At 71.1% G+C, this 115,343-nt stretch carries 98 protein-coding genes, 3 tRNA genes and 1 pseudogene (2 of these 102 running past the window's edge); 64 read left to right on the forward strand and 38 right to left on the reverse strand.

Annotated features, from left to right (window positions below; translation table 11 throughout):
• Positions 1-43, reverse strand: the start of a protein-coding gene (locus ACZ4M8_RS19350; RefSeq protein WP_345089339.1) for a single-stranded DNA-binding protein. 551 nt of this gene lie to the left of the window's left edge; 43 of the gene's 594 nt are visible here — the first part of the coding sequence; the start codon lies at positions 41-43; its stop codon lies off the left edge, out of view.
• Positions 44-124: 81 nt separating this feature from the next.
• Positions 125-415: a 30S ribosomal protein S6 gene (gene rpsF, locus ACZ4M8_RS19355; RefSeq protein ID WP_003978891.1), complete on the reverse strand. Its 291-nt coding sequence runs from the start codon at positions 413-415 to the stop codon at positions 125-127.
• Positions 416-644: 229 nt separating this feature from the next.
• On the opposite strand from rpsF, the gene ACZ4M8_RS19360 reads away from it, so the two are divergent.
• The 3 genes from ACZ4M8_RS19360 to ACZ4M8_RS19370 all read left to right on the forward strand — a co-directional run bounded on the left by ACZ4M8_RS19360 (position 645) and on the right by ACZ4M8_RS19370 (position 3,355).
• Positions 645-959, forward strand: coding sequence for a hypothetical protein (locus ACZ4M8_RS19360; RefSeq protein WP_467608892.1), 315 nt, complete (start codon positions 645-647; stop codon positions 957-959).
• 186 nt (positions 960-1,145) lie between these two features.
• Complete coding sequence (locus ACZ4M8_RS19365; protein WP_467608895.1) at positions 1,146-2,264, forward strand: lipid II:glycine glycyltransferase FemX; 1,119 nt, start codon at positions 1,146-1,148, stop codon at positions 2,262-2,264.
• 59 nt (positions 2,265-2,323) lie between these two features.
• The gene (locus ACZ4M8_RS19370; protein ID WP_345089327.1) at positions 2,324-3,355 is read left to right on the forward strand and encodes an alanine racemase; all 1,032 of its coding nucleotides are present in this window, start codon (positions 2,324-2,326) and stop codon (positions 3,353-3,355) included.
• An 80-nt stretch (positions 3,356-3,435) separates the two neighbouring features.
• Here ACZ4M8_RS19370 and ACZ4M8_RS19375 read toward each other — a convergent pair whose 3' ends face one another.
• Together ACZ4M8_RS19375 and ACZ4M8_RS19380 are read right to left on the reverse strand one after the other, a co-directional pair.
• Positions 3,436-4,914, reverse strand: a complete 1,479-nt coding sequence (locus ACZ4M8_RS19375) for a glycosyltransferase family 87 protein (protein WP_467608897.1) — start codon at positions 4,912-4,914, stop codon at positions 3,436-3,438.
• Between the two features lie 154 nt (positions 4,915-5,068).
• Positions 5,069-7,708, reverse strand: coding sequence for a transglycosylase domain-containing protein (locus ACZ4M8_RS19380; RefSeq protein ID WP_467608900.1), 2,640 nt, complete (start codon positions 7,706-7,708; stop codon positions 5,069-5,071).
• A gap of 359 nt (positions 7,709-8,067) precedes the next feature.
• Here ACZ4M8_RS19380 and ACZ4M8_RS19385 point away from each other — a divergent pair, with 359 nt between their 5' ends.
• The 4 genes from ACZ4M8_RS19385 (at position 8,068) to ACZ4M8_RS19400 (ending at position 11,934) form a co-directional block, all read left to right on the forward strand.
• The gene (locus ACZ4M8_RS19385) at positions 8,068-8,748 is read left to right on the forward strand and encodes a PadR family transcriptional regulator (RefSeq protein ID WP_467608902.1); all 681 of its coding nucleotides are present in this window, start codon (positions 8,068-8,070) and stop codon (positions 8,746-8,748) included.
• 46 nt (positions 8,749-8,794) lie between these two features.
• Positions 8,795-9,877, forward strand: a complete 1,083-nt coding sequence (locus ACZ4M8_RS19390; protein WP_467608905.1) for an inositol-3-phosphate synthase — start codon at positions 8,795-8,797, stop codon at positions 9,875-9,877.
• 78 nt (positions 9,878-9,955) lie between these two features.
• Complete coding sequence (locus ACZ4M8_RS19395) at positions 9,956-11,215, forward strand: MFS transporter (RefSeq protein ID WP_467608907.1); 1,260 nt, start codon at positions 9,956-9,958, stop codon at positions 11,213-11,215.
• A gap of 407 nt (positions 11,216-11,622) precedes the next feature.
• Positions 11,623-11,934 carry an LppU/SCO3897 family protein gene (locus tag ACZ4M8_RS19400; protein ID WP_467608909.1) on the forward strand — a complete coding sequence of 104 codons (312 nt, stop codon included), beginning with the start codon at positions 11,623-11,625 and terminating at the stop codon, positions 11,932-11,934.
• A 126-nt stretch (positions 11,935-12,060) separates the two neighbouring features.
• Here ACZ4M8_RS19400 and ACZ4M8_RS19405 read toward each other — a convergent pair whose 3' ends face one another.
• Positions 12,061-13,539: a CCA tRNA nucleotidyltransferase gene (locus ACZ4M8_RS19405; RefSeq protein ID WP_467608912.1), complete on the reverse strand. Its 1,479-nt coding sequence runs from the start codon at positions 13,537-13,539 to the stop codon at positions 12,061-12,063.
• Between the two features lie 180 nt (positions 13,540-13,719).
• Between ACZ4M8_RS19405 and ACZ4M8_RS19410 the strand changes: the two genes are divergently transcribed.
• The 7 genes from ACZ4M8_RS19410 to trxA all read left to right on the forward strand — a co-directional run bounded on the left by ACZ4M8_RS19410 (position 13,720) and on the right by trxA (position 23,610).
• Entirely contained in the window at positions 13,720-16,065 is a 2,346-nt protein-coding gene (locus ACZ4M8_RS19410) for a DUF6049 family protein (RefSeq protein WP_467608913.1), read from the forward strand.
• 46 nt (positions 16,066-16,111) lie between these two features.
• On the forward strand, positions 16,112-18,325 hold the full coding sequence (gene murJ, locus ACZ4M8_RS19415; protein WP_467608915.1) for a murein biosynthesis integral membrane protein MurJ: 2,214 nt from the start codon (positions 16,112-16,114) through the stop codon (positions 18,323-18,325).
• Between the two features lie 104 nt (positions 18,326-18,429).
• Positions 18,430-20,145, forward strand: coding sequence for a protein kinase family protein (locus tag ACZ4M8_RS19420; RefSeq protein WP_467608917.1), 1,716 nt, complete (start codon positions 18,430-18,432; stop codon positions 20,143-20,145).
• A gap of 308 nt (positions 20,146-20,453) precedes the next feature.
• On the forward strand, positions 20,454-21,146 hold the full coding sequence (gene sigM, locus ACZ4M8_RS19425) for an RNA polymerase sigma factor SigM (protein WP_467608919.1): 693 nt from the start codon (positions 20,454-20,456) through the stop codon (positions 21,144-21,146).
• Between the two features lie 557 nt (positions 21,147-21,703).
• Positions 21,704-22,147, forward strand: coding sequence for a hypothetical protein (locus tag ACZ4M8_RS19430; protein WP_467608921.1), 444 nt, complete (start codon positions 21,704-21,706; stop codon positions 22,145-22,147).
• A gap of 113 nt (positions 22,148-22,260) precedes the next feature.
• Positions 22,261-23,235, forward strand: coding sequence for a thioredoxin-disulfide reductase (gene trxB / locus ACZ4M8_RS19435; RefSeq protein ID WP_467608923.1), 975 nt, complete (start codon positions 22,261-22,263; stop codon positions 23,233-23,235).
• A 48-nt stretch (positions 23,236-23,283) separates the two neighbouring features.
• A complete protein-coding gene (gene trxA / locus ACZ4M8_RS19440) occupies positions 23,284-23,610 on the forward strand; it encodes a thioredoxin (RefSeq protein ID WP_143939999.1) in 327 nt (108 codons plus the stop codon).
• A 69-nt stretch (positions 23,611-23,679) separates the two neighbouring features.
• Here trxA and ACZ4M8_RS19445 read toward each other — a convergent pair whose 3' ends face one another.
• The 9 genes and pseudogenes from ACZ4M8_RS19445 to rpmH all read right to left on the reverse strand — a co-directional run bounded on the left by ACZ4M8_RS19445 (position 23,680) and on the right by rpmH (position 30,512).
• Positions 23,680-24,297, reverse strand: a complete 618-nt coding sequence (locus ACZ4M8_RS19445; protein ID WP_467608926.1) for a GNAT family N-acetyltransferase — start codon at positions 24,295-24,297, stop codon at positions 23,680-23,682.
• 293 nt (positions 24,298-24,590) lie between these two features.
• Positions 24,591-25,679 carry a ParB/RepB/Spo0J family partition protein gene (locus tag ACZ4M8_RS19450; RefSeq protein ID WP_467608929.1) on the reverse strand — a complete coding sequence of 363 codons (1,089 nt, stop codon included), beginning with the start codon at positions 25,677-25,679 and terminating at the stop codon, positions 24,591-24,593.
• On the reverse strand, positions 25,676-26,746 hold the full coding sequence (locus ACZ4M8_RS19455; protein WP_450956384.1) for a ParA family protein: 1,071 nt from the start codon (positions 26,744-26,746) through the stop codon (positions 25,676-25,678). Before ACZ4M8_RS19455 ends, ACZ4M8_RS19450 begins: the two co-directional genes overlap by 4 nt.
• Positions 26,747-27,037: 291 nt before the next feature.
• Positions 27,038-27,763, reverse strand: coding sequence for a 16S rRNA (guanine(527)-N(7))-methyltransferase RsmG (gene rsmG / locus ACZ4M8_RS19460; protein ID WP_467608933.1), 726 nt, complete (start codon positions 27,761-27,763; stop codon positions 27,038-27,040).
• Positions 27,764-27,896: 133 nt separating this feature from the next.
• The gene (locus tag ACZ4M8_RS19465; RefSeq protein ID WP_467608936.1) at positions 27,897-28,403 is read right to left on the reverse strand and encodes a Jag family protein; all 507 of its coding nucleotides are present in this window, start codon (positions 28,401-28,403) and stop codon (positions 27,897-27,899) included.
• Between the two features lie 13 nt (positions 28,404-28,416).
• Positions 28,417-29,595 carry a membrane protein insertase YidC gene (gene yidC / locus ACZ4M8_RS19470; protein WP_467608938.1) on the reverse strand — a complete coding sequence of 393 codons (1,179 nt, stop codon included), beginning with the start codon at positions 29,593-29,595 and terminating at the stop codon, positions 28,417-28,419.
• A gap of 3 nt (positions 29,596-29,598) precedes the next feature.
• Positions 29,599-29,919: a membrane protein insertion efficiency factor YidD gene (gene yidD / locus ACZ4M8_RS19475; protein WP_030285673.1), complete on the reverse strand. Its 321-nt coding sequence runs from the start codon at positions 29,917-29,919 to the stop codon at positions 29,599-29,601.
• 62 nt (positions 29,920-29,981) lie between these two features.
• Positions 29,982-30,350 (reverse strand): annotated as a pseudogene (rnpA, locus tag ACZ4M8_RS19480) (ribonuclease P protein component); the annotation flags it as partial.
• A gap of 24 nt (positions 30,351-30,374) precedes the next feature.
• Entirely contained in the window at positions 30,375-30,512 is a 138-nt protein-coding gene (rpmH, locus tag ACZ4M8_RS19485) for a 50S ribosomal protein L34 (RefSeq protein ID WP_003949374.1), read from the reverse strand.
• A gap of 375 nt (positions 30,513-30,887) precedes the next feature.
• Here rpmH and dnaA point away from each other — a divergent pair, with 375 nt between their 5' ends.
• From dnaA to ACZ4M8_RS19545, 12 genes are all read left to right on the forward strand, one after another.
• Complete coding sequence (dnaA, locus tag ACZ4M8_RS19490) at positions 30,888-32,747, forward strand: chromosomal replication initiator protein DnaA (protein ID WP_467608941.1); 1,860 nt, start codon at positions 30,888-30,890, stop codon at positions 32,745-32,747.
• A 1,133-nt stretch (positions 32,748-33,880) separates the two neighbouring features.
• Positions 33,881-35,011 carry a DNA polymerase III subunit beta gene (gene dnaN, locus ACZ4M8_RS19495; RefSeq protein WP_030285679.1) on the forward strand — a complete coding sequence of 377 codons (1,131 nt, stop codon included), beginning with the start codon at positions 33,881-33,883 and terminating at the stop codon, positions 35,009-35,011.
• 162 nt (positions 35,012-35,173) lie between these two features.
• Positions 35,174-36,052, forward strand: a complete 879-nt coding sequence (gnd, locus tag ACZ4M8_RS19500; protein ID WP_467608945.1) for a phosphogluconate dehydrogenase (NAD(+)-dependent, decarboxylating) — start codon at positions 35,174-35,176, stop codon at positions 36,050-36,052.
• A gap of 38 nt (positions 36,053-36,090) precedes the next feature.
• Complete coding sequence (recF, locus tag ACZ4M8_RS19505) at positions 36,091-37,266, forward strand: DNA replication/repair protein RecF (protein WP_467608948.1); 1,176 nt, start codon at positions 36,091-36,093, stop codon at positions 37,264-37,266.
• Entirely contained in the window at positions 37,263-37,796 is a 534-nt protein-coding gene (locus ACZ4M8_RS19510) for a DciA family protein (RefSeq protein ID WP_467608949.1), read from the forward strand. Before recF ends, ACZ4M8_RS19510 begins: the two co-directional genes overlap by 4 nt.
• Before the next feature lie 320 nt (positions 37,797-38,116).
• Positions 38,117-40,171, forward strand: a complete 2,055-nt coding sequence (gene gyrB, locus ACZ4M8_RS19515; RefSeq protein WP_467608952.1) for a DNA topoisomerase (ATP-hydrolyzing) subunit B — start codon at positions 38,117-38,119, stop codon at positions 40,169-40,171.
• Between the two features lie 48 nt (positions 40,172-40,219).
• Positions 40,220-42,841, forward strand: coding sequence for a DNA gyrase subunit A (gene gyrA, locus ACZ4M8_RS19520; RefSeq protein ID WP_467608954.1), 2,622 nt, complete (start codon positions 40,220-40,222; stop codon positions 42,839-42,841).
• 16 nt (positions 42,842-42,857) lie between these two features.
• Positions 42,858-43,511, forward strand: coding sequence for a DUF3566 domain-containing protein (locus ACZ4M8_RS19525; protein ID WP_399088435.1), 654 nt, complete (start codon positions 42,858-42,860; stop codon positions 43,509-43,511).
• A gap of 88 nt (positions 43,512-43,599) precedes the next feature.
• Positions 43,600-43,673: transfer RNA gene (locus ACZ4M8_RS19530), tRNA-Ile, on the forward strand.
• A 180-nt stretch (positions 43,674-43,853) separates the two neighbouring features.
• The gene (locus ACZ4M8_RS19535; RefSeq protein ID WP_003958712.1) at positions 43,854-43,988 is read left to right on the forward strand and encodes a DLW-39 family protein; all 135 of its coding nucleotides are present in this window, start codon (positions 43,854-43,856) and stop codon (positions 43,986-43,988) included.
• A gap of 208 nt (positions 43,989-44,196) precedes the next feature.
• On the forward strand, positions 44,197-46,209 hold the full coding sequence (locus tag ACZ4M8_RS19540) for a hypothetical protein (protein ID WP_467608957.1): 2,013 nt from the start codon (positions 44,197-44,199) through the stop codon (positions 46,207-46,209).
• Complete coding sequence (locus ACZ4M8_RS19545; protein ID WP_467608959.1) at positions 46,203-47,591, forward strand: hypothetical protein; 1,389 nt, start codon at positions 46,203-46,205, stop codon at positions 47,589-47,591. The genes ACZ4M8_RS19540 and ACZ4M8_RS19545 overlap by 7 nt, the downstream gene beginning before the upstream one ends.
• 3 nt (positions 47,592-47,594) lie before the next feature.
• Here the strand turns inward: ACZ4M8_RS19545 and ACZ4M8_RS19550 are convergent, their stop codons facing one another.
• Both ACZ4M8_RS19550 and ACZ4M8_RS19555 read right to left on the reverse strand, forming a co-directional pair.
• On the reverse strand, positions 47,595-48,899 hold the full coding sequence (locus ACZ4M8_RS19550; protein ID WP_467608962.1) for a serine/threonine-protein kinase: 1,305 nt from the start codon (positions 48,897-48,899) through the stop codon (positions 47,595-47,597).
• 123 nt (positions 48,900-49,022) lie between these two features.
• A complete protein-coding gene (locus tag ACZ4M8_RS19555; RefSeq protein WP_467608964.1) occupies positions 49,023-49,571 on the reverse strand; it encodes a helix-turn-helix domain-containing protein in 549 nt (182 codons plus the stop codon).
• Between the two features lie 128 nt (positions 49,572-49,699).
• Here ACZ4M8_RS19555 and ACZ4M8_RS19560 point away from each other — a divergent pair.
• From ACZ4M8_RS19560 to ACZ4M8_RS19570, 3 genes are all read left to right on the forward strand, one after another.
• Positions 49,700-49,772: transfer RNA gene (locus ACZ4M8_RS19560), tRNA-Ala, on the forward strand.
• A 358-nt stretch (positions 49,773-50,130) separates the two neighbouring features.
• Positions 50,131-52,935: a DEAD/DEAH box helicase gene (locus ACZ4M8_RS19565; RefSeq protein WP_467608966.1), complete on the forward strand. Its 2,805-nt coding sequence runs from the start codon at positions 50,131-50,133 to the stop codon at positions 52,933-52,935.
• Positions 52,935-54,293 (forward strand): SWIM zinc finger family protein, encoded by a 1,359-nt coding sequence (locus ACZ4M8_RS19570; protein WP_467608969.1) that lies wholly within the window; start codon positions 52,935-52,937, stop codon positions 54,291-54,293. The genes ACZ4M8_RS19565 and ACZ4M8_RS19570 overlap by 1 nt, the downstream gene beginning before the upstream one ends.
• An 88-nt stretch (positions 54,294-54,381) precedes the next feature.
• Here ACZ4M8_RS19570 and ACZ4M8_RS19575 read toward each other — a convergent pair whose 3' ends face one another.
• Positions 54,382-54,999: a TetR/AcrR family transcriptional regulator gene (locus ACZ4M8_RS19575; RefSeq protein WP_467608972.1), complete on the reverse strand. Its 618-nt coding sequence runs from the start codon at positions 54,997-54,999 to the stop codon at positions 54,382-54,384.
• Positions 55,000-55,068: 69 nt separating this feature from the next.
• Positions 55,069-55,938: a 3-hydroxyacyl-CoA dehydrogenase family protein gene (locus ACZ4M8_RS19580; RefSeq protein ID WP_467608975.1), complete on the reverse strand. Its 870-nt coding sequence runs from the start codon at positions 55,936-55,938 to the stop codon at positions 55,069-55,071.
• A 211-nt stretch (positions 55,939-56,149) separates the two neighbouring features.
• Here ACZ4M8_RS19580 and ACZ4M8_RS19585 point away from each other — a divergent pair, with 211 nt between their 5' ends.
• Complete coding sequence (locus ACZ4M8_RS19585) at positions 56,150-56,887, forward strand: acetoacetate decarboxylase (RefSeq protein ID WP_467608978.1); 738 nt, start codon at positions 56,150-56,152, stop codon at positions 56,885-56,887.
• 541 nt (positions 56,888-57,428) lie between these two features.
• Here the strand turns inward: ACZ4M8_RS19585 and ACZ4M8_RS19590 are convergent.
• On the reverse strand, positions 57,429-58,184 hold the full coding sequence (locus ACZ4M8_RS19590; protein ID WP_467608981.1) for a DUF5324 family protein: 756 nt from the start codon (positions 58,182-58,184) through the stop codon (positions 57,429-57,431).
• Positions 58,185-58,454: 270 nt separating this feature from the next.
• Here ACZ4M8_RS19590 and ACZ4M8_RS19595 point away from each other — a divergent pair, with 270 nt between their 5' ends.
• Positions 58,455-58,988, forward strand: coding sequence for a peptidylprolyl isomerase (locus tag ACZ4M8_RS19595; protein WP_467608984.1), 534 nt, complete (start codon positions 58,455-58,457; stop codon positions 58,986-58,988).
• A 145-nt stretch (positions 58,989-59,133) separates the two neighbouring features.
• A complete protein-coding gene (locus ACZ4M8_RS19600; protein ID WP_467608986.1) occupies positions 59,134-60,039 on the forward strand; it encodes a rhomboid family intramembrane serine protease in 906 nt (301 codons plus the stop codon).
• Positions 60,040-60,308: 269 nt separating this feature from the next.
• Here ACZ4M8_RS19600 and crgA read toward each other — a convergent pair whose 3' ends face one another.
• Positions 60,309-60,563: a cell division protein CrgA gene (gene crgA, locus ACZ4M8_RS19605; protein WP_030285707.1), complete on the reverse strand. Its 255-nt coding sequence runs from the start codon at positions 60,561-60,563 to the stop codon at positions 60,309-60,311.
• 177 nt (positions 60,564-60,740) lie between these two features.
• Here crgA and ACZ4M8_RS19610 point away from each other — a divergent pair, with 177 nt between their 5' ends.
• The 6 genes from ACZ4M8_RS19610 (at position 60,741) to ACZ4M8_RS19635 (ending at position 65,421) form a co-directional block, all read left to right on the forward strand.
• Positions 60,741-61,511: a DUF881 domain-containing protein gene (locus tag ACZ4M8_RS19610; protein ID WP_467608989.1), complete on the forward strand. Its 771-nt coding sequence runs from the start codon at positions 60,741-60,743 to the stop codon at positions 61,509-61,511.
• A gap of 36 nt (positions 61,512-61,547) precedes the next feature.
• A complete protein-coding gene (locus ACZ4M8_RS19615) occupies positions 61,548-62,252 on the forward strand; it encodes a class E sortase (protein WP_467608992.1) in 705 nt (234 codons plus the stop codon).
• Positions 62,253-62,323: 71 nt separating this feature from the next.
• Positions 62,324-62,500 (forward strand): hypothetical protein, encoded by a 177-nt coding sequence (locus tag ACZ4M8_RS19620; RefSeq protein ID WP_033266980.1) that lies wholly within the window; start codon positions 62,324-62,326, stop codon positions 62,498-62,500.
• Positions 62,497-63,135: an aminodeoxychorismate/anthranilate synthase component II gene (locus ACZ4M8_RS19625; protein ID WP_467608995.1), complete on the forward strand. Its 639-nt coding sequence runs from the start codon at positions 62,497-62,499 to the stop codon at positions 63,133-63,135. The genes ACZ4M8_RS19620 and ACZ4M8_RS19625 overlap by 4 nt, the downstream gene beginning before the upstream one ends.
• Positions 63,136-63,260: 125 nt before the next feature.
• Positions 63,261-64,655: a class E sortase gene (locus ACZ4M8_RS19630; RefSeq protein WP_467609166.1), complete on the forward strand. Its 1,395-nt coding sequence runs from the start codon at positions 63,261-63,263 to the stop codon at positions 64,653-64,655.
• Positions 64,656-64,680: 25 nt separating this feature from the next.
• Positions 64,681-65,421: a class E sortase gene (locus ACZ4M8_RS19635; RefSeq protein ID WP_467608997.1), complete on the forward strand. Its 741-nt coding sequence runs from the start codon at positions 64,681-64,683 to the stop codon at positions 65,419-65,421.
• Positions 65,422-65,671: 250 nt separating this feature from the next.
• Here the strand turns inward: ACZ4M8_RS19635 and pknB are convergent, their stop codons facing one another.
• The 6 genes from pknB to ACZ4M8_RS19665 all read right to left on the reverse strand — a co-directional run bounded on the left by pknB (position 65,672) and on the right by ACZ4M8_RS19665 (position 73,756).
• The gene (gene pknB / locus ACZ4M8_RS19640; protein WP_467609000.1) at positions 65,672-67,663 is read right to left on the reverse strand and encodes a Stk1 family PASTA domain-containing Ser/Thr kinase; all 1,992 of its coding nucleotides are present in this window, start codon (positions 67,661-67,663) and stop codon (positions 65,672-65,674) included.
• A gap of 147 nt (positions 67,664-67,810) precedes the next feature.
• Entirely contained in the window at positions 67,811-69,280 is a 1,470-nt protein-coding gene (locus ACZ4M8_RS19645; RefSeq protein ID WP_467609002.1) for a peptidoglycan D,D-transpeptidase FtsI family protein, read from the reverse strand.
• On the reverse strand, positions 69,277-70,674 hold the full coding sequence (locus ACZ4M8_RS19650; protein WP_467609004.1) for an FtsW/RodA/SpoVE family cell cycle protein: 1,398 nt from the start codon (positions 70,672-70,674) through the stop codon (positions 69,277-69,279). The genes ACZ4M8_RS19645 and ACZ4M8_RS19650 overlap by 4 nt, the downstream gene beginning before the upstream one ends.
• 23 nt (positions 70,675-70,697) lie before the next feature.
• Positions 70,698-72,263, reverse strand: coding sequence for a Stp1/IreP family PP2C-type Ser/Thr phosphatase (locus ACZ4M8_RS19655; protein WP_467609006.1), 1,566 nt, complete (start codon positions 72,261-72,263; stop codon positions 70,698-70,700).
• Between the two features lie 133 nt (positions 72,264-72,396).
• Complete coding sequence (locus ACZ4M8_RS19660; RefSeq protein WP_467609008.1) at positions 72,397-72,921, reverse strand: FHA domain-containing protein FhaB/FipA; 525 nt, start codon at positions 72,919-72,921, stop codon at positions 72,397-72,399.
• Between the two features lie 10 nt (positions 72,922-72,931).
• Positions 72,932-73,756: an FhaA domain-containing protein gene (locus ACZ4M8_RS19665; protein ID WP_467609010.1), complete on the reverse strand. Its 825-nt coding sequence runs from the start codon at positions 73,754-73,756 to the stop codon at positions 72,932-72,934.
• Between the two features lie 475 nt (positions 73,757-74,231).
• Here ACZ4M8_RS19665 and ACZ4M8_RS19670 point away from each other — a divergent pair.
• Positions 74,232-74,315, forward strand: a tRNA-Leu gene (locus ACZ4M8_RS19670).
• 175 nt (positions 74,316-74,490) lie between these two features.
• On the opposite strand, the gene ACZ4M8_RS19675 is transcribed toward ACZ4M8_RS19670, so the two are convergent.
• Positions 74,491-75,141, reverse strand: coding sequence for an FMN-dependent NADH-azoreductase (locus ACZ4M8_RS19675; RefSeq protein ID WP_467609012.1), 651 nt, complete (start codon positions 75,139-75,141; stop codon positions 74,491-74,493).
• A gap of 127 nt (positions 75,142-75,268) precedes the next feature.
• Here ACZ4M8_RS19675 and ACZ4M8_RS19680 point away from each other — a divergent pair, with 127 nt between their 5' ends.
• On the forward strand, positions 75,269-75,631 hold the full coding sequence (locus tag ACZ4M8_RS19680) for a winged helix-turn-helix transcriptional regulator (protein ID WP_399088485.1): 363 nt from the start codon (positions 75,269-75,271) through the stop codon (positions 75,629-75,631).
• 35 nt (positions 75,632-75,666) lie between these two features.
• On the opposite strand, the gene ACZ4M8_RS19685 is transcribed toward ACZ4M8_RS19680, so the two are convergent.
• Positions 75,667-76,107, reverse strand: coding sequence for a MarR family winged helix-turn-helix transcriptional regulator (locus ACZ4M8_RS19685; RefSeq protein WP_467609014.1), 441 nt, complete (start codon positions 76,105-76,107; stop codon positions 75,667-75,669).
• Positions 76,108-76,240: 133 nt separating this feature from the next.
• Here ACZ4M8_RS19685 and ACZ4M8_RS19690 point away from each other — a divergent pair, with 133 nt between their 5' ends.
• The 4 genes from ACZ4M8_RS19690 (at position 76,241) to ACZ4M8_RS19705 (ending at position 80,629) form a co-directional block, all read left to right on the forward strand.
• Positions 76,241-77,440, forward strand: coding sequence for an ABC transporter permease (locus ACZ4M8_RS19690; RefSeq protein WP_467609016.1), 1,200 nt, complete (start codon positions 76,241-76,243; stop codon positions 77,438-77,440).
• Positions 77,441-77,770: 330 nt separating this feature from the next.
• On the forward strand, positions 77,771-79,210 hold the full coding sequence (locus ACZ4M8_RS19695; RefSeq protein ID WP_467609018.1) for a DUF2252 domain-containing protein: 1,440 nt from the start codon (positions 77,771-77,773) through the stop codon (positions 79,208-79,210).
• Positions 79,211-79,341: 131 nt separating this feature from the next.
• Positions 79,342-80,274 (forward strand): hypothetical protein, encoded by a 933-nt coding sequence (locus ACZ4M8_RS19700; RefSeq protein WP_467609020.1) that lies wholly within the window; start codon positions 79,342-79,344, stop codon positions 80,272-80,274.
• 10 nt (positions 80,275-80,284) lie between these two features.
• Positions 80,285-80,629, forward strand: coding sequence for a rhodanese-like domain-containing protein (locus ACZ4M8_RS19705; RefSeq protein ID WP_467609022.1), 345 nt, complete (start codon positions 80,285-80,287; stop codon positions 80,627-80,629).
• A gap of 49 nt (positions 80,630-80,678) precedes the next feature.
• Here the strand turns inward: ACZ4M8_RS19705 and ACZ4M8_RS19710 are convergent, their stop codons facing one another.
• Positions 80,679-81,821 carry an acyl-CoA dehydrogenase family protein gene (locus ACZ4M8_RS19710; protein WP_467609024.1) on the reverse strand — a complete coding sequence of 381 codons (1,143 nt, stop codon included), beginning with the start codon at positions 81,819-81,821 and terminating at the stop codon, positions 80,679-80,681.
• A gap of 333 nt (positions 81,822-82,154) precedes the next feature.
• Here ACZ4M8_RS19710 and ACZ4M8_RS19715 point away from each other — a divergent pair, with 333 nt between their 5' ends.
• The 3 genes from ACZ4M8_RS19715 to ACZ4M8_RS19725 all read left to right on the forward strand — a co-directional run bounded on the left by ACZ4M8_RS19715 (position 82,155) and on the right by ACZ4M8_RS19725 (position 85,049).
• The gene (locus ACZ4M8_RS19715) at positions 82,155-82,823 is read left to right on the forward strand and encodes a DUF5819 family protein (protein WP_467609026.1); all 669 of its coding nucleotides are present in this window, start codon (positions 82,155-82,157) and stop codon (positions 82,821-82,823) included.
• Between the two features lie 287 nt (positions 82,824-83,110).
• The gene (locus ACZ4M8_RS19720; protein ID WP_467609028.1) at positions 83,111-84,304 is read left to right on the forward strand and encodes an HTTM domain-containing protein; all 1,194 of its coding nucleotides are present in this window, start codon (positions 83,111-83,113) and stop codon (positions 84,302-84,304) included.
• A 40-nt stretch (positions 84,305-84,344) separates the two neighbouring features.
• Entirely contained in the window at positions 84,345-85,049 is a 705-nt protein-coding gene (locus ACZ4M8_RS19725; RefSeq protein WP_467609167.1) for a TrmH family RNA methyltransferase, read from the forward strand.
• Between the two features lie 196 nt (positions 85,050-85,245).
• Here the strand turns inward: ACZ4M8_RS19725 and paaN are convergent, their stop codons facing one another.
• Entirely contained in the window at positions 85,246-86,928 is a 1,683-nt protein-coding gene (gene paaN, locus ACZ4M8_RS19730) for a phenylacetic acid degradation protein PaaN (protein ID WP_467609030.1), read from the reverse strand.
• 291 nt (positions 86,929-87,219) lie between these two features.
• Between paaN and ACZ4M8_RS19735 the strand changes: the two genes are divergently transcribed.
• Positions 87,220-87,804 (forward strand): TetR/AcrR family transcriptional regulator, encoded by a 585-nt coding sequence (locus ACZ4M8_RS19735; RefSeq protein WP_467609032.1) that lies wholly within the window; start codon positions 87,220-87,222, stop codon positions 87,802-87,804.
• A 56-nt stretch (positions 87,805-87,860) separates the two neighbouring features.
• On the opposite strand, the gene ACZ4M8_RS19740 is transcribed toward ACZ4M8_RS19735, so the two are convergent.
• On the reverse strand, positions 87,861-88,397 hold the full coding sequence (locus tag ACZ4M8_RS19740; protein ID WP_467609034.1) for an Lrp/AsnC family transcriptional regulator: 537 nt from the start codon (positions 88,395-88,397) through the stop codon (positions 87,861-87,863).
• A 224-nt stretch (positions 88,398-88,621) separates the two neighbouring features.
• Between ACZ4M8_RS19740 and pdhA (ACZ4M8_RS19745) the strand changes: the two genes are divergently transcribed.
• The 9 genes from pdhA (ACZ4M8_RS19745) to ACZ4M8_RS19785 all read left to right on the forward strand — a co-directional run bounded on the left by pdhA (ACZ4M8_RS19745) (position 88,622) and on the right by ACZ4M8_RS19785 (position 100,098).
• Entirely contained in the window at positions 88,622-89,791 is a 1,170-nt protein-coding gene (gene pdhA, locus ACZ4M8_RS19745; protein ID WP_467609036.1) for a pyruvate dehydrogenase (acetyl-transferring) E1 component subunit alpha, read from the forward strand.
• Positions 89,788-90,819, forward strand: a complete 1,032-nt coding sequence (locus tag ACZ4M8_RS19750) for an alpha-ketoacid dehydrogenase subunit beta (RefSeq protein WP_467609038.1) — start codon at positions 89,788-89,790, stop codon at positions 90,817-90,819. Before pdhA (ACZ4M8_RS19745) ends, ACZ4M8_RS19750 begins: the two co-directional genes overlap by 4 nt.
• Positions 90,819-92,195: a dihydrolipoamide acetyltransferase family protein gene (locus ACZ4M8_RS19755; protein WP_467609040.1), complete on the forward strand. Its 1,377-nt coding sequence runs from the start codon at positions 90,819-90,821 to the stop codon at positions 92,193-92,195. Before ACZ4M8_RS19750 ends, ACZ4M8_RS19755 begins: the two co-directional genes overlap by 1 nt.
• A 239-nt stretch (positions 92,196-92,434) precedes the next feature.
• Positions 92,435-93,397, forward strand: a complete 963-nt coding sequence (locus tag ACZ4M8_RS19760; RefSeq protein WP_467609042.1) for an NTP transferase domain-containing protein — start codon at positions 92,435-92,437, stop codon at positions 93,395-93,397.
• A complete protein-coding gene (locus ACZ4M8_RS19765; RefSeq protein ID WP_467609044.1) occupies positions 93,394-95,793 on the forward strand; it encodes a molybdopterin molybdotransferase MoeA in 2,400 nt (799 codons plus the stop codon). The genes ACZ4M8_RS19760 and ACZ4M8_RS19765 overlap by 4 nt, the downstream gene beginning before the upstream one ends.
• Positions 95,790-96,932, forward strand: coding sequence for a potassium channel family protein (locus tag ACZ4M8_RS19770; protein ID WP_467609046.1), 1,143 nt, complete (start codon positions 95,790-95,792; stop codon positions 96,930-96,932). Before ACZ4M8_RS19765 ends, ACZ4M8_RS19770 begins: the two co-directional genes overlap by 4 nt.
• 235 nt (positions 96,933-97,167) lie before the next feature.
• Positions 97,168-98,145, forward strand: a complete 978-nt coding sequence (locus ACZ4M8_RS19775) for an NAD(P)H-quinone oxidoreductase (RefSeq protein ID WP_467609048.1) — start codon at positions 97,168-97,170, stop codon at positions 98,143-98,145.
• Between the two features lie 361 nt (positions 98,146-98,506).
• Complete coding sequence (locus tag ACZ4M8_RS19780; RefSeq protein WP_467609050.1) at positions 98,507-99,337, forward strand: hypothetical protein; 831 nt, start codon at positions 98,507-98,509, stop codon at positions 99,335-99,337.
• A 200-nt stretch (positions 99,338-99,537) separates the two neighbouring features.
• Complete coding sequence (locus ACZ4M8_RS19785) at positions 99,538-100,098, forward strand: bacterial proteasome activator family protein (RefSeq protein WP_467609052.1); 561 nt, start codon at positions 99,538-99,540, stop codon at positions 100,096-100,098.
• A gap of 90 nt (positions 100,099-100,188) precedes the next feature.
• Here ACZ4M8_RS19785 and ACZ4M8_RS19790 read toward each other — a convergent pair whose 3' ends face one another.
• Positions 100,189-101,850 (reverse strand): Stk1 family PASTA domain-containing Ser/Thr kinase, encoded by a 1,662-nt coding sequence (locus ACZ4M8_RS19790; RefSeq protein ID WP_467609054.1) that lies wholly within the window; start codon positions 101,848-101,850, stop codon positions 100,189-100,191.
• Positions 101,851-102,182: 332 nt separating this feature from the next.
• On the opposite strand from ACZ4M8_RS19790, the gene ACZ4M8_RS19795 reads away from it, so the two are divergent.
• Positions 102,183-103,832, forward strand: a complete 1,650-nt coding sequence (locus tag ACZ4M8_RS19795) for a protein kinase domain-containing protein (protein WP_467609056.1) — start codon at positions 102,183-102,185, stop codon at positions 103,830-103,832.
• 70 nt (positions 103,833-103,902) lie between these two features.
• Here the strand turns inward: ACZ4M8_RS19795 and ACZ4M8_RS19800 are convergent, their stop codons facing one another.
• From ACZ4M8_RS19800 to ACZ4M8_RS19810, 3 genes are all read right to left on the reverse strand, one after another.
• Positions 103,903-104,946: a phosphotransferase gene (locus ACZ4M8_RS19800; RefSeq protein WP_467609058.1), complete on the reverse strand. Its 1,044-nt coding sequence runs from the start codon at positions 104,944-104,946 to the stop codon at positions 103,903-103,905.
• Between the two features lie 15 nt (positions 104,947-104,961).
• Complete coding sequence (locus ACZ4M8_RS19805; protein ID WP_467609060.1) at positions 104,962-105,387, reverse strand: pyridoxamine 5'-phosphate oxidase family protein; 426 nt, start codon at positions 105,385-105,387, stop codon at positions 104,962-104,964.
• Positions 105,388-105,485: 98 nt separating this feature from the next.
• Positions 105,486-106,142: a response regulator gene (locus ACZ4M8_RS19810; RefSeq protein WP_467609062.1), complete on the reverse strand. Its 657-nt coding sequence runs from the start codon at positions 106,140-106,142 to the stop codon at positions 105,486-105,488.
• 327 nt (positions 106,143-106,469) lie between these two features.
• On the opposite strand from ACZ4M8_RS19810, the gene pdhA (ACZ4M8_RS19815) reads away from it, so the two are divergent.
• The 3 genes from pdhA (ACZ4M8_RS19815) to ACZ4M8_RS19825 are packed head-to-tail and all read left to right on the forward strand — an operon-like array spanning position 106,470 to position 110,131.
• On the forward strand, positions 106,470-107,660 hold the full coding sequence (gene pdhA / locus ACZ4M8_RS19815; protein WP_467609064.1) for a pyruvate dehydrogenase (acetyl-transferring) E1 component subunit alpha: 1,191 nt from the start codon (positions 106,470-106,472) through the stop codon (positions 107,658-107,660).
• 1 nt (position 107,661) lies between these two features.
• Positions 107,662-108,645: an alpha-ketoacid dehydrogenase subunit beta gene (locus tag ACZ4M8_RS19820; protein WP_467609066.1), complete on the forward strand. Its 984-nt coding sequence runs from the start codon at positions 107,662-107,664 to the stop codon at positions 108,643-108,645.
• A gap of 22 nt (positions 108,646-108,667) precedes the next feature.
• Positions 108,668-110,131: a dihydrolipoamide acetyltransferase family protein gene (locus ACZ4M8_RS19825; RefSeq protein ID WP_467609068.1), complete on the forward strand. Its 1,464-nt coding sequence runs from the start codon at positions 108,668-108,670 to the stop codon at positions 110,129-110,131.
• A 95-nt stretch (positions 110,132-110,226) separates the two neighbouring features.
• On the opposite strand, the gene ACZ4M8_RS19830 is transcribed toward ACZ4M8_RS19825, so the two are convergent.
• Positions 110,227-110,403, reverse strand: a complete 177-nt coding sequence (locus ACZ4M8_RS19830; protein ID WP_399088538.1) for a hypothetical protein — start codon at positions 110,401-110,403, stop codon at positions 110,227-110,229.
• A 297-nt stretch (positions 110,404-110,700) separates the two neighbouring features.
• On the opposite strand from ACZ4M8_RS19830, the gene ACZ4M8_RS19835 reads away from it, so the two are divergent.
• From ACZ4M8_RS19835 to ACZ4M8_RS19845, 3 genes are all read left to right on the forward strand, one after another.
• A complete protein-coding gene (locus ACZ4M8_RS19835) occupies positions 110,701-111,540 on the forward strand; it encodes a GNAT family N-acetyltransferase (protein WP_467609070.1) in 840 nt (279 codons plus the stop codon).
• Positions 111,541-111,696: 156 nt separating this feature from the next.
• Positions 111,697-112,389 (forward strand): GntR family transcriptional regulator, encoded by a 693-nt coding sequence (locus tag ACZ4M8_RS19840; RefSeq protein ID WP_467609072.1) that lies wholly within the window; start codon positions 111,697-111,699, stop codon positions 112,387-112,389.
• Positions 112,386-113,702 carry an MFS transporter gene (locus ACZ4M8_RS19845; protein WP_467609074.1) on the forward strand — a complete coding sequence of 439 codons (1,317 nt, stop codon included), beginning with the start codon at positions 112,386-112,388 and terminating at the stop codon, positions 113,700-113,702. The genes ACZ4M8_RS19840 and ACZ4M8_RS19845 overlap by 4 nt, the downstream gene beginning before the upstream one ends.
• A gap of 158 nt (positions 113,703-113,860) precedes the next feature.
• On the opposite strand, the gene ACZ4M8_RS19850 is transcribed toward ACZ4M8_RS19845, so the two are convergent.
• Positions 113,861-114,685 carry a maleylpyruvate isomerase family mycothiol-dependent enzyme gene (locus tag ACZ4M8_RS19850; protein WP_467609076.1) on the reverse strand — a complete coding sequence of 275 codons (825 nt, stop codon included), beginning with the start codon at positions 114,683-114,685 and terminating at the stop codon, positions 113,861-113,863.
• 275 nt (positions 114,686-114,960) lie between these two features.
• Positions 114,961-115,343, reverse strand: the 3' portion of a protein-coding gene (locus ACZ4M8_RS19855; protein WP_467609077.1) for an LURP-one-related/scramblase family protein. It continues 148 nt past the right edge of the window; only the last 383 of its 531 coding nucleotides appear in the window; its start codon lies beyond the right edge, outside the window; the stop codon is at positions 114,961-114,963.

The following is a 115,343-nucleotide window of genomic DNA, read 5'->3' on the forward strand; positions in this document are numbered from 1 at the left end:
CGACAAGATTGCCGACGACCGTGATGACGGTCTCGCCTGCCATTAGGGGAACCTCTCGGCGGGTGTGCTGCTGGCTGCTGGTGTTGCTGCTACTCGGACCCGGTTACCGCTGACGCAGATGCGTTCAGTGGGTCTCGGGACGGAGGACCTTGGTCCGGAGGACCGACTCGTTCAGGTTCATCTGACGGTCGAGCTCCTTGACGACCGCAGGCTCGGCCTGCAGGTCGATGACCGAGTAGATGCCCTCGGGCTTCTTGTTGATCTCGTACGAGAGACGACGACGGCCCCAGGTGTCGACCTTCTCCACCTTGCCGTTGCCCTCACGGACGACGGAGAGGAAGTTCTCGATCAGGGGGGAGACAGCGCGCTCCTCCAGATCGGGGTCGAGGATGACCATCACCTCGTAGTGACGCATGTGGAACCCACCTCCTTTGGACTCAGCGGCCACGGTCGTTCCGTGGCAGGAGGGTCGTGATGCGTTCCGCGCCGGCTCCTTCCGGAGGATCCGGACAGAGATGGGCGCAGACCGTACAGCGTACCCGCTGGCACGCTTCCGGTTGAAATCCGACCGCAGAACCCCGCAATCTGGAACACATCGGGTGTGAGCGGCGTGACCCCGCGCCGCCTCTCTTGGGAGGTGCCGCATGGCACAGGCAGTAAGGACCCAGCGCAACCTGCTCGCGTTCCTCAACAGTGACGGCAGGGCACATCCAGTGGAGAACACGCTGGCCGCCGTGACCCTGGTCCTCGGCGCCATCGCCGTCTTCACCAGCCTCGCGCCCAGCCTGCACCTGGTCAGCTCCTGGGTCGGCCTGATCGGCATCGCCACGGGGCTCTGGAGCCAGTTCGTCTCGTCCACGACGGGCGAACGCTTCATGACGATCATCGGCCTCGGCGCCGCGGCCGTCGGCTTCTACATCGGCCTCGCGCACGGCGGACTCTTCGGCGGCGTCTTCTGACCCGGCCGGGCCGTTCCGTACCGGAGGCGGCGTCCACCGCGGGCGCCGCCTCCGCCGTGTCCCGCCGCCCGCCGGTGCGGGCGCGCACCCGGCTCCCGTACGCCTGAACGGGGCGCTCCCCAGTAGGCTTCGGCGCGAGAGCCGGAGCCCCGACCCTGGGGACACACCTGCCGAGGAGCGCCCCGCATGAGCCTGACCCTGAGGACCATCAGCCGAGAGCAGCATCTGGCGTACATCCAGAGTCTGCCGGCGGCGAGCCACATGCAGGTCCCGGCCTGGGCTGACGTCAAGTCCGAGTGGCGCTCGGAGAACCTCGGCTGGTTCGACAAGGCCGGCGAGCTGGTCGGCGTGGGTCTCGTCCTCTACCGGCAGCTCCCCAAGATCAAGCGGTACCTCGCCTACCTGCCCGAGGGCCCGGTCATCAACTGGTACGCGCCGAATCTGGAGGACTGGCTCCAGCCCATGCTGGCCCACCTCAAGCAGCAGGGCGCGTTCACCGTGAAGATGGGCCCGCCGGTGATCATCCGCCGCTGGGACGCCCCCGCGATCAAGGCCGGTATCCAGGACCCGGACGTCAAGCGGCTGCGGGACGTCGAGGCGACGCACATCGAGCCGCGCGCCTTCGAGGTCGCCGACCGGCTGCGCAAGATGGGCTGGCAGCAGGGCGAGGACGGCGGCGCCGGCTTCGGTGACGTCCAGCCCCGGTACGTCTACCAGGTGCCGCTCGCCAACCGTTCGCTGGAGGAGGTCCACAAGGGCTTCAACCAGCTCTGGCGCCGCAACATCAAGAAGGCCGAGAAGGCCGGTGTCGAGGTCGTCCAGGGCGGTTACGAGGACCTGGCCGAGTGGCAGCGGCTCTACGAGATCACCGCGGAGCGTGACAAGTTCCGGCCGCGCCCGCTCGGCTACTTCCAGCGCATGTGGACGGCCCTCAACTCCGAGGACCCCAACCGCATGCGGCTCTACTTCGCCCGCCACAACGGCGTGAACCTCTCCGCCGCGACGATGCTGGTCGTCGGCGGTCACGTCTGGTACTCGTACGGCGCCTCCGACAACATCGGCCGCGAGGTGCGCCCGTCCAACGCCATGCAGTGGCGGATGCTGCGCGACGCCTACGCGCTCGGCGCCACCGTCTACGACCTGCGCGGCATCAGCGACTCGCTGGACGAGACCGATCACCTCTTCGGTCTGATCCAGTTCAAGGTCGGCACCGGCGGTCAGGCGGCGGAGTACCTCGGTGAGTGGGACTTCCCGCTCAACAAGCTGCTGCACAAGGCGCTCGACATGTATATGTCGCGCCGCTGACCGTCCCTCCCGCACGTCCTCCGTCACACCCAGCCACGAGAAAGGTTCCGGGCCCGGCCATGGCGCTCACCCTCTACGTCGACACCGCGCGCTGGCGGGCGCATCACCAGAGCGTTCTCCAGCAGTTCCCCGGGCTGGTCCCGGTCTGCAAGGGCAACGGCTACGGCTTCGGCCACGAGCGCCTCGCCGATGAGGCCGCCCGCCTCGGGGCCGACATCCTCGCCGTCGGCACGACCTACGAAGCGGCCCGGATCAAGGACTTCTTCAGCGGCGACCTCCTCGTCCTGACGCCGTTCCGCCACGGTGAGGAGCCGGTGCCGCTGCCCGACCGCGCGATCCGCTCGGTCTCCTCGGTCGAGGGGGTGGGCGGCCTGGTGGGCGCCCGCGTCGTCATCGAGGTCATGAGCAGCATGAAGCGGCACGGGGTCACGCCGGAGGACCTGCCCAAGCTGGCCGCCGCCATCGAGGACGTCCGGCTGGAGGGCTTCGCCATCCACCTGCCGCTGGACCGCACCGACGGCTCCGACGCCGTCGAGGAGGTCATTGGCTGGATGGACCGGCTGCGGGCCGCCCGCCTGCCGCTCCACACCATGTTCGTCAGCCACCTCAAGGCCGAGGAGCTGGCCCGCCTCCAGCAGCAGTTCCCGCAGACCCGCTTCCGCGCGCGGATCGGTACCCGGCTCTGGCTCGGCGACCACGAGGCCACCGAGTACCGCGGTTCGGTTCTCGACGTCACCCGGGTCGCCAAGGGTGAGCGCTTCGGCTACCGGCAGCAGAAGGCCGCGTCCGACGGCTATCTGGTGGTCGTGGCCGGCGGTACCTCGCACGGCGTGGGCCTGGAGTCACCCAAGGCGCTGCACGGGGTGATGCCGCGGGCCAAGGGCGTGGCGCGCGCCGGCCTGGCGACGGTCAACCGCAACCTCGCCCCGTACGTCTGGTCCGGCAAGCAGCGCTGGTTCGCGGAGCCGCCGCACATGCAGGTGTCGATCCTCTTCGTGCCGAGCGACGCGCCCGCGCCGCAGGTCGGCGAGGAGCTGGTGGCGCATCTGCGGCACACCACGACGCAGTTCGACCGGATCGTCGACCGCTGACCCGGGCCCACGGCCCGTACGACGAAGGCCCGGCTCCGCGGCACTCCCGCGGGGCCGGGCCTTCGCCCGTTCCGGGCGGCTCACTCCCGTACGGCGCCCCAGCGCACCTGCGGGGCGCTCTCGAAGTGCGCGGTCGGGCGGGGGAGCGGGGTACGGCCCAGGACGAAGACGTCGGGGGCCCGGTCGAGGACTCCGCCGGACGGGTCGTCCGCGCCGTCCCGGCGGACCACATCGCGCTCCGGCAGCAGCACATCGCGGATCACGACGGCGCAGAGGTAGAGCGTGCCCAGCAGATGCACCACGATCGCCAGTTGGTAGCCCTCGGTCGGCAGCCCCTGGTGTTTGTCGCCGCTGCCCGTGTAGGCGAGGTACAGCCAGATCCCCAGGTAGTAGAGGACCTCGCACCCCTGCCAGACCAGGAAGTCCCGCCACCGGGGCCGGGCGAGCGCCGCCAGCGGGATCAGCCACAGCACGTACTGCGGGGAGTACACCTTGTTCGTCAGGATGAAGAGCGCGACGACGAGGAAGGCGAGCTGGGCGAAGCGCGGGCGGCGCGGCGCGTGGAGGGCGAGCAGACCGAGACCGGCGCAGCCGATGAGCATCAGCAAGGTGGCGTAGAGGTTGGCGTTCTCCAGCGGGTTCCCGGTGCGCTGGGAGAGCAGCAGCCAGACGGAGCCGAAGTCGATCGGCCGCTCCTGGCTGAAGGTGTAGAACTTCGCCCACCCCTCGCGGATGTGGAAACCGCTCGGGCCGTGCGCGAACATCACCGGCAGGTTGACGACGAGCCAGGAGGCCACGGCACCGGCCAGGCAGCGGCCGTAGGCCCGCCAGGTGCCGGCCCGCCAGCAGAGCACCAGCAGCGGGCCCAGGAGCAGGACGGGGTAGAGCTTGGCGGCGGTCGCCAGCCCGATGAGTACTCCGGCGCGGAGCGGGCGGCTCCGTGACCACAGGAGCATGCCCGCGGCGGTGAGCGCGACGGCGAGCAGGTCCCAGTTGATCGTGGCGGTCAGCGCCAGCGCGGGGGCCAGCGCGACGAGCAGCCCGTCCCAGGGGCGGTTCCGGTGCGTACGGGCCACACAGACGACGAGCACGGCGGCGCAGACCATCAGCATCCCGGCGTTGACCAGCCAGTAGATCTGCTCGCGCTGGACGATCTCGCCGCCGTTCGGGGTCAGCCAGGAGGCGACCTCCATGAACAGTCCGGTGAGGACGGGGTACTCCAGGTACTCCATGTCACCGGGCAGCCGGTCGAAGTAGGGGACGAGGCCGTCGGCGAAGCCGCGGCCGGCGAAGAGGTGCGGGATGTCGGAGTAGCAGGCGTGGGCGTACTGCGTGGTAGCGCCGAAGAACCAGCCGCCGTTGTAGCAGGGGAGCTTCTGCACCATCCCGAGGGCGAACATCCCGAGGGCGACGAGCACGATCACCCTGACCGGGGTCAGCCGGCCCGTGCCGGGCAGCGCCCGGCGGCCGAGCGGTCCTCCGAGCAGCTCACTGCCGGCTGCCGCGACCTCGTCCCGCTGTGTGGGCCGTACGGACTCGTCCCCGTGCACGCTCGTCATGGCCCCATCCTGCCGCACGTCCCTGTGCGGAACGTGGCGAAGCCCCCGCCCGGTCGAGCCGGGTCGGGGGCTTCGTGGTGCGGTGTTTCACGTGAAACGGCCGGGGGCCCGGCGCTGTGCCGAGGGCGGCTGTTTCACGTGAAACAGCGGTGGGTCAGGGGCGCTCCCCGGTCGGTCCGCCCCACCAGCCGGTGGGGCCGCCCGTCGGATCCGGCGATTCGCTGGACCCTCCGGTGTCGCCGCCCGTGCCGCCATCCGTTCCGCCGGGACCGCCGGTCGTACCGCCGTTGTCGTGGCAGCCGATGTCCCAGTCGGCACACGTCTCGGTGGCCGTCGGGGTCGGCGAATGGGTCGGCGTCTCGGAGTGCGTCGGCGTCTGGGACGGCGTCTGCGAGGGCTTCTGGGACGGCGTCTGCGACGGCTTCTGGGTGGGCATGCCCGGTTCGTCGAACGGCTGGCCGATCGGCGTGGCCGGCGGGAAGTCCTTGACCGGTGTCCCCTTGAGCGCCTGGATCATGTACTGCGTCCAGACCTCCGTCGGCAGCGCGCCACCATGGATCGAGTCGAAGCCACCGACACCGTTCATGGAGAGCTGGCGGGGGTTCTTCGGGTCCTCACGGAACATCGAGATCGCGGTGGACAGCTGCGGGGTGTACCCGACGAACCAGGCCGACTTGTTCTCGTCGGTGGTACCGGTCTTGCCCGCCGCGGGACGGCCCAGCTTCGTCGCTTCCTTCTTGGCCGTACCGTTCGTGATGACGTTCTCCAGCACCTTGGTGACGTTGTTGGCGATGTCCGGGTCGATCGCCGGTTCCGCCGCGGGCGCCTCGATGGCATCCACCACCTCGCCGTGGTGCTTCAGCTCGGTGACCGAGTACGGCTCCACCTTGGTACCCGACTTCGCGAACGTCGCGTAGGCGTTGGCCATGCGGATCGCGCTGGGCGTCGAGGTGCCGAGGGCGAACGAGGGGTTGAGGTACTTGTCGAAGCTCGCGTCCGAGATGCCCGCGGCTCGTGCCATGTCCCGCACCTTGCTCATCCCGACATCCATGCCGAGCTGGACGAACGGGGTGTTGACCGACTGCTCCATCGCCTTTTTCAGGGTGATGTAGCCCCAGGCGTGCTCGCTCTCGTTCTTCTGGTAGAAGGGCGAGTTGTCCTTCGACAGGTAGTCGGTGCCGTCGGCGTTCTTCACCTTGAGGTGGTCGTTGCCGTTGTAGCGGCTCTCCGGCGACAGCGGCTGGCCGTTGCTGTGCTGCGTCCCGTACTTCATCGCCGCCGCGAGGACGAACGGCTTCCAGGTCGAGCCGACCGGCACACCGAAGGTGTCGGCGTTGTTGCTGAAGTGGCCCTTGTCGTAGCCCTCACCGCCGTAGAGCGCGACGATCTTGCCGGTGCCGGGCTCCACCGAGGCGCCACCGAACTGGACGTACTTGTCCTTCTCCCGCTTCTCCGGGTTGATGTAGCGCTGATTGACCTTCTTCACCGAGTTGGCGAGCGCGGTGACCTTCTTCTTGTCGAAGGTCGTGTAGATCTGGAAGCCGCCCTTGTCGAACGCCGCCTGGCTGAGGTGGGCGTTCTTGAGGACGTACTTCTTCGCCGTGTCCGTCAGATAGCCGATCTGGCCGTTCTTGTCGGCCGACGTCTTCGGCTGCTGGGGCGTCGGGAACTTCGTGTACTTGGCCCGCTCGCTCTTGGGCATCAGGCCCACCTGGACCTCCCGGTCGAGCACCCACGACCAGCGGCCCCTGGCCCGCTTCTCGTTCTCCTGCGGGCTGGAGTGCGGCACCGAGCCGCCGGCCGGGTCGTAGAGCTCGGGCCCCTTGAGCACCGACACCAGCAGCGCTGCCTCGTCCGGCTTCAGGGCGCGGGCATCCTTGCCGTAGTACGCCTGCGCCGCCGCCTGGATCCCGTAGGCACCGCGGCCGAAGTAACTGGTGTTGAAGTAACCCTGGAGGATCTCGGGCTTCTTCATCTTCCAGCCGACCTTGATGGAGATGAACAGCTCTTTGAACTTACGGGTGATCGTCTGGTCCTGGCTCAGCATGGCGTTCTTGACGTACTGCTGAGTGATGGTCGAACCGCTCTGGGTCTCCTCGCCCTTGGCCATCTTCACCAGGGCACGGACGATGCCCATGGGGTCGACGCCGGAGTCCTCCCGGAAGGACGCGTTCTCCGCCGCGATCGCCGCGTTCTGCATCGACATCGGGATGTCGCTGATCTGCACGATCTGCCGGTTGGTGTCGCCGTCTCGGGCCATGACGTCGCCGTTGGCCCAGTAGTAGATGTTGTTCTCTTGCCGGGCGGCGATGCTCTCCTTGGGCACCTCGACCAGCCACAGCGCGATGCCGGTGACCCCGACTATGACGCCCAGGAAAGCGATGCACACCGTCGTGACCTGCTTCCACGACGGTACGAAGCGCCGCCACCCGACGCGCCCGGCCCGCGGGTAGTCGATGAAGCGCTTCTTGGCGGGGCCGTTCCCGCCCTTCCCGCGTCCCCGGCCACCGCTGTCCGCACCGCCGCCACGACGGCCCCGGCCACCGCCACGTCCACCGCCGGCGGCCCCTGCCGCGTCGGACGCCCGGCGGCGGCCTCCGCGCTGCGCCGCACGACGTGCTTCCGCCCGCCCGCCGGGTGGCCGCTCCTGGCCGTGCGCGGCAGAGTGGGATGCGGAGCCGGAAGCAGCACCGCGGGGCGCCGCGCGACGCCCCGATGACTGCTGTGCGGCACGTCGGGCCGCGGCGCGTCCGCCACCTTGCGGCTGTGGCGGTTTGCGACGGTGCTCGCTCATGGAACGGATACTCCTCGGGCAGGCGCGCTATCTCGTCGCCTGAAGGCGGTGGTTGTCTTCAGGTCCCCCCGATGCACGGCCCGTTCCTGACGCGCGGGCCGCACTACACCGAGCACAGGGACGCCACTTATCGGCCCACGGTTCCCGGCAGTCTGCATGCCGCACAGACTACGCACGGCCAAAACCTGCCCACCGCCTAAATTCACTCCAAATCAGGCAGGTTGGACCCTACGAATCGGTGATGTGACGCCGTTCACCGCGCCCTTGCTTGTCCCGTCCCACGTGGCGTTCTATCGTCTGGATGTATCGAGTCGATACATCAGCACGGCATAAAGAGTGCGAGTTCGAGGAGGCAGAGCATGAGCAGACGCTCCGGCGTCCTCGAATTCGCCATCCTCGGCCTGCTGCGCGAATCCCCGATGCACGGCTACGAGTTGCGCAAGCGGCTCAACACCTCACTCGGGGTTTTCCGCGCGTTCAGCTACGGCACCCTCTACCCCTGCCTCAAAGCGCTGGTCGCGAACGGCTGGCTCATGGAGGAGCCCGGCGGACCGCCCGAGGGCGCGCCCGCCACGGCTCTGACCGGACGCCGGGCGAAGATCGTCTACCGCTTGACCTCGGCAGGGAAGGAGCACTTCGAGGAACTGCTCTCACACTCCGGTCCGGACGCGTGGGAGGACGAACACTTCGGCGTCCGCTTCGCGTTCTTCGGCCAGACGTCACGGGACGTCCGTATGCGCGTGCTGGAAGGGCGCCGCAGCCGGCTGGAGGAACGTCTCGAAAGGATGCGTACCTCCCTGGCCCGCAGCAGCGATCGGCTGGACGACTACACCCTCGAACTCCAGCGCCACGGCATGGAATCCGTGGAGCGCGAGGTCCGCTGGCTGAACGGACTCATCGAGAGCGAGCGCACCGGGCACGAGCGGCATCCGCCCGGACCCGCTGAGCGGGACAAGCAGGATCAGTCAGGAGAGACGGACGGCCTGCCCCGGGACCGGGGCGGATCCCGGCCGGACCCGTCCGATGACACCACCACATGAGGTCCTGTCCGGCAGGGCCTCATCGAGAACACAGGGAGCAACCGGAATGGGTTCGGTTCGCGTAGCCATCGTCGGCGTGGGCAACTGCGCCGCCTCGCTGGTACAGGGCGTCGAGTACTACAAGGACGCCGATCCGGAGAGCCGTGTGCCCGGCCTCATGCACGTGCAGTTCGGCGACTACCACGTCCGCGACATCGAGTTCGTGGCCGCCTTCGACGTCGACGCCAAGAAGGTCGGCCTCGACCTCGCGGACGCGATCGGCGCCAGCGAGAACAACACCATCAAGATCTGCGACGTGCCGAACGCCGGAGTGACGGTCCAGCGTGGCCACACCCTCGACGGTCTGGGCAAGTACTACCGCATGACGATCGAGGAGTCGGAGCAGGCTCCGGTCGACGTCGTCCAGGTCCTCAAGGACAAGCAGGTCGACGTCCTGGTCTGCTACCTCCCTGTCGGCTCCGAGGAGGCGGCGAAGTACTACGCGCAGTGCGCCATCGACGCCGAGGTCGCCTTCGTCAACGCCCTTCCGGTCTTCATCGCCGGCACCAAGGAGTGGGCCGACAAGTTCACCGAGGCCGGCGTCCCGATCGTCGGTGACGACATCAAGTCGCAGGTCGGCGCCACCATCACGCACCGTGTGATGGCCAAGCTCTTCGAGGACCGGGGCGTCGTCCTGGACCGCACGATGCAGCTGAACGTCGGCGGCAACATGGACTTCAAGAACATGCTGGAGCGGGAGCGCCTGGAGTCCAAGAAGATCTCCAAGACGCAGGCCGTCACCTCGCAGATCAGGGACCGTGAACTGGGCGAGGACAACGTCCACATCGGCCCCTCGGACTTCGTGGCCTGGCTGGACGACCGCAAGTGGGCGTACGTCCGCCTCGAAGGCCGTGCGTTCGGCGATGTCCCGCTGAACCTGGAGTACAAGCTGGAGGTCTGGGACTCCCCCAACTCCGCGGGCGTCATCATCGACGCGCTGCGCGCCGCGAAGATCGCGAAGGACCGCGGCATCGGCGGCCCGGTGCTCTCCGCCTCCTCGTACTTCATGAAGTCGCCGCCCGTGCAGTACTTCGACGACGAGGCGCGCGAGAACGTCGAGAAGTTCATCAAGGGTGAGGTCGAGCGCTGACGCTCCCCGCATCGCCTGACTCCACGGGCCTCCGGGTATCTCTCCCGGAGGCCCGTGGGCTGTGTGAGGCTGTGCCTCATGCGTGCTGTGCGCGACCTCCGCGTATTACTCCGGCTGCGTGACTTCCGTTCGCTCCTTGCCGCACGGTTGCTGTCCCAGGCGGCCGACGGGGCGTTCCAGGTCGCGCTCGCCACCTACGTCGTCTTCTCCCCGGAGAAGCAGACCTCACCGGCGGCCATCGCCTCCGCCATGGCGATTCTGCTGCTGCCGTACTCGCTCCTCGGGCCGTTCACCGGCGTGCTGCTCGACCGCTGGCGGCGCCGCCAGGTCCTGCTCCACGGCAATCTGCTGCGCACCCTGCTGGCCTTGGCGACGGCGGCACTGATCGTGTCGGACGTCCCCGACGGACTCTTCTACGCGTCGGCCCTCTCGGTAACCGCGGTGAACCGGTTCGTGCTGGCCGGGCTCTCGGCCGCGCTGCCCCGGGTGGTCGACGGCGGACCACAGCTGGTCATGGCCAACTCCCTCGCCCCCACCGCCGGTACGCTCGCCGCGACGGCGGGCGGCGGGCTCGCCTTCGCGGTCCGGCTGGCCGGCCCGGACGCGGACGTGTTCGTCATACTGCTGGCCGCGGCCCTCTACTTCTGCTCGGCACTCACCGCGCTGCGGATGACGCCGCACCTGCTCGGCCCTGACCTCACCGCCCGCCCACCGCGTCTGCGACAGGCCCTGCTGAGCACCGTACGAGGTCTCGCCGAGGGACTGCGCCACCTCGCCGAGCGACGCGCCCCGGCCCGTGTGCTGATCGCGATGACCCTCATCCGCTTCTGCTACGGCGCGTTGACGGTGATGGTGCTGATGCTGTGCCGGTACGCGTGGGCCGCGACCGAATCCGAGGGCCTGGCCCTGCTCGGGGTCGCCGTCCTGGTGTCGGGCGCGGGCTTCTTCCTGGCCGCTGTCGTCACTCCGTGGGCGGTGGCGCGCTGGGGCGCGTTCGGCTGGATCGCCTGCTGTGCCGCCATGGGCGCGGTACTGGTGCCGGCGCTCGGTCTGTTCTTCACGCCGGGGCCGATGCTGGCCGCCGCCTTCGTACTCGGTCTCGGCACCCAGGGGACCAAGATCTCCACGGACACGGTCGTCCAGGCCACGGTCGACGACTCGTTCCGCGGCCGGATCTTCGCCCTCTACGACGTGCTGTTCAACGTCGCCTTCGTCGGTGCCGCCGCGGTCGCCGCCCTTGTGCTGCCGCCGGACGGGAGGTCCGGCGTTCTGCTGCTCATGGTGACCGTGATCTACGCATTCGTCGCCGCCACGGTGGTGCGCACGAGGCGCGGGTAGGCGCCGCCGCCCCGCATGGTGACGACCGGGCTCCGTGGACGGCCACGCGGACCAGGTACCTTACGGGCGTCCTGCACGAGCCTGTACACATCAAACTTCGGGGGAGTTCCATGACCATGCCGCCTCAGGGCCCGAACCCGTACGGCCAGGCGCCGTACGGGCAGAACCCCTACCCTCAGGCGCCGCAGCCACCCCAGGCTCCCTATGGCCAGCCTCAGCCCGGGTACGCCCACCCTCAGCAGCCGCCCGCTCCGTACGGCTATCAGCAGCCGCAGCCGGGGTACCCCGCGCCGCCGCAGCAGCCCTATGCGCAGGGTGGCGCTCCCGTGCCTCCGCCGCAGCAGTCGTACGCGCCGCAGGGCGGTGCTCCCGTACCTCCGCCGCGTCCCGCCAAGAAGCGGTCTCCCATGGCGATCTTGAAGGGCATAGGCGTCGTCCTCGCGCTGATCGTCGGCGCGATCTTCTGGATCAGCAGCCTGGACGACGCGGACAGCGCCGAGGTCGGTGACTGCGTCAAGAAGTCCGCAAGCTCACTCGACGACGGTCTCAAGGTCGTGGATTGCGGCACCTCGGAGGCCCAGTACAAGGTGACCGCGGTGCACAACGACACCTCCGACCCCTCTGTCTGCCCCGCGGGGGAGTCGGCGTACTCCAAGTCCGTGACGCGTCGGAAGCGCGCCGACACCCACATGGTGCTCTGCCTGACCCCGGCGAAGTAGAGCGGACAAGCCTCGGGGCGGTGTTTCACGTGAAACACCGCCCCGAGGCTCATCCACCACGTTTCACGTGAAACGTGACGGCCCGCCAACCGCTCGGACCGCCGGTGGTCCGTTTCACGTGAAACATCAGCCCTGCTGGCTGGCCCACCACTCCTTGAGCGCGGCGATCGCGTCCTCGCGCTCCATCGGACCGTTCTCCAACCGCATCTCCAGCATCTGCTTGTACGCCTTGCCGACAGCCGGCCCCGGGGCGATGTCCAGGATCTGCATGATCTCGTTGCCGTCCAGGTCGGGCCGGATCGCGTCCAGTTCCTCCTGCTCCTGGAGCAGCGCAATACGCTCCTCCAGACCGTCGTACGCGCGCGACAGGGCGTTCGCCTTGCGCTTGTTGCGTGTCGTGCAGTCCGAGCGGGTGAGCTTGTGCAGGCGGGTCAGCTGCGGGCCCGCATCACGGACGTAGCGGCGGACCGCCGAGTCCGTCCACTCACCGGTGCCGTAGCCGTGGAAGCGCAGGTGGAGTTCCACCAGCCGCGAGACGTCCTTCACCAGGTCGTTGGAGTACTTCAGCGCGGTCATGCGCTTCTTGGTCATCTTGGCGCCGACCACCTCGTGGTGGTGGAAGGAGACCCGGCCGTCGTTCTCGAACCGGCGCGTCTTCGGCTTTCCGATGTCGTGCAGCAGCGCCGCCAGCCGCAGCACCAGGTCCGGCCCGTCCTCTTCCAGGTCGATCGCCTGCTCCAGCACCGTGAGCGTGTGCTCGTAGACGTCCTTGTGCCGGTGATGCTCGTCACGCTCCAGCCGGAGGGCGGGTAGTTCGGGCAGCACCCGGTCGGCGATCCCGGAATCGACCAGCAGCTTGAGCCCCTTGCGCGGGTGGGGAGCGAGGATCAGCTTATTCAGTTCGTCCCGGACACGCTCCGCGGAGACGATTTCGATCCGTTCCGCCATCGCCTTCATCGCCGCCACGACATCCGGGGCGACCTCGAAGTCCAGCTGAGCGGCGAACCGGGCCGCGCGCATCATCCGCAGCGGGTCGTCCGAGAACGACTCCTGCGGCGTACCGGGCGTCCGCAGCACACGGGCCGCGAGGTCCTCCAGGCCACCGTGCGGGTCGATGAACTCCTTCTGCGGCAGGAAAACGGCCATCGCGTTCACCGTGAAGTCGCGGCGGACGAGGTCTTCCTCGATGGAGTCGCCGTAGGACACCTCGGGCTTACGCGAGGTGCGGTCGTACGCCTCGGAGCGGTACGTCGTCACCTCGATGTCGAAGGAACTCTTCTTGCAGCCGACGGTGCCGAACGCGATGCCGACCTCCCACACCGCGTCGGCCCACGGGCGGACGATCTTCAGAACGTCCTCGGGGCGCGCGTCCGTGGTGAAATCCAGGTCGTTGCCGAGCCGGCCCAGGAGCGCATCCCGCACCGAGCCGCCGACCAGGGCAAGCGTGAACCCGGCCTCCTGGAATCGGCGGGCCAGGTCGTCCGCCACGGGGGAGACGCGCAGCAGTTCGCTCACGGCACGGCGCTGTACCTGGCTCAGCGCGTTCGTCGACTGCGCAGAGCGCTCGGACTGCGGGGCGGGGATGTCATTGTTGGCGTTCGGCACAACAGAAAAGGGTACGTGCCCGTGCCGCGCCCGGCGTCCCGCCGCCGAGGGCGCCGTACAGGCCGGTCCGGCCTGTGATCTTGTGGCGCACACCATGGCACGACGCCGCTGCGCACCTCGTTACCATGCGTGGACGCACATTCCAACGACCACTGACGACGACGAGGGACGGGCGAGCGCGTGGCCGATGCGGCAAGGTTCCGGTGGACTGAACGGCCGCGCGGGCGCTGGCTACGACGCGGCGCGGCGCTGTTCACCGGGGTGCCCCTGCTCATGGGTGTGCTCCAGCTCCCGCAGGCACCGGCGGCACACGCCACCCCCACCGGACCGCACAGCGTCGACGTCAGTATCGACTCGCTGACCCCGGCCGCCCCCGGCAAGGGCGACACCGTCACCGTCTCCGGCACGGTGACCAACGACAGCCGCTCCACGGTCACCGACGCCCACGTCGCCCTCCGGCGCGGACCGGAGATCAGCGGGCGCAGCGCGCTCGACACCGCCGCGCGACGCACCGGCTTCTCCCCCGTGGAGGACGGCCCGGAGATCAAGGGCCGCACCGCCGATGTCGACACACTCCAGCCCGGCGTCAGCCGCTCCTTCTCACTCCGCGTCCCGGTCAAGGACCTCGACCTCGGCGACGGCGGCGTCTATCAGCTCGGCGTCTCCCTCTCGGGCCGCCCGCAGGGACAGTACGAGCAGGTCCTCGGCGTCGAACGCACCTTCCTGCCCTGGCAGGAGGGCGAGACGGGGAAGAAGACCCAGCTCACCTACATGTGGCCGCTGATCTCCTCGACCCATCTCACCGCCCAGACCGACGCCGACGCGCAGCAGACGCCGGTCTTCCGCGATGACGATCTCGCCTCGGAGATCAAGCCCGGCGGCCGGTTGCAGCAGATGGTCGCGCTGGGCAAGGACCTCCCGGTGACCTTCGTCATCGACCCGGATCTCCTGGCAACCGTCGACGCGATGACCAAGCCGTACCGGGTGCACGGTCCCGACGGCCCCGCGGGCAAGAATCAAGCCGTCGCCAAGCAGTGGCTGAACGACCTCACGGAAGCGGTGAAGAGCCACGAGGTCGTCGCGCTCCCGTTCGCCGACCCGGATCTCGCCTCCCTCGCCCACCAGGGCAAGAACGTGCCCAGCGCCCTCGGTCACCTCGGCCCGGCCACGGAGCTGGCGTCCACCACCGTCGACACCACGTTGGGCGTGAAACCGCGTACGGACTTCGCCTGGCCCGTCGACGGCGCGGTCGACTCCTCGATCGTGGACGTCGCCACCTCCGCCGGTGCCCACAACGTCATCACCCGCAGCGACAGCCTGCGGGAGTCCGGCCGGCTGACGTACACGCCCACCGCCGCCCGGCCCATCGGCGGCGGCAACACCGCGATCGTCGCCGACGAAGGGTTGTCGACCGCTTTCGAGGGCGACCTCACGAAGGGCGGCCGCGCCTCCCGCGCGATCCAGTCGTTCCTGGCCCAGACCCGGCTGATCGGGCTCCAGGACCCCGACCGGCAACGGAGCATCGTCGTCGCGCCGCAGCGGATGCCGTCCACCAGCCAGGCGCAGGCCATGGCCACGGCGCTGCGGACGCTGGAGACCACCGACTGGACGCAGCCGCTGGACCTGAGCGACGCGGCCAAGGCCGAGCCCGACGAGGCGGCGGCGCGGAACATCCCGAGCCGCGCCGCGTACCCGTCGTCGCTGCGCCACCAGGAGATGCCCACCGAGGCGTTCCGCCAGATCCAGGAGACCCAGGCGGCGCTGGACGAGTTCCGGGTGAATCTGGACCGCCCCGAGCGCGTGGTGACCCCGTTCGGCAACGCGATCATGCGGGGGATGTCGACGCAGTGGCGCGGCAACAGGGCCGGAGCCGCCGCGTTCCGCAGTTCGGTGCGGGACAACCTCGACGAGCTGACGCGTAAGGTCCATCTGATCCAGAAGTCGAACGCCACGCTCTCCGGGCGCAGCGCGACGATCCCGGTGACGGTGCAGAACAATCTCCTCCAGGGTGTCGAGGGGATGACGCTGAAACTGACGTCCTCGCAGCCGAACCGGCTGAGCGCGGGCGAGCCGCAGGAGATCAAGGTCGACGGCGGCCACAGCCAGTCCTTCAAGTTCGACACCACGGCGAACGCCAACGGCCCGGTCCGGGTGAACGCCCAGCTCTACACCGCGGACGGAAAGCCGTACGGTCAGCCGATGACGTTCGTCGTGAACGTCACGGAGATCACCGCGACGGTGATGCTCGTCATCGCGGGCGGCGTCCTGCTGCTCGTCCTGGCGGGTGTGCGGATCTACCTCCAGCGCAAGCGCGCGGCCGCCCGGCAGACGGGCGAGGGCCCGCAGGGCGAGGCCGGTCCGGACGGTTCCGACGGGCCCGAGGGCCCCGGTCCGGACGGCCGCGACGGTGCGGACGAGGCCGACGGTGTGAACGACGAGGACGCCGGGCAGCCGGGTGACCACGCACCGGACACCGGTTCGGGAAACTCCGGTCCGTCCGGCTCAGGTGAGAAAGTGGACCGTTGATACATGGCGGGGCCGGAGGGCCGGCGACGGATGAGGTGGGGCAGCGATGAACGCGCCGTTTGACGGTGACCGCGGCCGGGGCGCCGAGGGCGACCCCGCGGGGCCGGTCCCACCGACGCCGCAGGCGCCGGGCGCCCGCGCCCCCTACGCGCAGGAGCCGTACGGCCCGGACGCGTACGGCCGGACCCCTTACGCGCCGGACGGCCCGCACCGCGAGACGCACCAGGGCTACGGATCGACGACCGCGCCGCCGTACCCGGGCGGCGCGGCACAGCAGTCGTCCGGCGCGCCCGACGGGCCGTTCCCGCCGCAGCCCACCGCCCCGTACGCCCCCGGGCAGCAGGGCTGGGGCGCCCCCGCGCCGACCGCTCCCGCAGGCCCGCCGGCGGAAGCGCCGTACGGCGACGCGGAGGCGACTATGCAGTTCGCCGGGGTGCGTGAGACAGCGGGGCAGGAGCCGGAGCCGGACGCGTTCGCGCACCTCTTCCGCGATCAGCAGCCGTACGAGCCGCGTCGCCCGGTGGCGGCGGAGCCCGGACCGGTGGCAGGTGTTCCCGAGGCCGTGCCGGAATCGCCGGAGCCCGAGCCGGAGCCGGAGCCGGTCGCGGCCGCCGGGAAGCCGTCCGGGGGACGCGCCTCCGGGCTGCTCAAGTCCAGCGCGGTCATGGCCGCGGGCACGATGGTCTCCCGTCTCACCGGCTTCGTCCGCTCCGCGCTGATCGTCGCGGCGCTCGGTGGCGCGGTGCTGGGTGACTCCTGGCAGGTGGCGTACCAGCTGCCCACGATGATCTTCATCCTGACCATCGGCGGCGGCCTGAACTCCGTCTTCGTCCCGCAGCTGGTGCGCGCGATGAAGGAGGACGACGACGGTGGCGAGGCGTACGCCAACCGTCTGCTGACGCTGGTCATCGTCATTCTGGGCGCGCTCACGGTCGTGGCGATCTTCGCGGCGCCGTTGCTCGTGAAACTCGTCTCGTTCGACATCTCCCGTGATCCGGCGGCCAATGAGGTCGCCGTCGCGTTCACCCGCTACTGCGTGCCCACGATCTTCTTCATGGGGCTGCACGTCGTGATGGGGCAGATCCTCAACGCCCGCGGCCGCTTCGGCGCGATGATGTGGACCCCGGTCCTCAACAACATCGTCATGATCGCCACATTCGGGCTGTTCATCTGGGTGTACGGCACCGCGGAGACCTCCGGTATCGGCGTCACCACCATCCCCGACGAGGGCATCCGCCTGCTGGGCATCGGCACGCTGCTCGGTCTCGTGGTGCAGGCGCTGGCGATGATCCCGTACCTGCGGGACGCCGACTTCACGTTCCGGCTGCGGTTCGACTGGCGCGGGCACGGGCTGGGCAAGGCCGCCAAGCTCGCGAAGTGGACCGTTCTGTTCGTCCTCGCCAACCAGGCGGGCGTCCTCGTCGTCACCCAGCTCTCCACCTGGGCCGGAAACACCGCGGACCGCCAGGGCCACCCCGGCACCGGTTTCATCTCGTACGCCAGCGCCCAGCTGATCTGGAACATGCCGCAGGCGATCATTACCGTCTCCGTGATGGCGGCGCTGCTGCCGCGGCTGGCCCGGTCGGCGGCCGACGGCGACAGCGGCGCGGTCCGGGACGACATGTCCCAGGGCCTGCGGACCTCGGCCGTCGCCATCGTCCCGATCTCGTTCGGCTTCCTCGCCCTCGGCGTCCCGCTGTGCACCCTGGTCTACGGCTCGTCCGGCGCGGGCGTCCCGATGGGCTACATGCTGATGGCCTTCGGTATCGGCCTCATCCCGTTCTCGGTGCAGTACGTGATCCTGCGCGCCTTCTACGCCTACGAGGACACCAGGACGCCCTTCTACAACACCGTGATCGTCGCGGCGGTCAACGCCGCCGCCTCGGGCGCCTGCTTCCTGATCCTGCCCGCGCGCTGGGCGGTGATCGGAATGGCCGCCGCCTACGGCATCGCTTACATGATCGGCGTCGTGGTCGCCTGGCGGCGGCTGGGCAAGCGGATGAACGGTGACCTGGACAGCGCCCGTATCGTGCGCACCTACGCCCGCCTGGCGGGGGCGAGCATTCCCGCAACCGTCATCGCCGGTGCGGCGGTGTACGGCATCATGCAGGGACTCGGCAGTGGGTTCCTCGGATCGCTCGCCGCACTGATCGTGGGTGCGGTCGCCCTTCTGGGGGTCTTCTACGTGGCCGCGCGGAAGATGCGCATCGAAGAGATGACGGCGCTGGTCGGCATGGTCCGCGCCAAGCTGGGGCGCTGAGGCACAACCATCGACCGCCACCGCGTGTCGTGCATAGTGGCGGACTGTGGGCACAATTGTCGTGGCTCATTGAGCCTGCAACGGATGGGGAGGCAGGAACGACGGTGGCGGAACGGAGCACGGCTGCCGTCGACGTGGCCGACACGAGCGGTGACCAACCGCTGACCGCCAAGGCGGAGAAGGCCATGGACGACGGCGCGAAGCCCGACAAGGCGTCCGGCGCGGAGAAGGAAGCCGTCGGCACCGATGACGCGACCTCGGCAGCCGACGCACAACCCTCCGAGCTGCACAGCGGCCACAAGCTCGCCAAGCGCTACCGCTTGGAGGAGTGCGTCACCCGGCTGGAGGGATTCAGCAGCTGGCGCGCAGTCGACGAGAAGCTGCGCCGCGCCGTCGGGGTGCACATCCTGCCCGCCGACCACCCACGGGCCCGCCCGGTCCTGTCGGCGGCCCGTTCCGCGGCGCTCCTCGGCGACCCCCGCTTCGTGCAGATCCTCGACGCCGTCGAGGAGAACGATCTCGTCTACGTCGTCCACGAGTGGCTGCCGGACGCCACCGACCTGGCCGCCGTGCTCGCCGCGGGACCGCTGGAGCCGCACGACGCCTACCAGCTCGTCAGCCAGGTCTCGCAGGCGATGGCCGCCGCACACCGCGAGGGCCTGTCCCACCTGCGGATCAACCCCGGATCGGTGCTCCGCACGGAATCCGGTCAGTACCGCATCCGCGGCCTCGCCATCATGGCGGCGCTGCGGGGGCTGACCTGCGAAGAGCCGCAGCGCGCGGACACGGAGGCGATCGGCGCCCTCCTCTACGCCTCGCTGACCCAGCGCTGGCCGTACGAGAACGACGCCTACGGCATGTCCGGGCTGCCCAAGGGCGTCGGACTGATCGCCCCCGACCAGGTACGGGCCGGCGTCCACCGCGGTCTGTCCGAACTCGCCATGCGCGCGCTGGTCAACGACGGTGCCACCGCCTCCCGCCAGGAGCAGCCGTGCACCACTCCGGACGAGCTGGCCAAGGCGGTGGCGGCGATGCCCCGCATCCGGCCCCCGGAGACGGCGTTCACCACCCCGCCCCCGTACCAGCGGACCCAGTACCAGCAGGGCAGCTACGGGCAGGCGGCCCGCAGCCACCCGATGAACCGTGCCACGCAGCCCGTGCCCACGCCGCCGCCCCCGCTGCAGAGCCGCACCGGCAAGGCGCTGAAGTGGTGTGTCTCCGCGCTGCTGATCGCCGCGCTCGGTCTCGGCAGCTGGCAGCTGGCGGACACCCTGCTCAAGCAGGAGAACGACACTTCCGGCAGCGGGACTCCGCAGGCCAACGCGCACCACGACACCAAGCCGAACGGCAAGCCCCTCAAGATCGAGGACGCCGCCGAGTACTACCCGGACGGCCGCCCGCAACATCCCGATCAGGTGCGCTACACCTATGACAAGGACTCCAGCACCTACTGGCGGAGCATGAGCTACCGCGACGGCCCCGACATGAACCCGCACTTCAAGCAGGGCGTCGGCATCGTCTACGACCTCGGCTCGGAGCAGCGGCTGGGGAGCGCGTCGATAGACCTGCACTACTCGGGCCAGCACACCAAGGTCACGCTCTACGCGGCGTCGTCCCTGTCTCCCTCCGCCCCGCTCAGTTCCATGAAGCGCCTCGGTGGTGCGGACACCTCGGAGACGACCGCGAAGGTCAAGCTCAGCTCCCCGTCGAAGGCGCGCTACGTCCTGGTCTGGATGACGGCCATGCCCTACGCCCCGGGCGACGACTACAGCAGCGCAGGCTACAAGCAGGCCATCCGGGAGATCTCCTTCACCGGATGAGCAAGGAGCCGGAAAACCGCTCACCGGCATAGAAGGGCCCGGCCGACGGATCGGCCGGGCCCTTCCTTTTCCCCGTTCAGCGACCAGATCGACTGATACCACCAGGTTTTCCCCGCATTCCGGAACAAGCCCGGTTTCCCCGTACGCGAATACCGCATTTCTCCCTCCCCTACCTCAGGCACCTGGTACGCGATCCCATCTGTGCTGGTCAGCGGCCCTCTTCTGAAGCCCTGCATCCGCAGTTTCATTTACTTTCGCCATGCGGCGGGCTTCAATGGGGCAAGGGAAAGAGTACCTGTGGGAGGGCCGTGCGCGCCGAAGATGACGAAGCAGCCACATCGAGCGATGCCGATCTTCTCGCGCTGCACGTCAAAGGTGATCCGGATGCCTTCGGGGAAATCGTCCGACGCCACCGTGACCGGCTCTGGGCGGTCGCGATCCGCACCCTCGGCGACCGCGAGGAGGCCGCCGATGCCGTGCAGGACGCGCTGGTCTCCGCCTACCGGGCCGCCCACACCTTCCGCGGGCAGTCGGCCGTCACCACCTGGCTGCACCGCATCACGGTGAACGCCTGCCTGGATCGTGCCCGGAAAGCGGCCTCCCGGCGTACCTCCCCCGTTGCCGAGACCGAACAGCTCGATCAGCTCCTGGAGCCGCAGGAGTCGGCCGCGGTACCGGCGGAGCGTAAGGATCTCCACCGGGAACTACTCGGTGCGCTGCGTACCCTTCCGGAGGAACAGCGCGCCGCGCTCGTCCTCGTCGATATGCAGGGATACCCGGTCGCGGAGGCGGCAGCCGTCCTCGACGTACCGACAGGCACGGTGAAGAGCCGTTGTGCACGTGGCCGGGCCCGGCTGCTGCCTCTGGTCCGGCATCTCCGGGCCGAGGACAAGGAGGGAACGGCGAAGGCGGCAAGGAACCAGGAGCCGGGGGAATCCGTCCCACCGACACCAGGACCGAACGACACAGGTGCCGTGAAGGGCGGAGGTGGGCGAGCGTGACGTCGACGACCGGCACGGATGAGCACCCGGAGGTCTCGGAGATCTCCGACCTCACGGAGGGACTTCTCCCTCCGGCCCGCGCCACCGCACTCCGAGCTCACCTGGCGGTGTGCGCACTCTGCGAAGACGTTCTCGCCTCGCTGGAGGAGATCCGGAGCCTCCTCGGGACGCTTCCCGGCCCGGTGCCCATGCCGGCCGAGGTCGCCGGACGCATTGACGCCGCTCTCGCGGCCGAGGCTCTGCTGAATGCCATGCCGGAATCCTCGGTTTCACGTGAAACACTCCACGAACCCGCATCGGATCACGCTGAGTCTGCCTCCGCCTCCCGTGAATCCGGCGACCCGCTCAACGCTGTTTCACGTGAAACACCCGAGGCCGATGCCGACGTTTCACGGGAAACCGAGGCCGCGCTGCCGTTGGGCGGGGTGAGCCGGCCCGCCGGGCGCCCCCGCGGGACCACCGGACCGGGACGGCGTACGCCAGGTGGCCGCTCGACTCGTTCACGACGCTGGCCCCGCGTCCTGCTGGGGACGGCCGCGGCCGCAGCGCTGATCGGTGTGGGCGGAATCGTCGTACAGAACTCTTCGACCGACAGCGATCCCGACGGTGGGACGGACCGGCGCACCACGGCGGAGAAGAAGGCCACCGGTGCACCGGGAGAACTGTCCTCCACGACACTCGCCGCACAGGTCCACAAGCTCCTTGCCACCGCGGGCTCACCGAAGTCCCCTGGAATCGGCACCCGCAGCGAACCGGAGACCCCGATGCGCGGCGGGAACACCACCGTTCCGTCCTGCGTCACCAGGGGTATCGGCAGCCCGGAGGCCCCGCTCGCCGCCCGGCAGGACACCTACCAGGGCAAGAGCGTCTACCTCGCCGTCCTCCCCGTACCCTCCGACCCCGAACATGTCATCGCGTACGTGGTCGACGCCTCCTGTGTCTCCGCCGAGCCGCCGGCGCCCGGGAAGGTTCTGCTGAGCCGCTCCTACCCTCGGGACTGACCGGCCGCCTGTGCGCTGTGGCACGCCGGGAATGCTCGCCCCGTAGGATCCGTTGGGTGGGGTGAGAGTTCCAGAGCCCCAGCAAGCAGTCGGCAGAGACAAGGAAGACACCCGTGAGCGACGTCCGCAACGTGATCATCATCGGCTCCGGGCCCGCGGGGTACACCGCAGCGCTCTACACCGCCCGTGCTTCCCTGAAGCCGCTGGTGTTCGAAGGTGCCGTCACCGCCGGCGGTGCGCTGATGAACACCACCGACGTGGAGAACTTCCCCGGCTTCCGTGAAGGCATCATGGGCCCCGACCTCATGGACAACATGCGGGCCCAGGCCGAGCGTTTCGGCGCCGAGCTGGTCCCGGACGACATCGTCACCGTTGACCTCACCGGCGAGATCAAGACCGTCACCGACACCGCTGGCACCGTGCACCGCGCGAAGGCCGTCATCGTCACGACCGGCTCGCAGCACCGCAAGCTCGGTCTGCCCCGTGAGGACGAGCTCTCCGGCCGCGGCGTCTCCTGGTGCGCCACCTGCGACGGGTTCTTTTTCAAGGACCAGGACATCGCCGTGATCGGCGGCGGCGACACCGCGATGGAGGAGGCCACCTTCCTCTCCCGGTTCGCCAAGACCGTGACGATCGTCCACCGCCGCGACACCCTGCGGGCAAGTAAGGCGATGCAGGAGCGCGCCTTCGCCGACCCGAAGATCAAGTTCGTGTGGGACAGCGAGGTCGCCGAGATCCAGGGTGACGCGAAGCTCTCCGGGCTGACGCTGCGCAACCTCAAGACCGGCGAGACCTCCGAGCTGCCGGTCACCGGCCTGTTCATCGCGATCGGCCACGACCCCCGTACCGAGCTGTTCAAGGACCAGCTGAAGCTCGACGACGAGGGCTACCTGAAGGTCGACGCGCCCAGCACCCGCACCAACCTGCCGGGCGTCTTCGGCGCCGGTGACGTGGTGGACCACACCTACCGCCAGGCGATCACCGCCGCCGGCACCGGCTGCTCCGCCGCTCTCGACGCCGAGCGCTTCCTCGCGGCGCTCTCCGACGGCGACGCCACCCCCGAGCCCGAGAAGACCGCGGCCGTCTGAGCCTGCGGTTCCCCAGCTTTCCACCACCCCTTGAGTAAGGAGACTGCCATGGCCGGCGCCACGGTTACCGTTACGGACGCCAACTTCGAAGAGGTCGTCCTGAAGAGCGACAAGCCCGTTCTCGTCGACTTCTGGGCCACCTGGTGCGGCCCGTGCCGTCAGGTTGCCCCGTCCCTGGAGGCCATCGCCGCCGAGCACGACGAGATCGTCATCGCCAAGCTCAACACCGACGAGAACCCCGCCACCACCGCCAAGTACGGCGTCATGTCGATCCCGACCATGAACGTCTACCAGGGTGGCGAGGTCGTGAAGACCATCGTCGGCGCCAAGCCGAAGGCCGGCATCGAGCGCGAGCTGGCGGACTTCCTCGCCTGAGCGAACAGCACGATGTTTCACGTGAAACGGGCCTGCCCCCTGTGGGGCGGGCCCGTTTCTCATGCCCGCTCACAGTGGCCGTAGTGCGGGCTCCTTCTGCACCGCCCCCAGCAGTCGGTCGAGCGCCAGCTCCACGTCTTCCTTCCACGACAGTGTCGACCGCAGCTCCAGCCGCAGCCGCGGGTACCGGGAGTGCGGCCGTACGGTCTTGAAGCCGACAGCCAGCAGATGGTCCGCGGGCAGCAGACATGCTGGTTCGGACCACTGGGCATCGCCGAAAGCCTCGATGGCCTTGAAGCCCCGCCGGATCAGGTCCTTCGCCACGGTCTGCACCATCACCCGCCCCAGCCCCTGCCGCTGGAAACCCGGCACCAACCGAGCCGTCAGCAACTGCACCGCATCGGCTGACACCGGGCTCGTGGGAAACGCCGCCGCACGCGGTACGTAGGCGGGCGGCGCGTAGAGCACGAAGCCGACCGGCGCCTCATCCACATAGACCACGCGCCCGCAGGAACCCCAGTCCAGCAGAACCGCGGAGAGCCAGGCTTCCTTCTCCGGGCCGGCACGGCCCGCCGCCACTGCGGCATCCCCGCTGACGGGGTCCAGCTCCCAGAACACACAGGAACGACACGGCTTGGGGATGTCCGGAAGGTTGTCCAGGGTGAGCGGTACGAGCCGACGGCCCATGGCGCCAGATCCTCACTTCTCTCGCCCGCCGCACGCGGCCACCATCCGTACCGTCGGCGCCCGGCGAACCGCGGAGCCTCATCCGGCGGCCGAGCCGGACCCGACGGCGAGCGGCTTCATGCGGCTCACCGATCGCATGGCTCGCTCCCCGGTGTGAGGCCACAGGGGCGAATGAGCCACTCTGTTCGCATCGTATCCACCCTTCATGGACGGGAATACCGCGAGAACGCAAAGGGCGGACCGTGTCCCGGAATACCTCCGGAACGCGGCCCGCCCTTTGCTCAGCGGTCAGCTCACTTCTCGCTGTTGTTCTCCTGGGACGCCCCGAGCACGGGTCCTTCGCCCGGAGCGAGGGTCCCGAGGATGCGCTCCAGATCGTCCATGGAAGCGAACTCCACGACGATCTTCCCCTTCTTCTGGCCCAGGTCGACCTTCACCCGGGTTTCGAAGCGGTCCGACAACCGGGACGCGAGGCCGCTGAGCGCGGGGGAGACGCGGGTGCCCGCCCGGGGCCCCTTCGCCTTGGCTTTGGCAGCTGGTTCCGCTGCCTGGAGCACCACGATCTCCTCGGTCGCCCGGACCGAAAGCCCCTCCGCCACGATCCGCCGGGCGAGCGCGTCCTGCGTCTCGGCGTCGTCGACCGACAGCAGCGCACGGGCGTGCCCTGCGGAGAGCACCCCTGCGGCAACCCGACGCTGGACGGTCGGCGAGAGCTTGAGGAGCCGCAGTGTGTTGGTGACCTGCGGACGGGAGCGCCCGATCCGGTCCGCCAACTGGTCATGCGTGCACTGGAAGTCCTTCAGCAACTGGTCGTAGGCCGCTGCCTCTTCCAGCGGGTTGAGCTGTGCCCGGTGCAGGTTCTCCAGAAGCGCATCGAGCAGCAGCTTCTCATCGTCCGTGGCCCGGACGATGGCCGGGATCTTGGCCAGACCCGCCTCACGGCACGCCCGCCACCGGCGCTCGCCCATGATGAGCTCGTACCGGCCGGGAGACGCCTTCCGCACCACGACCGGTTGCAGGAGTCCCACTTCGCGGATGGACGTGACCAGCTCCGCGAGAGCGTCCTCGTCGAACACCTCCCGCGGCTGCCGGGGGTTCGGGGTGATCGCGTCCAGCTCCAACTCGGCGAAGTACGCGCCCGCCACCTCCGTCCCCGTAGCCGATCCGCCCGCGGCAGGCTCGGCTGTTTCACGTGAAACAGGAGCCGTCGGAAGCGACGCCACCTTAGCCGCGGCCACTCCCCGTTCCGGTGCCAGCACCGGAACTGCCGACGGTGACGTCGCGCCGCGGCCCACCGCCGTGCCCCCCTGCTCGGCGCTCTGCGGCGCCGCGGGAATCAGCGCACCGAGCCCACGGCCCAGTCCCCTACGTCGTTCGCTCACTGCGTCCCCTCCGGCGTACCGTGCTGCGGTTCATAGTTCACACTCAGTTCCTGTGCCGCGGTACCACCCGCGCCGCGCAGGGCAATCTCTCTGGCCGCCTCCAGGTAGGAGAGCGAGCCACTGGATCCCGGGGCGTAGGTGAGCACCGTCTGGCCGTAGCTGGGGGCCTCGGAGATACGCACCGAGCGCGGAATGCTCGTGCGGAGCACCTCTTTCCCGAAGTGGCTGCGCACCTCTTCGGCGACCTGGGAGGCGAGCCGGGTACGGCCGTCGTACATGGTGAGCAGAATCGTCGAGACGTGGAGTTTGGGGTTGAGGTGCCCGCGCACCAACTCGACGTTGCGCAGCAGCTGCCCCAGGCCCTCCAGCGCGTAGTACTCGCACTGGATCGGGATCAGCACCTCGGCGCCGGCCACCAGCGCATTCACGGTGAGCAGGCCGAGCGAGGGCGGACAGTCGATGAGGACGTAGTCCAGCGGCTGCTCATACGCCTGAATCGCGCGGTGCAGCCTGCTCTCCCGTGCCACGAGGGAGACCAGCTCGATCTCGGCTCCGGCCAGATCGATCGTGGCCGGCGCGCAGAACAGACCCTCGACATCGGGCACCGGCTGCACCACGTCCGACAACGGCTTGCTGTCCACCAGCACGTCATAGATGGATGGCACTTCGGCGTGGTGGTCGATTCCGAGCGCGGTGGAGGCGTTGCCCTGCGGGTCGAGGTCGACAACCAGGACCCGCGCACCGTGCAGCGCCAGCGATGCCGCCAGATTCACGGTCGTGGTGGTCTTCCCCACGCCGCCCTTCTGGTTGGCGACCACCATGACGCGTGTCTGTTCCGGGCGAGGCAGCGCTTCGCCCGAGCGGCCGATTGCCTGCACCGTCAGCTGAGCTGCACGACCGATCGGGGTGTCGTCCATCGGGGACGGTGTTTCACGTGAAACATCCTCCCCGAGCGACTCGCTGCGGGGACCGGGGACCGGATCGGTCATCGGTCCCGCGATATGGGCGTCGGACCGCAAGGATTCACTCTCCTCGACATCAGGCTCACAGTGCTCTGAGCCTGCCATGCTTTCGGTATCACGAACCAGTGAGGTCCGCTCTCCTGTGGATGAACCCACGTCTGTGGATACTTCGGTGCCCCGTGTGGGTCTACGATCCCGCGGCTCAGCTGAGGCTTGACCACGCACGATGATCCCTTGCAGCAGAGAACGACGTTTCACGTGAAACACGATGCCAGCGCCACGTCCGAATAGGACGCGACACTCCGCCTTGCCTCTTTTGCCTGGACCGCGCGGTGGGCGCCCCTCATCGATCGAGGCCACGCCCACCGGTCCGCTGACGGCACCGCCGGAGCGGGGTCAGCGGCGCCGCCCCCGCGACGCCCTGCTGGGCCGGGCAGCCTTGGCGCGCTTCGCAGCGAACCGCACGCCTCCCGGGCTCTCCCCGACCTCGACCCGGACCACGGTCGACAACGGATCCACCACGCCCTCGCCGACCTGCACCACCGAGGTCTCCACCACGCCCAGCTTGCTCAGGGCCGCACGGGCACTCTTCAGCTCCTCCTCCGCGGTGTCGCCCTTGAGCGCCAGCATCTGGCCGTACGGACGCAGCAGCGGAACACCCCACCCCGCCAGCCGGTCCAGCGGCGCCACCGCACGGGCGGTGACCACATGCACCTGGGGCAGCTTGCCCATGACCTCCTCGGCCCGCCCGCGGACGACCGTGACGTGGTCCAGGCCGAGCAGTTCCACGACCTCCTGGAGGAAATTCGTCCGACGCAGCAGCGGTTCCAGCAGCGTGATCTTGAGATCCGGCCGGACCAGGGCCAGCGGGATGCCGGGCAAACCCGCGCCCGAGCCGACGTCACAGACCGAGACGCCCTCGGGGACGACCTCGGAGAGCACCGCGCAGTTCAACAGGTGCCGCTCCCACAGCCTCGGCACCTCCCGGGGGCCGATCAGCCCTCGGGTCACACCGGCGTCGGCGAGCAGTTCGCCGTACCGCACGGCCTCCGCAAAGTGCTCGCCGAATACCTCCTGCGCCTCTTTCGGCGCGGGAGGGAGCTCCGCTGCTGCCTCCGCCACGGGAACCGCCCTTCCTCTGGACTGCTGCTGGTGCTGCCGGATCCGGGGTTTTCCCCGGGATAACACAGAAGGCTGACAAGATTTGGCCCCGCCTGACGTGCAGACGGGGCCAACAACACGGGAGTGGGGAGGGTCAGGCCGGCAGGACGACCACGCGCCGCTGCGGCTCCTCGCCCTCGGACTCGCTGCTCAGCCCCGCCGCCGCCACGGCGTCGTGGACGACCTTGCGCTCGAACGGCGTCATCGGGTCCAGCTTCACCGGCTGACCGGTGGCCTTCGCCTCCTCCGCCGCCTTCGCGCCCAGCTCGGCCAGCTCCTCGCGCTTCCGCGCCCGGAACCCGGCGATGTCGAGCATCAGCCGGCTGCGGTCACCGGTCTCCCGGTGCACGGCGAGGCGGGTCAGCTCCTGCAGCGCCTCCAGCACCTCACCATCGCGGCCCACCAGCTTCTGCAGATCGCGGCTGGTCGAGTCGCTGATGATCGACACAGCGGCGCGGTCGGCCTCGACATCCATGTCGATGTCGCCGTCGAGGTCCGCGATGTCCAGCAGACCCTCAAGGTAGTCGGCCGCGATCTCGCCTTCCTGCTCCAGGCGGGTCAGGGTGTCGGTGCCCTTGGCGGCAGGGGTCGTGTCCGTCACGAAAGGACTCCTCTTACTTCTTGGACGGGTGCTTGGGGCGCTGCTGGCCCTTGCGCTGTCCGGACTTGGTGGTACGGGACCCGGAGGAGCTGCCCTTCTCGGCAGCGCCGCCCTTCCCCTTGCCGCTCTCGGTGGACTTGCCGTCCTGCGGGGTCTTCTTCTCCAGCGACTGCTTCTTCTCGCCGCTCTGCCCGTCGCTCTTGCCCGACTGCGAGCTGGCCCGGGTCCGGGCACCTGCGGGACGTGCGGTGGCGGGACCGGCGGGCGCCTGGCGCTTGGACTTCGGCTGCCGCTTGGGCTGCTGGCGGTTCTGCCGCGCCTCTTCGGCCGCCTTCTTCGCCTCGATCTCGGCCGGGTCCTCGACGATCTTGCCCTTGGCCCGCAGCCGCTCCTGCCGCTCCTCGAACGCCTTGCTGCCCGGGGTCGGGTTCCGGCGGATGACGAACATCTGCTGGCCCATGGTCCACACGTTGGTGGTCAACCAGTAGACGAGGACACCGACGGGGAAGTTGATACCGAAGACGGCGAACATGATCGGGAAGACGTACATCAGCATCTTCTGCTGCTGCATGAACGGCGTCTTCACCGTCAGGTCGACGTTCTTCGTCATCAGCTGGCGCTGCGTGTAGAACTGCGACAGCGACATCAGGACGATCATGACGACGGTGACGACGCGGACGTCGGTCAGCGTGGCGCCGAGCGCCTCGACCCGCGTCGCGGAGTCCATGAACTTCGCCGACAGCGGGGCTCCGAAGATGTGCGCCTTCTGCGCGCTCTCCAGCAGCGGCTGGTCGATGACACCGACGATCTTGTTCTGCGCGATGTGGTTCAGGACCTGGTACAGCGAGATGAAGAACGGCGACTGGGCCAGGATCGGGAGGCAGCTCGAGAGCGGGTTGGTGCCCGACTCCTTGTAGAGCTTCATCATCTCTTCGGACTGGCGCTGCTTGTCGCTCTTGTAGCGCTCCTGGATCGCCTTCATCTTCGGCTGGAGCGCCTGCATGTTCCGTGTCGCCTTGATCTGCTTCACGAAGAGCGGGATCAGGCAGATCCGGATCAGTACCACCAGCGAGACGATGGACAGACCCCACGCCGCGCCACTGTTCTTGTCGAAGATCAGGCTGTAGAACGAGTGGAACTGGACGATGATCCAGGAAACGGCGTAATAGAGGGGATTCAGGATCGTGTCCACGAATCAGGCTCCTTGGGCATTGGGCTGAGTCTCGGGCTGGGCGACGACGGGCTCAGAGGCGGTGGGCCCGCCCAGGCGGCTCCTCAGCCGCTGATGCCACACCGGACGCTTCCGGGGAGGGACGTGGTCGACGCCACCGAGCGACCACGGGTTGCAACGCAGAATGCGCCAAGCGGTCAGCGCAGTCCCTTTCACCGCGCCATGCCGGTCGATGGCGGTGTAGCCATAGTGCGAACACGACGGGTAGTACTTGCAGACCGGGCCCAGCAGGGGGCTGATGGTCCACTGATACAGCTTGATCAACAGCAGCAGCGGGTACTTCACTGTGCGCTCCCTCCCGGTCCCCTGCCGGGGATCCGAGGGTTGCCCCCCGCGGGACGGCTGTCGCGCGGCGCCTCACCCAGCAGCCGCTTCAGGGCGGCGTCCAGGTCACGGGCCAGCTGATCATGGTCCGATTCACCCGCACCGGGCAATGCCCGTACGACAACCAGGCTACCGGCGGGCAGCGCGGACAGCCGGTCACGCAGAAGGTGCCGGAGCCGGCGCTTGACCTTGTTGCGGACGACGGCGCCGCCAACGGCCTTGCTGACGACGAAACCCGCACGCGCGGGGGAAGCGTGTTCCCCCGCTGCGTGCGGGTCCGTTGCGCCGCTACGTAGATGAACGACAAGGAGCGGGCGCCCGGCCCTGCGTCCCCGGCGTACCGCGGTCGCGAAGTCCTCGCGCCGCCTCAGCCGATGCTCGGTAGGCAGCACGTCATGGACCTAGGGTCTGGCTGCTCAGGCCGACAGGCGGGCGCGACCCTTGCCACGGCGGGAGGCCAGGATGGCGCGACCGGCGCGGGTCCGCATGCGCAGACGGAAGCCGTGGGTCTTCGCGCGGCGGCGGTTGTTCGGCTGGAAGGTGCGCTTGCTCACTCGGGGGCTCCAGGAATGCTTGTTGCCTCATGCGAGACAGATGTGGGGCGTCGACTGGCTGTCACCGTGCGCCCACGAGTAGCTCGCAACGCCTAAGTGCACCGCTTCTTGACCGCTTGAGCGATCTTTGCCCATCGGAGGCAGGCGGCAGCAGCCATCGACAACTCGACCTGGTCACGGTACGCGCGGCTACGCCATCCGGTCAAACCACCGGTCGATCACCCCGGACCGGGGCCGACCGGGACACACTATGCACAGCCTGTGGACAACAACTTGAATCCCCAGGCCCGGCCTGACTACCGTGGCTGAACCCCGATTACTTCCCGCCCGTCCTGAGAATCACACATTCGTGGGACTGCTGAGAGAGCGTGTTCCGTGGCTGATGTACCTGCCGATCTTGCCGCAGTGTGGCCGCGCGTACTCGACCACCTCCTACGGGCGGACGGCGACGGGCTCAAGCCCAAGGACCAGGACTGGCTCAAGCGCACGCAGCCGCTGGCGCTCGTCGCGGACACCGCGCTGCTCGCCGTCCCCAACGAATTCGCCAAGGGGGTGCTGGAAGGCCGGCTGGCACCGCTGATCGGCGAGGCCCTCAGCCATGAGTGCGGCCGCCCGATCCGGATCGCGATCACCGTCGACGACTCCTCCGAGGAGCCCGCCGCACCCGCGCCGCAGCCGCAGGCCCCGCAGCACACCCCGCACCCGCAGCAGGGGCAGCACCCGCAGCACCAGCCGCCGCACGAGACGTACGAGAGCTACGACGGGCGGCAGGGCTACGGGCGCCAGGGCGACGAGCTGCCGCACGTGCGGCCCGCCTACCCCGATTACCCGCAGCACCAGCAGCCCCGGCACGAGCCCGGCTCCTGGCCGCAGCACTCCTCCTCCCTGCCGCCCGCGCCCGGCCCCCGTGAGGACTACGGCTGGCAGCAGCAGCGCCTCGGCTTCCCCGAGCGCGATCCGTACGCCACGCCGCCCCCCTCGCACGTACAGCAGCAGGGCGACTACCGCGGGCAGGGGCCCGAGCACCCGCGGGCTCAGCACTCCGAGGGGCGTGACCCCTACGACCCGCAGGCGCAGCGGCGGGACGCCGCCGAGCACCAGTCGGGGCGGCACGCCGGTCCCGGTCCGGCGCTGCCCGCGCCCAGCGGGGCGCCCGGTCCGCTCGCGGCGCAGCCCGCGCCGGCGACGGGTCCGGGGGAGCCGACCGCCCGGCTGAACCCGAAGTACCTCTTCGACACCTTCGTCATCGGCGCGTCGAACCGCTTCGCGCACGCCGCGGCCGTCGCCGTCGCGGAGGCGCCGGCCAAGGCGTACAACCCGCTGTTCATCTACGGCGAGTCCGGGCTCGGCAAGACGCACCTGCTGCACGCGATCGGGCACTACGCGCGCAGCCTGTACCCGGGAACCCGGGTGCGGTACGTGAGCTCGGAGGAGTTCACCAACGAGTTCATCAACTCCATCCGCGACGGCAAGGCGGACGCGTTCCGCAAGCGCTACCGCGACATGGACATCCTGCTCGTCGACGACATCCAGTTCCTGGCGAGCAAGGAGTCGACGCAGGAGGAGTTCTTCCACACCTTCAACACGCTGCACAACGCCAACAAGCAGATCGTGCTCTCCTCGGACCGGCCGCCCAAGCAGCTGGTCACCCTGGAGGACCGGCTGCGCAACCGCTTCGAGTGGGGTCTGATCACGGACGTCCAGCCGCCCGAGCTGGAGACCCGGATCGCGATCCTGCGGAAGAAGGCGGTGCAGGAGCAGCTGAACGCGCCGCCCGAGGTGCTGGAGTTCATCGCGTCCCGGATCTCGCGGAACATCCGTGAGCTGGAGGGGGCGCTGATCCGCGTCACCGCGTTCGCGTCGCTCAACCGGCAGCCGGTCGACCTCGGGCTCACCGAGATCGTGCTGAAGGACCTGATCCCCGGTGGTGAGGACGCGGCACCGGAGATCACCGCGACCGCGATCATGGCGGCCACCGCCGACTACTTCGGGCTGACCGTCGACGACCTGTGCGGCTCGTCCCGCAGCCGGGTGCTGGTGACGGCGCGGCAGATCGCGATGTACCTGTGCCGGGAGCTGACGGATCTGTCGCTGCCGAAGATCGGCGCGCAGTTCGGCGGGCGGGACCATACGACGGTGATGCACGCCGACCGCAAGATCCGGGCGCTGATGGCGGAGCGCCGCTCCATCTACAACCAGGTCACCGAGCTGACCAACCGCATCAAGAACGGCTGATGCGCGCACCGCCGTGACGGCCGGTGCGACGCCCCAGGGCGCTCCGGGAGATCCCGGGGCGCCCGCCGCGCTTTCCGGGGGCCGTACCAGGTTCTCCCGGCCGTACCGCGCGGCTTCCCGGCTTCCCGGCTTCCCGGCTTCCCGGCTTCCCGGCTTCCCGGCTTCCCGGCTTCCCGGTCACGCTGCCCCGGCTCCGCTTTTTCCGGGGCCTCTTCAGGGCTTCGCCCGTCCTCGTGGGGTGCTCGCGCGGGGTGGTCCGGCTTCGCTGTGCGGCGTTCTGCGGCGGCGGTGCGGTCGTCCCCAGGGAGGGGCAGAACGGCTCGGAAGGGGGCCGGGGAGGGGTTACGGGGGCGCCGGAGGGGGTGCCGGAGCTGTGGACGGCGCCCGGATCTGTTCGATTTTCGGGGGAGGTCACGGCCTCCCTCCACAGATTGGGGGAAAATCTTCCGTCCACATCCTGGGGACTGGGAAGTTATCCCTATGGCATCCACAGGCTCGGCTTCTGACGGATCATCGGTCGAGGTCAGAGGGGTGTGGATTTGTGGCAAACCGTAATCCACAGGCTGTGGACAGAGAGTTCGTCCACAGGGGGCCATTCGGGTTGTCCACCGGCTGCCCACAGGCTGGGGGCGGTTGTCCCCAGCTTCTCCACACCCCTGTCCACTGTTCGGCAACACGACACCGGCGCTCACCGCCCCGAGTGAAAGCGGTCACATCAACACCGGGGGTTGGGCTGTGGGGAACCTGGGTAAAACTGGGGACGGCGCTGGGGAGAAGTCGCCTTCCCCTGTGCATGGGGTGTGCAGAACTTTCGGCGGTCCACAGATCCGCCGGGTTATCCACGACCGCCACCCACAGGACCGGTGGATAAAAAATCCGCGTTGACCTGCGAAAAGGCAGTTGTCCACGGTTTCCACAGGCCCTACTACTACGACCACGGATATCTACCGGGGAACTCGTTCGGAAACGGGGCCTGTGCACAACTCGCGCTCCGAGCGCCGACCACCCGCGGAGCCGACTTGACCCCGAGCAGCAACGGCTGTCGGTGGCGTGCGTCAGACTGGAATCCGGCAACTCAGCCGACGACGAAAGCCAGCAGGGCGAGAGCCAGCAACAGCAGGAGGCGGTTTCCGGTGAAGATCCGGGTGGAGCGCGATGTACTCGCGGAGGCGGTGGCCTGGGCGGCCAAGAGCCTCCCGGCCCGTCCGCCGGTGCCCGTCCTCGCGGGCCTGCTGCTGAAGTCGGAGGACGGCAAGCTGTCGCTCTCCGGCTTCGACTACGAGGTCTCGGCGCGGGTCTCGGTCGAGGCGGAGGTCGAGGAGGAGGGCACCGTCCTCGTCTCCGGCCGGCTGCTCGCCGACATCTGCCGGGCGCTCCCCAACCGTCCGGTGGAGATCTCCACCGACGGTGTCCGCGTGACCGTCGTCTGCGGCTCCTCCCGCTTCACTCTCCACACCCTGCCTGTGGAGGAGTACCCGGCCCTGCCGACGATGCCCACCGCCACCGGCACCGTCCCCGGTGAGGTCTTCGCCGCCGCCGCCGCGCAGGTCGCGATCGCCGCCGGACGTGACGACACCCTGCCGGTGCTCACCGGTGTGCGGATCGAGATCGAGGGCGACACCGTCACGCTGGCCTCCACCGACCGGTACCGCTTCGCCGTCCGTGAGTTCCTGTGGAAGCCGGAGAACCCGGACGCCTCCGCCGTCGCGCTGGTCCCCGCCAAGACGCTCCAGGACACCGCCAAGTCGCTGAGCAGCGGTGACACCGTCACCCTGGCGCTGTCCGGCTCGGGCGCGGGCGAGGGCCTGATCGGTTTCGAAGGCGCCGGCCGCCGGACGACGACGCGGCTGCTGGAGGGCGATCTGCCGAAGTACCGCACGCTCTTCCCGACCGAGTTCAACTCCGTCGCGGTGATCGAGACCGCGCCGTTCGTCGAGGCGGTCAAGCGTGTGGCGCTGGTGGCCGAGCGGAACACCCCGGTGCGGCTCAGCTTCGAGCAGGGCGTGCTGATCCTGGAGGCCGGCTCCAGCGACGACGCACAGGCTGTGGAGCGCGTCGACGCGGACCTGGAGGGCGACGACATCTCGATCGCCTTCAACCCGGGCTTCCTGCTGGAGGGCCTGTCGGCGATCGACTCCCCGGTCGCGCAGCTGTCCTTCACGACGTCGACCAAGCCCGCGCTGCTCAGCGGTCGTCCCGCCAAGGACGCCGAGGCGGACGAGACGTACAAGTACCTGATCATGCCGGTGCGGCTCTCCGGCTGACGTCCTTGCGGGTACGGGCCGGCCGGGGCTCCCGGCCGGCCCTCCGCGTCCCCGGGCGGGCGGAGCCGATGAGCGCTCGGGCCCACAGGTGTGCACGCACCACCCGGCGTAGGCTCGGAGGCGGGTACGAACAGCAACGACTACGTGCAAAGAGGGTCTCTGATGGAGCTCGGTCTCGTCGGTCTCGGCAAGATGGGCGGCAACATGCGCGAGCGCATCCGCCGCGCCGGCCACACCGTCGTCGGATACGACCGCAACCCCGATCTCGCGGATGTCCACAGCCTGGAAGAGCTTGTGGGCAAGCTCAAGGGTCCGCGGGTCGTGTGGGTCATGGTTCCCGCCGGTGACGCCACCCAGGCGACCATCGACGCGCTCGGTGAGCTGCTGTCCGAGGGCGACATCGTCGTCGACGGCGGCAACTCCCGCTGGACCGACGACGAGAAGCACGCCGAGGAGCTGGCGGCCAAGGGCATCGGCTTCGTCGACTGCGGTGTCTCCGGTGGCGTCTGGGGCCTGGAGAACGGCTACGCGCTGATGTACGGCGGTTCCGCCGAGGACGTCGCCAAGGTGCAGCCGATCTTCGACGCGCTCAAGCCCGAGGGCGAGTACGGCGCGGTGCACGCGGGCAAGGTCGGCGCCGGCCACTTCGCGAAGATGGTCCACAACGGCATCGAGTACGCGATGATGCAGGCGTACGCCGAGGGCTGGGAGCTGCTGGAGAAGGTCGACTCCGTCACCGATGTGCGCGAGGTCTTCCGCTCCTGGCAGGAGGGCACGGTCATCCGTTCCTGGCTGCTCGACCTCGCGGTCAACGCCCTCGACGACGACGAGCACCTGGACAAGCTGCGTGGCTACGCCGCCGACTCCGGTGAAGGCCGCTGGACGGTCGAGGCGGCGATCGACAACGCGGTGCCGCTGCCCGCGATCACCGCGTCGCTCTTCGCCCGCTTCGCCTCCCGCCAGGAGGACTCGCCGCAGATGAAGATGATCGCGGCGCTGCGCAACCAGTTCGGCGGCCACGCCGTCGAGAACAAGAAGTAACCAGCAGGTCCGCAGCCGCGGGAGGTCGGCGCAGCTCCATGCACGTCACGCATCTGTCGCTCGCCGACTTCCGCTCGTACGCCCGGGTCGAGGTCCCGCTCGAACCGGGCGTCACGGCGTTCGTGGGCCCCAACGGCCAGGGCAAGACCAACCTTGTCGAGGCGGTCGGCTATCTGGCGACGCTCGGCAGCCACCGGGTCTCCTCGGACGCGCCGCTGGTGCGGATGGGCGCCGAGCGCGCCATCGTCCGCGCCGCGGTGGCCCAGGGGGACCGGCAGCAGCTGATCGAGCTGGAGCTGAATCCGGGCCGCGCCAACCGCGCCCGGATCAACCGCTCCTCCCAGGTGAAGCCGCGCGATGTGCTCGGCATCGTCCGTACGGTGCTCTTCGCGCCGGAGGATCTGGCGCTGATCAAGGGCGATCCCGGGGAGCGGCGGCGGTTCCTGGACGAGCTGATCACCGCGCGGGCACCGCGGATGGCCGGGGTGCGCGGCGACTACGACCGCGTCCTCAAACAGCGCAACACCCTGCTGAAGTCCGCGGCGCTCGCCCGGCGCCACGGTGGCCGGAAGATGGACCTGTCGACGCTGGACATCTGGGATCAGCATCTGGCGCGCGCCGGTGCCGAGCTGCTGGCGCAGCGGCTCGATCTGATCGCCGCGCTGCGTCCGCTGACGGACAAGGCGTACGCCCAACTGGCGCCCGGCGGCGGCCCGGTGGGCCTGGAGTACCGCGGTTCGGCGGGCGAGGCGATGGCCCGCGCGACCAACCGCGAGGAGCTGTACGGCGCGCTGCTCGAAGCGCTCGGCGAGGCGCGGAAGAACGAGATCGAGCGCGGGGTGACGCTGGTCGGTCCGCACCGCGACGAACTGCTGCTCAAGCTGGGCGAGCTGCCCGCGAAGGGGTACGCCAGCCACGGTGAGTCCTGGTCGTTCGCGCTGGCGCTGCGGCTCGCCTCGTACGACCTGCTGCGGTCGGAGGGGGAGCTGCCGCAGGCGCCGGAGGGCGGCGGGCGGCGCAGCGGTGAGCCGGTGCTCGTCCTCGACGACGTCTTCGCCGAGCTGGACGCGCGGCGCCGGGAGCGGCTGGCGGAGCTGGTGGCGCCGGGCGAGCAGGTGCTGGTCACGGCGGCGGTCGAGGACGATGTGCCGGGGGCGCTGGCCGGGCGGCGGTTCGCGGTGTCCGGTGGCACGGTCCGTGCGGAGACGCCGTGAGCGAGGGGCCCGCGAAGAAGCCGGAGCCGGAGCTGTCGGGTATCGATCTGGCCCGGCAGGCGCTGGTGGCGGCGAAGGAGCAGGCGCGGGCGCGGGGCGCCGCAGCCCAGCAGAAGAAGCAGGCGCGCCGCGGCGGCGGACTGCGCTCGGGCGCGCGGGCCGACGGCCGCGATCCGCTGCCGCTGGGCGCCGCGATCAACCGTCTGATCACCGAGCGCGGCTGGGAGACCCCGGCGGCGGTCGGCGGGGTGATGGGCCGCTGGCCGCAGCTGGTCGGCCCCGAGGTGGCGCAGCACTGCGAGCCGCAGCGGTACGACGAGGACGCCCGGGTGCTGACGGTGCAGTGCGATTCGACGGCGTGGGCGACGCAGTTGCGGCTGCTGGCCCCGCAGTTGGTGCGGCGGCTCAACCAGGACCTGGGCCAGGGCACCGTGAAGCTCCTCAAGGTGCTGGGTCCGGGCGGTCCGGCGCGGCGGTACGGACCGCTGCGGGCGCCCGGAAGCACGGGCCCCGGGGACACGTACGGATGAGGCGGTTCGGGCCTCCCGTGACGGTTGTGCACACAGGTTGTGGATGAGACTCCGCTCACGGTTGCGACCGGTTGACAGCCCGAAGCGCTGAGTGCCGGTGTGAGCGTCCTGAGGCCCCGTTCCAGATATGGGGAGTCGGCGGACGTGAGTTCAGGGCGGCACATGCGGACTCAGGTACCCGCAAAGCCCCATGAGTGTCAGCGCCACCGGTACACTGGTACGTAATCCCGCCGGATCGCGGGACACGTCGATCAAGACAGAACGACGCAGCCGCTCCCCTTCGACTCTGTGGGGTGTCCCCCACAGGCTGGGGAGGGCTCGTGCTGTGCCAGAAAGGGCGCTTCGTGGCCGACTCCGGCGACCTCAACGAGAACAACACGGCTTCCACCGAAGAGGGGGTCCCGGCAGGCGCCGTGGACGGCGCCTCCGGTGAGAAGTCGTACGACGCCAGCGCGATCACCGTCCTGGAGGGCCTGGACGCGGTACGCAAGCGCCCCGGCATGTACATCGGCTCGACCGGTGAGCGCGGTCTGCACCACCTGGTGCAGGAGGTCGTCGACAACTCCGTCGACGAGGCGATGGCCGGGCACGCCGACACCATCGACGTCACGATCCTCGCCGACGGCGGCGTGCGCGTCGTCGACAACGGCCGTGGCATCCCGGTCGGCATCGTCCCGTCGGAGAACAAGCCCGCCGTCGAGGTCGTCATGACGGTCCTGCACGCGGGCGGCAAGTTCGGCGGCGGCGGGTACGCGGTCTCCGGCGGTCTGCACGGCGTGGGTGTCTCCGTGGTGAACGCGCTGTCCACCCGGGTGGCGGTCGAGGTCCGTACGGACGGCCACCGCTGGACGCAGGAGTACAAGCTCGGTGTGCCGACCGCCCCGCTGGCGCGGCACGAGGCGACGGACGAGACCGGTACGTCGGTGACGTTCTGGGCCGACGGCGACATCTTCGAGACCACCGTCTACAGCTTCGAGACGCTCTCGCGCCGCTTCCAGGAGATGGCGTTCCTCAACAAGGGCCTGGCGATCTCGCTGACCGACGAGCGCCCGGACCACGTGGACGAGGAGGGCAAGCCGCTCTCCGTCCGCTACCACTACGAGGGCGGCATCGTCGACTTCGTGAAGTACCTGAACTCCCGCAAGGGTGAACTGGTGCATCCGACGGTCATCGACGTCGAGGCCGAGGACAAGGAGCGGCTGCTCTCCGCGGAGATCGCGATGCAGTGGAACACCCAGTACAGCGAGGGTGTCTACAGCTTCGCCAACACCATCCACACCCACGAGGGCGGCACCCACGAAGAGGGCTTCCGCGCGGCGCTGACGGGTCTGATCAACCGTTACGCCCGGGACAAGAAGCTGCTGCGGGAGAAGGACGACAACCTCACGGGTGAGGACATCCGCGAGGGTCTGACCGCGATCATCTCCGTCAAGCTGGGCGAGCCGCAGTTCGAGGGCCAGACGAAGACGAAGCTCGGCAACACCGAGGCGAAGACCTTCGTCCAGAAGGTCGTCCACGAGCACCTGACGGACTGGCTGGACCGCAACCCCAACGAGGCCGCGGACATCATCCGCAAGGGCATCCAGGCGGCCACCGCCCGTGTCGCGGCCCGTAAGGCGCGCGATCTGACCCGCCGTAAGGGGCTGCTGGAGACGGCGTCGCTGCCGGGCAAGCTGAGCGACTGCCAGTCCAACGACCCGACCAAGTGCGAGATCTTCATCGTCGAGGGTGACTCCGCCGGCGGCTCGGCCAAGTCCGGCCGTAACCCGGAGTACCAGGCGATCCTCCCGATCCGCGGCAAGATCCTCAACGTCGAGAAGGCCCGGGTCGACAAGATCCTCCAGAACAACGAGGTCCAGGCGCTGATCTCGGCGTTCGGCACCGGTGTGCACGAGGACTTCGACATCGAGAAGCTCCGCTACCACAAGATCATCTTGATGGCGGACGCCGACGTCGACGGCCAGCACATCAACACCCTGCTGCTGACCTTCCTCTTCCGCTTCATGCGGCCGCTGGTCGAGGCGGGCCACGTCTACCTCTCCCGCCCGCCGCTGTACAAGATCAAGTGGGGCCGGGACGACTTCGAGTACGCCTACTCCGACCCCGAGCGGGACGCCCTGATCGAGCGCGGCAAGCAGGCCGGCAAGCGCATCAAGGACGACTCCGTCCAGCGCTTCAAGGGTCTCGGTGAGATGAACGCCGAGGAGCTGCGCGTCACCACGATGGACGCCGACCACCGCGTGCTCGGCCAGGTCTCCCTGGACGACGCGGCCCGCGCCGACGACCTGTTCTCGGTGCTGATGGGTGAGGACGTCGAGGCGCGTCGCTCGTTCATCCAGCGCAACGCCAAGGACGTCCGCTTCCTCGACATCTGAGTCTGTCGGCCCCTCAACAGCCGCAGCGCGAAAGGACTTTGAACCACCATGGCCGACGAGACTCCCCCCGTGACCCCGGACGGCACCACCGCCGAGGGCGCACCCGCCACCATCGAGGGCGTGGGTATGCGCGTAGAGCCGGTCGGGCTCGAAACGGAGATGCAGCGCTCCTACCTCGACTACGCGATGTCCGTCATCGTCTCGCGTGCGCTGCCCGACGTCCGCGACGGTCTCAAGCCGGTGCACCGCCGCGTGCTCTACGCGATGTACGACGGCGGGTACCGCCCCGAGAAGGGCTTCTACAAGTGCGCCCGCGTCGTCGGTGACGTCATGGGTACGTACCACCCGCACGGCGACTCCTCGATCTACGACGCGCTGGTCCGCCTGGCGCAGCCCTGGTCGATGCGGATGCCGCTGGTCGACTCCAACGGCAACTTCGGCTCCCCGGGCAACGACCCGGCGGCTGCCATGCGGTACACCGAGTGCAAGATGAAGCAGCTCTCGATGGAGATGCTGCGGGACATCGACGAGGAGACCGTCGATTTCCAGGACAACTACGACGGCCGGAACCAGGAGCCGACGGTCCTGCCGTCCCGCTTCCCGAACCTGCTGATCAACGGCTCGGCCGGCATCGCGGTCGGTATGGCCACCAACATCCCGCCGCACAACCTCCGCGAGGTCGCCGCCGGTGCCCAGTGGGCGCTGGAGAACCCGGACGCCTCCTCGGAGGAGCTGCTGGAGGCGCTGATCGAGCGGATCAAGGGCCCCGACTTCCCGACCGGCGCGCTGGTGGTGGGCCGCAAGGGCATCGAGGAGGCGTACCGCACCGGCCGCGGCTCGATCACGATGCGCGCGGTGGTGGCGGTCGAGGAGATCCAGAACCGCCAGTGCCTGGTCGTCACCGAGCTGCCCTACCAGGTCAACCCGGACAACCTCGCGCAGAAGATCGCCGACCTCGTCAAGGACGGCAAGATCGGCGGCATCGCTGACGTCCGTGACGAGACGTCGTCCCGTACGGGCCAGCGGCTGGTCATCGTCCTCAAGCGGGACGCGGTCGCCAAGGTCGTGCTCAACAACCTCTACAAGCACACCGACCTGCAGACCAACTTCGGCGCCAACATGCTCGCGCTGGTCGACGGGGTGCCGCGCACCCTCTCGCTGGACGCGTTCATCCGCCACTGGGTCACCCACCAGGTCGAGGTCATCGTCCGCCGCACCCGCTTCCGGCTGCGCAAGGCCGAGGAGCGGGCGCACATCCTGCGCGGTCTGCTCAAGGCGCTGGACGCGATCGACGAGGTCATCGCGCTGATCCGGCGCAGTGAGACCGTCGAGGTGGCGCGTGAGGGGCTGATGGGCCTGCTCGCCATCGACGAGATCCAGGCCAACGCGATCCTGGAGATGCAGCTGCGCCGGCTGGCCGCCCTGGAGCGCCAGAAGATCACCGCCGAGCACGACGAGCTGCAGCAGAAGATCGACGAGTACAAGGCGATCCTCGCCTCGCCGGAGAAGCAGCGGCAGATCATCAGCGAGGAACTGGCCGCGCTGGTCGAGAAGTTCGGCGACGACCGCCGCTCCAAGATGGTGCCCTTCGAGGGCGACATGTCCATCGAGGACCTGATCGCCGAGGAGGACATCGTCGTCACCATCACGCGTGGCGGCTACGTCAAGCGCACCAAGACCGACGACTACCGCTCCCAGAAGCGCGGCGGCAAGGGCGTCCGCGGCACGAAGCTGAAGGAAGACGACATCGTCGACCACTTCTTCGTCTCGACCACCCACCACTGGCTGCTGTTCTTCACCAACAAGGGCCGCGTCTACCGCGCCAAGGCGTACGAGCTGCCGGACGCCGGACGGGACGCGCGCGGCCAGCACGTCGCCAACCTCCTGGCCTTCCAGCCGGACGAGCAGATCGCCCGCATCCTGGCGATCCGCGACTACGAGGCCGCGCCGTACCTCGTCCTCGCCACCAAGGCGGGCCTGGTGAAGAAGACGCCGCTGAAGGACTACGACTCGCCGCGCTCCGGCGGTGTCATCGCGATCAACCTCCGTGAGCAGGAGGACGGCAGCGATGACGAGCTGATCGGCGCCGAGCTGGTCTCCGGCGCCGACGATCTGCTGCTGATCAGCAAGAAGGCCCAGTCGATCCGTTTCACCGCCACCGACGAGGCGCTGCGCCCGATGGGCCGCGCCACCTCCGGTGTGAAGGGCATGAGCTTCCGCGAGGGCGACGAGCTGCTGTCGATGAACGTCGTACGGGCGGGGACGTTCGTCTTCACCGCGACGGACGGCGGCTACGCCAAGCGCACGCCGGTGGACGAGTACCGCGTCCAGGGCCGCGGTGGTCTCGGCATCAAGGCGGCCAAGATCGTGGAGGACCGCGGTTCGCTGGTCGGCGCGCTGGTCGTCGAGGAGAGCGACGAGATTCTCGCCATCACCCTCGGCGGTGGCGTCATTCGTACGCGGGTCAACGAGGTCCGGGAGACCGGTCGTGACACGATGGGCGTCCAACTGATCAACCTGGGCAAGCGCGATGCCGTCGTCGGCATCGCACGGAACGCCGAGGCCGGACGCGAAGCCGAAGAGGTCGACGGGGCCGAGGGGCCCGAGGAGACCGCTGAGGCGGCGGGTGCCGAGCCGGCGGCCGAGGGCGGGCAGCCCGCGGCGGAATAAGCACAAGGAGTAGGTCGTGAGTGGAGCCACGGGCGCTGCGGCGGGTGGAACGGGAGCCGGGAAGGGCACCTCGTCCGGACCCGCGACCGTGACGAAGGACAGCGCCCGTGGCTCCGGCACGTCCGGCAGCCCCGAGGGGGGAAGCATGACCGATACCCGTCAGCCGTATCCGCAGCACTCACAGCCGCAGCCCGAGGCACAGCCGCCGCACAAGCCGTACGAGCCGCCGCGGGCGTACCCGGCGGACGGCGGCACCGGTTCGGTGCGGCTGCCGCGCACCGACGCCCGTACGGCGCCGCGTACCCGTAAGGCGCGGCTGCGGGTGGCGCGTACCGATCCCTGGTCGGTGATGAAGGTGAGCTTCCTGCTCTCCCTCGCGCTGGGCGTCTGCACGATCGTGGCGGTCGCCGTGCTGTGGATGGTGATGGACGCGATGGGCGTCTTCTCCACGGTCGGTACGGCGATCAGCGAGGCGAGCGGCTCCGCCGACGGCAAGGGCTTCGACCTCCAGTCGTTCCTGTCGCTGCCGCGGGTGCTGCTCTTCACCACCGTCATCGCGGTGATCGACGTGGTGCTGGCGACGGCGCTGGCGACGCTCGGTTCGTTCATCTACAACCTGTCGGCGGGCTTCGTCGGCGGGGTGGAGCTGACGCTCGCCGAGGACGAATGACCCGGCGTGGGGCGGGCCGTGAGGGCGGCCCGCCCCTCGATTTTGGGAACGCCTCTGAAGTGCGCTAATCTTCTGGTGCAGCGAACGAGCGGCTATAGCTCAGACGGTTAGAGCGCTTCCCTGATAAGGAAGAGGTCCCAGGTTCAAGTCCTGGTAGCCGCACCGCCCATCGGCCCGGCCGGAGATTTCTCCGGCCGGGCCGATGTCGTTGGCGGGGGCGCGAGTTGGAGCGGTCGTAGGTCGCTCGTCGCCCGGTGCGCAGGAGATAACCGATCGGTATCGGCCGGTGTGTATCATCGGCCCACATAGGTCCCCTACGTCAACGAAAGACGAGGTCGCGCGGTGAAGAAGCTTCTCCTGGTCGCACTGGCCGCCATCGGCGGGCTCCTCGTGTACCGCCAGATCCAGGCGGATCGCGCCGAGCAGGATCTGTGGACGGAGGCGACCGACTCCGTGCCCGCAGGTTCGGGTGTGTGAGACCAGACGCCCAGCACAGTTTGTACGGACCCCGGTTGCCACTGGCTTCCGGGGTTTCGTGCGTCGGGGTGGGTGCGGGTGGCACCCGGGGTACGGACGCCGTGGTGCGGCCGTGGCTCCGCCCCTTGTGTTCGCCATAGCACATGATTGAGTTGCACTAGCAAAGTCACGTGGTGGGGTACCCGTACGGCGCGAGGGGGACGAGGGCATGGCACGACGGCATCGACGGTGGCGTACGGCGCTGACCTGCGGTTTGTTGCTGGCGTCGGCCGCGGCGCCGGCGCACGCCGCCCGTATGGACCCGGCCGCCCGCGCCGGCGGCGGCACGGCGGTGGTCCTCGGCTCCGCCGGCGCGACGGCGCGGGACGCCGGCTCCGGCATCAGCCGGATCGCCGCCGCCCGTAAGCCCGTCGGAGCCGTCGTCGACGCTCTGCCGGAGGGGCCGCCCGCCGGGCTGCGGGCCTCCGGGGCCGGTGGGGCGCGGGGGTGTGACGACGACGCCCGATCGGTGCGGTCCGTCGCGCCGACCGGCCGTGCCGGGCTGACGGAGGCGGTCGCCGCCGTCGGGCCCGAGGGGGACCGCCGCAGCGGGCGGGCGGTCCGGGCTGCCGTGGCCGATCTGCGGGCGCCCGGCGGGAGTTCCGGCGGTGACCGGGCGGTCCGGCCGGTCCTGGACGGTGAGGGCGGCTGCCGGACGCCGTCGCCGTGCGCGGACCGGGGCGGCGGCTCCGCCGGTGAGTTGCGGATCGACGCCACCGGCTTCCAGGTGTCCGGTCCGCTCCGGCGGCGGCGGGAGTGCGCGGCAGGGGCGGGCGACGGGCGGTACGACGCCTCGGACGCCGCCGTGCCCGCCCGGCAGGCCCGGCAGGCGGGGCAGCTCCGGAAGGCCGGGCAACTCTCCGTCGGTGCCTACCGCTTGCAGGGTGAGCGGGTACGCGGCGCGGCGTCCCGGGAGAGTGCGCCGGGCCTTACACCCGGTCAGTACACCGACACCATCGGCCCGAACGAGAAGCGGTACTACGCCGTCGATCTGGACGCCGCCTCCACCGCGGACTTCTCGGCGACGCTGGCGCCGAGACCCGGCGCCGCCGTCGGCCTCTCGGACGGGCTGCACACCGAGCTGGCGTACGGCACCGCCGGTGTCTGCGGGTCCGTCACACAGCTCTTCGGCCAGCGGGAGGGGGCCACTCCGCTCACCTCCGGTCTCAGCCGGGTGCCGTCGGAGAGCGGCTACCGCAGCTGTGACAAGGCCGGGCGGTACTGGTTCGTCGTCGAGCGCAGGGCGGGACGCGGGGCGGACGCCGCACGGTGGCCGGTGGAGCTGACGTTTCACGTGGAACATCCGCTGGAGAAGGGCGTCACCCCCGCGCAGTCGGCGCCGGAGTACGGCGCGGGCGGCAAGGACGCGGTCCTGCCCGCGGGCGCCCCGAAGGACGTCCGGGGCGGCACCGGCTTCAACGACGCCCGGACGCTGGGCCAGGGCGTCTGGCGCGATCGGCTGCAGCCCGCCCGGACGCTCTGGTACAAGGTGCCGGTCGGCTGGGGCCAGCAGCTCCGCTACGACGTGCAGTTCGCCAACGAGCCCGCGGCGAACGGCCGCAGTACGCACTACTCGTACGCGGCCACCCAGGTCTACACACCGGACCGGGTGCCGGTGGGCAACGGCACCGGCGAGTTCACCTCCCGCAGGCCGTACACCGGGAAACCGACGTCGCTGCGGATGGGGACCGTGCCGGTGGCCTGGAGCAACCGCTACGAGTCCGGCACCCATGTCGTACCGGTGCACCGCGCCGGGAACTTCTACCTCGCGGTGACGCTGGGCGCCGACGCTGCCCGGTCCGTGCCGAACGCGCAGGTCGGGGTGGTGCTGCGGGTCGCCGTTCTGGGGACGGCGAAGTCCGGCCCGGGGGCGGGCGCGGGCCGGGCCGCCCACACCGCGTCCGGTGGAACGGCACCGGAAGAGGAGAACGGCCGGCTGTCCGGGGGCGGTGGCTGGAAGCCCGGCCCGGTCGTGGCCGGATGCTCCCTCGGGGTGGGTGTCCTGCTGCTGGCCGGGCTCGCCGGGGCGTACCTCCGGGCACGCCGCCCGGCGCGGGACGGCGCGGGGAGCGGCCCGGTGGACCCGCGGACGGCGGGCGGTACGGTGCGGCCGGCCGTTCCGGGGCAGGAGCACCGGGCGCGGGAGCGGCGGAGGAACGCGGCGAAGGGGGAGCCATGGTGACGGGGTGTGCGATCCGGAGGGGCACCGCCGTACTGGCGGTGCTCTCGGCGGTGGCACTGGCGCCGGGCGCGGTGGGCACGGCGTCCGCCGCCGCGGACACCGCGGACGTACCCCGCTACACCACGGCGCCGGACGCCACCCCGGTCAAGGGGCGGGCCGGTGCGGCAGACGCCCCGGAGATCGGCAGGGGGACGTACACCGACGTCATCGGGCGCGGGGAGCGGAAGTACTACACCGTGCCGCTCGACGCGAAGTCCACCGCGTACTTCTCGGTGGTCGCCGCGCCGCCGCCGGGCACCAAGGTCGAGGACCACGCGGACCGGATCAAGATCAGCGTGCAGGACGCCGACGGCACCATCTGCGACCGGGAGGCCGATCCGGCGTTCCGCGCGGACGGCACGGCGTACCCCATCGCCGACCACGCCACCCGCGGTGTGGACGGCGACGGCGCGCGGTGCCGGAGCGCCGGGGCGTACTACCTCGTCGTCAGCCGGGAGGGACCGGCGACCTCCGGGCCGCAGGCGTGGCCGATCGAGATCACCCATCTCTCCGAGCCGGGACTCAAGGGCACCCCGCCCGCCGCGCCCACGGAGGGCGGTTGGCCGTCGGCCACGCCCCCGCCGCCGGCCTCCGGTACCGAGCGGCAGGCGCGCGGCGGCAGCGGTTTCCACAACGCGGGCTCCGTGAGCACGGGGCTGTGGCGGGACCGCATCCGGCCCGGCGAGTCCCGTTTCTACCGGGTGCCGGTCGACTGGGGTCAGCGCCTGAACCTCAGCGCGGAACTGCCCGACGCGGCCACCGGCGGTGAGGGCGTCGCGAAGGCGCTCGGGGTGACCGCGTACAACCCGGCGCGCGGTGTGATCGACGACGACACCTTCGTCCTCCACGACGGGCGGCCCGCCGCCTCGAAGCTGTTCACCGCGCCCGTCGCGTACGGCAACCGCTTCGCCGCCTCCGACGAGGTGCGGGCCATGCGGGTCGCCGGCTGGTACTACCTGGAGGTCACGCTCCACCCGGACGCCGCGCGGTTCTTCCCGCGGGGCGCGGACCTCACGCTGCGGGTGGACGTCCGCGGCAAGGCCCGGCCGGGGCCGGGGTACGCCGCGCCCGCCGGGGACTTCTCCGTACGGCCCGGGGGCCGGGAGGCGGCGGAGCAGGGGCTGCCCGCACCGCCGTCGGACGGTGGCGGGCCTCTGCGGGCGCTGGGGTACGCCGGGCTCGGTACGGGGGCGGTGCTGCTGGCCGTCCTCGGGGCCTGGACGGTGCGGGCCCGCCGGGCGGCCGCCGCCGCCATGCTCTCCGCGCAGGCGCACGCCGCGGAGCCCACGTGGTCGGGCCCGCCGGCCCCGGGCGTCCCGCCCGGGTGGTCCGACCGCCGGTAGCGGTCAGGAGACGGTGAGCGCCCAGATGCCGAAGGCGATGCAGAGCAGCGCGACGACGAGCACGGGCACCGCCACCTTGGCCGGTGGCCCGGGACGCCGCGTGACGGGCGCGGTCGGCACCGGCACGGCGGGCGCCTGCGGCGAGGTGTAGGGCCGGGTGGCCGGCGGCTGCTGCCAGGCGCCGCCGGCAGGGTGGTACGTCCCCGCGGGCGGGGTGCCCGGAGGGGCGCCGGGCGGCGTGCCCGGGGGCGTCGCGGGGGCCGGGACGTACGGCGCGGCCACCGGGACCGGCGGGGTGGCGGGCGGCTGCGGGAGCCGTCCGGGCAGCGGCTGTCCGGGCGGGGCGAGGGCGAAGCTTTCGCTGCCGGAGGAGGAGCCGGGTGTGCCGGGTGCGCCGGGGCCGGGCGCGCCGCCGGCGTGCGGCGGGGCGAGCGGGCCCTGCGGCCCGAACCCCTCGGGCAGCGGGCCTATGTGGTCGAAGACCTCCACGGCCTCCTCGTCGATGCCCCCCTCGGGCAGCAGCTCGACGGCGGCCAGCACCGCCTTCCGCGCCCCGGTGGCGGTACGGAAGCGGGACTCCGGGTCGGGGTGGACCAGCGTCGCCAGCACCTGCCACAGCGGTTCCGGGACGCCTTCGGGCGCGTGCGGGACGCCGTGTTCGGTGAAGTGCCGCACCAGGGCGTCGGCGTCCGGTTTGGTGCCGGTGATCAGGTAGAGCGCCACCAGGCCGACCGCGAACAGGTCGGCGGGGAAGTCCGGTTCGGCGCCCAGCATCTGCTCGGGCGCGAAGTACCCGGGTGTGCCCACCACGTAGTTGGTCTCGGTCAGCCGCGGTTCGCCCTTGCGCATCGCGATGCCGAAGTCCGAGAGGCGCAGATGCGGCCGCCCGGTGCCGGTGGCCTCCAGCAGGATGTTGGCCGGTTTGATGTCGCGGTGCACCACGCCCTCGTCGTGCACCGCGGTCAGCCCGGCCAGCAGCTGGTCCAGCAGGACGCAGACGTACCGCGGGGGCAGCGGTCCGTAGTCGCCGATGAGGTGGGCGAGCGAGCCGCCGTGCACCAGATCCATGGTGAACAGGACCTTGGCGTCGTCGGCGGCCCAGCTCGCCGGGGCGAGGACGTGCGGGTGGTCGATCCGCAGCGCCTGTTCGCGGACGAACCGCAGCAGGGTGTGCGCGTCGCTCTGCTGGAGCACCTTCGCGGCGACGTAGCGGCGCCGCCGGTGGTCCCAGGCGCGCCAGACGGCGCCCACGCCTCCGCGCCCGACCGGGTCGACCAGTTCGTACCGCCCGGCGAAGATCTCACCCATGGTGCCCCGTCACTTTCCAACCTGTGCGTACCCGCGGTGACCGGCCCGGCCGGGCCGTGCCTCTCCGCTCGTCGCGGGCGTCCCGCCCGGTGGGCCGGTCCACGAGGAGCGGGAGGGCGCGGCCTAGCTCTGGTGCGCCTCGTAGTGGGCGACCGCGTCGCCGGTGCGGCCGGCACCGTAGACCCGGAGGAACTCTGCCAGCTCCGGGTGGGTGGCGGCGAGGGCGTTCGCCGCTTCGATGATCTCGCCGGCGTCCGAAACGGAGCGCAGCAGCGACTGGATCTCCCGCACCACGCGCCGCACGGTGGTCGAGCCGGTCGACGAGACGGTCTGCGAGGTGTTGCTCAGCACCGAACCGCCCGCGGTCTTCTTGATCTCGTCCATCCGGTCGGTGGCCTCGGCGGCGCTGACGCTGCCGTCGGCGACCTGACCGGCCAACTCCTGGAGCGCCTGGACCCGTTGGACCACGGCGGGGTTGCCTATCTTGGCCCGCTGACCGCTCATCAGCTGCGACAGCATCGGCGCGGAGAGACCGAGGACACCGGCGAGCCGGGCCTGGTTGAGCCCGAGGTCGTCGATGAGGCGGCGGAAGAGGGCGCCGAGCGGTTCCCCGTACCAATTGCGCTGCAGCTCCCGGGCCCGCGCGGTGGCTTCCTGCTGTGCTGCGTCCATGCCGTCTCCCCATCTCCCCGGTCACGCTTCGCTGCCGCGAATCTCGCGAAGCATCCTACGGAGAGCGACGGTGCCGGGCGATACCCGGTCGGGAAAGCACCCCCGCACCAGGTACCCTGGTCGGCGACGGGGCCTTAGCTCAGTTGGTAGAGCGCTGTCTTTGCATGGCAGATGTCAGGGGTTCGACTCCCCTAGGCTCCACTCCTCAAACCCCTCCGAACTGCGAGAACGCAGAGCGGAGGGGTTTTTCCGTGGGCCGCGGCGCGGCGTTGCGGCGGCGCCCGGCCCGCCCACCGCGCGGCGCTCCACGGGGGCGATACGCGCCGGGTGGTGCGGCCGCGTCCCCGTACCGGGACCCGGGGCGGCCTCGCGACCGGCGCCGCGGACCGGCTCCCGGCCTGGTCCGGCGCCGTTCCGGTCCGGTTTTTCTCGTCCGCCCGTTCGGGAACACCGCGGTCCCCGTCGTCGTTCACAGCACTCCGACGAGACCGGCTTTTCCACCGGACCGGTACCCGTCGGGCGGCAGTTCGGCGGGGAGAGCCAGGAGAGAGCGGTACGCATGACGGGGATGGCGCGCGAAGAGGCGGAGCTGCTGGCACGGTACGCGGCCGTGTTCGAGCCGGGCGATCCGGCGCGGACGGGCCGCGTCGTCTTCTGGGATCCGGCGGGCGGCGCCCCGCCGTCCGGACCGGCCACCGGTGAGCGGGGCACGGCCGAACTGGTGGTGCCCGGCGGCGCGGCGGGGGAGGCGGCGCCGCGCCGGGTGCCCGTGCTGCGGCTGCCCCTCGCCGACGCCTTCCCGGCGCTGGCGCTCGCCCGTGGCCGGGGCGGTGACGGCGTGCACCGGGCCGCGGCGTTCTGGGGCGGCGCACTCGCCCTGGGGCTGCATCTGACCGCCCGGGAGCGGCTGCTGCCCGGGGTCTCCGCCGGCGGGTACGACGCCTGGCGGGCCGGGCCCCTCGACGCCGAGGACGCCCGGCGGCTGCGGGAGCTGGCCGGGGCGGCGCCCGCCGAGGCGTACGCGGCGCCGGGCAGCGACCCCGCGGAGCTGGTGCGGGCGTTCGCCGACGCGGTCGCCGACACTCTGCCGCGCACCGCCGCGGCGCCCGCCGCCACGGGGCGCGACGCGTTCGCGGCCACCGCCCCGCAGTACGTCCCCCAGCTGCGGGAATGGGCCGAGGAGATGTCCGCCGGGCTCGACTCCGGCGTCCGGGTGGCGCTCCGGGTCGAGCTGACGGTGGACGGCGACCGGCCGCCCGCCGTCCACCTGGTGCCCCGGGTGCACAGCCTCGCCGATCCGGATCTCGCCCTCGACGCGGACGAGTTGTTCCGCAGCGCCGATCACGCGCTCGGCCCGCGCGCCCAGGCCGAGACGGTCCTCGCCGTCCGCCGGGCCGCCGGGGTGTGGCCGCCGCTGGAGCGGCTGATCCCGGTGCCGGGACGGCTCGCCCTGGACGACGCGGAGGTCCGGGAGCTGTTCTCGGGCGCCGCCGACCGGCTGACCGCCCACGGCGTCGACGTGATCCGGCCGCAGGACGCCACCCGGGGGCTGACCGCCCGGGTGGTGATCGGCCCCGATCGTGAACCGCCCGCCGAACTCCGTTCCTTCTTCGGCGGGGACGGCACCGTGGCCGTGCGGTGGCGGATCGAGCTGGACGGGGAACCGCTCACCGACGCGGAGCGGGCCGCCGTCGCCGCGGACGGCCGGGCCGTGGTGCGGCTGCGCGGGCGCTGGGCCCTCGTCGACGCCGCCCTGTCGCGCAAGGCACGCGAGCCGGACCTGCCGCCGCTGACCGCGATCGAGGCGCTCGCCGCGGCGCTGACCGGCCACGCCGAGGTGGGGCCGGAACGCGTCCGGGTCGCCCCCGGCCCCTGGCTGGACGCCCTGCGCCGGTGCCTGGACGCGCCCGAGGACGGCGCGCCCCCGCCGCAGCCGGCGGCGCTCACCGCCACCCTGCGCGACTACCAGCTGCACGGACTGCGCTGGCTGACGCGCATCACCGAACTGGGCCTCGGCGGCTGCCTCGCCGACGACATGGGCCTGGGCAAGACCGTCCAGCTGATCGCCCTGCACCTGGCCCGCCAGGACCGCGCGGACAGCCGCGGGCCCACGCTGGTGGTCTGCCCCGCCTCACTGCTCGGCAACTGGGAGCGCGAGGTGGGCCGGTTCGCCCCGGGCACGCCCGTACGGCGCCACCACGGTCCGGGCCGGACGCTCGACGGCGCCACCGACGGCTTCGTCCTCACCACGTACGGCACCATGCGGCAGGACGCGGAGGTGCTGGCCGGGCACGGCTGGGGGCTGGTGGTCGCGGACGAGGCCCAGCATGTGAAGAACGCCCGCTCCGGCACGGCGAAGGCGCTGCGGCTGATCCCCGCGCGGGCCCGGATCGCGCTGACCGGCACCCCGGTGGAGAACAGCCTCGCCGAGCTGTGGGCGGTCCTCGACTGGACCACCCCCGGGCTGCTCGGCGGATACGGGCGTTTCCGCCGCCGCTGGATCGGGCCCGTCGAGGCGGAGCGGCGGGAGGGCGTCGCGGAGCGGCCGGCCGCCCGTCTCCTCGCCGATCTGGTGCGGCCCTTCCTGCTGCGGCGGCGCAAGACCGATCCCGGCATCGCGCCCGAACTGCCGCCCAAGACCGAGACCGACCGTCCGGTGGCGCTCACCGGCGAGCAGGAGGCCCTCTACCGGAAGCAGGTCGAGTCGGTGATGGCGGAGATCCGGGCCGGCAGCGGCATCGCCCGCAGCGGCCTCGTCCTCAAACTGCTCACCGGCCTCAAACAGATCTGCAACCACCCGGCGCAGTTCCTCGGCGAGACGGACGGGCCGCTGCCCGGACGCTCCGGCAAGCTCGCCCTCCTCGACGAACTGCTGACCACCATCACCGCCGAGGACGGCGGGGCGCTGGTCTTCACGCAGTACGTCACGATGGGCCGGCTCCTCGAACGTCACCTGCGCGAACGGGGCGTCGAGGCGCGGTTCCTGCACGGCGGGACGCCCGTGTCCCGGCGGGAGGAGCTGGTGCGCGCGTTCCAGGACGGCGCCTTCCCGGTCTTCCTGCTGTCCCTGAAGGCGGCCGGTACCGGTCTGAACCTCACCCGCGCCGATCACGTCGTCCACTACGACCGCTGGTGGAACCCGGCGGTCGAGGCCCAGGCCACCGACCGCGCGTACCGCATCGGGCAGACCCGTCCGGTCCAGGTGCACCGGCTGATCGCCGAGGGCACGGTCGAGGACCGCATCGCGCGGCTGCTGGAGGCGAAGAAGGAGCTGGCCGACGCGGTGCTCGGCGCGGGCGAGCAGGCGCTGACCGAGCTGACCAACGCCGAACTGGCCCACCTCGTGGAACTGAGGAGCATCTGATGAACGGTTCGGACAGCGGCCGGGCGGTGGGCTTCCCCGCCTTCCCGGCGCGGCGCGGCGGACGCGTCCGCGGCCGGTCCTTCTGGGCGGCGTCCTGGGCCGACGCGGTCGAGGACACCTGGCCCGAGGCCGGCCCGCTGCGGGAGGGCCGCACCCTCGCGCGCGGCGGGCGGCTCGGCCCGGTCACCCTCGGCCCGGGGCGGATCGCGGCCGATGTGTACGGGGACGAGGAGACCCGCACCACCGTCCTCACCCCGCGTGAGCTGGATGACGAGACCTGGGAACGGCTCTGGGAACACTGCGCGGACCGGCCTGCCGTGGCCGGGGCGCTGCTGGCGGGCGAGGTGCCCGAGGAGTTGCTGGAGGCGGCGGAGGACGCCCGGGTGGGGCTGCTGCCCGGTTACGCGAACCTCGCCGCGGAGTGCGGCTGCGACAGCTTCGACCACCCCTGCCCGCACGCCGTGGCCCTCGCCCACCAGGTGGGATGGCTGCTCGACGAGGACCCCTGGCTGCTCCTCCTGCTGCGCGGCCGGGACACGGCGAGCGCCCTGGAGGAGCTGAAGTACGCCGTCCTGTTCCGGTCGATGGCCGGGGCGGCGGACGAGGCCGGTGAGGCCGAGGAGGCCGGCGGGCCGGACGGCGGTCAGCCGGACGGCGGGCCGGGCGGCGGGCCGGACGACCGGCTCTGGGAGGCCAACCGGCTGGCCTACGCCCGCCCCGCCGTCCCGCTGCCGCCGTTGCCACCGCTGCCCGCGCCGCGCCGGCGCCCCGCCACGGTCACCGGCATCGGCGCCGACCCCCTGGAACTCCTCGCCGCGGACGCCGCCGGCCGCGCCCGGGACCTGCTGGCCGCGCTGCTCACCGGCGCGGCGCCGCCCCCGCCCCTGGACCGGTGGCAGGACACCGTACGGCTCGCCGCCACCCACCCCGATCCGCGCGTGCGGGACCGGCTGCGGGAGACCGGCGGTGATCCGGAGGGGCTGGACCGGGCCGTGGCGGCCTGGCGCACCGGCGGCCGGGCCGGGCTGGCGGTCCTGGCGGAGCCCTGGGAGCCGTCCGGGCCGGAGGCGGCGCGGGCCCGTACCGCGCTGTCGGCCGCGTGGGAGGAGACGGAGGGCGGGGCGGCCGGGGAGCCGTCCCCGTTCACGGCGGACGGCAACCACTGGAGCCTGCCCGGCCGCGGCCTCCAGCTGCGGCTGGGCCGCGACGGACGCTGGTACCCCTACCGCCGCGTCTCCGGCGCCTGGTGGCCGGCGGGCGCCCCCGGCCCCGACCCGTCCTCGGCCCTGGCCGAGCTGCTGGAGCCGACCGGTACGGAGGAGGCGGAGGGAGCGACGGATCCGGCGGGCGGGATCTGAGCGGCGGCCCGCCCGCGGCGCCCGACCGGCTCCGTCGGCGGCCGCGTCCGCCCTGCCGGGCCCCTCACCGCCGGGGCGGACGCCCAGCTCAGCCGTGCTCCTCCGGCCGGCTCAGCGCCCGTACGAGATGCGGCAGGGCACGGTGGACGAGCGCGGGGGTGTCGTCGTCACCGGCGTGGGTGACCTCCTGGGCGGTCAGCCCCTCGAAGAAGGCGACGACGAGGCGGGCCAGGGTGAGGGCGGAGACCTCCGGGGCGCGGCCGGTGCGCTCCAGGCAACGGGTGAGGATGTCCGCGATCCCGGAGTTGAGCCGCTCCTCGTGCACGGCGAGGGCGCGGGCCACGTCCGGATTCCGGGCGGCGTGCAGGGTGAACTCCATCGAGACCAGGAACCACGCGCGTTCTTGCGCGTTGTGGGCGGCCAACTGGTCGAAGAGGCCCGTCACCGGGTCGGGGACGTCCCCCACCGTCTCGGCGCGGCGGCCGAGTTCGGCCAGCAGCCGGTCGGCGTGGGCGTCGTAGAGGGAGAGGAACAGCTCTTCCTTGTCACGGAAGTTGGAGTAGAAGGCGCCCCGGGTGAGGCCGGCCCTGCTCACGATGTCGCTCACGGACGTGGCGTGGAAGCCGCGCTCGGTGAAGAGTGCGAGGGCGCTCTCACTGAGCGCGGCGACGGTGAGGGGACGACGCTTGGTCGGGGACTTGGGCACGTACCGGCTCCTTGCTGGTGGGGGGACGGCGTCGAGGGTACGTGCCCGTCGGCGGGCCACCCGCCGATGTCAGTCAGGCAGGTCGTAGTCGTAGAAGCCGCGTCCCGTCTTGACGCCGAGACGGCCCTCGTCGACGTAGCGGCGCAGGAGGTCGCGGGGCCCCTCGGGCAGGTGCGGGTTCTCCTCGGCGTAGTGGTTCTCGATGTCGAGGACCACGTCGAGGCCGACGGCGTCCATCATCCGGAACGGTCCGGCGGCGGAGCCGGTGTTGACCTGCCACATCCCGTCGACGTCCTCCGGGGTGGAGACACCGTCGGCGACGACGGCGAGGGATTCGCGCTTTATCGCGGCCCAGATGCGGTTGAAGATGAAACCGGTGCTCTCCTTGCGGGCCTCGAACGGATGGATGCCGTAGGCCGGGAGCGTGCGCAGCAGCAGGTCGAGGACGGCGCGGTCGGTGTGCCCGCACGACATGAGGTCGACGGCGTTCTGCTTCGGCGGCATGTAGAAGTGGATGTTCAGCAGCCGCTCGGGGCGGCGGACGCTGCCGACGAGGTTGCTGGTGGCGTACGAGGACGAGTTGCTGGCGAGGATCGCGTCGGCCGGAGCCGCCGCGTCCAGCTCTCCGAAGATCTTCTTCTTGAGGTCGAGCCGCTCCGGTACGGCCTCGACGACCAGCCAGGCGTCGTCCAGGGCGCGAGCCAGGTCGGTGGTGGTCTCGACGGTGCCCGGCCGGCCGCCCTCCAGGGCCGCGGCGACGGCGGGCAGCTCCTTCTCGACGTAGGCGCGGGCCGCGTCACCGGCCTCGGCGACGGGGTCGTAGATGCGGACCAGGCCGCCGCGGGTGGCGAACATCAAGGCGATACGGCGGCCGAGAGTGCCGGCGCCGATCACGGCCACGGGGCGGTTCTCCGGTGCGGTGGGGAGGGTGAAGGTCACGTTGACTCCTGGTGCGGTTCCCGTCGCGAGAGGCGGGGAGGGAGGCCGGGGCGCAGAGGGCGTCACGGTCGACTACGGGATACAGTGTGTATCGGATACAAGGTGTATGCCAAATGGGAGGCGCGGCCCACCCCCTGATCCACCCCTGATCCACCCCTATTTCCCGCGGGATGGATGGCCTGCCACCCGGTCGAGAAAGCAAGGTCGCACCATGCGCGAAGCCCAGATCCACCAGCTGCTCACCACGCCGCTGAACGCCCCCGCCTACCCGATGCCGCCGTACCGCTTCACCGATCGCGAGTACCTCAACATCACCTACCGCACCGACCCGGACGCCCTGCGGGCCGTTGTGCCGGAGCCGCTGCGGATACCCGAGCCGCTGGTCCGCTTCGAGGTGATGCGGATGCCCGACGTGACCGGGCTCGGCGACTACACCGAGTGCGGCCAGCTCGTCCCCGTCGAACTCGACGGCGAGAAGGGCGAGTTCAACCTCGGGATGTACGTGGACAGCCTCCCCGCCATCGCCTCCGGCCGGGAGATGAGCGCCTACCCGAAGAAGGCGGGTGCCCCGCGGCTGTACGTCGACTCCGACACCCTCGTCGGCACCCTCGACTACGGCTCCCTCCGCGTCGCCACCGCCACCATGGGCTACAAGCACGCGCCGCTCTCCGCCGAGGACGCCCGCGCGGAGCTGGCCGTGCCCACGTTCATGCTCAAGACCACGCGCCACTACGACGGCCGTCCGCGGATCTGTGAGCTGGTGCGCACCGAGATCGCGGACCTCACGGTGAAGGGCTCCTGGAGCGGCCCGGCCCGCCTCCAGCTCTTCGAACACGTCCTGGCGCCGCTGGCCGACCTCCCGGTCCGCGAGGTCGTGTCCGCCACCCACCTCCTCACGGACCTCACGCTCGGGATGGCCGAGGTGGCACACGACTACCTGGCGGACTGAGGCGAACCGGGGCGGGGTGAAGGGGGCGGAGGGTCCGGGCCCCGAGACGGGGCGGCCGGTCCGGCTCGGCCTCGGTTCCGGCCCGGGGCGGTGGTCCGGTTCGGCTTGGGGGCGGGGTGCGGTGGCCCGGCGGGGCCGGCCAGGTTGGTCGGGCCGGGGTTCGGCTCGGGCCTGGCTCGGCTTGGGTTTGGGCCGGGCGTGGAGCCCGGTCGGCGCTGGCGGCGGTGCCGGGCCCGGCCGTCCGGCCCGTGTGGCTGTTTCACGTGAAACGTTGAGGCGGCCGGGAGACAGCCCTGAGCCGATGTTTCCCGTGAAACATCGGCTCAGAGGACCCCGGCTACGGCCGTGCGGCCCTTCCTTCACACGACGGTGCCCGCCACCCACCAGGGTGACGGGCGCCGTTCGGCATCGGAGCGTGGGGCCGGAATGCCGGCGCCGCTCTCCCTGCCCGCGTCGGCATCGCGCGATGCCGACGCGGGCAGGGAGCACGGCCGCGCGATGACGGTGCGGCGCCAGGCGGTGGAGCCGCAGGGCCGCCGGGTCAGGCCGAGGCGCCGCCCGGCCCGTCGCCGCGCTCCTTGTCCTCGTCCGGACGGTCGGCTCGGGCCGCGGGGCCGCTGCCGTCGACCGAGCTGAGCCGGCCACGTTCGTTCACCTCGGTCGGGGCGGGCGGCTCCACCAGCCAGTCCGGGTTGGCCTGCTTGTCCCACCACTTCCAGGCGGCGACGGCACCCCCGGCCAGCAGCCCCACCAGCAGCAGCCGCTTGGCGGCCTTCCCGGCCCGCGCCCGGCAGCGGTTCTTCCGCGCCAGCTTCTCGATCTCGGCGGCCGACACCTGACCGCGCAGCGCCGCGAGGGCCGCGGTGCCACGGGCGAACGCCTCCTCGCGGACCGGTTCGGCGGCCGCGCGGGCGGAGTGCACGGCGCTCTCCACCCGGGGCGCGGCGTATTCGGCGGCCTGCCGCGCCGCGGAGCGGGTGCGGTGGGCGGCGCGGCACGCCGCCGCGTCCACCTTCGGCGGCAACGCACCCCGGGCGTGCTCGATGTGCGGTTGCAGGTGGGCGTCGTAGCGGGCGCGGGCCTGCTGGGCGGCTTCCGTCACCATGGGAGCCACCCGGGTGCGGGCCTGCTGCGCGGCCTCCGTCATCATCGGCGCCACACGCGTCCGCGCCTCCTGGGCGAACTGCACCGCGGTGTCCCTGGCCGTACCGGCGTAGGGAGCCACCACCTCAGCGGCGTGCCGCACGCTGTCCCTGGCCGAACCGGTCGCGGCACGCACGCTGTCCTTGCGGGTCACGGGATCCTCCTCCTCGGTGGTGTGTCCGGGTCCGTGGGGGCTGCTCCCCCAGCTCTGCTGTCTCGCCTGTCCACCCGGTTGACGATCATGCCTGCTCGCCCGCCGGACGGCATGTACCCGCGGGCATCCGGGTCACGGCGGGCGCCGGGGATCCGCGCGTACCGCCACCAGGGCGGGACGCACCGGGGCGGGCCACGGCACGGACCGCGCGCCGGGACGGTCCGTGCGAGGATCGGAACCCGTCAGCGAAGACTCATGGAAGGCAGATCCGTGGCTGAGCAGCTCTACGCCACCCTGAAGACCAACCAGGGCGACATCACCCTTCGGCTGCTGCCGAACCACGCCCCCAAGACGGTCAAGAACTTCGTCCAGCTCGCCCAGGGCGAGCGGGAATGGACCGACCCGGCCACCGGCCGCAAGTCCACGGACAAGCTGTACGACGGCACCGTCTTCCACCGCGTGATCAGCGGCTTCATGATCCAGGGCGGCGACCCGCTCGGCAACGGCACCGGCGGCCCCGGCTACGAGTTCGCCGACGAGTTCCACCCCGACCTGGCCTTCACCAAGCCGTACCTGCTGGCCATGGCGAACGCCGGTCCGGGCACCAACGGCTCGCAGTTCTTCATCACCGTCGCGCCGACCGCGTGGCTGACCGGTAAGCACACCATCTTCGGTGAGGTCGCCGACGAGGCCGGCAAGAAGGTCGTGGACGCCATCGCCGCCACCCAGACCAACCCGCGCACCGACCGCCCGGTCCAGGACGTGGTCATCAAGTCGGTCACCATCGAGAACCGCGACAGCTGACCCGGTGGCGGGCCGCCGCGCCCGCCGCCCCGGGAACCTTGCGCCCCGTCCGGTCGTAGACCAGGCGGGGCGCCCCGCGTGCTGGCCCGGTGGCGGGCGGGTGTGTTGTGATGACGCGCCCAGCCGCAGAGAGGACGACCGAGCGATGGACCAGGTGCCAGGCACCCCGCAGGAGCCGCGGGACGCGGACGGCGGGGACGACCTGCCACGCTGCTACCGCCATCCCGACCGCCCGACCGGCGTCACCTGCACCCGCTGCGAACGGCCGATCTGTCCCGACTGCATGGTCAGCGCCTCCGTCGGCTTCCAGTGCCCGGAGTGCGTACGCACCGGCAGCGGCACGGGCCACTCGGCGCACGCCACCACCCCGCGCACCCTCGCCGGCGGCGCCGTCGCGACCGACCCCAAGCTGGTCACCAAGATCCTGCTGGGCCTCAACGTCGCCGTCTTCATCGCCGTCTACGCCTCCAGCGGACTCGTCGGGCGCCTCGACCTGATCGGCCTCGCCTTCGACCCGCAGCACTACCAGCTCGTCGGCGTCGCCGAGGGGCAGTGGTACCGCCTGCTCACCGCGGTCTTCCTGCACCAGGAGATCCCGCACATCGCGTTCAACATGCTGTCCCTGTGGTGGCTGGGCCCGCCCCTGGAAGCGGCGCTCGGCCGGCTGCGGTACACCGCCCTCTACCTGCTCGCCGGGCTCGGCGGCAGCGCCCTGTCGTATCTGCTCGCCGCGCAGAACCAGCCCTCGCTCGGCGCCTCCGGCGCGATCTTCGGCCTGCTCGGCGCCACCGCGGTCCTGCTGCGGCGGCTGAACTACGACATGAAGCCTGTCCTGATCCTGCTGGGCCTCAACCTCGTCTTCACCTTCCTGTGGCCGAATATCGCCTGGCAGGCGCATGTCGGCGGCCTGGTGGTGGGCGCGGCGGTGGCGTACGGCATGGTGCACGCACCGCGCGAGCGCCGCACGCTGGTGCACACCCTGACGTGTGTCGCCGCCCTGCTGGTGATCGTCGGCGTGGTGTGGGTACGCACGCTCCAGCTGACCGGTTGAGAACCGCACGGGCCTGGGGGTAACGGCTCCGGAAGGCCCTGTTCCCCGGTGTTGTCCACAGTGCGTGGCGGCCCCTGTGCATGCTGTGGGGAAAGCCCGCCCCGGAGTGTACGAACCCGCGTTTCCCCAGTAAGTAAGGGGGAGGCGGGACACAGGGGCGGGCGGGACCGGTCACACCGGCGTCAACACCCCGAGAGGTTATCCACAGATCTTCTGAAGTTTTCCCCGGCTGTGGATAACTGTGTGGATGGCCTTGGGCAGGGCTTGCGTCACTTCCACTGTGTGGAGACGCCGAAGCCCACCGCGATGAAGCCGAACCCGCACACGATGTTCCAGTCGCCCATCGCCTTGACCGGCAGATCCGCTTCGGAGACGTAGTACAGCACGATCCACGCGAGCCCGATCAGGAACATCGCCAGCATCACCGGGGCGACCCAGCCACGGCCGGAATTCATCTTCAGGCTGGTGGTCTTCGCCGGCGGCGGCGTGAAGTCGTCCTTCTTGCGGATCCGTGACTTCGGCACGAGGAACTCTCCTGTCGATGCGCTGCTCTCCCGCTCTCAACCCCTCGTGAGCGGGAGGTGCCCCCGTCCGCGCGGGCGTACGGGCGGGAGCCGGACGGATGCGCCGGGGAGCGGTTCGACGCCCCGGGGCGTCCGTTAGCGTAGTGCTTCCGCGGCGTCGTAAGGAGCAAGGGTACGTTGAGCACTTCAGCTGACTCCTCCGGCCGCCCGGCCCGACCGCGGCTGCGGCCCGTGCGGCTGCTCACACTCGCCGTCTTCGCGCTCGCGGGCCTGATGTTCTGGCTCAGCTTCGACACCGCGCGCGGCACCGATCTGCGCTCCGACGACTCCATGCTCCGCCTCTCCGACCTCATCCAGCAACGGAGCCAGAAGAACGGCGCCCACGACGAACGCAACGCGGTCCTGCGCCAGGACGTCGAGTCCCTCGCCCGGCGCGACAACGGCACCTCCGAGGCGGAGGAGGCCAAGGTCAAGGCGCTGGAGGAACGGGCGGGCACGGAGAAGCTGAAGGGTGAGGGCCTGTCGGTCACCCTCACCGACGCCCCGCCGAACGCCACCGCCAAGATCCCCGGCATCCCCGAACCGCAGCCCAACGACCTCGTCATCCACCAGCAGGACCTGCAAGCCGTGGTGAACGCGCTGTGGCAGGGCGGCGCCAAGGGCATCGAGGTCATGGACCAGCGGCTGATCTCCACCAGCGCGGTGCGCTGCGTCGGCAACACCCTGATCCTCCAGGGCCGCGTCTACTCCCCGCCCTACAAGATCACCGCCGTCGGTGACCGCGACGCCCTGAACCGCGCGCTGACCGCGTCCCCCGCGATCCAGAACTACCTCCAGTACGTCAACGCCTACGGGCTCGGCTGGAAAGTCGACCAGCGCGAGGCGGTGACTCTGCCCGGCTACTCCGGCACAGTGGAGCTCCACTACGCACAGCCGGCGCAGCCGTAGCCCGCGCGCCGGTGACGGCGACGGGAGGGGCCGGCGATGACGGTGCGGTGGATCGTCCGGACGTTCAGCGAACTCTGCGTCACGACCGGCACCCTCATCGTGCTCTTCTTCTGCTACCTCCTCTTCTGGACGGGAGTACGTGCCGACAGCGCCATGGACCAGGAGATCGGCCACCTCCAGGAACGCTGGTCGGCCGGCGCCGCCGCGGCCGGTGACCCGCTCCCCGGCCCGGCCACCGCACCGGAGCCGTCCGGCCGCCCCCGCCCGTACGCACCGGGCGCCGCCTTCGCCGTTATGTACATCCCCCGCTTCGGCGCGGAGTGGTCCAAGCCCGTCCTCGAAGGCACCACCACCGGCGTCCTGCGCCGCGGCCTCGGCCACTACACCTCCACCGCCCGCCTCGGCGGGACCGGCAACTTCTCCGTCGCGGGACACCGGCGCACGTACGGTGACCCGTTCAAGGACTTCCCGCAACTGCGGCCCGGCGACGCGGTGGTGCTCTCCGACGGCACCACCTGGTTCACCTACCGCATCGACCGGCGGCCGTACCGGACGCTGCCCGACGACATCGGCGTGCTCGATCCCGTCCCCCGCGCCTCCGGCTACCGCGGGCCCGGCCGCTATCTGACCCTGACCACCTGCGAACCGGAGTGGGGCCACAGCCACCGGCTCATCACCTGGGCGCATCTCGACGCGACGCAGCCGGTGGCACAGGGAAGGCCCCCGGCTTTGTCCGGCTGATCCACCCGGCCCCCTCCCCGCCCCGTACTCTGGTGGGGCAATCGACACCGTCATCGGCGAGTAGGGACAGCATGTACGGCTGGATCTGGCGGCATTTGCCGGGCAACACATGGGTGAAGGCGCTGATTTCCCTGGTGCTGGTGCTGGCGGTCGTCTTCGTGCTTTTCCAGTACGTCTTTCCGTGGGCGGAGCCGCTGCTGCCCTTCAATGACGTCACGGTCGATCAAGGGATGGCAGCCGTCCGATGAGTGCACGCATTCTCGTCGTCGACAACTACGACAGCTTCGTCTTCAACCTCGTGCAGTACCTCTACCAACTCGGCGCCGAATGCGAGGTGCTGCGCAACGACGAGGTCTCCACCGCCCACGCGCAGGACGGCTTCGACGGGGTCCTGCTCTCCCCCGGACCGGGCGCCCCGGAAGAGGCCGGGGTCTGCATCGACATGGTCCGGCACTGCGCGGACACCGGCGTCCCGGTCTTCGGCGTCTGCCTGGGCATGCAGTCCATGGCGGTCGCCTACGGCGGAGTGGTGGACCGCGCCCCCGAGCTGCTGCACGGCAAGACCTCGCAGGTCTCGCACGCGGGCGAGGGCGTCTTCAACGGCCTGCCCTCGCCGTTCACGGCCACCCGCTACCACTCCCTCGCGGTCCAGGAGGGCACGGTGCCGGAGGAGTTGACCGTCACCGCCTGGACCGACAGCGGCATCGCGATGGGGTTGCGCCACCGTGAACTGCCCGTCGAGGGAGTCCAGTTCCACCCCGAGTCGGTGCTCACCGAGTGGGGCCACCGGATGCTCGCCAACTGGCTCGTCACCTGCGGTGACGCGGGAGCGGTGGAGCGCTCGACGGGGCTCGCCCCGGTGGTCGGCAAGGCCGGCGCGTGACTGCCACACGCCCCGAGCGTGACGGCACCCCTCATGATCCGTACGCCGTACCGGGCGCGTCCGGCGATCCGTACGGCGGGAACGGAGCCTTCGAAGCGGCGGTGGGACGGCTCGACGACCCGCTGATGGACCCGCTGCCGAGCCCCGGCGGGCCGCCTGCCGGTACGGGCGGAGGGACGGACACCGCGCGCGGTGGGCAGCCGGGGCCCGGCGGTCCGGCACCCACCGGCGTCCCCGCTCCGGGCCACCCGGGCGGACCCCGGCTCACCGGCTCACCAGCGCCCAGCCACGCCTCCCCGTGGTTCCGCCCGCGCCCGGCGGAGGAAGCAGCGGCGGACGGCACGCCGTCCGGACCGGTCACCGGATTCGGGCCCGAGGCACCCACGGGCCGCCACGCCGCCGCGGGCCCGGGGCACGCCCAGGTCCCGGCGTTCGGCCCGGCGGACACGCCCTCACGGGTCCCGGGCCCGTCCGTTCCCCCCGTACCCCCGGCCACCGCCGTGCCGGTGACCGACGACGCGACCATGGCGCTGCGCCAGGCGGAACGGGCCGGGAATCCGGGGGGCGATCTCTTCGGCAGCGACGACGTTTCACGTGAAACAGCGCCGGACGAGGCTTCGGTTTCACGTGAAACGGGAGTGGGTGCCGACACCGTTTCACGTGAAACGACGGATGCCCCGGCCCCCGGCGGACGTGCCGCCCGCCGTAAAGCGGCCCAACAGGCGGCGAAGCGCGGCGGACGCCGGGGCAAGCACGGGGGCGCCGCGGCAGCCGCTGCCACCCCCACTCCGCCGCCCGCGCCCACCTCCCGGTTGGAGGCACGCCGCGCCGCCCGCGCTGCGAAGGAGAGTCTGAGCCTCATCGCCAGCCGGGCCATCGGCGAAGTGTTCATCACGCTCGGTGTGGTGATGCTGCTGTTCGTCACCTATCAGCTGTGGTGGACCAACGTGCTGGCCCAGGAGGAGGCGGGCGGCGCCACCACCACCCTCCAGCACCAGTGGCAGGAGGGCGCCGGCGAGAAGAAGTCCCCGGGCCAGGGCGAGCGTTTCGCCATCATGTACATCCCGAAGCTGGACGTGAAGGCGCCGATCGCCGAAGGCATCGACAAGCACACGGTGCTGGACCGCGGCATGGTCGGGCACTACGACAAGAGCAGCGGGATCAAGACGGCGATGCCCTGGGACAAGAAGGGCAACTTCGCAGTGGCCGCCCACCGCAACACCCACGGCGAGCCCTTCCGGTACATCAACAAGCTCACTCCGGGCGACAAGATCGTCGTGGAGACGCAGAGTACGTACTACACGTACGAGATGGTGAGCATCCTCCCGCAGACCAGCCCGCAGAACGTCAGCGTCATCCAGCCGGTGCCGCAGGGGTCGGGGTTCAAGGCGCCGGGGCGCTACCTCACCCTGACGACCTGCACCCCGGAGTTCACCAGTACCTACCGGATGATCGTCTGGGGCAAGATGGTCGCGGCGCAGCCGCGGAGCAAGGGCGAACCGGATGCGCTCACCGGCTGACCGAAGGTAAGAGGGGTACTACGCGGTGACTGCCACGGACCATGACGAGGACATCGAACGGTCCGCGCCGCCGAACCGACCACGCCGGATGCGCCGCTCCGTCGCCGCCGTGATCAGCGTGATCGGCGAACTCCTGATCACCGCCGGTCTGATCCTTGGCCTGTTCGTCGGGTACTCGCTGTGGTGGACCAACGTCCTCGCCGACCGCGCCGCCGACAAGCAGGGCGACGAGGTCCGCCGCCACTGGGCCGCTCCGAGTCCGAAGGGGCCGGGGAAGCTGGACACCAAGGACGGCATCGGCTTCCTGCACGTACCGGCGATGAAGAACGGCGAGGTACTGGTCAAGAAGGGCACCGGCTCCGAGATCCTCAACGAGGGTGTGGCCGGCTACTACACCAAGCCGGTCGCGTCCGCGCTGCCGCAGGAGAAGAAGGGCAACTTCACCCTCGCCGCGCACCGCGACGGCCACGGCGCGAAGTTCCACAACATCGACAGACTCCGCGAGGGCGACCCGATTGTCTTCGAGACCAAGGACACCTGGTACGTCTACAAGGTCTACGCGGTGCTCGACCAGACCTCGAAGTACAACGTGGACGTCCTCGACCAGATCCCCGAGGAGTCCGGCAAGCACAAGGCTGGCCGCTACATCACGCTGACGACCTGCACCCCGGTCTACACCTCGAACTACCGCTACATCGTCTGGGGCGAACTGGAACGCACCGAGAAGGTCGACGCGGACCGTACCCCGCCGAAGGAACTCCGCTGACCGAAGGGCCGCCGCCCCGGACAGTCACCGCCCCGGCACCCACCGCCCGGCTGCCCGCCACGCCGCGCCGCGCCCCACCCGCACGGGTCAGGCTCGGCCCCCCTGACGAGACGGCCCCGCCCTGCAGCAGGCTCCCGCCCCCGCCCGCCTCGCCACGAACGACATGAGCCCCGGCCCCCTGGAAAGGGGCCGGGGCTCATGCACGGAGCGGGTCGCTCACGACGCTTCGGCCGAGGCGTGACCGCCGCCGCTAGGGGAACGGCCAGCCACCGTCGTCATCATCGTCCCCGTGGTCACCGCCACCGCCGGCGGTGGTCAGCGTCACCGTCGTGGAGCCGGGGTCGGACGGGGTGGCGCCCGCCGGGTCCTGCGCCATGACCCGGGCGTTGTCGTCCTGACTGCTGCCGTCCGCGAACCGGATGTTGGTGAACCCGGCCTCCTGGAGCGCCTTCTTCGCGTCCTTCACCTTCTGACCGAGGACGCTCGGCACCGGCTTCTGCGCCGCCGCCTTGCCGACGGTCAGCGTCACCGTGGAGTTGGCGTCGACCTCCGTATGGCCCGCCGGATTCATGGAGATGACCTTGCCGACCTGCGCCGGGTCGGACACGTCCTGCTCCTGCTTGGTGACCTGGAGCTGGAGGTCCTTCAGCTGCTTCTCCGCGGCGGCGAAGTCGTTGCCGACGACGTCGGGCACCTTGACCTTCGGGTTCGCCTTGGCGATCGTCAGCGTGATCGTGGTGTTCTTCGGCTTGCTGGCGCCCGGCTTCGGGTCCTGGTCGAGGACGGTGCCCTCGGCCTCCTCGGAGACCTTCTGCGTGACCTCGACGTTCTCGAAGCCCTTGTTCTTCAGCTCGGTCCGCGCCTCGTCCTCACTGAACCCGCGGACGTTCGGGACCTGCACCTGCTTGGGGCCGGTGCACACCGTGACGGTGATCGTGCCGCCCTCGTCGATGGCGGCGCCCTCCGCCGGATCCTGCTTGGTGATCTGGCCCTTCTCGACGTTCTCGCACGCCTCGCTGCCGCCCTTGGCGACCTTCAGACCACCGTTGTTGTTCCGGGCGGACTCCCTCGCCTGCGCCAGGGTCTCGCCGACGACATTGGGTGCCGTCACCCCTCCGCCGGCGGTCTTGCCGCTGAACATCGCCTTGCCGATGAAGATCGCCCCGACCAGCACCAGAACACCGGCGACGGCCAGCAGGATCGTCGAGGTGTGGCTCTTCTTCGGCGGCCCGGAGGCCCCGCGGCGGCCCGAGGGCCGGTCGTCGTAGCCGTAGCCGCCGTCGTCCGGGTTCATCGGAGGCAGCATCGCGGTCTGCGCGCCCGGGTCCTGCGGCCGCAGCATCGTCGTGGGCTGATCCTGGTCGAAACCGACCGCGCCCATCGCGGTGGTGGCAGCGACCGGCTGCCCGTCCAGCGCCGCCTCGATGTCGGCCCGCATCTCATCGGCCGACTGGTAGCGGTAGTCCGGATCCTTGGTCAGCGCCTTGAGGACGATGGCGTCCATCTCCGGCGTGATCTCGGGATCGAAGTTGCTCGGCTTCTGCGGCTCCTCCCGCACATGCTGGTACGCCACCGCGACCGGCGAGTCACCGATGAACGGCGGCCGGACGGTGAGGAGTTCGTACAGCAGGCAGCCGGTGGAGTAGAGGTCGGAGCGGGCGTCGACCTGCTCGCCCTTGGCCTGCTCCGGGGAGAGGTACTGCGCGGTGCCGATGACCGCGGCGGTCTGCGTCATGGTCATCCCGGCGTCGCCCATCGCGCGGGCGATGCCGAAGTCCATGACCTTGACCTGACCGGTGCGGGTCAGCATGACGTTGGCGGGCTTGATGTCGCGGTGGACGATGCCGGCCCGGTGCGAGTACTCCAGCGCCTGGAGCACCCCGATGGTCATCTCCAGGGACCGCTCGGGCAGCAGCTTCCGCCCGGAGTGCAGCAGCTCCCGCAGCGTGGAGCCGTCCACGTACTCCATGACGATGTACGGGATCGAGACGCCGTCGACGTAGTCCTCGCCGGTGTCGTAGACCGCGACGATGGACGGGTGGTTCAGCGAGGCGGCCGACTGGGCCTCACGGCGGAACCGGGCCTGGAAGGACGGGTCACGGGCGAGGTCCACCCGCAGCGTCTTCACCGCTACGGTGCGGCCCAGGCGGCTGTCATGGGCGAGGTACACCTCGGCCATACCGCCGCGGCCCAGCACCGAGCCCAGCTCGTACCGGCCGCCGAGGCGACGCGGCTCATCCATAAGCTTCTCCAGCCCTCTCCGTCAGTCCCGACCGCACCCGTGTGTGGTCCGGCGGTGTGCTGTCCGGGCATACCGTACCCGGCGCGCCGTACCGGGCCGGGCCGCAGCCGCAAGCTGATATCCGACCGGTACGGCCATGCCCAGGAGTCACTTCTTGTCGCTGAGCACCGCTTCCATCACGCTCTTCGCGATCGGGGCGGCGAGCTTGCCACCCGCGATGTCACCGCGGAGTGTGTCGGACCCCTCAATCACGACGGCGACGGCGACCGGGGTGCCCTTGCCGGTCTTCGCGTAGGAGATGAACCACGCGTACGGGTTGTCCTTGTTGCCCTCACCGTGCTGTGCGGTACCGGTCTTGCCACCGACCGTCACGCCCGGGATCTGGCCGGCCTTACCCGTACCGTCCTTGACGACCGTCTCCATCATTTCCTGGAGCTTCTGGGCGTTCTCCGGCTTGAGCGGCTGGCTCATCTCCTTCGGGGAGTGCTGCTCCACGACGTTGAGGTTGGGCGCGACCAGCTTGTCGACCATGTACGGCTCCATCAGCTTGCCGCCGTTGGCGATCGCCGCGGTGACCATGGCCATCTGGAGCGGAGTGGCGCGGTTCGACGCCTGACCGATACCGGCCTGGGCGTTCTGCGGCCGGTTGTCCACGGGGTAGACGCTCTCGGCGGCGCGGACCGGGGTGTCGATCTTCGCGTGGTTGAACCCGAACTTCTCCGCCTCGGCCTTCATCGTCTTGTTGCCGAGGTCGGCGCTGATCTTGCCGAAGACGGTGTTGCAGGACCAGCGCAACGCCTCACGGAGGCTGGCGTCCTTGCAGGGGATGTTGCCCTCGTTCGGCAGCGGGACGTGGTTGGTGTCCGGCAGGTACCAGGGCAGCGGCGACCGCGTCGGGGCGTCGATGTCGGTGTAGAGACCGTGCTCCAGCGCCGCGGCGGCCGTGACGACCTTGAACGTCGAACCGGGCGGGTACGTCTGGCGCAGCGCGCGGTTGAGCGTCGGGTCGTCCGGGTTGTTCTGCTTCAGCAGAGCGTTGTACGCCTCGGAGTCCTTGTCGCTCATCCCGGCGAAGGTGGACGGGTCGTACGACGGCGCTGTGGCCAGCGCCAGGATCGCGCCGGTCTCCGGGTTGAGCGCGGCGACCGCGCCCTTCTTGTCACCCAGCCCCTCGAAGGCCGCCTTCTGGGCCTTGGCGCTGAGGGTGGTGACGACGTTGCCGCCCTCCTGCTTGCGGCCCGTCAGCATGTCGACGGTACGGCTGAAGAAGAGCCGGTCGTCGGCGCCGGTGAGGATCTTGTCGTACAGCTTCTCCAGCTGGTTGGCGTCGAACGCCTGCGAGGCGTACCCGGTGACCGGCGCCCACATCTTGCCGTTCTTGTACGTCCGCTTGAACTTGTAGTCGCCGCTGCTGGTGGTCGTCGAGCCGGTGACCGGGCTGCCGTCGACGATGATGTTGCCGCGCGGCTTGCTGTACCGCTCGATGGCGACGCGGCGGTTGTCGGTGCTGTTCTTCAACTCGTCGGCCTGGACGAACTGCACCCAGTTGACGCGGACGAGCAGGGCGAGGACGAGCAGGCCGCAGAAGATCGCGACCCGGCGCAGGGGCTTGTTCACGGGCGGACCACCTGGGTCATCTCGGCATCGGTGGAGGGGGCGGGGGCCGGGGCGGGCCGCCGGGCGGTGTCGCTGATCCGCAGCAGGATGCCGACCAGCGCCCAGTTGGCGATCACGGACGAACCGCCCTGGGCGAGGAACGGCATCGTCATACCGGTCAGCGGGATCAGGCCCGTCACACCGCCGGCGACGACGAAGACCTGGAGCGCGAAGGCACCGGACAGGCCGATGGCCAGCAGCTTGCCGAACGGGTCGCGGGCGGCCAGCGCCGTACGGATACCGCGCTCGATGAGCAGGCCGTACAGCAGCAGCACGGCCATCAGACCGGCGAGCCCCGTCTCCTCACCGACGGTGGCGAGGATGTAGTCGCTCTTCGGGGCGATACCGCCGATGAGGCGGGAGTAGCCCTGGCCGAGCCCCGAGCCGAGGATGCCGCCGGAGCCGAAGGAGTACATCGCCTGCGCGGTCTCGGTGACGCCGCCGTTCAGCTTCTCCAGCGGGTTCAGCCAGTTGTGGACACGGACCTGCACGTGCGATTCGAAGGTGGCCACCGCGACGGCGCCGCCGGCGCTCAGCAGCAGACCGAAGACGATCCAGCTGGTGCGCTCGGTCGCGACGTACAGCATGATCACGAAGAGGCCGAAGAAGAGCAGCGAGGTACCGAGGTCGGTCTCGAAGACCAGGATCATCAGGCTCAGCGCCCAGATGACGAGGATCGGCCCGAGGTCACGGCCGCGCGGCAGGTACAGCCCCATGAAGCGGCGGCTGGCCAGCGCCAGTGCGTCCCGCTTCACCATCAGGTACCCGGCGAAGAACACCGCGATGATGATCTTCGCGAACTCACCGGGCTGCAGCGAACCGACGCCCGGCAGGGTGATCCAGATCCGCGCGCCGTAGCGGGCGGGGAAGAAGATCGGCGCGATCAGCAGCGCCAGCGCGACCACCATCGAGATGTAGGTGTAGCGCTGGAGGACGCGGTGGTCCTTGAGGAAGATCAGCACCGCGAGGAAGAGCGCGACACCCAGCGTCGACCACATCAGCTGGCCGGGCGCCATCGGGCCGCCCAGATTCGTGGTGGTGATCTGCGGTTCCTGGTCGAGCCGCCAGATGAAGACCAGCCCGAGTCCGTTGAGGAGGGTGGCGATCGGCAGCATCAGCGGATCCGCGTACGGCGCCCACTTACGGACGACGAGATGGGCCACGCCCGCCAGCAGCGCCAGCCCGAGGGCGTAGCCGAGGACCCCGGCGGGGACCTCCTGCTTCTTGGCCAGCCCGACGTTGATGTACGCGAAGACCGGGATGACGATGGCGAAGACGAGCAGCGCCAGCTCGGTGTTGCGGCGGCTCGGGGCTCCGATGGTGCCGATGGTGGTGGTGTTGGTGGTACTGCTCATGACGTGTACGGCCCCCTACGCCCTCACTGCTGGGTGCTGCAATTCTTTTCCAGCTTCAACTGCTCCTCGGAGGGGGCCTGGCTGGTGATGTCGGCCGGGGGAGTCGACGGGGACGCGAGGGTGCCGGGGGTACCGGCGGTGGCGGTCCGGTCGCCGGGGACGGTGGAGGTGCCGGGCTGATGGCCGCTGGTGTTGCCGGCCTTGCCGTTGCCCTGTGCCTTCTCCCGGTCCTTCTTGGCCTTGGCCGCGGCGCGCTCGGCGGCCTCCCGCTGCTGCTTGCTCAGGCAGGCGTGCGCCTGCTTGCCCAGCTCGGTGACCTTGAGGGTCGCCTCGTCGCGGGTGTCGGCCGGGATCGTCTCCTTGACCTGGGTCTGCTGGTACAGCGGTAGGTACTTGAGTTCGATCTCGGGGTGGTCCTTCTCGACCTTGTTGAGCGAGATCCACGCCAGGTCCTGGCTGATGCCGCGGTAGAGCGCGACGTGATCGTCCTTGGCGCCGACGAAGTACTGCGTCTGCGTCCAGCGGTAGCCCGCGTAGAGACCGCCGCCGACGACCGCCAGCGCCAGCGCCGAGAACAGCGACCGCTTGATCCAGGTGCCGCGGCGCCGCGGCTTGAGGAAGTCCTCGTCGGTGAAGGCGCCGAAGGTGCCCTGCGGCGGCCCGGCGATGTCGCCGTCGCCGCTGCCGGGCGGGCCGAAGCCGCCGCCGGGCGACTGCGCCGGGACGTCCCGGCCGCGGCCCAGTTCGGCGGCGCGGGCGGCCGGGGTCTGCAGGGTGCTCGGATCGTTGAGCTGGTTCTGGTTCTCGGCGACCGCGCCGACGATGACCGGGGTGTCGTTGAGCTGCCCGGCCAGCGCCTCGTTGCCGTCGACGTCGAGGACGTCGGCGACGATGCAGGTGATGTTGTCGGGGCCGCCGCCGCGCAGCGCGAGCTGGATCAGCTCCTGGACCGTCTCGTGCGGGCCGTGGTAGCTGGCGAGGGTCTCCTCCAGCGTCTGGTGGCTGACGACACCGGAGAGTCCGTCCGAGCAGATCAGGTAGCGGTCACCGGCCCGGACCTCACGGATCGACAGGTCCGGCTCCACACGGTCGCCGCTGCCCAGGGCCCGCATCAGCAGCGAGCGCTGCGGATGTGTGGTGGCCTCCTCCTCGGTGATCCGGCCCTCGTCGACGAGGCGCTGCACCCAGGTGTGGTCCTGCGTGATCTGGGTGAGCTGGCCGTCCCGCAGCAGATAGGCGCGGGAGTCGCCGACGTGCACCAGGCCCAGCCGCTGGCCCGTCCACAGCAGCGCGGTCAGGGTGGTGCCCATGCCGTCGAGCTGCGGGTCCTCCTCCACCATGACGCGCAGCTGATCGTTGGCGCGCTGCACGGCGGTGCCGAGGGAGGTGAGGATGTCGGAGCCGGGGACGTCGTCGTCGAGCTGGACGAGGGTGGAGATCACCTCGGACGAGGCGACCTCGCCCGCGGCCTGGCCGCCCATGCCGTCGGCGATGGCGAGCAGCCGTGGGCCGGCGTAACCGGAGTCCTCGTTGCCCTCCCGGATCATGCCCTTGTGCGATCCGGCGGCGAAGCGCAGGGAAAGACTCATGCGCACCTCACCTGTCGGCTCGGGGTACAGCCGGTCTCGTCGAGCCACACTGCCCACCCTCCGGTCGGGAGCACGCTCGGGGCCGTCGAGTGGACCGCCGCGGCTCGCTCGCTCCGCTCGCTCATAAGTCGTACTACTTCCGCAGCTCGATGACGGTCTTGCCGATGCGGATCGGGGCACCCAGCGGGATCGGGGTCGGCGTCGTCAGGCGGTTCCGGTCCAGGTACGTGCCGTTGGTGGAGCCGAGGTCCTCGACGATCCACTGGCCGTCACGGTCGGGGTAGATCCTGGCATGCCTGCTGGACGCGTAGTCGTCGTCCAGGACGATCGTCGAATCGTGCGCCCGGCCCAGGGAGATGGTCTGGCCCTGGAGGGCGACGGTGGTGCCCTGGAGAGTGCCTTCGGAGACGACCAGTTTGGTGGGGGCGCCCCGGCGCTGGCGGTTGCCGCCGCGCCCGCCGTCCTGGCGGCGCTGCTGCGGCGGCGCGGCCTGCTGCCGCTGGCCGCGTGCCTCCTGGCCGCCCCTTCGGGCGGCGCCGCGCTGTGTGACGCGCGTGCCGAACAGATCGCTGCGGATGACCTGTACGGCCACGATGACGAACAGCCACAGTACGGCGAGGAAACCCAACCGCATGACCGTGAGGGTCAGCTCTGACATTGCCCCCGCTTCACCCTTCGGCTTGCCGGTAAACGATGGTGGTACTGCCCACGACGATCCGCGAGCCGTCGCGGAGACTAGCGCGGGTGGTGTGCTGCCCGTCCACCACGATCCCGTTCGTGGAGCCCAGGTCCTGGACCGTGGGGGGCGTGCCGACGCGGATCTCGCAGTGCCGCCGGGAGACCCCGGGGTCGTCGATCCGGACGTCGGCATCGGTGCTGCGGCCCAGGACGAGCGAGGTGCGCGAGATCTGGTGGCGGGTGCCGTTGATCTCGATCCAGCGCCGGGTCTGTGCCTGCGGCTGCGGCCCGGCACCGGGCGGAGCCGTACGCGGCGGAGCGCCGGGCGGCGGGGACGTGGGCATGGGGGGCGGGCCCACGTGGCCGCCGCCGGTGTAGCCGCCCCGGGGCGCCGGTGAACCGCGCCCGGCGGGCGCCTGGCCCGGCTGTTCCTGGGATGTGCTGGAGGCGAGGGTGCGGCTGCGTACCCGGTAGAGGCCGGTGTCGAGATCGTCGGCCTTCTCCAGGTGCACCTTGATGGAGCCCATGAAGGTGTAGCGCTGCTGCTTGGCGTAGTCGCGGACCATCCCGGACAGTTCGTCACCGAGCTGTCCGCTGTAGGGGCTGAGCCGCTCGTAGTCGGGTGCGCTCAGCTCGACGATGAAGTCGTTGGGGACGACCGTGCGGTCGCGGTTCCAGATGGTCGCGTTGTTGTCGCATTCGCGCTGGAGCGCGCCGGCGATCTCAACGGGCTGCACCTCGGACTTGAACACCTTGGCGAAGGTGCCGTTGACGAGACCTTCGAGACGCTGCTCGAAGCGCTTCAGTACTCCCACGGGGCACCTCCTTCCTCAGTCTTCGACAGAGTCGTCCTGATACTGCTTACCGATCGTATCCACGCGCCGGGAAATCAGCTGGTTCCCCTTTCCCGCCCGGAGTGACGAGTGTCCCCCCTCACAGGGTTGCCTGTTGGGGCGTTGGCGCCGTGCCCGTCGTCCGTGCACTGCGATGGTAGAGGTGCCCCGCCGACAGTGTCCCGCAACCGTTCACCTCGCTCCGGGCGGGGCCGGGTCCCGGCGCCGGGTGGCCGGGACGGGAGGGGCGTACGAGGGCGGAACGCGCGCCGGCGTCCGTGAGGCGGCCGGAAGCCGGGGTCGCGGTCCGCCGGCGGCGGCCTGGCCGGGGGCGGGGATAAGGGCAGGTGAAACCACCCGCCGCGCCGTGCTAATGTTCTGCATGTCGCAAGGCGCTCCCCCCGAAACGGGAAAGAGAAACCCGGATCGCGTGAGAGAATCAAACGACAACACCCATGCGCGGGTGGCGGAATAGGCAGACGCGCTGGATTCAGGTTCCAGTGCCCGAAAGGGCGTGGGGGTTCAACTCCCCCCTCGCGCACAGATGAGACCCCCGGTCTCCGGAGAAATCCGGAGACCGGGGGTCTTTCGTTGTGCTTCTCACCACGTCCGGTTCCGGGGCGGCGGCGCATCTCGTCCGAAATATCGTCCGGGTTCCGGCCCCGGGATGACGCCGTGTGGCCGGTCGTTCCCGGGGCGTACGGAGGCGGCGGGCGTCAGGCGGTGGCGACGGCCGCGGCCTGACGGCCCTTGGCGGTGGCCTCGGCAAGGGCCTTCTCGCGGGACGCCTCGTACAGCGGGATCAGTTCGCTCATCGCGGGGTTGGCGGGGGCCATGGTCAGCTCGGGGACGATGAAGTCGACCTTCAGACCGAAGCCGTCGCCCAGCACGGTCTCCAGGTAGTTCTGCACGTGGTCGGAGCCCTCGCGGGGGGTGCCGGGGGCGTAGGAGCCGCCGCGGCTGGCGACGACGGTGACGGGGGTGCCCTTGGCGGACGGCTCGGCGCCGGCCGTGCGGCCCATGATGATCGTCTGGTCCAGCCACGCCTTGAGCGTCGAGGGGATCGTGAAGTTGTACATCGGGGCGCCTATGACGATGGCGTCGGCCTGCTCCAGCTCCTCGGCGAGGCGGGTGCGCAGGGCGAAGGCGGTCCGCTGTTCCGGGGTGTGGGTGGCCGGGTCGGAGAATCCGGCCGCGGCGGCGGTGCCGTCGAGGTGGGGGAGCGGGTCGGCGGCGAGGTCGCGGTAGATGACGGTGCCGTCGGGGTGCTCCGCCAGCCAGGCGGCGCGGAAGGCGGCGGTCACGGCGCGGGACGCGGAGCCGTCCTCGGGGAAGACGGAGGAGTCGAGGTGGAGGAGCGTGGCCATGGGGATCGGTCCTTCGGTTCGCGGCCGGGCACGGCACGGCCTACTGGTTGAAGTTTGTACGTTGCTATTCATAACACAGCTGCTTACTTTTCCGCAGCGCCTGGCGCCGGGTCGGTAGGCTGGGGGCATGGCGGACCACGGCGAGGCGGCGTGCAGGCAGGTCGACGGCAGGATGACGCGCGTCTTCGAGCTGTTCGGGAAGCGCTGGACCGGCCTTGTCGTGGCCACGCTCCTGCCCGGACCGGTGCACTTCGCCGACCTGCGGCGGGCGATCCCCGGCATCAGTGAGCGGATGCTCTCCGACCGGCTCGCGGAGCTGGCGGCGACCGGTCTGGTGGTGCGCGAGGTGGATGCCGGGCCCCCGCTCCGTGTCGCGTACCGGCTGACCGAGGCCGGTCTCGCCATGGAGCCCGCGCTCAAGGAACTGGGACGGTGGGCCGAGACGTATCTGGCCGACGGCGGCCGGTGTCCGGAGCGTTTCCGCAAGTAGGTGCCGAGCCCGTAGGGGTTTCGCGGGCGGGGTGGTCAGCCGTTCCGCTCCCGTTCCTGGGCGGTGTTGTAGCGGAGCAGGTAGGACGCGAAGCGGGCGAGGTCGGCCTCGTCCCAGTCGGCGAGCCGCTCGTGGAACGCCTGGCGGCGGCTGGTCATGGCGTTCGACAGCACCGCGGCGCCGGCGGGTGTGGGATGCAGCACCTGGACGCGCTGGTCGTCCGGGTCCGTCCGGCGTTCCACGAAGCCCAGTTTCTCCAGTGCGGCGATCTGCCGGCTGACGGTGGACTTGTCCAGGAGGTAGTGCGCCGCGAGGTCCGTGGCCCGGCATCCCCGCTGGTCGTCGAGGTGCGCCAGCAAGGTGTACGAGACCAGGGACAGCTCGGGATGGATCCGGGCGGCGGTGGCGCGGGCGCGCCGGGCGAAGGCGGTCAGCTGCTGCTGGATGGTCTCGACGGATGCGTCGCGCTGGGTCATGGATTGCCTTTCCGAGAAGTAGTTGTATAGTACAACGTGAATCGAGTTGTAAAAGCCAACCGATGAGCTGTGAAGGTTGCAAAGGCCAACTTCTGGCCGCAGCCGAGCCGACTAGCGTGAGAAGGCATGCCCCATGAGTCCGGTCCGCTCCGACCACCACCCCGATCACGGACGTGAGCACCGTCGCAACCCGCACGCCGCCGGGCTGCGCCACGTACTGACACACCTGATCACCCCGCTGCTGATGTGCATCGGGATGGGTCTGGCCTACCTCGGCGCGTTCGCCAACCCGGCACCGCACGACCTGCCGGTCGCCGTCGTCGGCTCCGGGAAGAGCGCCCAACTGCTGGCACAGTCGATCAACGACAAGGCCGCCGGAGAACTCCAGGTACGGACGGTCGCCCACCGCGCCGACGCCGTGGACCAACTCCGCCACCAGGACATCTTCGGCGCGTACGTCCTCAAGGGTGGCGCGGACGGCGGAGCGCGGCAGGCACCCGAACTCCTCGTGGCCACCGCGGGATCGGACACCAGCGCCACCGTCGTCCAGAAGATCTTCACGCCCCTCGCCGCCGCGCAGGGACAGCCGCTCAAGGTCACCGACATCGCGCCGACCGCGAAGGACGACCCCACGGGGCAGGGCATCTTCTTCCTGCTCGTGGCGATCAGCATCGGCTCGTACGCCTCGGTCGCGGTGATCGGCGGCGCCGGGGGCGTCCTCCCCATGCGGCTGCGGGCCGCGCTGGTGGCCGGTACGTCCTTCGTGGTGAGCATCCTCGGGGTGCTGTTCGCCGGGCCCGTCTTCCACCTCGTCGACCACGGACTGTGGGGACTGTGGGGCATGGCCTGGCTCTACTCCGCCGGAATCCTGCTGATCGGCGTCGGACTGCACACCTTCCTCAAGCGCTGGACCACGCTCGGCGTGATGGCCCTCTTCGTGATGCTCAACTTCACCTCGTCCGGCGGCATCTTCCGCCCCGAGATGCAGAACGGATTCTTCGCCGCCCTGCACTCCTTCTGGAACGGCGCCGGCTTCGTCGAGGGCACCCGCAGCCACGTCTACTTCGGCGGCAACGGACTGGCCGGACACGTCTGGACCCTGGTCGTCTGGCTGCTCGTCGGCGCCGCCATGATCACCGTCGCCGGCCTCGCCGAACGGCGCCGCAAGGCCGCCGAGAACGAAGCCGCCGAACGCGCCACGGCAGTCGCGGCGGCGGCGGTCGCCGCCACGGTGACCGACCCCGGCCCGCGCACGGGATACGACAGCGCAGCCCGCGCCACGGCCGAACACGCGGCGGAGGAAGAGGAGATGGAGGAAGCCGTGGGGGTCTGACCACCACGGGACGGCTGAGGGCCGGAGGCATCGGTTGCCTCCGGCCCTCAGCCGTCCCCGGCCACTGGAGGCCGAACTCCGGTGGCGTGCACCGGCGTTGCCTGTGGAAAACACCCGCCCACGCGACGGCCGTGCAGGTCGGAGAGGGGACGGAAGGCTTGCACCGCGTGCCGGCACAGCAAGCTCCGGACGCCTCGGACCGCACTTTTCCACAGGCCCGCCGCCCTCTCCCCGCGATCGGTAACGTCATCCCGTGACAGGCCGGTCCGGGCACCACACCCACGGCCGGACACCACGTCCGGCACCGGCGCGACACGACCGAAGGGGGAGGTGACCACGGTGGTACGAGTGCCGTACGTACCGGGTTTCGCACGAGCGGAGACCGCGGGACGAGCCGCGAAAACCGCCGGACGGGCACTGCGGGAACGACTGCCGAGACCGGCCCAGGCACTGCTCCCGCCGAAAGCGACCGACCGGCCCGACGCCGTCACCGCCGTGCGACGCACCAACGCCGGGCGACTGCCGGAACTCACCCCCATACGCGTCGGACGGATGGCCGCCGGCCCGTTCGCCTTCCTCCGCGGCTCCGCCGGACTCATGGCCCACGACCTCGCCACAGCACCCGTGACCGGCATCGGCGCGCAACTCTGCGGCGACGCCCACGCCGCGAACTTCGGCCTCTACGGCGACGCCCGCGGCGGCCTCACCATCGACCTCAACGACTTCGACGAAACGCTCCACGGCCCCTGGGAATGGGACCTCAAACGCCTGGCGACCTCACTCGTCCTCGCCGGACGTGAAGCGGGCGCCGCCGAGGACACCTGCCTCGCCGCCGCACGGGACGCCGCGGGCGCCTACCGCCGCACCCTGCGACTCCTGGCAAAACTGCCGGTCACCGAAGCATGGAACGCCATCGCCGACGAAGAACTGGTCTCCCACACCGACGCCAGAGACCTCCTGGGCACCCTGGAACGCGTCGCGGCCAAAGCACGCAACAACACCAGCGCACGGTTCGCCGCCAAATCGACCACACGCACCCCCGACGGCGGCCGCCACTTCATCGACGCACCCCCGGTCCTGAGACGGGTACCGGACGCGGAAGCCGCAGCGGTCATCACCGCACTCGGCGGCTACCTCGACACCCTCCCCGACGACCGGCTTCCCCTCCTGGCCCGCTACGCACCGCACGACGTGGCGTTCCGAATCGTCGGCACCGGCAGCGTCGGACTCCGCTCGTACGTCGTGCTCCTCCTCGACCACCGGGGCGAACCACTGATACTCCAGGTCAAGGAGGCCCGCAGCTCCGTACTCGCACCCCACGTGGCGAAAGCCGGCTTCGAAGTCCCGGAAGTACCCCACGAAGGGCGCCGGGTGGTGCTCGGACAGCGCCGGATGCAGGTGGTGAGCGACACCCTGCTCGGCTGGGCCACCGCCCACATACCCGAACCCGGCACTGCGGGAGACACCCGCACGACGGAGACCGCCTTCCAGATACGGCAGTTCCGCAACCGCAAAGGCAGCGTGGACCCGGCAGCGCTCACCGGTGAGCAACTCGACGACTACGCCCGGATGACCGGCGCCCTGCTGGCCCGCGCCCACGCACACAGCGCCGACCCCCGCGTCCTCGCCGGATACTGCGGGAAATCCGAAGCGCTCGACGACGCCATGGGCAGCTTCGCGACGGCCTACGCCGACCGGACCGAAGCCGACCACGCAGAGCTGTCCGCCGCCGTCGCGAGCGGACGGGTTGCGGCGGAGAGGGGGGTTTGAGGGGGAGGGGTGGGAGGGGGCGGGGGGAGCCCCCCGGAGGAGTACGGAGCAGCCACTGCCTCCCCCCCCCGCTCCCCCGCCCCTCCCGGCACGCCCCGCCTCCTCCCGGCACGGGGCCGTACGCTGGCCGGGTGACGAACTCGTACGCGGAGAACGTGCAGAACGGCCGGGGCGGAGCCGACGCCGGGGGAGCGGCGGACGCCACCGACACCAGGGGGGCGTCGGTCGCGCCGGATGCGACGGATGTGCCGGAGGCGTCCGGGGCGTCCGAGGGGCCCGGTGCGGCCGAGGAGGCGGCGACGGCGCGGCTCGCGGCGGCGGTGCGCGCCGCCGAGCAGGCGTTGATCGAGTTCGAGATCGCGGTGGAGACGTTTCGGGTGGAGGTGGAGAACTTCTCCCGGCTCCATCACCAGCGGCTCGGTCCGATGTATGCCCGGCTCGATGAGCTGGACGCGCAGATCGCGGAGGCGGTCGCCGCGCGGTCCGGTGATCCCGAGGATGCCCGTAAGGCGCGGGAGGCTCGGGCGGCGGTGTTGCCGATGCCGGAGGTGGAGGAGTTGTTCCACGGCTGGATGGGGGCGGACGGGCTGTTCCCGGAGGCGCAGGCGATGCTCACCGAGCAGCCGGTGCAGCCGCCGCAGAAGGTGCGGCCCAGCGAGGAGGCCCGGCGGGTCTACCGCGATCTGGTACGTAAGGCGCATCCGGATCTGGCGCGGGACGATGCGGAGCGGCGTCGCCGGGACGAGTTCATCGCCCGGGTCAATGCCGCGTACGCCGCCGGGGACGAGGCGGTGCTGGGTGCGCTGACGCGGGAGTGGGAGGCCGGTCCGGTCCCCGTCGAGGAGCGGCTGAGCGCGAGTGAGGAGCTGTACGCGCGGCTGGAGTGGCTGGCGGCGCGGAAGGAGATGCTGGCCGCGGCCGCGGCAGAGTTGGAGGAGAGCGCGATCGGCGCGATGATCAAGATGGCGCCGCAGGATCCGGACGGGCTGCTGGACGAGATCGCCGAGAAGCTGCTCGCCGATGTCTCCGAGCGCGAGGCGTACCTCTCCCGGCTGGTCGGGTAGCGTCGGGGCCATGCACACAGGTTCTCTGCCCACGGTCCGTGCCGACGCGCTCACGTCCGAGGACTTCCTGCTCGACGTCCGTGAGAACGATGAGTGGGTGGCGGGGCACGCCGAGGGCGCCCTGCACATCCCGATGAGCGAATTCGTCGCCCGTTACGCCGAGTTGACCGATGCGGCGCCCGCCGACGGCAAGGTGTACGTACTCTGCCGGGTCGGCGGACGGTCCGCGCAGGTCACGCAGTACCTGCTCCAGCAGGGCGTCGACGCGGTGAACGTCGCGGGCGGGATGCAGGCGTGGGAGGCCGCCGGTCGTCCGGTCACGGACGGCAAGGGCGGCACCGGCCGGGTGGTCTGAGCCCCCGGGCCTGAGCGCCCGGGTGCGGGGTGGAGCCCGTCCCGGGTTTTCAGCCGTCCTCACGCAGGGGGTGTTCGGCGAGGAGGTCGCCGAGGGCTTCTTCGTGGGCGGCGGCGGGACCGAGGGAGAGTTCCAGCTGCTTGGCCCAGGCGTGGTAGCGGTGGAGCGGGTAGTCGGTGTCCGCGCCGAAGCCGCCGTGCAGGTGCTGGGCGGTCTGTACGGTGCGGCGGATTCCGTCCGACGCCCAGATCTTGGCGACGGCCACATCGCCCGCCGGCGGCAGTGCGCCGGTCGCGCCCGTGCCGATGCGCCAGGCGGCCTGCCAGAGGGTGGCCGCCATCGCGCGCAGGTCGATGAACCGGTCGGCCGTCTGTACCGCGACCGCCTGGAACGTGGCGAGGGGGAAGCCGAACTGTTCGCGTTTGCCGGTGTAGTCGGCGGTCATCGCGAGCACCGCTTCGCCCAGCCCGAGGGCGAGGGCGCAGGTACCGCAGGTCAGCAGCGTCCGTAGCTCTTCGGCGGCGCCGGTGGCGGTCAGGATGTCCGCGTCGGTCAGGCGCACCGAGGTGAGCCGCAGCTCGGCGTGGCGTTCGCCGGTGGTCGAGATCTGTTCGTGGCGGATCAGTCCGGGGGCGGTGAGCGGGGTCAGGGCGAGGACGGTCCGGCCGTCCGGGGTGTGCGCGGGTAGCAGCGCCAGGTCGGCGCCGTAGGCCCAGGGAACGGTGGTCTGGGCTCCGTCGAGGAGCCAGCCGTCGGCGTCCGGTCGCGCGGTGACGGCCAGCTCCGCGGCGTCGTGGCCGGTCCGCCCGTCGGAGGCGGTGGTGATCACGAGTTCGCCGCGTCCTATACGGGGCAGCAGTTCGGCGCGTACCGCTTCCGTCGCGTGGTGTTGCAGGAGGCGGGAGGCGGCGGCGCACTCCAGCAGCGGGACCCGGGCCAGGACGCGCCCTGCCTCGCGGAGTACCAGGCAGAGGGCGATCGGGTCGAGCCCGGCGCCGCCGTACTCGGGCGCGGTCAGCAGGCTGAGGAGGTCGGCCCGTGCAAGGGCGCGCCAGAGGTCCCGGTCGAAGTCGTCGGCGACGGCGCCCGCGGTGAGTGCGGGGCTGGGCACCCCGTCGGGTGCCACCTGGGCGAACACGGCTTTCGCCGCCTCGGTGGCGGCCTGCTGCTCCTCGGTGAAGGTGAAGTCCACTGGTTGTCCTTCCGCGGGCGCTGACCTGACGAGGCGTCAAGGTAGAACAGGTTGCAGGAATTGGGAATGCGTACGGCTCCCGGTGGTGACTCTCGGGCGCGCGGTCGGCGGCCGGGCCGGATTCCTGGAGTGGCCGTGGGCGGTGCGGGGCCGCGGACGCGGGAGGCGGGGCCACGGGTGGGCGCTCCCGGCCGGGCGTGACCGGGGTCGGTGCGTGCCCGGTGGCGGGGCGGTGCTGGGTGCCGTGACCAGGTGCGGCTGTGCCGGGTCGGGGTCTCCGGTTACGGTTCCGGGGCGTAGTGGGCCGATCGGGAATCTGGGAACGGGGCGGGAATGCAGTCAAACGGTGATGAATCGCGGTCGGTGGCCGCGCTCTCACTGCCCTCGCGGATCGTCATATGCATGGCGGTCAGTGCCGTGGCCGTGGCCGTGGCGATCCATCTGGCCATGATGTTTCTGCATGTCGCGCCGGAGAACACGCTCAGCAAGGCACAGCGGGACGCGATCGGCGAGTACGTCTACCCCGAGTACGAGCAGAACTGGAAGCTCTTCGCGCCCAACCCGATGCAGCAGAACACCGCCGTCCAGGTGCGTGCGGTGCTGCGTACCGGCGACGGCGGGGTGCGGACCACCGGCTGGACGGATCTCACCGCGCGCGACGGCCGAGCGGTCCACCACAATCCGGCCCCCAGCCATACGCAGCAGAACCAACTGCGGCGCGCCTGGGAGTACTTCGTCAGCACGCACAACGCGCAGAACGCCGCGATCGGGACGCGCGGTGAGCTGTCCGAGCGGTACATCCGGCGGATCATGATGCAGCGGATGGAGCCGGAGTGGTCGCGGCAGGGCCGCCCCGAGCGGTTCCAGGTCCGTTCGGTGACGACGCAGATCGCCCCGCCGAGCTGGAGCAGCGAGAAGATCAGCGACAAGCCCGCGTTCCGTGTACTGCCCTGGTGGCAGGTCACCACGGCGGACCTGCCCGAGGGGGCGAGGAGCAAGTGACCGCAGCATCGGGCCGGGACCGGCAGGGCCGGGTGGACCGGCAGGACCAGCAGCACCGAGCGGATCGGCCGGGGCCGCCGGATCAGGAGGAGCGGCAGGCTCGCAGCGTCGGCGAGGAGCGGCGGGCCCCGCGGGGACGGGAGGGAGTGCCCGCGCCGGACGCACCGGTTTCCCAGGGCACACCCGCTGTGCAGGGGGTGCCCTCCTCGCAGCCGCCCGGGAACCCCTCGTCCCCGGCCCCCTCCGCTCCCCCTTCTCTTGTTTCCGAGACCCGTATCGAGCGTCTCGTGGGGCGTGGGTTCCGGCTGGTCACCGGGCGGGCGATGGCGCCGTACCAGACGGCGGTCCTCCGGATCGGGTTCGCGGCGACCTGGCTGCTGTTCCTGCTCCGGGAGTGGCCGCACCGCGCGGCGCTCTACGGGCCGGACAGTCCGTTCAGCCTGGACATGGCGCGGCGGTTGCTCGACGGCAATCACGCCTTCTCGGTCCTGCCGTGGTCGGACGGGCACGCCTGGTTCGAGGTGGTCTATCTCTTCGCGATCGTCTCCGCCGCGCTGCTGATGGTGGGCTGGCGCACCCGCACCATGTCGGTGCTGTTCATGATCGGTGTGCTGTCGCTCCAGAACCGCAGCGTCTTCATCGGCGACGGCGGCGACAACATCATCCATCTGATGGCGATGTACCTGGTGCTGACCCGGTGCGGTCAGGCGTGGTCGCTGGACGCCCGCCGCGCCCGGCGCACGGAGGAGCGGGGCGGGGGCGCCGGACGTGACCTGCCCGGCGTCGCCCTGTGGACCGTGCTCGGCCTGGCGCTCGCCGTCGCGCAGCTGCTCGGGTGCTACGGATTGAGCTGGCTCGGCCACGGTCCGTTCCCGTACGTGGGCTGGGGACTGGCGCTGTGGCTGCTGTGGGCCGCGCACGGTCTGCGGTGGGCGGTGGACCGGCGTGCTGCGGGTGAGCCGCGGACGGTGCTCGACATCCTCGGCTCGGTGCTGCACAACGGTGCCCTACTGGTGATCATGGTCGAGGTCTGCCTCGTCTACGCGACCGCCGGCTGGTTCAAGATCCAGGGTTCGCGGTGGCAGGACGGCACCGCGGTCTACTACCCGATGCACCTGGACTACTTCTCGCCGTGGCCGGAGCTCTCCGTACTGCTCGGTGCCAGCGGGTTGCTGGTCCTGCTCTTCACGTACGGCACGGTGATGGTGCAGGTCGCCTTCCCGTTCACGCTTTTCAACCGGCGGTTGAAGAACGCTCTGCTGGTCGTGATGGTCTGCGAGCACCTGTCGATCGCGTTCCTCCTCGGGTTGCCGTTCTTCTCCGCGGCGATGATCGCGGCGGACCTGGTGTTCCTGCCGACGCCCTTCCTGACCTGGATCGGCGGCCGGTTCTCGGCGCTCACCGCCCGCCGCTCCACCCGCCGGGGCACGACGGAATCGCCCGTCGCCGTGGAGGGCGTGCGGGCACCGGCCGGTCCGTAGCGCCTCCGGGGCGTTCTACGCTCGTGGGGTGAGCAGCGAGATGACCACCCCGGCCGCGCAGGCCCCCGATGCCGCGGCGGCGCCGTCCGCCGCGGCCGAACCGCTCCAGTACGACGAGGGGTACGGCCCGAAGGTCGGGGTCGGGCCGCACCCCGAGCCGTGGCCGGAGGACGACCGGTACGACCCCGAGCTGCTCGCCGGGGGCGACCGGCGCAACGTCGTCGACCGCTACCGCTACTGGACGCGGGAGGCGATCGTCGCGGACCTCGACACCCGTCGCCACGACTTCCATGTGGCCGTCGAGAACTGGGGCCACGACTTCAACATCGGCTCCGTGGTGCGGACCGCCAACGCCTTCCTGGCCAAGGAGGTCCACATCGTCGGGCAGCGGCGCTGGAACCGCCGCGGTGCGATGGTGACCGACCGCTACCAGCACGTCCGTCATCACCCGGGCACCGAGGAGCTGACCGCCTGGGCCGCCGCGGAGGGGCTGCCGATCATCGGGATCGACAACCTGCCCGGTGCCGTGCCGCTGGAGACCACCGCGCTGCCCCGCCGCTGCGTCCTGCTCTTCGGCCAGGAGGGGCCGGGGTTGACGGAGGAGGCGCGGCGCCATGCCTCGGTGGTCTGCTCGATCGCGCAGTTCGGCTCGACGCGGTCGATCAACGCGGGTGCCGCCGCGGCCATCGCCATGCACGCCTGGATCGGTCGCCACGCCGTCATCGAGCCGCCGGTCGCGCCCTGACCGCGTGCCGCGCCCTGACGGAACCACGGACGCCCCGGTCGGAGGCAACTCGCCTCCGACCGGGGCGTCGGGGTGCGGGCCGGGTGCGGGCGGACCGGCAGGCGTTTCACGTGAAACACCGCCGACGGGGGTGTCCGGGTCGGCACGGCGTTTCACGTGAAACGTCGCGCCGAGGGCCCGTCCCGCCCGGCACGCCTCACGCCGGGCGGCGTACCTCCACCATCCGGAAGCGGTTGGCGACGAAGGCGCCGTCGCACAGGGCGGCATTGGCGGACGGATTGCCGCCGGAGCCGTGGAAGTCGGAGAACGCGGCGGTCTGGTTCACATAGACCCCGCCGGTCAGGTTGAGCGACAGCTGGGCGCACTCGTCCAGGCAGACGTCCTCGATCTGCCGCTCCACCTCGGGCGAGGTGGTGTACGCGCCGACCGTCATGGCGCCCTGCTCGCGGATGGTGTCCCGCAGCAGCGCCACCGCGGCATCCACGGAGTCGACGGCCACCGCGAAGGAGACCGGGCCGAAGCACTCCGTCCGGCAGACCGCCGCGGACTCCGGCTTCGTACCGTCCAGCTTGATGATCGCCGGAGTGCGGACCGTCGCCCCGGGGAACTCCGGGTGAGACACCGACCGGGAGGCCAGCGCCACCTCGCCGAGTTCGGCCGCACCGTCGAGTCGCGCCTTGACCTGCGGGTTCACCAGCGCCCCCAGCAGGGCGTTGGCACGCGCGTCATCCCCGAGCAGCCCGCTGACCGCGCCCGCCAGATCCGTGACCACCTCGTCGTACGACTTGGGGCCGGCGTCCGTGGTGATGCCGCCCCGGGGGATGAGGAGGTTCTGCGGGGTGGTGCACATCTGGCCGCTGTAGAGGGAGAGCGAGAAGGCGAGGTTGCCGAGCATGCCCTTGTAGTCGTCGGTCGACTCGATGACGACGGTGTTGACCCCGGCCTTCTCGGTGTAGACCTGCGCCTGACGGGCGTTGGTCTCCAGCCAGTCGCCGAAGGCGGTCGAGCCGGTGTAGTCGATGATCCGGATCTCCGGCCGGACGGCCAGCGTCTTGGCCAGGCCCTCGCCGGGACGGTCCACCGCCAGGCACACCAGATCGGCGGGGAAACCGGCCTCGGCGAGCACCTCGCGGGCCACCCGCACCGTCAGCGCCAGCGGCAGCACCGCCCGCGGGTGCGGCTTGACCAGCACCGCGTTGCCGGTCGCCAGGGAGGCGAAGAGGCCCGGGTAGCCGTTCCAGGTGGGGAAGGTGTTGCAGCCGATCATGAGGGCCACCCCGCGCGGCGCGGCGGTGAACGCCTTGGTCAGCTCCAGCGGATCGCGCTTGCCCTGCGGCTTCGACCAGGGCGCCCGCTCCGGGACACGGGTCTGCTCGGCGTACGCGTACGCCACCGCCTCCAGACCGCGGTCCTGCGCGTGCGGCCCGCCGGCCTGGAGCGCCATCATGAACGCCTGCCCGCTGGTGTGCATCACGGCCTGGGCGAACTCATGGGTGCGGGCGCTGATCCGGGCCAGGATCTCCAGACAGACGGCCGCCCGCGCCTCGGGACCGGCGTCCCGCCAGACCGGCAGCGCGGCGCGCATCGCCGGCAGCAGCACGTCGGGGTCGGGATGCGGATAGGTGATGCCCAATTCGGGCCCGTACGGGGAGACCTCCTCGCCGACCCAGTCGTCGGTGCCGGGCTGGTCGAGGTCGAAGCGGGTGCCGCGTACCGCCTCGAAGGCGGCGAGGCCGTCCGTTGCCGCGCTCTCGCCGTACGCCTTGGGGTGCTCGGGGTGGGGCGACCAGTAGGCGCGGGTGCGGATCGTCTCCAGCGCCGTGTCGAGCGTCGGGCGGTGCTTCTCGATCAACTGCGCGGGGGTCATGTCGGCGGCCATCGGAGACCAACTCCTCGTCGAACCGGGCGGAGGGGAACAGGAGAGCGGAGCGCAAAAGCTGGCAACGGAGTTAGGGTAACCGAACGATCGGTCGGGGCAAGAGGGTCCGGTGGACCGGTGGAAAACCCGGCCGGAAGTGCCCCGCGTACGGTGCTGTCGCGCGGTGTCGCGAGGCGCCCGCGTCGGCAACGTCCCAGCAGGTCCGGGTCATCCTGGATGTGCGTCGGGGATGTTCGGGACATCGTTCGGGCGCCCTGCGGACGGGGTGCGCGGGGTGCTGTAATCGTCTTCATGAGCAAGCGCGACGCCTATACGCCCGATTCGCTGCTCGCGGTCGCCGTTGAGGTGTTCATCGAGCGCGGGTACGACGGCACCTCCATGGAGCACCTCTCCCGGGCGGCCGGAATCTCCAAGTCCTCGATCTACCACCACGTACGGAGCAAGGAAGAGCTGCTGCGGCGGGCGATAAGCCGCGCGCTGGACGGGCTCTTCGGCGTCCTGGAGGAGCCAGGCGCGACCGGCGGCCGGGCGATCGAGCGTCTGGAGTACGTCACCCGCCGCGTCACCGAGGTCCTGCTGGACGAGCTGCCCTACGTGACGCTGCTGCTGCGGGTGCGGGGCAACACCGACACCGAGCGGTGGGCCATGGAGCGCCGCCGCGAGTTCGACCACCGGGTCGCCGCACTGCTGGAGCAGGCCGCCGACGACGGTGACCTCCGCCCGGACGTGGACATCCCGCTGGCGACCAGACTGCTTTTCGGCATGATCAACTCCATCGTGGAGTGGTACCGCCCGGGGCGTGGCGGTATCGCCGGCCGGGACGAGGTCGCCGAGGCCGTCGTCCGGACGGCCTTCGCCGGCCTGCGCACCGCCTGACGGGCGGGGCCGTGAGCCCGTACCTCCGCCGGGAGCCCCCGTGGCCGCCGGCCGCCTCACCGTGGCTGCGGTCCCAGCCCCGTCTCCTCGAAGACCAGCAGTGTGCGGGTGCTCAGTACCTCCGGCATCGCCTGGATACGGGTCAGCACCAGTTCCCGCAGCTCCCGGTTGTCCTTGGTGTGCACCAGCAGCAGTACGTCGAAATCGCCGCTGACCAGTGCGATGTGGGAGGCGCCGGGGAGCGCGGTGAGCTGTTCGCGAACCGTGCGCCAGGAATTCTGGACGATCTTCAACGTGATGTAGGCGGAGGCCCCCTGACCTGCCCGTTCCTGATCCACCTGGGCGCTGAACCCGCGGATCACACCGTCGTCGAGCAGCCGGTTGATGCGTGCGTACGCGTTGGCGCGCGAGACGTGCACATGCTCCGCCACGGAGCGAATCGAGGCCCGCCCGTCGGTCTGGAGCATGCGCAGGATCGACCGGTCGATGGTGTCCAGCGGACGGGCCGGAGGCACCGCCGGGCCGGGTGTCCGGGGCGGTGGCGCCGCTCCCGGTGGCGTTCCGCCGGGATGGGCCATCTGTTCCTCCGGCATAGGGTCCTGCCTCCCCTTCTTGGACGCCCTGACTTCATCTGAAGCTGTGGAGAACCGTTTGTCCACAGGCCGGGCCCGCCTGTAGCCAAAATGCATCGGCGACCGAACAATCGGTAGGGAAGGGCTGACCGCCCCGACCCTCTTCATCCTGCCCATCCGTCGCCCGCCCCCATCCCACGAGGCGCACCGCGCCACCCCTTCGATCCCCGGAGAAGGTGCTCGTCATGACGGTCCTTGAGCAGCCCGGCAGCAGCAGGCGCAAGAGTGACCTGCCCGGCCCGCCCCCCGCCTGGCACCCCCGCGTCGACCCGGCGCCGCTCCTGCCCGACGCGGAACCCCATCGGGTGCTCGGCACGGACGCCGCCCGGCAGCTCGACGCCGAACTCCTGAAGCGGCTCTACGTCCAGCTCGTCCGCGGCCGCCGGTACAACACGCAGGCCACGGCCCTCACCCGCCAGGGCCGCCTCGCGGTCTACCCGTCGTCCACCGGCCAGGAGGCGTGCCAGGTGGCCGCCGCCCTCGCCCTCCAGGAGCGGGACTGGCTCTTCCCCAGCTACCGCGACACCCTCGCCGCCGTCGCCCGCGGTCTCGATCCCGCCGAGGCGCTGACCTTGCTGCGCGGCGACTGGCACACGGGCTACGACCCCCGTTCCTGCCGTATCGCCCCGCTCTGCACCCCGCTCGCCACCCAGCTCCCGCACGCCGTGGGGCTGGCGCACGCCGCCCGTCTGAAGGGGGACGACGTGGTCGCGCTCGCCCTGGTCGGCGACGGCGGCACCAGCGAGGGCGACTTCCACGAGGCGTTGAACTTCGCCGCTGTCTGGCAGGCACCGGTCGTCTTCCTGGTGCAGAACAACGGCTTCGCGATCTCCGTCCCGCTGGCCAAGCAGACCGCCGCGCCCTCCCTGGCGCACAAGGCCGTCGGGTACGGCATGCCGGGCCGCCTGGTGGACGGCAATGACGCCCCCGCGGTGCACGGCGTGCTCACCGAGGCCGTGCGCCGGGCCCGGGAGGGCGGCGGCCCCACCCTCGTCGAGGCCGTCACCTACCGCGTCGAGGCGCACACCAACGCCGACGACGCCACCCGTTACCGCACCGCCGACGAGGTCGAGGCGTGGCGCGCGCACGACCCGATAGCCCTGATGGAGCGCGAGCTACGGGAGCGTGGCCTGCTCACCGACGAGTTCGCCGCCGCGACGCGGGAGGGCGCCGAGGAGATGGCGGCCGCCCTGCGCGAGCGGATGCACCAGGACCCGGCACTCGACCCGGACGATCTGTTCGCCCATGTCTACGCCGAACCCACCACCCAACTGCGCCAGCAGGCCGGCCAGTTGCACGCCGAGCTGGCCGCGGAGGCCACCACCGACGAGCCCGCCCAGGAGGCCCGGCCATGACCCCGACCGCCGCCACCGCGCGCAAGCCCGCCACCATGGCCCAGGCGCTCACCCGCGCGCTGCGCGACGCCCTGGCCGAGGACCCGTCCGTCCATGTGATGGGTGAGGACGTCGGCACCCTCGGCGGCGTCTTCCGCGTCACCGACGGGCTCGCCGCCGAATTCGGCGACGACCGCTGCACGGACACCCCGCTCGCCGAGGCGGGCATCCTCGGCACGGCCGTCGGCATGGCCATGTACGGACTGCGGCCGGTCGTCGAGATGCAGTTCGACGCCTTCGCCTACCCGGCGTTCGAGCAGCTCTTCAGCCATGTCGCCAAGATGCGCAACCGCACCCGCGGCGCCGTCCCGATGCCGCTGACGATCCGTATCCCCTACGGCGGCGGCATCGGCGGCGTCGAGCACCACAGCGACGCCTCCGAGGCGTACTACCTGGCGACTCCGGGGCTCCAGGTGGTCACGCCCGCCACGGTCGAGGACGCGTACGGACTGCTGCGCGCCGCCATCGCCTCGGACGATCCGGTCGTCTTCCTCGAACCGAAGCGGCTGTACTGGTCCAAGGCCGACTGGTCGCCCGAGGCGCCCGCCGAGGTGGCGCCCCTGGGGCGCGCCGCGGTGCGCCGCCGGGGCACGGACGCCACGCTGATCACGTACGGGCCGTCGCTGCCGGTCTGCCTGGAGGCGGCCGAGGCGGCGCGGGCCGAGGGGTGGGATCTGGAGGTCGTCGATCTGCGGTCGCTCATGCCGTTCGACGACGAGACGGTCTGCGCGTCGGTGCGGCGCACCGGACGGGCCGTGGTCGTCCACGAATCGAGCGGTTTCGGCGGGCCGGGCGGGGAGATCGCGGCGCGGATCACGGAGCGCTGTTTCCACCATCTGGAGGCGCCGGTCCTGCGGGTGGCGGGATTCGACATTCCCTATCCGCCGCCGATGCTGGAAAGGCATCATCTCCCGGGAGTGGACCGCGTTCTCGACACCGTCGCCCGCCTCCAGTGGGAGTCGGACTGGACCGAAGGGAGGGGCGAGTGATGGCTGTGGTCCGTGAATTCACCCTGCCCGACCTGGGGGAGGGCCTCACCGAGGCCACCATCGTGCAGTGGATGGTCGAGGTCGGTGAGGTGGTCTCCGTCGATCAGCCGGTCGTCGAGGTCGAGACGGCCAAGGCGATGGTCGAGGTGCCCTGCCCGTACGGCGGTGTGGTCACCGCGCGCTTCGGGGAGGAGGGCACCGACCTCCCCGTCGGGGCGCCGCTGATCACCGTCGCGGTCGGCGCGGCCACGCCCTCGGAGACACCCGCGGAGGCGACCCCCGGCACCGCCCCGCCGGCTTCCGCGCCGGAAACCGTTCCGGCGGAGACCGCCGAGGGCTCGGGGAACGTCCTGGTCGGCTACGGCACGAGCGCCGCGGTCGCGCGCCGGCGGCGGGTCCGGCCCGGCGGCGGAGGCGGCGCGGCGGACGTGCCCGGCGACCGACCGGAGCCCGTCGCCCCCGGGGAGCCCGAGGAATCCGCCTCGCCCCGTACGGTCGCGGTCATCTCCCCTCTGGTACGCCGGATGGCCCGGGAACACGGGCTGGATCTGGCCACGCTGCACGGCACCGGCCGGGACGGACTCATCCTGCGGACGGATGTCGAACGCGCGGTCCGGGAGCGGCAGGCCACCACCGGGAGCGCCCCGGCCGCCGGGAGCGTCCCCGCCACCGGCCGGACACGGGCCGAGGGCGAGCGGATCCCGCTGCGGGGGATGCGCGGGGCGGCGGCCGAGAAGTTCACCCGCAGCCGCCGGGAGATCCCCGACGCCACCTGCTGGGTCGACGCGGACGCCACCGAACTCCTCGCCGCCCGCCGGGCGATGAACACCCCCGGCTCCCCCAAGGTGTCGCTGCTGGCGCTGCTCGCCCGTATCTGCACGGCGGCGCTCGCCCGCTTCCCTGAGCTGAACGCCACCATCGATACCGAGACCCAGGAGATCGTCCGGCTGCCCGAGGTCCATCTGGGCTTCGCCGCGCAGACCGACCGAGGGCTGGTGGTCCCGGTGGTGCGGGACGCCCACACCCGTACGGTCGAGGGCCTGTCCGCGGAGATCGCCCGGCTCACCGAGAGCGCGCGCTCCGGCGGTCTGTCGCTCGCCGACCTCACTCGCGGCACCTTCACCCTCAACAACTACGGCGTCTTCGGCGTGGACGGCTCCACGCCGATCATCAACCACCCCGAGGCCGCGATGCTCGGCGTGGGCCGGATAGCGCCCAAACCCTGGGTGCACGACGGTGAGCTGGCGGTACGCCAGGTCGTCCAGTTGTCGTTCACCTTCGATCACCGGGTGTGCGACGGCGGCACGTCCGGCGGCTTCCTGCGCTACGTCGCCGACTGCGTGGAGCAGCCCGCGCTGCTGCTGCGGGGGCTGTGAGCCGACGCTCCGGGAGCCGGGCGGTGACGCTGCGACTCCCGGGGCGGTGAGCTGGTCGGATGAGCGGGTGGGGCGTGTCCGGTGCGCTTCTCGGCAGGTGCGCTCGGGCACGGTCTGCCGGGTGTGCAGCCGGTTCGTCGCCGGAGCGCCCGGTGCGGCCCGTACGCGCCGTGCGGTGGAGCGGGCGAGGTCCGGCCGGCGGGCGGTGTGAGCGGCGTGAACCCGGCGATACTCAAGTGGTGAGCGACACGCGACGGCCGCCCGGGGACACCGGGGTACGCCGGCCCCTCCCCGCCCATGACGCCCTCGTACTGGCCGGGGGCGCGGCCCGGCGGCTCGGCGGCGCGGACAAACCCGCGCTCTCCGTCGGTGGCCGCTCACTGCTCGACCGGGTACTGGCCGCCTGCCCCGACGCGGCGACGACCGTCGTCGTCGGTCCTCCACGGCCCACCGCCCGCGCGGTGGTGCCCGCCCTGGAGGATCCGCCGGGCGGCGGCCCGCTGGCCGCTCTGGACGCGGGGCTGCGGCACACCACCGCCCCGACGGTGCTGGTCCTCGCCGCCGACCTGCCTTTTCTGACGCCGGCGACGGTGCGCGCGCTGCTGACGGCGGCGACCGGCACGCCTCCGGACGGCGCGCCCCGCGTGGACGGTGCGGTGCTGCGCGATGCCGAGGGGCGTGATCAGCCACTGGTGGCGGCGTACCGACGGGCTTCGCTGCGAAGGGAGTTGGCGGCGTTGCGGACGGCGCACGGTTCGCTGTCCGGCCTGCCGCTGCGCGCGGTGACGGCCGCTCTGACGCTGGAACGCGTCGAGGACAGGACGGCATCGGCCTCCTTCGACTGCGACACCTGGGAGGACGTCGGCGCGGCCCGCGCCCGGATCAGGGAGCATGGAGGCGTGTTGGACGAATGGATCACCGCAGTCAAGGCCGAACTGGGCATCGAGCTGGATGTCGACACCAAGACGCTGCTGGACCTCGCCCGTGACGCGGCGCACGGAGTGGCCCGCCCGGCAGCACCGCTGACGACGTTTCTGATCGGGTACGCGGCGGGCCGTCAGGAGGTCGGCGACGTGGCGGAGGTGTCCCGGAGAATCGGCGCGCTGGCCGACCGCTGGGCGGCGGAACACGCTTCCGACGACGACGTCTCGGGTGGCGCGCCCGGTGACGCGGGGCGCCCCGACCCGAAGTCCGCCCCGTGACCGAGGGCGATTTCGACGACGCCTTCGCGGACGCCCTCGCCGTCGCCAACGGCGACCGGCACCCGCACGCGGAGGGCCGGGAGCCGTCCGCCCCGGAACCCGGCGTCCCGGCGGGACCGTCCGTACCGCTCGCCGGCGGGCAGGGACCGGACCCGTCAGCGGCTCCGACGGGGGGCGGGGCCGCGAACACGTTTCCGGACCCGGCCGCTTCGTCCCCGGCCGCGCCCTCGCCCTCGGACCTGGATCTTCTCGCCCGGCTGGTGGGGGAAGCGGCGACGCCGGGGCGGGGGACGGTGCCGGAGCACGGCCCGCTGGGAGCGCACGGCTCGGGCGCGCCCGAACCGTCGGAGTGCGGGGCGACCGCTTCCCGCGCGGTGGCCGGAGTGACGGCCGCCGGGCACAGCGGCGCCGGACCTCTGGACTCCTGGGCCCCGGTACTCGGGCCGAGGGCATCCGGGACGGCACGCCCCACCCGGACGGTGGATTACGGGACGGTGGAGGGCTCCGGCATGTCCGGGTCCGGGCCGGTGGGTGCCGAGGGTTCCGGTACGGCGGCCGGTGGCGCGGCGCTGGGCGGCGCCCCGGTCCCTGCGGGAGAGGGCCCGGCCGCCTCCGGCTCGGGACAGGACGGCGGTACGCCCGGTGGCGCGGCGGCCGTCGCACCGGACGGTGGTGCCACGGGAAACACCTCCGGCGCCGTACCCCCGGAGCTGGGGAAGGGCCCGGCCCTCGGCGACGCAGGCCCCGACGCCGGGGCTCCGGGGCCCGGCCCCGCCGGTGACGCCCGCCCCGGGAGCCCCGGCGACACGCGCTCCGGCGAGGTCACCGGGAACTCCGAGGACGCCACCGGAGACGCCGTCCCGGAGAGCGACGCGAACGCCTCGGCGCAGCCCGGTGCTCCTCGTACCTCCGGCGGCTGCTCCACGTCCGACGACCGGCGGGCTTCCGCCGTCCGCCCCACCTCCGGCGAAGGGCGCGAACCTGGTGGCCGTCCCGCGTCCGGATCCGCCGGTCACGGTGCGTCCGGTGGTCACTCCGCCCCGGGGCGCCTTCGGCGGGCCACCCCGGTCGCCTGGCCGGTCGCGCGGGAGCGGGCGGCACGGGCGGCCGACGGGCCCCGGGCGCCGGAAACGCTGGCAGGGGAGGAAGCGCTGGGGCGGACGCTGGCGGAGCCGCTCACCGCCCTGACCGACCTGCCCCCGTTCGACACCTCGGCCATGGACGGCTGGGCGGTCTCCGGCCCCGGCCCTTGGGACCTCGACCGCGTGGCCGGGGCCGACAGCACCGACCTTGGCATCCTCGCCGGCCACGCCGCCACGACGCTGTCGGACGGGCACGCCGTCGCCATCGCGACCGGGGCGCGGGTGCCGGACGGTGCCACCGCGGTGCTGCGCAGTGAACACGGCGAGATCCACGAGCGCAGCGACGGGCGGCGACGGCTCGCCGCGCCGCGGGCCGTCCCGCTCGGCCAGGACATCCGCCCCCGAGGTCAGGAGTGCGGCGCGGGTGAACCGCTGCTGCCCGCCGGTGTGCCCGTGACGCCCGCCGTTCTCGGGCTGGCCGCGGCCGCCGGGTACGACCGGCTGGTGGTCCACCCGCGGCCCCGCGTCGAGGTGCTGGTCCTGGGCGACGAACTGCTCCAGGAGGGGCTGCCTCGGGAAGGCCGCATCCGCGACGCCCTCGGGCCGATGCTCGGACCATGGCTGCGGTCCCTGGGCGTCGACGTCACCGGCACCCGGCCGCTCGGCGACGATGCCGACGCCCTCCACACGGCGCTCACCGGCTCCACCGCCGACGTCGTCCTCACCACCGGCGGCACCGCGTCGGGCCCCGTCGACCACGTCCACCCGGCCCTGCGCCGGATCGGTGCGGAAGTGCTGGTCGACGGTGTGGCGGTCCGCCCGGGGCACCCCATGCTGCTGGCCAGGATCGCCCCGGACCGGTACCTCGTGGGCCTGCCCGGCAACCCGCTCGCCGCGGTCTCCGGGCTGCTGACCCTGGCCGAACCGCTGCTGCGGACCCTCACCGCCCGGTCGCCCGCCGCACTGTCCCGGACCCCGCTGAGCGCGGCGGTGGCCGGGCACCCGCACGACACCCGGCTCGTCCCGGTCGCCTACCGCGACGACGCCCGGCACGGCCGTGTCGCGACACCGCTGCCGTTCCACGGGCCGGCCATGCTGCGCGGTATCGCCGCCGCCGACGCGCTGGTCGTCGTCCCGCCCGGCGGCGCCGGCCGGGGCGATCTGGTCGGCGTGCTGGATCTGCCCTGGCCCACGGGGAGCGTGGCGGGTGGCCCCGAGGACGGCGGACCGCCGTACGGGCCCGGATCCCACCCCGGCGACGGCCGTCCCGTACGCTCCACCTTTTCCGCACCCCCGACCGGAGGCGCCGCGTGAAGCTTCCCTCCCACGACGCCGCGGCGCGTGAGGTCCCCGAGGACAACTCCCGCCGGGTCCTCCTCCCGCGCCGGACACCCGTGGAGCCGATCCGGCAGGTCGCCAGACGGATCCTGATGGCGCTGCTCGTGCTGGTCGCGACGGTCTTCATCGTCTGGATAGACCGCGACGAGTACCACGACAACGCGAACGGCACGGTCGATCTCCTCGACTGCGTCTACTACGCCACCGTCACGCTCTCCACCACCGGCTACGGCGACATCGTTCCGTACGGCGACAGCGCACGGCTGCTGAACATCGTGCTCATCACGCCACTTCGGGTGCTCTTCCTGATCATCCTGGTCGGCACCACACTGGAAGTGCTGACGGAACGCACCCGTGAGCAGTGGCAATTGAAACGCTGGAGAAAAACCTTGCGTGACCACACCGTCATCGTCGGATTCGGCACCAAGGGCCGGTCCGCCGTCCAGACCCTCTGTGCCACCGGGCTGACCCGTGAACGCATCGTCATCGTCGACCCGAGCCCGAAGGTGATCGACTCCGCCGTTGCCGAAGGGTTCGTCGGGGTGGTCGGCGACGCCACCCGCAGCGATGTGCTCGTCCGTGCGGAGATCCAGCGTGCGCACCAGGTGGTCATCGCCACCCAGCGCGACGACACCGCCGTGCTCGTCTCCCTGACCGCGCGGCAGCTGAACAAGAAGGCCAATATCGTCGCCGCGGTGCGGGAGGAGGAGAACGCCCCGCTGCTGCGGCAGTCCGGTGCCGACTCCGTGATCACCTCGGCCAGCGCCGCCGGCCGGTTGCTGGGACTCTCCGTTCACAGCCCCAGCGCCGGAACGGTTATGGAAGACCTCATCCAGCAGGGCAGTGGGCTCGATCTCGTCGAGCGCCCGGTCGTGAAGTCCGAGGTCGGCAAGTCCGTGCGGGAGACCGAGGACCTGGTTGTCTCCGTACTGCGCGGCCACCGGCTCCTCGGCTACGACGACCCGGCGGCCAGCCCGCTGCAGTCGGCCGACCGGCTGATCACGATCGTCCGCGCCGCCCCCGTCGAGGAGGGCGATCTGTCGGGCAAGTCCCGTACGGCCAAGCCGCCGCTGCCGGGTTCCGGGGTCTCCTCGATGCGCCGCGTGGACGACTGACCACCCTGCCCGCCTCGGGTCTCACCGTCCGCTCCGCGATCCGGCTCGTTTCACGTGAAACGAGCCGTTTCACGTGAAACACCAGAGGCCAACACCTCATCAACTCCCTTGTCCGGAGCCCTGTTTCACGTGAAACAGGGAGCGAGATGCATGGTGCGTTACCCCTTCGGGGGCCGTACCGGCATCGGCGGTGTGCCTGTCGCTGCGGGCGGCCCCGGCGAGTAGCCTCGCGGCCATGCGAGCGATCACCATTCCTGAACCCGGTGGCCCCGACGCCCTCGTCTGGGCGGAGGTGCCCGATCCGCAGCCCGCCGAGGGCGAGGTCCTGATCGACGTCGCGGCGAGCGCCGTCAACCGCGCCGATCTGCTGCAACGCCAGGGCTTCTACGACCCGCCGCCCGGCTCCTCTCCCTACCCCGGGCTGGAATGCGCGGGCCGGATCGCGGCCCTCGGCCCCGGGGTGCACGGCTGGGCGGTCGGCGATGAGGTCTGCGCGCTGCTGGCCGGCGGTGGTTACGCGGAGAAGGTGGCGGTCCCGGCCGGGCAGGTCCTGCCCGTGCCGGACGGCCTCGACGTGGTGACGGCCGCCGCGCTGCCCGAGGTCGCCTGCACCGTGTGGTCGAACGTCTTCATGATCGCCCACCTGCGCCCCGGTGAGACGCTTCTGGTGCACGGCGGCTCCAGCGGTATCGGCACGATGGCGATCCAGCTCGCCAAGGCGGTCGGTGCCCGCGTCGCGGTCACCGCGGGCAGCGCCGAAAAGCTGGCGCGCTGCGCGGAGTTGGGCGCGGATGTGCTCATCGACTACCACGAGCAGGACTTCGTGACGGAGGTCCGTGAGGCCACCGGCGGCAGGGGCGCCGATGTCATCCTCGACATCGTCGGCGCGAAGTACCTGGAACGGAACGTGAAAGCGCTGGCCGTCAACGGCCGCCTCGCCATCATCGGGATGCAGGGCGGGGTGAAGGCGGAGCTGAACATCGGCGCGCTGCTGGCCAAGCGCGCCGCGATCACCGCCGCCGGACTGCGCGCCCGCCCGCTGCAGGAGAAGGCCGCGATCGTGGCGGCGGTGCGCGAACACGTCTGGCCACTGATCGGCAACGGCCAGGTCCGCCCGGTCGTCGACCGCACCCTCCCGATGGCGGACGCCCCCGAGGCACACCGCGTGGTCGACGCGAGCAGTCACATCGGCAAGGTCATCCTGACGGTCTGAGCGAGACGAGCACCAGGTGGTGGCGGGGAGCCGAAGCCTGGCCCCTCCGACCGGCCCGGCCCGCGGCGCCCGGCAACGCGTACGAGGACGCGTTGCCGGGCGCCGGAGCTTCGGGGCGGGCAGGTCTCATGACCGGCTGCCCGGCCACCGCCCATCGGCGCTGCGCCGCGTCCTCCCGCCTGCTCGGGCCCCTCCGTCAACGACCGGCGGAAAGAAAGCCGGTCCGGCTCTCTCCTGACGGCCCCCTCGAACCCGTACAGCCCTGCCTCTCCCCCGCATAGACCACCCGAGATGCCGGAAATGTTGCGTCATGTGACGCTGAGTAGGTCACACGGCGGCTCGGCACGGGAGGGGCACATCCGTGGCTCGATTCCCTACGCGTATCCCCATCGGCCTGCTGGTGGTCACGGCGGCGTTGCCCTTCTCCCTGGCGCTCGGTACGGCAACGGCCCATGCGGTCGCCCCCGTGCCCCTGGGGCCGGGCACCCTCCGCGCTGCCCGGCCTCCCGCGACCGATGTACCTGACACCCCGGGCTCGGGCCCTTCCGCCCCCCGGGGCCCGCAGGGCGAGGAACCGGGCCTTCTCGACCTCACCGAGATCCTCGGAACCCTCGGTGCCGACGGCATTCCGACCGCCGCCGCGCTACCCGGCAAGGACACACCGTCCGACGACTGGCTCCCGCCGCACCGCCCGGCCGAGGACACGGCCGGACCGCCGCGACCGCACGTACCGCCCCACGCGCCGCCGTCCGCCCCGCAGCGGCCGACCGCCCCGGTGCCACCCACGCCCGCCCCGCGCCCCCCGGCCCCGCACGTCACCCACCCCACACCGCACCGCTCCCCGGCCGGCGACCGGCCCACCGAGGCCGCGTCCCCGTCGCACCGGGCCACCCCGTCGCACCACCACACCGCGCACCGGCACCCGGCGGGCCCGCCGCACAGCCCCGCGCGGGTGCCCGCGGCCGTTCCGCATGTGGTCCGCGCGGCGGAACCCTCCGCGCCTGCCCCGGCGGTCCGGGAGACGGACGACCGCCAGCCGCCGGATGCTCAGGCCGAACCGCCGGCCACCGACGACTCGTATCCCTTCGCCGGTACGGGCACCCACGCCGAGCGGGTGCTCCCGATGGGTGCCGGGATGGCGCTCACCGGCCTGGGACTGGCCTTCCTCGCCCTCCGGCTGCGGCGCGGTTGAGCCGGCGCCCGGACCGGTACGCCGTTTCACGTGAAACACCGGCCGGCGGCCCTCCGCAAGGCGCCGGTCCCGCTCCGCCGACCCGCCGCCGGCGGAGCCGTTCGGCGCCCTTCCACCCTCCGGTGCACCGGCCCCGGCCCGTGGTGGCGGGCCGGTGGGGTCACCGCCTCCGGCGTACCCGTGTACGAGAGAATGGCGGTATGGATATGCCGATGAACGAACGGTCGCAGGAGAACCAGCACGTCCTGGTAGTCGGCCCGGACGGCATGGCGCTGGGCAGCGCCGCCGCCGGAGGCGGCGAGGGTGACGGGGAGTCCCGGGAGACTCCGGTGACGGACATGGTCGAGCAGCCCGCCAAGGTCATGCGGATCGGCAGCATGATCAAGCAGCTGCTGGAAGAGGTGAAGGCCGCGCCGCTCGACGAGGCGAGCCGGGTCCGCCTCAAGGAGATTCACGCCAGCTCGGTGAAGGAGCTGGAGGACGGGCTCGCGCCCGAGCTGGTCGAGGAGCTGGAACGGCTGTCCCTGCCGTTCACCGACGAGTCGGTGCCCACCGAATCGGAACTCCGGATCGCACAGGCCCAGCTGGTCGGCTGGCTGGAAGGGCTGTTCCACGGCATCCAGACCGCGCTCTTCGCACAGCAGATGGCCGCCCGCGCCCAGCTGGAGTCGATGCGGCGTGCCCTCCCGCCCGGCGTCACTCCTGCCGAGGAGGGCGAGCAGCCCGGCCACGGCGGCGCACGCTCCGGCCCCTACCTCTGACCTGCGGCGAACCGACCGGGAACGGCGAAGGGGGGCCGGGCACACGGAGTGTGTGCCCGGCCCCCCTTTCGCGTCTGCGTGGCGGGTGGATCAGTTGTTGCGGCCCGTCGAGACCGTGATCTCCAGGGGCTCGTCACCCTGCGGGTCCCAAGCGGTGAAGCTGCTCGGCGACTGCTTGGTGACGGTGTTCTTCCCCCAGAGCACCTCGTTCTGCTCCTTGATCGTGTACTTCCAGTGCGCCGCGTCCATGCACTTCTTCACCGATTCCAGGTTCCGGAACAGGAAGGAGGGGACGTAGATCTTCTGCTTCTCGCCGTAGGGGTGCGAGGCGTCGGTGCACCGGCTGGTCTCGACCGTCGCGGACTTGTCCTCGGGCCGGGTGCTCTCCTCGGGCGTGGAGTACGCCGACGTCGTCGGGTCGCTCGCGTTGTCCTTGTGGTCGCTGCCGCCGCCACCGGCGCTCAGCCCGATGCCGATCGCGATGGCGGTCACCACCACCACACCCACGATCGTCGCGACGATGACCACCGGGGTGTTGTTCTTGCGCGGCCGCGGTCCGCCGTTCGCGGGCGGCATCGTCGGCGCCACCGGCGGCGGGGTGAACGCCGCCGGGCCCGGCGCCGGCGTCGGGAACCCGCCCGCGTTGTACGGCGCGGGGCCGGGTGCCGGGGTCGGGAAGGCGTTGTTCACCGGCGGCGGCGTCGACGGTCCGTACCCGGCGGTCGGCATCGGCTGGTACGGCTGCTGCACGTTCGGCGGCGCCGGGGTGTGCGGGGAGCCGGTGGCGGACGGGAAGACCGCCGAGGAGACGGACGAACCGCTGGTGCGCGCCCGCGGGCCCTCGCTGATGATCAGCGGCGAACCGCCCGACTGCGCCGACCCGGCGATGCGCAGGCACTCGTCCTGCATCGCCTCGGCCGTCGGGAACCGCTCGTTGGGGTTCTTCTTGAGCGCTCGGGCGACCAGCGCGTCGACCGCCGGGGGCACCGACTGGTTGATGCTCGACGGCAGCGGCGGCTCCTCCTGCACATGCGCGTAGGCGATGGCCAGCGGGGAGTCCGCGTCGAACGGGAGCTGTCCGGTGAGCAGCTCGAAGAGCATGATGCCGACGGAGTAGAGGTCGGAGCGGGCGTCCACACCGCGGCCCAGCGCCTGCTCCGGCGAGAGGTACTGCGGGGTACCGACGACCATGCCGGTCTGTGTCATCGATGTCACACCGGACTGCATGGCGCGGGCGATGCCGAAGTCCATGACCTTGACGACGTTCCGCTTGGTCAGCATGACGTTGCCCGGCTTGATGTCCCGGTGGACCAGACCCATCTCATGGCTCGCCTCCAGCGCGGCGAGCACATCGGCGGTGATCTTCAGCGCCTTCTGTGTCGGCATCGCGCCGTGCTGGGCGATGTCGGCGTCCAGTTCCGAGCGGAGCGGCTGGCCGGAGACGTACTCCATGACGATGTACGGCACCATGCCGCCGTCGAGCTCGTCCTCGCCGGAGTCGAAGACCGAGACGATGTTGGTGTGCGTCAGCTTCGCGACGGACTGGGCCTCACGCCGGAAACGCTCGCGAAATGCCTGCTCACGGCCGAGTTCGCTGTGCAGGGTCTTGATCGCGACCTCACGGTCGAGGACGCTGTCGTAGGCGAGGTGGACGGCCGCCATACCGCCTTCGCCGAGAAGATCACGAAGCTGGTAACGTCCCCCGCCTACCGAACGGCCCTCGTACGGGCCCTGAGCGCCGTCCTGGCTCATCGTTCTGCTTCCCCCTCGGCGCAGTGCCCGCACGTATGGCGATCACATCTGTTGATTGCGCAGCCAAGTCTGCCCCAGGGCAGTGACACGTCAAGCTGTGTGCCCGTTCCGTGACAGTTGCGCCCGATGCCACCTGGGCGTCCTGAAGCGGGCGCCCGGTGGTCGACTTGCGGCGCGGGGCGGCCGGAAGGTTTGATGGCCGGTCCGCTCGGACCGGCGGGCGTTCCCGAGCCTGTAGCGTGCTCCGAAGGGGCAGGTGCGGATGGCCGCGCCCGCCCGGCGAGGACCGAGACCTTACCGCTCCGGCGGATCGAATTCGACGGCGAGGACCGATGGCACCGACGCAGGGCCCCCAGGGCCCGTCCGACCCCGACGCCACCGGCTCCCACACCTCCGACGTACCGGAGATGTGGGGCAACGGCGGCCTGGTCGGCGACGGCCGCTACCGCCTCACCCGCCGTCTGGGCCGCGGGGGCATGGCGGAGGTGTTCGCCGCCGAGGACGTACGGCTGGGCCGCACCGTCGCGGTGAAGCTGCTCCGCGCCGACCTCGCCGAGGACCCGGTGTCCAAGGCCCGCTTCACCCGCGAGGCACAGTCCGTCGCCGGGCTGAACCACCACGCCGTCGTCGCCGTCTACGACTCCGGCGAGGACTACGTCGGCGGCAACACCGTGCCGTACATCGTGATGGAGCTGGTCGAGGGCCGCACCATCCGTGACCTGCTGCTGAACGCCGACGCGCCGCCGCCCGACCAGGCGCTGATCATCGTCTCCGGAGTGCTGGAGGCGCTGGCCTACAGCCACCAGCACGGCATCGTGCACCGGGACATCAAGCCCGCGAACGTGATCATCACCAACAGCGGCGCCGTCAAGGTCATGGACTTCGGCATCGCCCGCGCGCTGCACGGCGCCCAGTCGACGATGACCCAGACCGGCATGGTCATGGGCACGCCGCAGTACCTCTCCCCGGAGCAGGCGCTCGGCAAGACCGTCGACACCCGCTCCGACCTCTACGCCACCGGCTGCCTGCTGTACGAACTGCTGGCGCTGCGGCCGCCGTTCACCGGCGAGACCCCGCTGTCGGTGGTCTACCAGCACGTCCAGGACATGCCGGTGCCGCCGTCGCAGGTCGCCGATGTGCCGCCGGAGCTGGACGGCCTCGTCATGCGCTCCCTGGCCAAGGACCCGGACGACCGGTTCCAGAGTGCCGAGGAGATGCGCGGCCTGGTCCAGTACTCGTTGCAGATGCTGCACGAGCAGGGCGGTCACACCGGCACCTGGAACACCGGCCCGGTCGCCCTGCACGAGGGCGCCGGTGCGCCCGCCATGGGCACCGCCGCGACCACCGCGATGCCGCACGCGGACGCCGGGCAGACCGCCGCGAACCCGATCCTGCCGCCCGGTATGCGCGACGACGACGGGGCGTTCGAGGGCGGCCACCGGCCGGCGCGCCGCGGCCGCGGCAAGATCTGGCTGATCGCGGTGCTGGCGCTGATCGCCATCGCGGTGGGGGTGGCCTTCGCGGTGCGCAACAGCGGCACCGGTGGCGATTCCACGCCCGAGCCCACCAAGACGCCCACCTCCACCTCCGCCACCCAGGACGAGAACACCGAGGAACCGAGCGACGAGCCGACGGACGAGACCACCGAGCCCGGTGGCATCGGCGGCTACACCCCGCCCGCCTCCGACGCTCCGCCGACCTCCCAGGAGCCCAGCACGCCGCAGTCCCCGACCGCTCCGACCACCCCGTCGACCTCGACGAACGGCGGCGGGACGACCACCGGCGGCACCAGCACCGGCGGCACCAACACCGGTGGGACGAGCACCGGTGGCTCGGGCACCGGCGGGACGAGCGACGGCGGTACCACCGACAACGGCGGGACGAGCGACGGCGGTACCACCGACACCGGCGGCACCACCGACGGCGGACAGCCCACCACCGGCGGTACGGACGCGGGCGCGGCGGCCGGTACCACCCCCTGACCGCACCGGAGGTCCGTGACCTCCGCACGGCTTCCGGCCCCGGACGGCGACCGCCCGTCCGGGGCCGTGTTCATCCCGTGAACGCGTCCCGGACCGCCTGGTACTCGCGGGTCCACCAGACCGCCAGCGCGGACGCGGCGGGGAACTGCGGATCGGTGCGCCGGTCGCCGAGGCGGTAGCGCCAGGTCAGCATCCAGAAGTCGTTCAGCCGCTCCCACCACACCCGGTGGACGGCCGCGGCCAGCTCCCCGGGGTCCGCGCCGCGCGCACCGCGGTAGGCGCCCGCGTATGCCGCCACCTTCGCCAGATCCAGCGTGCCGCAGGGCCGGACGAAGAAGATCGCGGCGGCGCGGACCGCCTCCTCGGCGCGCGGCTGGACGCCCAGCCGGTCCCAGTCGATGATCGCGGCGGGCGTGGCGCCCCGGTAGAGGACGTTGAGCGGGTGGAAGTCGCCGTGCACCCAGCCGACGGCCGCCGCGCAGGGGTCGGCCGGGCGGCGGTGGGCATGGCGTTCCAGCAGCGCCCGGCGCTCGCGCAGCCGGTGCTCGGCCAGTTCGTCGAAGCTGGTGCGGGGGCGGGTGACCCGGGCCAGCGCCAGCAGTTCGTCGATGACGTCGAAGGTCTGGGCCGGCTGGGCGCTGGGCTGGGCGTACGGGGCGGGGCCCGGCCGCCGCTGGGCGGGCATGACCCGTTCCAGGGCGGTGTGGACGAGGCCGAGCAGCGCGCCGAGGCGGCGGGACTGGGCGAGGGTGAGCGCGGTGCCGCCGAGGTGTTCGCCGTCGACCCAGGGGTGCAGGGCGTAGCAGCGTCCGTCCAGGACGGTGACGGTGCGGCCGTCGGCGCGGGCGAGCGGCGGGGCGAGCGGCAGGCCGAGGGCGGCGAGCCGGAGGGTGGCGCGGTGCTGGCGGGAGATGGAGCCGCGGTCCCCGTCGAGGTGGTGCTTGAGGAAGTATCTGCCGTCGGTGGTGACCAGCGTGTATCCGCGGTTGAGCAGGCCCTCGGCGACGGGCTCGCAGGAGAGCGGCTCCCCGGCGTCGGCGTAGTGGGCGAGTAAGGAGCCGAGCGTGCGGCCGTCGGGGGCGGCCGCCGTCCGGACTACAGATGAGCGCAGCACGCGCCAGATGTTAGATCACTGGCCAGGGGCCCAGGGGGCGGTTCCGAATTCCGGTACATCGGTCAGGTGGTGCAAGGCGATGAATTCCGGCTCAATACGCAGGAAAACCGGGTCGAACGGATCTCCATCGGCCAGTCGTGGCGTCCGGCCGAACCGCTGCCGTTCGGTGTCGGTCGGCTCGGCGAGCCGCGCCGTCCCGGTCAGGTGCACGGACCAGGCGTCAGCGGCCCCGCTGTGGAGATTGTCCGCCTCGTACGCGACGACCGCCCCGTCCAGGGCGCGGTGGTAGCCGTAGCCGCGGTGCAGGCGCACGAGCAGCCGGTCCCCGGTGACCAGGTGCCGGGAGATGGCGGTGAAGGGCAGCGCGCGCAGGCTCGACGACACCCGCCCGTAGGGGGTGCGGCCGAGCAGTTCCGTGGCGCGGGGGTCGTCGCAGGGCATGCCTTAGAGCCTGCCGCCGGGCCGGGCGCCGCCGACAGGGGCAGCGGCCCTCAACTCGCCGGGACGTTGGTCCCGCCGGGTCCGCGCGGCGGGGGCCGTCAGCGGCGTTCGGCCTGGCGCCGGGCGACGTAGGCGGCGGCCTGGGAGCGGCGCTCCATGCCGAGCTTGGAGAGCAGGCTGGAGACGTAGTTCTTGATCGTCTTCTCGGCGAGGTGCAGGCGCTCGCCGATGGCGCGGTTGGTCAGCCCCTCGCCGATGAGGTCGAGGATCCGTCGTTCCTGGTCGGTGAGGGAGGCCAGCTTGTCGTCCTCCTTGGTGCCGCCGCCGCGCAGCCGCTCCAGGACCTGCGCGGTGGCCACCGGGTCGAGGAGGGACTTGCCGGCGGCGACGTCCCGTACGGCGGCGAGGAGTTCGTTGCCCCGGATGGCCTTGAGGACATACCCGGCCGCACCGGCCATGATCGCGTCGAAAAGGGCTTCGTCGTCCGCGAACGACGTCAGCATCAGGCAGTTGATGTCCTCGTTCTGCGAACGGATCTCGCGGCAGACCTCGACGCCGCTGCCGTCCGGTAGCCGGACATCGAGCACCGCGACGTCCGGTCGGGTGGCCGGGATCCTGACCAGGGCATCTGCGGCGGTGCCGGCCTCGCCGACGACTTCGATGTCCGGTTCCCCCGACAGCATTTCGTGGACGCCGCGCCGCACTACTTCATGATCGTCGAGCAGGAATACCGTGATTTTTCCATCCTCGTGCACGGCTCCAGTCTCACACATCGACCCTTCCCGTGCCCCAGGTCACCGATATAACGTGCCGGTGTCCCGGCGGCCTGCAACGCTGTGACCAGGAGTTGTTCCCAGCTTTCGCGATTTACTTGGAAATCCAAGCAAAATCGCAGGTCAGCGCCGTTTCCACTTAGGCTTTGACAATGGGTAACGTGCGACGGGCAGGCCACCTTCCGGGGCGTTTTGTTCCACCCGGATCCGGCCGCGTTCGCACCCACCCCGTGCGCCGTATCGGAACCGGGTGAGCCGCAATACGGCCACCGGCGGACCCCGGGGGCCGGACAGACGGAGGAGCAGCACGTGACCGTGGAAGGCACTGCCCAGCGGAAAACCACCCGCGGCGGCAGCAAGCGCACCACCGCCAAAAAGGCGTCACCGGCCAGGAACAAGGCCGCCCGCCCGGCGGAACAGGACGAGCTCGTACAACTGCTGACCCCCGAGGGGCGGCGTGTCGAGCACCCGGAGTACGCGATCGACCTGTCGCCGGAGGAACTGCGCGGTCTCTACCGCGACATGGTGCTGACGCGGAAGTTCGACGCCGAGGCCACCACGCTCCAGCGCCAGGGCGAACTGGGCCTGTGGGCCTCGCTGCTGGGCCAGGAAGCCGCGCAGATCGGCTCCGGGCGGGCCCTGCGCGACGACGACTACGTCTTCCCGACCTACCGCGAGCACGGCGTCGCCTGGTGCCGCGGGGTCGATCCGACGAATCTGCTCGGCATGTTCCGCGGTGTGAACCACGGCGGCTGGGATCCGAACAGCAACAACTTCCACCTCTACACCATCGTCATCGGTTCGCAGACGCTGCACGCGACCGGATATGCGATGGGGGTGCAGAAGGACGGCGCGGATTCCGCGGTGCTCGCCTATTTCGGTGACGGTGCCTCCAGCCAGGGAGATGTCGCCGAGTCGTTCACCTTCTCCGCGGTCTACAACGCCCCGGTGGTTTTCTTCTGCCAGAACAATCAGTGGGCGATTTCCGAGCCGACGGAGCGGCAGACCCGCGTCCCGCTCTACCAGCGCGCCCGCGGTTACGGATTCCCCGGTGTCCGCGTCGACGGCAATGACGTCCTGGCCTGTCTCGCCGTGACCCGGGCGGCGCTGGAGCGCGCCCGCACCGGTCAGGGCCCGATGCTGGTCGAGGCCTTCACCTACCGGATGGGCGCCCACACCACCTCCGACGACCCGACGAAGTACCGCGCCGACGAGGAGACCCGCGCCTGGGAGGCGAAGGACCCGATCCTGCGGCTGCGCCGGTACCTGGAGGCCGAGGGGCTCGTCGACGACGCCTACCTCCACTCCGTCGGGGAGGAGAGCGAGGCGCTGGGCAAGCGGGTGCGGGACGCCGTCCGGGCGATGCCCGACCCCGACACCATGGCGATCTTCGAGAACGTCTATGCGGACGGGCACGCGCTCGTCGACGAGGAGCGCGCGCAGTTCGCCGCGTACCAGGCGTCGTTCGCCGACGCCGATGCCGCCGCGGAGGAGAACTGACATGGCCGTCCACGAGAAGATCACCATCGCCAAGGCGATCAACGCCTCGCTGCGGGCCTCCATGGAGGCGGACCCCAAGGTCCTCGTGATGGGTGAGGACGTCGGCAAGCTCGGCGGCGTCTTCCGCGTCACCGACGGCCTTCAGAAGGACTTCGGCGAGGACCGGGTGATCGACACCCCGCTCGCCGAGTCCGGCATCATCGGCACCGCGATCGGCCTGGCCCTGCGTGGCTACCGCCCGGTCGCCGAGATCCAGTTCGATGGCTTCGTCTTCCCCGCCTACGACCAGATCGTCACCCAGCTCGCGAAGATGCACGCCCGCGCGCTGGGCAAGGTGAAGGTGCCCGTCGTCATCCGCATCCCGTACGCGGGCGGCATCGGCGCGGTCGAGCACCACTCGGAGTCGCCGGAGGCGCTGTTCGCGCACGTCGCGGGCCTCAAGTGCGTGACGCCGTCGAACGCGTCGGACGCCTACTGGATGCTGCAGCAGGCCATCGCCGGGGACGACCCGGTCATCTACTTCGAGCCCAAGCGCCGCTACCACGACAAGTCGCGCCTGGACACCGAGGCGATCCCGGACCCGCTGCACACCGCCCGGATCGCCCGCAGCGGCTCGGACCTCACGCTCACCGCGTACGGCCCGATGGTGAAGGTCTGCCAGGACGTCGCCAATGTGGCGGCGGAGGAGGGCAAGTCGATCGAGGTCGTCGACCTGCGGTCGCTCTCCCCCATCGACTTCGACACCGTCCAGGCGTCGGTCGAGCGGACCCGCCGGCTGGTCCTGGTGCACGAGGCGCCGGTCTTCCTCGGCGTCGGCGCCGAGATCGCCGCCCGGATCACCGAGCGGTGCTTCTACCACCTGGAGGCCCCGGTGCTGCGGGTCGGCGGTTTCCACGCGCCGTACCCGCCGTCCCGGCTGGAGGACGAGTACCTGCCGGGCCTGGACCGGGTGCTCGACGCCGTCGACCGCGCGCTGGCGTACTGAGGGGGAGAGGAGAGCCGTGACCATGACCGCAACCACCGCCTCGGCGCAGCGTTTCCGCGAGTTCAAGATGCCCGACGTGGGTGAGGGACTCACCGAGGCCGAGATCCTCAAGTGGTACGTACAGCCCGGTGACACCGTCACCGACGGCCAGGTCGTCTGCGAGGTCGAGACCGCCAAGGCCGCCGTCGAACTGCCCATCCCCTACGACGGGGTGGTGCACACGCTCAACTTCGACGAGGGCACCACCGTCGACGTCGGCACCGTCATCATCTCCGTGGACACCGACCCGGGTGCCGGTCCCGCGGAGGCGGCGGCCCCGGCCGCACCGGCCGCCGCGCCGGAGCCCGCCGAGGCCGAGGAGCCGCAGGGCCGCCAGGCCGTACTCGTCGGCTACGGTGCCGCCCCGGCGTCGACGAAGCGGCGCCCGCGCAAGGCGTCGCCGCAGACCGCGGCGGAGCCGGTGACCGCGGGGCTCCAGGCGGAGCTGAACGGGCGGTCCGCGCCGTCCGTACCGGCGGCCGTCCCGGCACCGGCCGCTGCCGCAGCTCCCGCTCCCGCCGCGCCCGCACCGACCGCTCCCGGCGGGCCTCGGCCGCTGGCCAAGCCGCCGGTACGCAAGCTCGCCAAGGACCTCGGTATCGACCTGGCCACGGTGGTGCCGACCGGTGCGGACGGGGTCGTCACCCGCGAGGACGTGCACGCCGCCGCGGCCGCCGCGGCGCCCGTTTCACGTGAAACAGTGCCGGAGTCCGAGCCGCTGCCGGAGGTGGCCACCACGCCGTCGGCCGGGGAGACCCGGATTCCGGTCAAGGGCGTCCGCAAGGCCACCGCGCAGGCGATGGTGGCCTCGGCCTTCACCGCGCCGCACGTCACGGAGTTCATCACCGTCGATGTGACCCGCACGATGAAGCTCGTCCAGGAGCTGAAGCAGGACCCGGACATGGCGGGGCTGCGCGTCAACCCGCTGCTCTTCGTCGCGAAGGCGTTCCTCGTCGCCCTCAAGCGGCACCCGGAGGTCAACGCGTCCTGGGACGAGGCGAACCAGGAGATCGTGCTGAAGCACGAGGTGAACCTCGGTATCGCCGCGGCCACCCCGCGCGGGCTGATCGTCCCGAACATCAAGGACGCGGGCGCCAAGACGCTGCCGCAGCTCGCCGAGGCGCTGGGCGAGCTGGTGGCGACCGCCCGTGAGGGCAAGACCTCGCCGGCGGCCATGTCCGGCGGGACCGTCACCATCACCAACGTCGGCGTCTTCGGCGTCGACACCGGTACGCCGATCCTCAACCCGGGGGAGTCGGCGATCCTCGCCTTCGGCGCGGTCAAGCTCCAGCCGTGGGTCCACAAGGGGAAGGTCAAGCCCCGTCAGGTCACCACCCTGGCACTCTCGTTCGACCACCGGCTGATCGACGGCGAGCTGGGCTCGAAGCTTCTCGCCGATATCGCGGGCGTCCTGGAGAAGCCGAAGCGGCTGATCACCTGGGGCTGACCCGGTTACGCACGGAGAACGGCCGGCCACCGCGTCCGCGGGGCCGGCCGTTGTGCGTGCGTCTGCCGTGACGTGTCGGCGGTCGGCGGCGTGCTTCAGCCGCGGATGAGGTCGACGACGTTCCGGAGATGGGCGACCGGGCCGGTCGGCGCGGAGGTGTCCGCGTGCGAGGCGTTGCGGACCACCGTGGTGCCGGCCCAGACGGCGGCGGCGATGAGCACCACCACGGCGGTGGTCCGGGCGCGGCGGGCGGTGTTCGTCCTGGTCTGCATGGCTTCTCCCCCTCGGGTGCCGGAACCTTCCCGGCGTCATGCCTCCATTCACCCATGGATTTCCGCGCCGTCCGTACGCGTCAGGTACGGGATCAGCTACAACCTGAGAGGGACCCGGCACCGCACTTCCGGGGGACCGGCGGGCGGGGAGCGCCTCCGGCGGCGGGGCGGGGGAGCCTCGGCCGACCGGTGCGTCCGGAGGGCTCCCGAGAGGGCGGTGAAGCCGGCGGGCGGGGTCGCGCGGCGGGTGCCGGAAAGGATTTGCCGCAGGCCAGAGCGGTGTTTAGCTTCGCTTGCATGAGCAGCAGTGAGGTGAACATCCGGCGCTACCGGGAAACCGATGAGGACGCCGTCGTGGACCTGTGGTCCCGCGCCGTCCGTCAGGCCCACCCCTTCCTCCCGGGGGAGGGCGGCGGCGAGCGCGCCCGTACGCTCCGGGAGGTCCATCTCGTCCGGGCGGACAACTGGGTCGCCGAGCGGGACGGCGTCGTCGTCGGTCTGCTGGGGCTCATGGGCGCGGAGGTCGGCGGGCTGTTCGTCGATCCGGCGGCCCAGGGCCGCGGCCTCGGCCGTGCGCTGATCGAGCACGCCGCGGCGCTGCACGGCGCACTGACCCTGGAGGTCTTCGCGCGCAACGACCGCGCCCGCCGTTTCTACGACCACCTCGGTTTCACCGAGCGCTCCCGCCGGCCCGACGAGGAGACGGGCGAGACCCTGATCGCCCTCGACCGCGTCGCGCCGCTGCGGTCGGTGTCCTGGCTGCATGTGCGCGAGGGCCGGCTGCTCAGCGTGCGCACCCGCGGCAACGACACGTTCTACCTGCCCGGCGGCAAGTACGAGGACGGGGAGACCGCACCGGAGGCGCTGTCGCGGGAACTGGCGGAGGAACTGGGTCTGACGGTTCCGGCGGCGGAGCTGACCGAGGCGTTCGTCATCCATGACGTGGCCCATGGGCAGGGCGGCCGCCGGCTCCACATGACCTGCTTCACGGGCGGTCCGCAGGACATCGAGCCGCGTCCCGGTCGGGAGATCGCCGAGTACGCCTGGTTCGACCGTGCCCAGGCGCGCGAGCGCTGCGCCCCGGCCCACGGCCAGGTCGTCGACCGGCTGGTGGCCCAGGGGCTGATGGCGGGCTGACGAACGGGCCCGGACCGGGCCGGGACGGGCGCGCACGGCTCTGACCTGCGGGTTCGCGCCCGGCCCCGTTGTCGTTCCGGCCTCGCTCCCGGACATCGGTCGTCCGCATCGTGGAAGCCCGAGCGTATGCATACCTGTTGTATCTATCCTGTGCGCATGCCATCTGCCTCACCCGCCGCTCCCGGCCGGCAGTCCGCCGGGTCCCCCCACGCCAAACAGCCGCCCGCCGCCGAACGCGTCTACACCCATGTCAAGGACGCCGTGCTCCAGCGCCGCTACGAAGGCGGGATGCTGCTCACCGAGGGCGAGCTGGCCGAGGCGGTCGGGGTCTCGCGGACGCCGGTGCGCGAGGCGCTGCTCCGCCTGGAGGTGGAAGGGCTGATCAAGCTCTACCCGAAGAAGGGCGCGCTGGTGCTGCCGGTCTCCGCGCAGGAGATCGCCGACGTCGTCGAGACCCGGCTGCTGGTGGAGGAGTACGCCGCGGCCAGAGCCGTCCCGGCGTCCGAGGCGCTCCTCGACGAACTGGCCGGACATCTGCGGACCATGCGGGAGCGGTCCGCGGCGGGCGATCTGGCGGCGGCCTCCGTCGCCGACCGTTGCTTCCACGCCGCCCTGGTGCGCAACACCGGCAACCAGATCCTCAACCGCCTCTACGAGCAGCTGCGCGACCGGCAGCTGCGGATGGGCGTCGCGGTGATGCACGCCCACCCGGACCGCATCGCCAAGAACGTCACCGAGCACGCCGAGATCCTGGAGGCGCTGCGGACCGGTGACGCCGGGGCGGCCATCGCCGCGGTGCACCGCCACGTCAGCTGGGTCCGCAACCTCGCGCAGGGAGACGTCCGATGAGCGAGGGCACCACCGCGGCGCGCGTCCTGCCCGGCGACCCGCCCGGCGGCGCCCGTGCCGTGGCCGTCTGGGGCATCGGCGTCGCCGTCTACTTCGTCGCCGTCACCTACCGCACCAGCCTGGGCGTCGCCGGTCTGGACGCCGCCGACCGCTTCCACATCAACGCTTCGGCACTCTCCACCTTCTCGATCCTCCAGCTGCTGGTCTACGCGGGCATGCAGATACCCGTCGGCCTGCTCGTGGACCGGCTCGGCGCCAAGAAGGTGCTGGCCCTCGGCGTCGTCCTCTACACCGCCGGCCAGTTCGGCTTCGCGCTCTCCGGTTCGTACGCCATGGCGCTCGGCTCGCGGGCGCTGCTCGGCTGCGGTGATGCGATGACCTTCATCAGCGTGCTGCGGTTGGGCTCCCGCTGGTTCCCGGCGCGGCGCGGGCCGATGGTCGCGCAGATCGCCGCGCTGGTCGGTATGGCGGGCAACCTCATCTCCACGCTGGTGCTCGCCCGGTTGCTGCACACCCTCGGCTGGACGGCCACCTTCGCGGGCAGCGCGGTGGGCGGTGTCGTCGTCCTCGTCCTGCTGCTGGCCTTCCTCAAGGACCACCCGGAGGGCTTCGCCCCGGCGCCCGCGCCCGCCACGCACACCGGCGCCGCGTTCGTCCGCCGGCAGATCGCGGACGCCTGGCGCGAGCCCGGCACCCGGCTGGGGATGTGGGTCCACTTCACCACGCAGTTCCCCGCGATGTTCTTCCTGCTGCTGTGGGGGCTGCCCTACCTCGTCGAGGCGCAGGGTCTGTCCCGGGCCACCGCGGGCACCCTGCTGACCCTGATCGTCCTCTCCAACATGGCGATCGGCCTGGTCTACGGCCAGATCATCGCCCGCCACCACACGGCCCGGCTGCCGCTGGCGCTGGGCACCACCGGCGTCACCGCCGCACTCTGGGCCCTCACCCTCTACTGGCCCGGTCCGCACGCGCCGATGGCGCTGCTGGTGGTGCTCTGCCTGGTGCTCGGCGCCTGCGGTCCCGCGTCGATGATCGGCTTCGACTTCGCCCGCCCGGCCAACCCGCCGGAGCGCCAGGGCACCGCCTCCGGCATCGTCAACATGGGTGGCTTCATCGCCTCGATGACGACGCTGCTCGCCGTCGGTGTGCTGCTGGACGCGACCGGCGACAACTACCGGGCGGCGTTCACCTCGGTCTTCGTGCTGGAGGCGCTCGGTGTCTCGCAGATCCTGCGGCTCCGCCGCCGGGCGGCGCTCCGCGAGCGGGAGCGGCAGAGCGTCAGCCGCGTCGAGGCGGTGCACGTCCCCGCCTGACCTCCGGTACGCCGCCGGTCCGTGACCCAGCCGCCCCCCTTCTCCGTAACTGTCTTACGGAGAAGGGGGGTTGGCCATGTGGGGCACGGCCCGTGTTTCACGTGAAACAGCCGCGGCGTTTCACGTGAAACACCGCGGCTGCGTCCGTCCGTCGTCCGCTACGGCGTGACGGCGAAGTTCTCCAGGATCGCCGTGGCCAGCTCCTGGTCACCGTCGATCTTGATCTGGTCCGCGACGGCCTGCGGACGGGACCGGCCACAGGCCAGCCGGGCGAAGACGTCCCAGTCCAGGGCGAAGGTCACGGTCGGGCCGAGCGAGACGCTGCCGTCGACGGTGCCGTGTCCCTCGGCGTCCACCCGGACCGTCCGCATGAACTCCACGGGACCGGTGACGTCGAAGACCACCGCCGAACCGGCGGGCGCCTGCGCCTTCTTGGCGACGACGACCGGCAGCGTCTTGACCAGGAGGTCCCGGGCGATGTGTGCACCGGGGGCGTCGAGATTGCCCGGCCGGCCCAGCGCCCGGCGGAGGTCCTGCTCGTGCACCCAGACGTCGAACGCGCGCAGCTGGAGCACGAAGTCCAGTGTGCGGTCCTCGTCGAACGGGCTGCGCACCAGCGCGTCCGGCTGCCGGGTCTCGTTGCGCAGCTGTCGTGAGCGGCGGATGACGGTGTACTCCAGCTCGGAGACCATCTCCAGGGCGGTGTGGTGCCGCCGGACATCGACCTGCACCTCCATCCGGCGGGCCGACTCGCTGCGTACGTGGTAGAGGTCGCGCGGCAGCGAGTGGATCGGACGCGGATCGCCGAGCATCTCGCACTCCAGGCCGATGATGTGCGAGACCACATCGCGGACCGACCACCCCGGCAGGTCCGTCGCCCTGCTCCACTCCCCCTCGGCGAGCGGTGTCACCAGCTCGGTTACCGCTTCTATGGAGTGAGTCCAGGCATCGATGGAGGACTGAAGGCTGGGATGGACGGTCACGTGACCCCTCGGACGATTCGTACGCGGGCTGCTGTCTGGCAGTTAAGTTACGCTGCGCACGGGCACCCCGGCAGTGCTTTCGGGTGACCATCGTAGGCAGTTTTCCGGTGGCAGCCAGGCTTTCGGGCCCCAGCGGTGGTACTGTGCCCCGCCCCTGTGATCCGCCCGTCGCAGGGGGTGTCCGGGCCGAGGTGCGAACCGGGCAATTCCCAACGGACCGGCGGCGCTTCGGCCGCCGCGCACAGTGCCGTCCCGCGTACGGCGGAGCTCCGCCGTCAGTCGTCGTCCCGCTCCCGCTCCGCCAGGCGGATCACGCAGACCGCCACGCCGATCAGCAGCGTCGGGTCGGCGTCCTCGCGGACGACCTTGATGCCGTAGGTGTCGCGGAGCGTCAGCCGGCGGCGGGAGATCTCGGCGAGCAGTTCACCCTCGTACTCGACGGCGAACTCGCGGTCCAGGATCTTGCCGCTGACGTCGAGTTCGGTGCCGTCGACCAGCTCCACGCGGTAGTGGTTGCGCAGCAGCGACAGGCGTTTGCGGCGGATGGTGGCGAGCGGCCGGTCGTCCCGCTCGATGGTCATCGCGTCGCGGAGGCTGAGCATCTTCTTGCGCAGGGTGATCAGCACCCGGCCGTCGGTGTCCTTCAGCTCGAAGGTCT

It is taken from the genome of Streptomyces sp. NPDC027185 (genome assembly GCF_055567035.1).

Excerpts from the sequence above, each read along its gene's own strand:
- rpsF (WP_003978891.1), bottom strand. The coding sequence starts at position 415 with ATGCGTCACTACGAGGTGATGGTCATCCTCGACCCCGATCTGGAGGAG.
- ACZ4M8_RS19360 (WP_467608892.1), top strand. The coding sequence starts at position 645 with ATGGCACAGGCAGTAAGGACCCAGCGCAACCTGCTCGCGTTCCTCAAC.
- ACZ4M8_RS19365 (WP_467608895.1), top strand. The coding sequence starts at position 1,146 with ATGAGCCTGACCCTGAGGACCATCAGCCGAGAGCAGCATCTGGCGTAC.
- ACZ4M8_RS19370 (WP_345089327.1), top strand. The coding sequence starts at position 2,324 with ATGGCGCTCACCCTCTACGTCGACACCGCGCGCTGGCGGGCGCATCAC.
- ACZ4M8_RS19375 (WP_467608897.1), bottom strand. The coding sequence starts at position 4,914 with ATGACGAGCGTGCACGGGGACGAGTCCGTACGGCCCACACAGCGGGAC.
- ACZ4M8_RS19380 (WP_467608900.1), bottom strand. The coding sequence starts at position 7,708 with ATGAGCGAGCACCGTCGCAAACCGCCACAGCCGCAAGGTGGCGGACGC.
- ACZ4M8_RS19385 (WP_467608902.1), top strand. The coding sequence starts at position 8,068 with ATGAGCAGACGCTCCGGCGTCCTCGAATTCGCCATCCTCGGCCTGCTG.
- ACZ4M8_RS19390 (WP_467608905.1), top strand. The coding sequence starts at position 8,795 with ATGGGTTCGGTTCGCGTAGCCATCGTCGGCGTGGGCAACTGCGCCGCC.
- ACZ4M8_RS19395 (WP_467608907.1), top strand. The coding sequence starts at position 9,956 with ATGCGTGCTGTGCGCGACCTCCGCGTATTACTCCGGCTGCGTGACTTC.
- ACZ4M8_RS19400 (WP_467608909.1), top strand. The coding sequence starts at position 11,623 with ATGGCGATCTTGAAGGGCATAGGCGTCGTCCTCGCGCTGATCGTCGGC.
- murJ (WP_467608915.1), top strand. The coding sequence starts at position 16,112 with ATGAACGCGCCGTTTGACGGTGACCGCGGCCGGGGCGCCGAGGGCGAC.
- trxA (WP_143939999.1), top strand. The coding sequence starts at position 23,284 with ATGGCCGGCGCCACGGTTACCGTTACGGACGCCAACTTCGAAGAGGTC.
- ACZ4M8_RS19445 (WP_467608926.1), bottom strand. The coding sequence starts at position 24,297 with ATGGGCCGTCGGCTCGTACCGCTCACCCTGGACAACCTTCCGGACATC.
- ACZ4M8_RS19455 (WP_450956384.1), bottom strand. The coding sequence starts at position 26,746 with ATGGCAGGCTCAGAGCACTGTGAGCCTGATGTCGAGGAGAGTGAATCC.
- gnd (WP_467608945.1), top strand. The coding sequence starts at position 35,174 with ATGGAGCTCGGTCTCGTCGGTCTCGGCAAGATGGGCGGCAACATGCGC.
- recF (WP_467608948.1), top strand. The coding sequence starts at position 36,091 with ATGCACGTCACGCATCTGTCGCTCGCCGACTTCCGCTCGTACGCCCGG.
- gyrA (WP_467608954.1), top strand. The coding sequence starts at position 40,220 with ATGGCCGACGAGACTCCCCCCGTGACCCCGGACGGCACCACCGCCGAG.
- ACZ4M8_RS19540 (WP_467608957.1), top strand. The coding sequence starts at position 44,197 with ATGGCACGACGGCATCGACGGTGGCGTACGGCGCTGACCTGCGGTTTG.
- ACZ4M8_RS19545 (WP_467608959.1), top strand. The coding sequence starts at position 46,203 with ATGGTGACGGGGTGTGCGATCCGGAGGGGCACCGCCGTACTGGCGGTG.
- ACZ4M8_RS19550 (WP_467608962.1), bottom strand. The coding sequence starts at position 48,899 with ATGGGTGAGATCTTCGCCGGGCGGTACGAACTGGTCGACCCGGTCGGG.
- ACZ4M8_RS19555 (WP_467608964.1), bottom strand. The coding sequence starts at position 49,571 with ATGGACGCAGCACAGCAGGAAGCCACCGCGCGGGCCCGGGAGCTGCAG.
- ACZ4M8_RS19565 (WP_467608966.1), top strand. The coding sequence starts at position 50,131 with ATGACGGGGATGGCGCGCGAAGAGGCGGAGCTGCTGGCACGGTACGCG.
- ACZ4M8_RS19570 (WP_467608969.1), top strand. The coding sequence starts at position 52,935 with ATGAACGGTTCGGACAGCGGCCGGGCGGTGGGCTTCCCCGCCTTCCCG.
- ACZ4M8_RS19585 (WP_467608978.1), top strand. The coding sequence starts at position 56,150 with ATGCGCGAAGCCCAGATCCACCAGCTGCTCACCACGCCGCTGAACGCC.
- ACZ4M8_RS19600 (WP_467608986.1), top strand. The coding sequence starts at position 59,134 with ATGGACCAGGTGCCAGGCACCCCGCAGGAGCCGCGGGACGCGGACGGC.
- ACZ4M8_RS19615 (WP_467608992.1), top strand. The coding sequence starts at position 61,548 with ATGACGGTGCGGTGGATCGTCCGGACGTTCAGCGAACTCTGCGTCACG.
- ACZ4M8_RS19620 (WP_033266980.1), top strand. The coding sequence starts at position 62,324 with ATGTACGGCTGGATCTGGCGGCATTTGCCGGGCAACACATGGGTGAAG.
- ACZ4M8_RS19625 (WP_467608995.1), top strand. The coding sequence starts at position 62,497 with ATGAGTGCACGCATTCTCGTCGTCGACAACTACGACAGCTTCGTCTTC.
- ACZ4M8_RS19630 (WP_467609166.1), top strand. The coding sequence starts at position 63,261 with ATGGACCCGCTGCCGAGCCCCGGCGGGCCGCCTGCCGGTACGGGCGGA.
- pknB (WP_467609000.1), bottom strand. The coding sequence starts at position 67,663 with ATGGATGAGCCGCGTCGCCTCGGCGGCCGGTACGAGCTGGGCTCGGTG.
- ACZ4M8_RS19650 (WP_467609004.1), bottom strand. The coding sequence starts at position 70,674 with ATGAGCAGTACCACCAACACCACCACCATCGGCACCATCGGAGCCCCG.
- ACZ4M8_RS19655 (WP_467609006.1), bottom strand. The coding sequence starts at position 72,263 with ATGAGTCTTTCCCTGCGCTTCGCCGCCGGATCGCACAAGGGCATGATC.
- ACZ4M8_RS19660 (WP_467609008.1), bottom strand. The coding sequence starts at position 72,921 with ATGTCAGAGCTGACCCTCACGGTCATGCGGTTGGGTTTCCTCGCCGTA.
- ACZ4M8_RS19675 (WP_467609012.1), bottom strand. The coding sequence starts at position 75,141 with ATGGCCACGCTCCTCCACCTCGACTCCTCCGTCTTCCCCGAGGACGGC.
- ACZ4M8_RS19680 (WP_399088485.1), top strand. The coding sequence starts at position 75,269 with ATGGCGGACCACGGCGAGGCGGCGTGCAGGCAGGTCGACGGCAGGATG.
- ACZ4M8_RS19685 (WP_467609014.1), bottom strand. The coding sequence starts at position 76,107 with ATGACCCAGCGCGACGCATCCGTCGAGACCATCCAGCAGCAGCTGACC.
- ACZ4M8_RS19690 (WP_467609016.1), top strand. The coding sequence starts at position 76,241 with ATGAGTCCGGTCCGCTCCGACCACCACCCCGATCACGGACGTGAGCAC.
- ACZ4M8_RS19705 (WP_467609022.1), top strand. The coding sequence starts at position 80,285 with ATGCACACAGGTTCTCTGCCCACGGTCCGTGCCGACGCGCTCACGTCC.
- ACZ4M8_RS19715 (WP_467609026.1), top strand. The coding sequence starts at position 82,155 with ATGCAGTCAAACGGTGATGAATCGCGGTCGGTGGCCGCGCTCTCACTG.
- ACZ4M8_RS19725 (WP_467609167.1), top strand. The coding sequence starts at position 84,345 with ATGACCACCCCGGCCGCGCAGGCCCCCGATGCCGCGGCGGCGCCGTCC.
- paaN (WP_467609030.1), bottom strand. The coding sequence starts at position 86,928 with ATGGCCGCCGACATGACCCCCGCGCAGTTGATCGAGAAGCACCGCCCG.
- ACZ4M8_RS19735 (WP_467609032.1), top strand. The coding sequence starts at position 87,220 with ATGAGCAAGCGCGACGCCTATACGCCCGATTCGCTGCTCGCGGTCGCC.
- ACZ4M8_RS19740 (WP_467609034.1), bottom strand. The coding sequence starts at position 88,397 with ATGCCGGAGGAACAGATGGCCCATCCCGGCGGAACGCCACCGGGAGCG.
- pdhA (WP_467609036.1), top strand. The coding sequence starts at position 88,622 with ATGACGGTCCTTGAGCAGCCCGGCAGCAGCAGGCGCAAGAGTGACCTG.
- ACZ4M8_RS19750 (WP_467609038.1), top strand. The coding sequence starts at position 89,788 with ATGACCCCGACCGCCGCCACCGCGCGCAAGCCCGCCACCATGGCCCAG.
- ACZ4M8_RS19755 (WP_467609040.1), top strand. The coding sequence starts at position 90,819 with ATGGCTGTGGTCCGTGAATTCACCCTGCCCGACCTGGGGGAGGGCCTC.
- ACZ4M8_RS19775 (WP_467609048.1), top strand. The coding sequence starts at position 97,168 with ATGCGAGCGATCACCATTCCTGAACCCGGTGGCCCCGACGCCCTCGTC.
- ACZ4M8_RS19785 (WP_467609052.1), top strand. The coding sequence starts at position 99,538 with ATGGATATGCCGATGAACGAACGGTCGCAGGAGAACCAGCACGTCCTG.
- ACZ4M8_RS19790 (WP_467609054.1), bottom strand. The coding sequence starts at position 101,850 with ATGAGCCAGGACGGCGCTCAGGGCCCGTACGAGGGCCGTTCGGTAGGC.
- ACZ4M8_RS19795 (WP_467609056.1), top strand. The coding sequence starts at position 102,183 with ATGGCACCGACGCAGGGCCCCCAGGGCCCGTCCGACCCCGACGCCACC.
- ACZ4M8_RS19805 (WP_467609060.1), bottom strand. The coding sequence starts at position 105,387 with ATGCCCTGCGACGACCCCCGCGCCACGGAACTGCTCGGCCGCACCCCC.
- ACZ4M8_RS19820 (WP_467609066.1), top strand. The coding sequence starts at position 107,662 with ATGGCCGTCCACGAGAAGATCACCATCGCCAAGGCGATCAACGCCTCG.
- ACZ4M8_RS19825 (WP_467609068.1), top strand. The coding sequence starts at position 108,668 with ATGACCGCAACCACCGCCTCGGCGCAGCGTTTCCGCGAGTTCAAGATG.
- ACZ4M8_RS19830 (WP_399088538.1), bottom strand. The coding sequence starts at position 110,403 with ATGCAGACCAGGACGAACACCGCCCGCCGCGCCCGGACCACCGCCGTG.
- ACZ4M8_RS19835 (WP_467609070.1), top strand. The coding sequence starts at position 110,701 with ATGAGCAGCAGTGAGGTGAACATCCGGCGCTACCGGGAAACCGATGAG.
- ACZ4M8_RS19840 (WP_467609072.1), top strand. The coding sequence starts at position 111,697 with ATGCCATCTGCCTCACCCGCCGCTCCCGGCCGGCAGTCCGCCGGGTCC.
- ACZ4M8_RS19845 (WP_467609074.1), top strand. The coding sequence starts at position 112,386 with ATGAGCGAGGGCACCACCGCGGCGCGCGTCCTGCCCGGCGACCCGCCC.